The organism is Pseudomonas sp. p21 (genome assembly GCF_001642705.1).
Taxonomy (GTDB): Bacteria; Pseudomonadota; Gammaproteobacteria; order Pseudomonadales; family Pseudomonadaceae; genus Aquipseudomonas.
Window position 1 is genome coordinate 57,084 of record NZ_LWBV01000004.1, and the last position, 114,178, is coordinate 171,261.

Here is a 114,178-nt window from a genome sequence, read left to right on the forward strand (position 1 = left end):
GCCGGCACCTGGGCCTGGGCCTTGTGCGCGGCCACCACGCAGTCGATCGACACCTGGGCACTGCTGACGCCCTCGAGGTTGCCGATGGCGGTCTGCAGCACCTGGGCCCAGCCGTTCTTGAACAGCCCTGCGGCATAACCCAGCTGCAACTGCACGCTAACCTGCCCGCCCTGGATATCGATCGCGCGCACGCAGCCGGCGCTGACCGGGTCCTGGTTCAGGTAGGGGTCGGTGTACTGGCGAAGCACGCCTTCGACGGCGGCACGGGTGACGGCACTCATGGAGACTCCCATTGGCAAACTGAATGTGAAACAGACGCCTATCCTAACCCGTCAATCGTCAGCAGATGCTTCTGCTGGGTGAAATATATTCGCCAGCCCTTTATAGTTGCCGATCAACCTCATTTTTACCCCGTCGCCAGATAAGTAGCCGAGCCACCATGTCCGAGCCACGCCAGATTCTCGTCACCAGCGCCCTGCCCTATGCCAATGGATCGATCCATCTTGGCCATATGCTGGAGTACATCCAGACGGACATGTGGGTGCGCTTCCAGAAGCTGCGCGGCAACCAGTGCATCTACGTCTGCGCCGACGACGCCCACGGTTCGGCCATCATGCTGCGCGCCGAGAAGGAAGGCATCACCCCGGAACAGCTGATCGCCAATGTCCAGGCCGAGCACAGCAGCGACTTCGCCGACTTCCTGGTGGATTTCGACAACTTCCACTCCACCCACAGCGAAGAGAACCGCGAGCTGTCGGGCCTGATCTACACGCGCCTGCGTGAAGCCGGGCATATCGCCACCCGTTCGGTGACCCAGTACTTCGACCCGGAAAAGGGCATGTTCCTCGCCGACCGCTTCATCAAGGGAACCTGCCCCAAGTGCGCGGCCGAAGACCAGTACGGCGACAACTGCGAAAAATGCGGCGCCACCTATGCGCCCACCGAGCTGAAGAACCCCAAGTCGGCAATCTCCGGTGCCACCCCGGTACTGCGTGATTCCCAGCACTTCTTCTTCAAGCTGCCGGACTTCCAGGCCATGCTGCAGCAGTGGACCCGTAGCGGCACGCTGCAGGACGCAGTAGCCAACAAGCTGGCCGAATGGCTCGATTCGGGCCTGCAGGAATGGGACATCTCCCGCGACGCGCCATACTTCGGCTTCGAAATCCCGGGCGAGCCAGGCAAGTACTTCTACGTGTGGCTGGACGCGCCGATCGGCTACATGGCGAGCTTCAAGAACCTCTGCGCACGCCGCCCGGAGCTGGACTTCGACGCGTTCTGGAACGAAGGCTCCAAGGCCGAGCTGTACCACTTCATCGGCAAGGACATCGTCAACTTCCACGCCCTGTTCTGGCCTGCCATGCTCGAAGGCGCCGGCTTCCGCAAGCCGAGCGCGGTCAACGTGCACGGCTACCTGACCGTGAATGGCGCCAAGATGTCCAAGTCGCGCGGCACCTTCATCAAGGCCCGCACCTACCTCGACCACCTGCAGCCGGAATACCTGCGTTACTACTACGCGGCCAAGCTGGGCCGTGGCGTCGATGACCTGGACCTGAACCTGGAAGACTTCGTGCAGAAGGTCAACTCCGACCTGGTCGGCAAGGTGGTCAACATCGCCAGCCGTTGCGCCGGTTTCATCCACAAGGGCAACGAAGGCGTGATGGTGGCTGGCGATGCCGCACCGGAGCTGACCGAAGCATTCCTGGCGGCCGCACCGTCGATCGCCGACGCCTATGAAGGCCGCGACTTCGGCCGTGCCATGCGCGAAATCATGGCGCTGGCCGACCGTGCCAACGCCTGGATCGCCGACAAGGCCCCATGGTCGCTGGCCAAGCAGGAAGGCAAGCAGGATGAAGTGCAGGCCATCTGCGCCCAGGGCATCAACCTGTTCCGCCAGTTGGTGATCTTCCTCAAGCCGGTGCTACCCGTGCTGGCTGCAGACGCCGAGGCCTTCCTCAACGTGGCCCCGCTGACCTGGAACGACCACCTGTCGCGCCTGGAAAACCACCAGCTGAACCCGTTCAAGGCGCTGATGAGCCGCATCGAGCCGGCCAAGGTCGAAGCCATGGTCGCTGCCAGCAAGGAAGACCTGCTGGCCGCCGAAGCCAAGGCCCCGGCCGGCAACGGCGAGCTGGCCAAGGACCCACTGTCGGCGGAAATCGAATTCGACACCTTCGCTGCCGTCGACCTGCGCGTGGCGCTGATCGTCAAGGCCGAAGCCGTACCGGGTGCCGACAAGCTGCTGCAACTGACCCTGGATATCGGTGACGAGCGCCGCAACGTGTTCTCCGGCATCAAGTCGGCCTATCCCGACCCGTCCCAGCTGGAAGGCCGCCTGACCATGATGGTGGCCAACCTCAAGCCACGGAAGATGCGCTTTGGCGTCTCCGAAGGCATGGTCATGGCGGCCGGCCCTGGCGGTGAAGAGATTTACCTGCTGAGCCCGGACAGCGGAGCCAAGCCGGGCCAGCGCATCAAGTAACAAAACCTGCTGGACCTTGTGGGAGCGGGCGTGCCCGCGAAACGGACTACGCGGTGCATGGCACCGGCGTTGCCGGTGTTCGCGGGCACGCCCGCTCCCACAATGACTCCGGAACCCGGACAATCGCCCCGATTCCCGGCTATCGTCATTTCATGAGCGACTACATCCTGGTCCTGGTCAGCGCTGCGCTGGTCAATCACCTGTGCCTGCAACAACAGCCACTCCCCAGGCTGCACCTGCACCTGCACGGCCTTGCCTGCGCACTGTGCATTGCCTTGGGCGTGATCGGCGCACAGCTACTGTTGCGCGTGGTGCTGGCCCCGTTGCAAGCCCAGGACCTAGCCCTGTTCCTGTTGTTGCCCTGGCTGGCAGTGCTTGCCTGGAGCGTGCCATGGCTGCTGACAAGATGGCGCCCGACCTGGCCGGTGACGCAGCTGCCCGCGCTGCTGTTGAACAACGCGGCAGTGCTGGGGCTCACCCTGCAACAGGCAAACGACGACAGCACATGGTTCGCCACGCTGCTGCAAGGGGTGCTGGCCGGCTGTGGCTTCTGGCTGGCGTTGGCGTTGTTCGCCGACCTGCGCCAGCGCAGCGCCCATGCCGAAGTGCCCGGGGCGCTGCGCGGCCTGCCCATCGAACTGCTCGGTGCCGGCGTGATGGCCATGGCGTTTTCCGGCTTCAACGGGTTGTTCGCCCAATGACCACCAAACCCGACCCGCGGCTACGCACCAGCATGGGCCTTGTGTTGCTGGCCTGCGTGCCTGGCTTGCTGACGCTGTTCTGGTTGCATGGCTGGAGTCTGCTGCTGAACCTGTTGCTGAGCGCCAGTGCCGCGCTGCTGTGCGAGGCGTTGTTGCTCACCTTGCGAGCACAACCGCTGCGCATGGCGCTGAACGACGGCAGCGCGCTGGTGACCGCCGTGCTGTTGACTGCCGCCCTGCCCACCCTGGCGCCGTGGTGGTTGCCGGTGGTGGCTGCCAGTGTTGCCATCGGCATCGGCAAACAGGCCTTTGGCGGGGTCGGGCGCAACCTGTTTAACCCGGCCATGGTCGGCTACGCCTTCGTGCTGCTGAACTTCCCGTTGCAGATGAACCATTGGCCAGGGCCGGCACCTGGTCTGCTCGACAGCCTGCAGCAGGTGTTCGCCGGCAGCGAGCAGATCGATGCCTGGGCCCGGCCGACACTGCTCGACAGCCTGCGCCACAACCGCAGCCTGACCATCGATGAACTGTTCGCCAGCCACCCGGGCTTCGGCAGCATCGGTGGGCGGGGCAGCGAATGGGTCAACCTGGCGTTCCTGCTGGGCGGCCTGTTCCTGCTGCAGCGCAAGGTGATCAGCTGGCATGCGCCGGCTGGTTTGCTGGCAGGGCTGCTCCTGTTCAGCCTGCTGGGCTGGAATGGCTCTGGTTCGGACTCAAACGGCTCACCCCTGCTGCACCTGTTCTCAGGCTCGACCATGATGGCGGCGTTCTTCATTGCCACCGAACCGGTGTCCGGCCCCCGGCAGGAGTGGGCGAAGCTGGGGTTCGGCCTGGGAGCGGGCCTGCTGATCTACCTGATCCGCACCTGGGGCAGCTACCCGGACGGTACGGCGTTCGCCATCCTGCTGATGAACCTCATGGCGCCGAGCCTCGAACGCCTGGCCTTGCAGCGCCAGCAGGTTGCCCGATGAAGCGCCTGGTACGTGATGCGGGCCTGCTGCTGCTGACCGCAGCACTGGCGCTGTCGGCCACCCTGGCCTGGCGGCACTGGACCAGTACGGCCATCGCCGACGCCGAGAAACAACTGAATAGCCGCCAGCGGCTGGCGGTGCTGCCAGAAGGCAGTTACGACAACCAGCCACTGGACAACCCGCTGCCCATGCCCGCAGCACAGCGGCCAAACAGCCGTATCGTGGCAGCTTACCGTGCCACGCTGGCGGGCAAACCGACCGCTATCATCCTGGTCACCCAGGCCCAGGGCTATGCCGGGCCGATCGTGCTGAGCGTGGCCATCGCCGCGGACGGACGGCTGATCGGCAGCCAGGTGGTCGAGCAACAGGAAAGCCCTGGGCTGGGCGCACGCCTGGGTGATCCGCAGGTGAACTGGTTGGGGCAATTTGCCAACCGCCAGTTGGGCGATCACTGGGCGCTGAAGCGCGACCAGGGCGACTTTGACCAGTTGGCCGGCGCAACCGTGACCTCACGGGCAGTGATCGGCGCGCTGCAGGAGGCGCTAAGCTATTTCGATGAGCAGCGCAGCATGCTGGTGGAGGGCGCCACGCATGAATAGGGTCTACCTGCTGGGCGCAAGCCTCGTGCCCCTGCTGGGCGCCACCCGAACACTGGGCGAAAGCGCCACCATCGGCGCGTGCGCGGTGCTGATGAGCAGCCTTCACCAGCTGTTGCTGGCGCCCTTGCGCAATCGGCTCGCCACCTGGGCCTATGTGCTGGCCAGCCTGCTGCTGCTGGCGGCCCTGGCCAGTTGCCTGCAACTGGCCCTGCGTGCCTGGCTACTGCCAACGGCTCTCGCCCTCGGCCACTATCCCGCACTGCTATGCCTGCAATGCCTGGCCACTGACCACCTGCTGCCCGATCAAGGGCGCTGGCGCCTGCTCGCCAGCCACCTTTGTGCGCTGTTTGCCACCTGCCTGCTGCTCGGTGCCAGCCGCCAATGGCTTACCGACGGTGCCAGCCTGCATCTGGCCAGCATGGCCCCCGGCGCCTTGCTACTGCTCGGACTGCTGTTGGCCTTGTACAATCGCCTGCGTCCGGGCTCCGCCCAACCACGTCGTCAAGGAAAGCTCTGATTTCATGAATGCCGCCAAACGCCTGGAGATCTTTCGCAGGCTGCACGAAGACAATCCCGACCCGAAGACCGAACTGGCCTACACCACGCCGTTCGAACTGCTGGTCGCCGTGACACTGTCCGCGCAGTCCACCGATGTCGGCGTCAACAAGGCCACCGCCCGTCTGTTCCCGGTCGCCAACACCCCCGAGGCCATCTATGCCCTGGGCGTCGAAGGCCTGAGCGAGTACATCAAGACCATTGGTTTGTACAACAGCAAGGCCAAGAACGTCATCGAAGCCTGCCGGCTGCTGATCGAGCACCATGGCAGCCAGGTGCCGCAAACCCGCGAAGCCCTGGAAGCACTGCCCGGCGTGGGCCGCAAGACCGCCAACGTAGTGCTCAACACGGCGTTCCGCCAGCCGACCATGGCGGTGGATACCCATATCTTCCGGGTCAGCAACCGCACAGGCATTGCGCCAGGCAAGACGGTGCTGGAAGTGGAGAAGAAGCTGATCAAGTTCGTACCAAAAGATTACCTGCTCGACGCCCACCACTGGCTGATCCTGCACGGGCGCTATGTGTGTCAGGCACGCAAGCCACGGTGCGGCAGTTGCCGGATCGAAGACTTGTGCGAGTACAAGCACAAGACCTCCGACGATTGAGTCGATAGCTGGAAACCACCTGAGACGATTGAAAAAATCTTTTTTACCAGCGTCAGCTTTCTGGTTATAAGGACGGCCAATGGCCCCTTGGCTTGGAGCGACTCATGAGTAGCGATAAAGACGACCTGTCGATCGAAGATGATTTTGTTGCCGCAGAGGATGAAGCGGAACCCCAGGTGGAAACCGCAAAGACCAACCTGAGCAAACGCCGCACCATCGACAATATGCTGGAAGAAAGGCGTCTGCAGAAGCAGCTGGCCGACTTCGACTACGATCTGTAGCCCGGGACCTGCAGCCTTGGCAAAGCCTCCTGACAGGAGGCTTTACGGCCTTGGCGGTCAGTTCAACCCTTGCCGTTGCGCCAGCTCGATCAGGTCGACCAGCGAGCGCGCGTTGAGCTTGAGCAGCAGGCGCGACTTGTAGGTACTGACCGTCTTGTTGCTGAGGAACATGCTGTCGGCAATCTCCTTGTTCGAACGCCCTCGTGCCAGTTGTTGCAACACTGTCATCTCGCGTGCCGAGAGGCGGTTGACCATATCCGTCTCACTCCCGCCTCCCCTGCCACGTGACGGATGCAGAGCCTGGTTGGGGAAGTAGCTGTAGCCCGACAATACGGCCTTGATGGCGCTCAGCAGCTCGGTGAGCTCCTGTTGCTTGCACACATACCCCGCCGCCCCCGCCTGCATGCAGCGCATCGAGAAGTTGCCAGGGGGCTGCGATGTCAGCACCAGCACCTTGCTGCCCGGGCTGAAGGTCGCCATGCGGGTGATCACCTCCAGGCCATCCAGTTTGGGGATACCGATATCGAGCACCACGATATCCGGCAGGTGTTGCCGTGTCAGCTGCAGTGCAGCCACCCCGTTGTCGGTCTCCGCCACGACGTCATACCCATGCCGCTCCATCAGCATGCGTACGGCCAAGCGTATGACCGGATGATCATCTACGATAAGCACTTTATTCATGCGATATCCATTCATTGTTTTTGCTTTGGTTCGCCAAGATAACCGACAGAACGCTGGCTGGCGCGGTGATTTACCGGCGAAATACATGAGCAGATAAAACCTACAGCACTTACAGAAATTTCCTACACACAACTGCTGCAGTTGTAACAATCAAACTCCTTATTACCGGAATGAACGGTATCACCCGCCTGCAAAGGTGCACCAGTTGAAAACCGACCATTACCTGAGGAATTATCCAATTCAAACACGCTGAACAAACAGGGCTGTCAGGCTTTCGGGCGATTATTCCTCACCCGGGAAACTATCCAGTCTTTAGTTGAGCATCGCTGTAAGGTAATGATGGGCAAAATCGCTGGAGACGGCCCATATGCCCCAATCACAACCTGTCGCCCCACTGACGATCATTGCCATCTTCGCGGGGATTATCGAAGCCTCTGCCCTTGCCACACTGCCGTTTCTCAGCGAGTCCAGCCAAAATCTCTATACCTGGTTCCTGGTGGGCTTCCCGTTTTTCCTGACGGCACTGTTCTTCCTCACGCTCAACTTCAATTACAAGTCCTTCTACAGCCCGTCACCAAACAGAACGGCAAACGACAACACGCCAACATTGATCGCTCAGGCCAAACCTGCAATGCCCAGTGATGCCGGCGAAGCGCTACAGGGCGAGCCTGTCACGTTCATGTTTTCCGGCCCCGATGCCAATCGCATGATGGAGCAACAAATGCTGCTCACCCTTGCCCAACCGCCTCTGCCAGCGCGCACCTGGCGCTTTTGCAACCTGGATAAACGCCAATGCGCACAACTGTCGATCAGCGTGCTTGAGGGTCAGATAAAGAACGACGGCCATTGAATGCCCAAGCTTTCCACAGGCATAAAAAAACCCCGGTCTGGGCCGGGGTTTTTACTGCACATGCCAGCGATCAGAGCAGCGAGCGGCCCTTGTTGGCAGCAATGCGCATACGCAGGGCGTTGAGCTTGATGAAGCCGGCAGCATCCGCCTGGTTGTAGGCGCCGCCATCTTCCTCGAAGGTGGCGATGTTGGCATCGAACAGCGAATCGTCCGACTTGCGGCCAACCACGGTGACGTTGCCCTTGTACAGTTTCAGGCGTACCACGCCGTTCACGTTGACCTGCGAAGCGTCGATCATCTGCTGCAGCATCAGACGCTCCGGGCTCCACCAGTAACCGGTGTAGATCAGGCTGGCGTACTTCGGCATCAGCTCATCCTTCAGGTGAGCGACTTCGCGGTCCAGGGTGATCGACTCGATGGCACGGTGGGCCTTGAGCATGATGGTGCCACCAGGGGTCTCGTAGCAGCCACGCGACTTCATGCCGACATAACGGTTCTCGACGATGTCCAGACGGCCGATACCGTTGGCACCACCGATACGGTTCAGGTCGGCCAGGACGGTGGCCGGGGTCTTCTCGACGCCGTCGATGGCAACGATGTCACCGTTGCGGTAGGTCAGCTCGATGTAGGTGGCCTGGTCCGGGGCGTTCTCGGGCGAGACGCTCCAGCGCCACATGTCTTCTTCGTGCTCGGTCCAGGTATCTTCCAGGACACCGCCTTCGTAGGAGATATGCAGCAGGTTGGCGTCCATCGAGTACGGCGACTTCTTCTTGCCGTGGCGCTCGATCGGGATGCCGTGCTTCTCGGCGTAGTCCATCAGTTTCTCGCGGGACAGCAGGTCCCACTCACGCCATGGGGCGATGACCTTGACGCCTGGTTTCAGGGCGTATGCCCCCAGTTCGAAACGCACCTGGTCGTTACCTTTGCCAGTGGCGCCATGGGAAATGGCGTCAGCGCCGGTTTCATTGGCGATTTCGATCAGGCGCTTGGCGATCAGCGGACGGGCGATGGAGGTACCCAGCAGGTACTCGCCCTCGTAGACGGTGTTGGCGCGGAACATCGGGAACACGAAATCACGTACGAATTCTTCGCGCAGGTCGTCGATGTAGATCTCTTTAACGCCCATTGCCTGGGCCTTGGCACGGGCCGGCTCGACCTCTTCGCCCTGACCCAGGTCAGCGGTGAAGGTCACCACTTCGCAGTTGTAGGTATCCTGCAGCCACTTGAGAATCACCGAAGTATCAAGGCCGCCGGAATACGCCAGTACGACCTTTTTTACGTCCGCCATGCCATCACTCCACGGGGTTGTACGGAAAGGGATCGATTCTAACGACGTTGCGGATAAATTTACAGTGGGGCGACAGCTTCTGACGACAAAGCGACAGGAACTTTCGGAAGGGCGACGGGGGGATTTTTGGGGTATATCCAGGCAACAGAGTGCATGCCTCAAGATGGTATCAGGGCCCCAAGGTGTATGCCTTAATGCCTTCAGCGCCTATGAGATCGAGCGCCGCGCGGGCGGCGCTCGGTCTCACAGGCGCCGAAAATGTTGTGGCGGACACCTGTAGGCCCTGATGCAATCACCTGCCATGCACCAGGCGGTCAACCCGACTCAGGGCGCCTTCGCCCCCGGCGCGGCAGCAGCCGGGCTGGCTGGCGCTGGCGTCGGAGCAGCAGGCGCTGCCTGCTCAACCGGCTTCTCCACCGGTTTCTCAACCACCGCCACCCGATCCAGTTCAATATTCACCCGACGATTACGTGCCCGGTTGGCAGCACTGTTGTTCTTCGCCAACGGATAACGCTCACCATGAAAACGCACGGTAATCTGCTCTTCCGGGACGCCCTGGGCCTTGAGGTAGTCGGCCACGGCCAGTGCCCGGCGGCGCGACGTGTCGCGATTGGTCAGGCGGTTGCCGCTGTTGTCGGAGTGGCCGTTGAGCTCGACATGGTTCACCGTCGGGTCGGCTTTCATGTAGTCGAGGATCACATCCAGCCGCGCCTTGGCCGCGCCATCCAGCTCGATACCTCCCCCGGGGAAGCCCACCTGGGTCTGGCGCACCTGGTCGTAGTTCATCGGCAGCAGCTTGCCGGCACAGGCCTGGTAGTCGCTGTAGGCCTTGGCGAAACTGACCGGCAGCACACGCACTTCCATCGGCCTGCCCGCCTCGCCGGCGTAATTGCGCACCACCGTGCTGCGCCCGTCGAGCAGGCCGTTGATCAGGCGGCTGGCCTGGCCCTGGGACGAACTGAACAACACCCCGGTGCGGGCCATGCGCACGCTGCCCAGGTTGATGTCGCTGCGCCCGGGTTGCCACGGCGCAGCGGCTGCCAGCAAAGTGGCCGTTCCCGCTCCCAGTACGTTGCTGTCCGAGCGCAGCTGGAACACCGGCTGCTCGCCCGCGCGGCGTACGAACTCACCACTGCCAAAACCGTCGATCGGCTGGATCAGCCGGCATTCGAACTGGTCCCCCTCGACCTTCCAGGCAATGTTCTCCATGCGCGTCTGGAAAGTCAGTGCGCCGGCCGGCAGGCTGGCGAACAGGGTCAACAGGGCTAGGTAACGCTGGCGCACGGGCGGCTCCACAAATTCTGACGGCTTACCTGCAGGCTATCGGGCGCCTGCCGGAAAACTTGATAGCCGTGCTCCACCCAGGGTTTTCCGGTAGCATTGGGGCTTGAGTTCGACCCGCCTGGAATCCCCAATGTCCGATCGCCTGACCCTCCTGCGTCCCGACGACTGGCACATCCATCTGCGCGATGGTGCCGTCCTGCCCCACACCGTTGGCGACGTGGCGCGTACTTTCGCCCGTGCCATCATCATGCCCAACCTGGTTCCGCCGGTGCGCAATGCCGCCGAGGCTGGCGCCTACCGTGAGCGTATCCTGGCAGCCCGCCCGGCCGGCAGCCGCTTCGAACCGCTGATGGTGCTTTACCTCACCGACCGCACCAGCCCCGAGGACATCCGCGCGGCCAAGGCCAGCGGCTTCGTGTACGCCGCCAAGCTATACCCGGCCGGAGCCACCACCAATTCCGACTCGGGCGTGACCAGCATCGACAACATCTTCCCGGCCATCGAAGCGCTGGCAGAAGTTGGCATGCCGCTACTGGTGCATGGCGAAGTGACCCGCAGCGAAATCGACGTCTTCGACCGCGAGAAGCGCTTCATCGACGAGCACATGCGCCGTGTGGTCGAGCGCTTCCCGACGCTGAAAGTGGTGTTCGAGCACATCACCACCAGCGATGCCGCGCAGTTCGTCACCGAGGCCCCGGCCAACGTTGGCGCGACCATCACTGCCCAGCACCTGCTGTACAACCGCAACCACATGCTGGTTGGCGGCATTCGCCCGCACTTCTACTGCCTGCCGATCCTCAAGCGCAATACCCACCAGGTGGCACTGCTGGACGCCGCCACCAGCGGCAACCCGAAGTTCTTCCTGGGTACCGACTCGGCTCCCCACGCCCGTCATGCCAAGGAAGCTGCCTGCGGTTGCGCCGGTTGCTACACCGCCTACGCGGCCATCGAGATGTACGCCGAAGCATTCGAGCAGCGCAACGCGCTGGACAAGCTGGAAGGCTTCGCCAGCCTGCACGGCCCGGCCTTCTATGGCCTGCCAGCGAACACCGACACCATTACCCTGGTCCGCGAAGAATGGACCGCCCCGGACAGCCTGCCGTTTGGCGAGCAGACCGTGGTCCCGCTGCGCGCCGGCGAAAAACTGCGCTGGCGCCTGCTGGAGGAAAACGCGTGAGCGAAGACCTCTACGAAGACGACCTGGACACCCAGGGCAGCAGCGGCTCGCGCCACCCGATGGCCGAGCGCTTCCGCGGCTACCTGCCGGTGGTGGTGGACGTGGAGACCGGTGGCTTCAACAGCGCCACCGATGCCCTGCTGGAAATTGCCGCCGTCACCATCGGCATGGACGAAAAGGGCTTCCTGTTCCCCGAGCACACCTACTTCCACCGGGTGGAGCCGTTCGAAGGCGCCAACATCGAGCCGGCCGCGCTGGAGTTCACCGGGATCAAGCTGGACCATCCACTGCGCATGGCGGTAAGCGAGGAAAGCGCGCTGACCGACATCTTCCGTGGCGTACGCAAGGCGCTCAAGGCCAATGGCTGCAAGCGGGCAATCCTGGTCGGGCACAACAGCAGCTTCGACCTGGGTTTCCTCAATGCGGCGGTGACGCGCAACGATCTGAAGCGCAACCCGTTCCACCCGTTCTCCAGCTTCGACACCGCCACCCTGGCGGGCCTGGCCTATGGCCAGACCGTGCTGGCGCGGGCCTGCCAGAGCGCCGACATCGACTTCGACGGGCGTGAGGCGCACTCGGCGCGTTACGACACCGAGAAGACGGCCGAGCTGTTCTGCGGCATCGTCAACCGCTGGAAAGAGATGGGCGGCTGGCGCGATTTCAACGATTGATCTGCAAAAGCATTCGCGGGCAAGCCCGCGAAGAGGCCGGCACAGAACGGCAAAAAAAAAACCGGCCACCAGGGCCGGTTTTTTCATGCACGCGGCAATTACAGCTTGCCAGCGTTCTCGCTCAGGTAGGCAGCAACACCTTCTGGCGAAGCGTTCATGCCTTTGTCGCCTTTTTTCCAGTTGGCAGGGCAGACTTCACCGTGCTCTTCGTGGAACTGCAGGGCGTCGACCAGGCGCAGCAGCTCGTCCATGTTGCGGCCCAGTGGCAGGTCGTTGACGATCTGCGAACGGACAACACCGTTGGTGTCGATCAGGAAGGCGCCACGGAAGGCCACGCCGCCTTCGGACTCGACGTCGTAGGCCTTGCAGATTTCGTGGGTCATGTCGGCAGCCAGGGTGTACTTGACCTGGCCGATACCGCCGTTGTTGACCGGGGTGTTACGCCAGGCGTTGTGGGTGAAGTGCGAGTCGATCGACACGCCGATCACTTCCACGTTGCGCGCCTGGAAGTCAGGGATGCGGTTGTCCAGGGCGATCAGCTCAGACGGGCAGACGAAGGTGAAGTCCAGCGGGTAGAAGAACACCAGGCCGTACTTGCCCTTGATGGCCGAAGCCAGGTTGAAGCTGTCGACGATCTCGCCATTGCCCAGCACGGCCGGAACGGTGAAATCGGGGGCTTTCTTACCAACGAGTACGCTCATTGTAATCTCCTGATGAGGGTGAAAAACCGTTTGCCGGGCCAGACGGGCTTGCCCGACATCCAACAAAGGCCGACCATCATACACGGCTTCTGATGACAGGCCGACTCCAACGACAAAGCAACCGCCGGTCGCTCAAGCACGGCCCTTCCAGAAACTCCTTTGACAAGCATTCTCATTAACATTAAGCTCCACCCCATCGAGCCCACCAACGATGGTCAGCCTTTATGTATGTGTGTCTTTGTGTCGGCGTTACCGACGGACAGATCCGCGATGCGATCTATGAAGGATGCTGCAGCTACAAGGAAGTGCGAGCCGCGACCAATGTCGCCAGCCAGTGTGGTAAATGTGCCTGCGTGGCCAAGCAGGTGGTCCGCGAGACCCTGACCGAGCTTCAGGTCAGCCAGGCAGCCCTGCCCTACCCTGTGGAATTTACCGCGGCCTGAAAACCCAGAATTCAAAGAACCGGACTCAGCGTCCGGTTTTTTTATGCCCGAAATTCAATAAGTTAGCGCTCCAACGCGGTTCACAAACATTCTTATTTCCATTAATTTTCACTTATTATTCAAGAACTTAGGTTTGACACACCTATGTATCGGGCTCAAACTTCCCTGTATTGGCACATTTCTACAGGGCAGGAACCCGACATGAAAGGCGACGTAAGCGTCATCCAGCATCTCAACAAGATCCTCGGAAACGAGCTGGTCGCGATCAACCAGTACTTCCTGCACGCACGCATGTACGAAGATTGGGGCCTGAACAAACTCGGCAAGCACGAGTACAAGGAATCCATCGACGAGATGAAGCACGCTGACAAACTGATCAAGCGTATTCTCTTCCTCGAAGGCATCCCCAACGTCCAGGACCTGGGCAAGCTGCTGATTGGCGAGCACACCAAAGAGATGCTCGAATGCGACCTGAAGATCGAACAGAAAGGCCTGGCCGACCTGAAAGCAGCCATCGCTCATTGCGAAACCGCTGGCGACTTCGGCTCGCGTGACATGCTCGAAGATATCCTCGAGTCCGAAGAAGAACACATCGACTGGCTGGAAACCCAGCTGGGGCTGATCGACAAGATCGGTATCGAGAACTACCTGCAGTCGCAGATGGGCGAAGAATAAATATTCGCCCCATGAAAAAACCCGCGATCAGCGGGTTTTTTCATGCTTGCCGGAAAATCAGGCCTCGGAAGCCTTGGCCTTGGCAGCCGCTTCCTTGATCAGGGTTTGCAGCTCACCCTTCTCGAACATTTCCAGCATGATGTCGCTGCCGCCGACCAGTTCACCGGCTACCCACAGCTGCGGGAAGGTCGGCCAGTTGGCGTATTTTGGCAGGTTCGCGCGGATTTCCGGGTTCTGCAGGATGTCGACGTAGGCGAACTTCTCGCCACAACCCATCACGGCCTGCGATGCACGCGCAGAGAAGCCACACTGCGGGGCATTCGGCGAGCCTTTCATGTAAAGCAGAATGGTGTTGTTGGCAATCTGCTCTTTGATCGTTTCGATGATATCCATGTAGCACCTCGGCTGAACTTTCCGACGCGGTCGTCGGCACGGTGACGCATTGTAACGGAAAGCCGAGCAGCATGCTCGGCCTTACCGTTCCTTACGCGGCCTCTACCTGCACGGGTACGCCATTGAGGGCGGCATTGCCGGAAACCTGGTCACGCAGGCGCTCATCGGTGAGGTCGTTGGCGCTCACGCCAGGTTGCGCCTGGGCAATCTGCATACGCACGCCCTGGCGAGAATGACCGAAGCCATGGGGCAGGCTGACCACACCCGGCATCATGTCCTCGCAGGCCTGTACCTCGACTTCAAGGTCCCCGGTACGCGAGCGGATACGAACCCGCTGGCCGTCCTGCAACTGCCGCTGCTGCAGGTCTTGCGGGTGCATCAACAACTGATGTCGCGATTTGCCTTTCACCAGACGATGGAAATTATGCATCCACGAGTTGTTGCTGCGGACATGGCGGCGGCCAATCAGCAGCAGTTCTCCCGGCGTCGGGGGGGCTTGTTGCGCCAGCCTGCGCAGGTCGTCCAGCAACACCTGCGGCGCCGCTTCGACAGCCTTGCTGGCAGTCGTCAGCCGTGCAGCGAGGTTGGCGCGCAGTGGCCCCAGGTCAAGGCCATGCGGGTGCTCGTCCAGCACTGCCAGCGACAACTGCCAGGGCGTCGCTTCACCATAGCGCCCCTTGCGCAGGGCCAGGTCGATCATCTGCGCTGGCGCCCAGGTCGGTTTCAACTCCAGCCCGGCGCGCCTGGCAAACGCTTGTGCCAGCCCAACGAAAATCTCCCAGTCATGCAGTGCCCCTTCGGGCTTGGCCAGGATCGCCCGGTTGAAACGCGTCACGTTGCGCACGGCCAGCAGGTTGAACGTGCTGTCGTAATGGTCGTTCTCCAGCGCCGAGGTAGAAGGCAGGATCAGGTCGGCATGGCGGGTGGTTTCGTTGATGTACAGGTCGATGCTGAGCATGAATTCCAACCCCTCCAGCGCCATATCCAGCTGGCGGCCGTTGGGCGTGGACAGCACGGGATTGCCGGCCACCGTCACCAGGGCACGCACCTGCCCTTCGCCGGGCGTCAGCACTTCCTCGGCCAAAGCCGCCACGGGCAGTTCGCCGCCGTACTCGGGTAACCCCGACACACGGCTCTGCCAGGCGTTGAAATGGCCACCCGAGGTGGTCGCCACCAGGTCAACTGCAGGCTCGGTGCACAACGCGCCGCCTTCACGGTCAAGGTTGCCGGTCACCAGGTTGATCAGTTGCACCAGCCAATGGCAAAGGGTGCCGAAGGCCTGGGTCGAAACCCCCATGCGGCCATAGCACACAGCCTTGTCGGCCGCGGCGAAGTCCCGTGCCAGCTGGCGAATGTCTGCCGCAGCAATGCCACAATGCGGGCTCATGGCCTCTGCGCTGAATGGCGCGATCGCTTCGCGTACCTGCTGCAGGCCGGTGACCGGCAAGTGCGAGCCGCGCGCCAGGCCTTCAGCGAACAGGGTGTTGAGCAAGCCACACAACAAGGCCGCATCCCCTCCAGGGCGGATGAACAGGTGACTGTCGGCCATGGCCGCCGTTTCGCTGCGCCGCGGGTCCACCACCACCAGGCGCCCGCCCCGGGCGCGCAGGGCTTTCAGGCGCTTTTCCACGTCCGGCACGGTCATGATGCTGCCATTGGAGGCCAGTGGGTTGCCGCCAAGGATCAGCATGAAACCGGTCTGGTCGATGTCCGGGATCGGCAGCAGCAGGCCATGGCCGTACATCAAGTGGCTGACCAGGTGCTGCGGCAACTGGTCCACCGAGGTGGCAGAAAAACGGTTGCGGGTTTTCAGCAGGCCCAGGAAGTAGTTGCTGTGGGTCATCAAACCGTAGTTGTGCACGCTCGGGTTGCCTTGGTACACCGCCACGGCATTGCGCCCATGGGCCTGCTGAATCGCCCACAGCCTGTCGGCGGCCAGGGCAAAGGCCTCATCCCAGCCGATGGCGTGCCAGTGCTCGCCCACCCGCTTGTGCGGCTGGCGCAGGCGGTCGGGGTCGTTCTGGATGTCCTGCAGGGCCACGGCCTTTGGGCAGACATGACCACGGCTGAACGGGTCCTGGGGGTCGCCCTTGATCGAACTGATCAGCGCCCGCCCATCGTCGTCATGGCTGACTTCGATATTCAGCCCACAGATCGCTTCGCACAGGTGACAGGCACGGTGATGCAGGGTCTTGGTCATGGCCGCCTCTGCCTTGTTGTCGTAGAGATTGTTGTGAAGAGTTGTCGAACATCGACTATGCACCCAGCCCCCACCACCGGCCAGCGCGCTTCGCGGCGTGAATCCACCGACATCAGGCACACGATTTGCGACAGCCATTTGCCAAATTGCCAGCAAGCCGTGTACAACCCTCTGTAGCAAATAAAAAACAGCACAGCCCGTCGGGTAAAGACACCCTTTGCAACACCCTTTGGTATTGGGCAGCTGTTTCCCCTCTTGGCTTCAGGCGACATTTACTTATAGTATTGCGCCTTTCCCTATTTCGTCCGCCCCCGTGCGGCTTACGCCGCAGGTCACTCCCGTTGTCAAAAAAAACCATACGGTCGACCTGCATACCGTTGCAGATAAGGTAGTCAATCATGAGCGCTAGGCACTTTCTCTCCCTGCTGGACTTCACCACCGACGAATTGCTCGGTGTGATCCGCCGCGGCATCGAGCTGAAGGACCTGCGCAAGCGAGGCGTGCTGTTCGAGCCCCTGAAGAACCGCGTGCTGGGCATGATCTTCGAGAAGTCCTCGACCCGTACCCGAGTGTCGTTCGAGGCCGGCATGATCCAGCTCGGCGGCCAGGCCATCTTCCTGTCCCCGCGCGACACCCAGCTGGGCCGTGGCGAGCCGATCGGCGACAGCGCCATCGTGCTGTCGAGCATGCTCGACGTGGTGATGATCCGTACCCACGCCCACAGCACCCTGACCGAATTCGCCGCCAACTCGCGTGTGCCGGTGATCAACGCCCTGTCCGACGAGTCGCACCCGTGCCAGCTGCTGGCCGACATGCAGACCTTCCTCGAACACCGCGGCTCGATCCAGGGCAAGACCGTGGCCTGGATCGGCGACGGCTTCAACATGTGCAACTCGTACATCGAGGCGGCCAGGCAGTTCGACTTCCAGCTGCGCATCGCCTGCCCCGAAGGCTACGAGCCGGACCCACGCTTCATGGCCATTGGCGGTGACCACGTGCAGATCGTGCGCGACCCGAAGGAAGCCGTGCGCGGTGCCCACCTGGTGACCACGGATGTCTGGACTTCCATGGGCCAGGAGGAGGAAACTGCACGGCGCCTGGCGCATTTCGCGCCTTACCAGGTCACCCGCGAACTGCTCGACCTGGCGGCACCCGACGCCCTGTTCATGCACTGCCTGCCAGCCCACCGTGGTGAGGAAATCAGCCATGACCTGCTCGACGACCCACGTTCGGTCGCCTGGGACCAGGCTGAAAACCGCCTGCATGCACAGAAGGCCCTTCTCGAATTCCTTGTAGAACCGGCTTACCACCACGCATGAGTCAACCCCTACTGCTCAACCTGCGCAACCTCGCCTGCGGCTATGGCGACCAGCGCATCGTCCAGAACCTCAATCTGCACCTGAACGCAGGCGACATCGGTTGCCTGCTGGGCTCATCCGGTTGCGGCAAGACCACCACCCTGCGTGCCATCGCCGGTTTCGAGCCGGTGCACGACGGCGAGATCCAGCTGGCGGGCGAGGTCATTTCCCGCGCCGGCTTCACCCTGGCCCCGGAAAAACGCCGTATCGGCATGGTGTTCCAGGACTACGCGCTGTTCCCGCACCTGACCGTGGCGCAGAACGTTGCATTCGGCATCACCAAGCACCCGCGCCAGGCCGAGGTCATCGAAGAGATGCTCGAGCTGGTCAAGCTGGGTGGCCTGGGCGGGCGCTACCCGCACGAACTGTCCGGCGGCCAACAGCAACGGGTCGCCCTGGCCCGTGCGCTGGCACCGGAGCCGCAACTGCTGCTGCTCGACGAGCCATTCTCCAACCTCGACGTGGAGCTGCGCCGGCGCCTGAGCCATGAAGTGCGCGACATCCTCAAGAGCCGTGGCACCAGCGCCATCCTGGTGACCCATGACCAGGAAGAAGCCTTTGCCGTCAGCGACCAGGTCGGCGTGTTCAAGGAAGGCCGCCTGGAACAGTGGGACACGCCCTACAACCTTTACCACGAGCCGCAGACGCCGTTCGTGGCCAGCTTCATTGGCCAGGGGTATTTCATCCGTGGGCAGATGAGCAGCCACGAGGCAGTCAATACCGAGCTGGGTGAACTGCGCGGCAACCGTGCCTACATCATGGCGCCGGGCAGCTCGGTGGATGTGCTGCTGCGCCCTGACGATATCGTCCACGCACCGGGCAGCGCGCTGCAGGCGAACATCGTCGGCAAGAGCTTCCTTGGTGCATCGACCTTGTACCGCCTGCAGTTGCCGACCGGCAGCCAGCTGGAGGCGATTTTCCCTAGCCATGACGACCATCAGGTCGGTGAGGATGTGGGGATTGCGGTAAAGGCCGATCACCTGGTGCTGTTCCCGGTACCGGGTAGCGTGGCGGCGCAGTTGCCGCGGCAGGAAAACGGCGTGCGTCGATACAGTTCGGCAACCTGATTCAAAATCCTGGGGCCGCTTTGCGGCCCTTTCGCGACACAAGGCCGCTCCCACAGGTACAGCGCAACACTCACGGGCGGCGTTGTACCTGTGGGAGCGGCCTTGTGTCGCGAAAGGGCTGCAAAGCAGCCCCGAAAATTCTCAGCCCCGCCCGATCCCGGCAAACTTGCCCTGGGTATGCTCGGCCAATACCGCTGCCGCCAACTCCACCTCCAGCCCACGCCGCCCGGCGCTGACATGGATGGTTGCAAAGCTCTGTGCCGAGTCATCGATAAAGGTGCGCAGGCGCTTCTTCTGTCCCAACGGGCTGATCCCTCCCACCAGGTACCCCGTGGCCCGCTGCGCCGCCGCCGGGTCGGCCATCTCGCACTTTTTCACCCCGGCAGCATGGGCCAGGGCCTTGAGGTCCAGCGTGCCCACCACAGGCACCACCGCCACCAGCAACTCTCCCTTCTCGCTGCTCGCCAGCAAGGTCTTGAACACCTGCTGCGGGTCGAGACCGAGCTTTTCCGCAGCCTCAAGACCATATGACGCCGACTTGGGGTCATGCTCGTAACTGTGCACACGATGCTCGGCGCGGTGCTTCTTCAACAGGTCTAGGGCGGGGGTCATGCAGGGGCTCCGGTCGGGGACGGCTCGGTGGCTACTTTAGGATAATTCCCACATCGCAGCCAGCGCACCGCAACCGCACCCCTCTAGTACGCGGATCCGCACCGAATATCAGCAGACAGATCGTGACCGACCGTTCACTTTCGACCTTTGACATCAGCGTTTCTTGTCTATATTTTTTCGTTTCTGAATAAATGGTGCACTTTTAGGGTGCATTTCCTACATCTGCCTGGGGTCAATGGGGATAGACTCCGGGCTTTGCTGTCGAGCGCCACGCGCCTCACAACAAAAAAAACGAGGTCATACATGACGACTGCTCTACGCCAACCCACGCTGTCCAGCCAATGCCTGGCCGAGTTCCTCGGTACTGCACTGCTCATCTTCTTCGGTACCGGCTGCGTCGCCGCGCTCAAGGTCGCGGGCGCCAGCTTCGGCCTGTGGGAAATCAGTATCATCTGGGGCGTGGGCGTCAGCATGGCGATCTACCTCACCGCCGGCATTTCCGGCGCGCACCTGAACCCGGCGGTGAGCATCGCCCTCACCCTGTTCGCCGGTTTCGACAAGCGCAAGCTGCCCTTCTACATGCTGGCCCAGGTATGCGGCGCGTTCTGTGGCGCAGCGTTGGTCTACACCTTGTACAGCAACCTGTTCTTCGATTTCGAACAGGCCCACGCCATGTTGCGCGGTAGCGAAGCCAGCCTGGAGCTGGCCTCGGTGTTCTCTACCTATCCGCACCCGTCGCTGTCCACCGGCCAGGCGTTCCTGGTCGAAGTGGTCATCACCGCCATCCTGATGGCCGTGATCATGGCCCTGACCGACGACAACAACGGCCTGCCGCGCGGCGCCATGGCCCCGCTGCTGATCGGCCTGTTGATCGCCGTGATCGGCAGCGCAATGGGCCCGTTGACCGGTTTTGCCATGAACCCGGCCCGCGATTTCGGGCCAAAACTCATGACCTTCCTGGCCGGTTGGGGCGAAATCGCCTTCACTGGCGGTCGGGACATGCCTTATTTCCTGGTTCCGGTGTTCGCACCGATCCTTGGCGCCTGCCTGGGGGCCGCGACCTATCGCGGCCTGATCGCCCGCAACCTGCCAATGGCAGCCGCCGTGAACCCTGAGACAAATGACAATCGCCAGGGCGATACTCAAGTCAATTGACGCCGGCATCACGCCCAGCCCTGAACCCCTATTTTCGCAAGGCCTACGACCATGACAGACACCCAGGATAAGAACTACATCATCGCCCTGGACCAGGGCACCACCAGTTCGCGGGCCATCATTTTCGACCGCGACGCCAATGTGGTGGGTACCTCCCAGCGTGAGTTCGCCCAGCACTACCCGCAGGCGGGCTGGGTCGAGCACGACCCGATGGAAATCTTCGCCACGCAGAGCGCGACCATGGTCGAGGCCCTGGCCCAGGCGGGTATCAGCCACGCCCAGGTCGCCGCACTGGGTATTACCAACCAGCGCGAAACCACCGTGGTGTGGGACAAGGAAACCGGTCGCCCGGTGTACAACGCCATCGTCTGGCAGTGCCGCCGCAGCACCGAGATCTGCGCCCAGCTCAAGCGCGACGGCCATGAAGACTACATTCGCGAAGCCACCGGCCTGGTCACCGACCCGTACTTCTCCGGCACCAAGCTGAAATGGATCCTCGACAACGTCGAGGGCGCGCGCGAACGCGCCGAGCGCGGCGAGCTGCTTTTCGGCACCATCGATACCTGGCTGATCTGGAAGTTCTCCGGCGGCAAGGTGCATGTCACCGATTACACCAACGCCTCGCGCACGCTGATGTTCAACATCCACAGCTTGCAGTGGGACGAAAAACTCCTGGAAATCCTCGGCATCCCACGGCAGATGCTGCCCGAGGTACGCCCTTCTTCCGAGGTCTACGGCCACACCAAGAGCGGCATCGCCATTGCCGGTATCGCCGGCGACCAGCAGTCGGCGCTGTTCGGCCAGATGTGCGTGGAGCCGGGGCAGGCCAAGAATACCTACGGTACCGGCTGCTTCCTGCTGATGAACACCGGCAATCAGGCGGTGAAGTCATCCCATGGCCTGCTCACCACCATCGCCTGCGGCCCACGCGGCGAAGTGGCCTATGCGCTGGAAGGCGCGGTATTCAACGGTGGTTCCACCGTGCAATGGCTGCGTGACGAACTGAAGATCGTCAACGACGCCCTGGATACCGAGTACTTCGCCAGCAAGGTCAAGGACAGCAACGGCGTATACCTGGTGCCCGCCTTCACCGGCCTGGGTGCTCCGTACTGGGACCCGTATGCCCGTGGCGCCCTGTTCGGCCTGACGCGTGGCGTGAAGGTGGACCACATTATCCGCGCGGCACTGGAGTCGATCGCCTACCAGACCCGCGATGTGCTCGACGCCATGCAGCAGGACTGCGGCCAGCGCCTGTCCGAGCTGCGTGTGGACGGCGGTGCGGTGGCCAACAACTTCCTCATGCAGTTCCAGGCCGACATCCTTGGCACCTGCGTGGAACGGCCCAAGATGCGCGAAACCACAGCGCTGGGCGCGGCCTATCTGGCAGGCCTGGCCTGTGGCTTCTGGAGCGGCCTGGACGAGCTGCGCGACAAAGCGATCATCGAGCGCGAGTTCAGCCCACAGCTGGACGAAGCGCAGAAAGAGAAGTTGTATGCCGGCTGGAAAAAAGCGGTCGAGCGTACCCGTGACTGGGAAGATCACAAGGCCTGATCGCTGCCTGAACGACGAAGCGATCTCGACGCGGTGCATGGCACCGGCTGCGCCGGTGTTCGCGGCTAAAGCCGCTCCCACAGGGTCCCTGCTAATTCAATGAGTTATTTGCAGTCCTGTGGGAGCGCCGGCGCAGGCCAGAAAATCGATGCAGGGCCTTTGTCCCCGCGGCCGCCCCGATAGTCTACTGGTCGTAGTCCGCGTCCTACGGCATCATTGCAGCATTTGTCCGGCAGCCCCAAAGGACCGCCCATGAATCTGCCCCCTCGCCAACAACAAATCCTCGAACTGGTGCGCGAACGCGGTTACGTCAGTATCGAAGAAATGGCGCAGCTGTTCGTCGTCACTCCACAGACTATCCGCCGTGATATCAACCAGCTGGCCGAGCTCAACCTGTTGCGCCGTTACCACGGTGGCGCGGCCTATGACTCGAGCATCGAGAACACCGCCTACGCCATGCGTGCCGACCAGATGCGCGACGAAAAGCAACGCATCGCCGAGGCCGTAGCCCAGCAGATTCCCGACCATGCTTCGGTGTTCATCAACATTGGCACGACCACCGAGTCCATTGCCCGGGCGCTGCTCAACCATAATCACCTGAAGGTCATCACCAATAACCTGCACGTGGCCGCAATCCTTGCCGCCAAGGACGATTTCGAAGTGCTGGTGGCGGGAGGCACGGTGCGTCGTGATGGCGGTGTGGTCGGCCAGGCCAGTGTCGACTTCATCAACCAGTTCAAGGTCGACTTCGCCCTGGTGGGCATCAGCGGCATCGACGAAGACGGTAGCCTGCTCGATTTCGACTATCAGGAAGTGCGGGTATCCCAAGCGATCATCGCCAATGCCAGGCAAGTGATCCTTGCCGCCGACTCCAGCAAATTCGGGCGCAATGCCATGGTGCGCATGGGCTCGATCAGCCTGGTCGACTGCCTGGTGACCGACCAGGCGCCGACGGCCGCCCTCACCCAGCTACTGAACCAGTACAAGGTTCGGCTTGAGGTGGTTTGAGAGCTGACAGGCGCATGCCGCAGGGTTTGTCGCGCCTGTGAGATTCGAGCGCCGCCCGCGCCGCGCTCGATCTCACAGGCGCTATACCTTTCAAACCGATCATCCAAAATTTTCGTAAATGTTCACTTCCATTGTCATCTGATCAGTTTTTTCTATAAAGACTGACTGGCGACCGGCTTTCTGTTGCGCTAGTATTTTCGAAAACGAACATCAATGTTCATATTCGATGTGAACAGCCCCCAGGAGGCCTTGCCCGTGTCCCAGCCCGTTTCGTCCCAGCCCCCACTCGCCGACTGCTATGACCTCGCCGTGATTGGCGGCGGCATCAATGGCGTGGGCATCGCTGCCGACGCCGCCGGGCGCGGCCTCAAGGTGTTCCTGTGCGAAAAGGACGACCTTGCCCAGCACACCTCGTCGGCCAGCAGCAAGTTGATCCACGGCGGCCTGCGCTACCTGGAGCACTACGAATTCCGCCTGGTGCGTGAAGCACTGGCCGAGCGCGAAGTGTTGCTGGCCAAAGCCCCGCACATCGTCAAGCCCATGCGCTTCGTGCTACCGCACCGCCCACACCTGCGCCCGGCCTGGATGATTCGCGCCGGCCTGTTCCTGTATGACCACCTGGGCAAACGCAAACGCCTGGGCGCCTCGCGCAGCCTGCGCTTTGGCCCCGGCTACCCGCTCAAGCCAGAGATCACCCGTGGTTTCGAATATGCCGACTGCGCGGTGGACGATGCCCGCCTTGTCATACTCAATGCCATGGCCGCCCGTGAAAACGGCGCGCACATCCGCACCCGTACTCGTTGCTTGCGCGCCGAGCGCAGCGAAGGGGTCTGGCAAGTCGAGCTGCAGCACGCCGACGGCAGCCTGCAGACCATCCGCGCTCGCGCCCTGGTCAATGCGGCCGGCCCGTGGGTAGCCAGTTTCATCAAGGATGACCTCAAGCTCGATGCGCCCTATGGCATCCGCCTGATCCAGGGCAGCCACTTGATCGTGCCGCGCCTGTACGAGGGTGAACACGCCTACATCCTGCAGAACGAAGACCAGCGCATCGTCTTCTGCATTCCCTACCTCGACCGCTTCACCCTGATCGGCACGACCGACCGCGAATACACCGGCGACCCAGCCAAGGTGGCGATCACCGACCAGGAAACCGACTACCTGTTGAAAGTGGTCAACGCGCATTTCAACCATCAACTGGGCCGCGGCGATATCCTGCACACCTATTCGGGCGTTCGCCCGCTGTGCAACGACGAATCTGACAATCCATCGGCAGTGACCCGCGACTACACCCTGGCGTTGTCCGCCGAGGAAGGCCAGGCGCCGTTGCTCTCGGTGTTCGGCGGCAAGCTGACCACCTACCGCAAACTGGCCGAGTCAGCCATGGCCGAGCTCAAGCCGCACTTCCCACAGATGCGCGGTAGTTGGACAGCCAGCTCGCCACTGCCAGGTGGCGAACGGATGACCACCGTGCAAGCCTTGGTCGATGCGGTGCTGGCCCGTTGTGGATGGCTGCCGGTTGATATCGCCAAGCGCTGGGTTCTGACTTATGGCAGCCGCGTATGGCAGTTGCTCGAGGGTGTGCAGGGGCCGCAGGACCTGGGGCAGTCCATCGGTGGCGGGTTGTTCGCTCGTGAAGTGGACTACCTCATGCGGGAAGAATGGGCCATGAGCGCGGACGACATCCTCTGGCGTCGCACCAAGCTCGGCCTGTTCACCAGCGTCACGGAGCAAGAAGCGCTGATTGAGTACCTTCGCCACAAGCAGGCAACCCAGGCCGCAACTCGCGCGGCCTGACATCCCAGGGTAGCCGCCCGCAACGCGGGTGGCCGCCCCGCTTCACTCGGCAAATCGCCTCCACGCCTCCTCGGCCAGTGCCCGCAGCAACTCACGCTCGGCCGCTTCCAGCTGATGCATCAGCTCGTCGGCTTTTTGCAGGTAGAGCTGTTCGCTAGCGCTTGCAGCTTGCGCCTCATACTCGGCCAGGCGCTGGTGGTAAGGCTCCGCAAGCTGCTCGAACCGTTCGGCGTACCGCCGCCTGGTGTAGTCCACCCAGAACGGCCTCTGCGCCAGGGCCTGCTGAATGACCTGAGGCGTCTCGGTTTCCAGTACCTCCAGTCGAGCTTCGACCAGTTCGGCGTCCGTTATATTGGCATATGACGCGTAATGCATGTCCTCGACATGGATCGGCAGTTCAAGCGCCTGCGCCAGCTGGTTACGGAACAACAGCCTGACCTCGATTTCATCGACCCGGTCAATGGCACCTGCGCGCATGCGCTGCACATGCCGGGCTGCGATCGCGTCCACCAGATCCAGCCGGTAAAGCTGGCGCCCCAGGCGTACCAGGCTTTGTTCCATCATGGCCGGTGGTACACCGCTGACACCCTGCTGTACCAGCACACCGACTTCCAGCTGATTCAATATCAACAGCAAACGGTCTTCACAACTGCGCGGCCCCCCGACCTCGCGGAACAACTGCTCGCGCACCACTTCGCTCTGCTCACAGGCATCCAGGATGCGCCATATGCGCCGACGGTAGTGGCCCGGGTGTTCCGTAAAATCGTCCCCCTGGCTCAGATCAGCCAGAAACCGGAACAGGTCGCGCGACCCGACCTCCTGCTGCAACCGATCCCAGGTCGCCTCGCGCTGCCTGCGCAGCGCCGGGTCACGGGTTTGCGTCCACAGCTCGCGGACCTCCACACTGGCTTCACGATGCTTGTAGGAGGTGCTTCCTCGGGTGCCCGGGATTGTGCCGACATGCGTACGGTCGAGCTGCTCATGGCTGGCCCGGCTCAACGGGTTGTCATGCAGCTCGATTCGCGCCAGTCGCAAGTTCAGCCCTTGCATTTCCCGCTGCAGTTCGCGAATCCGGTTTTCTCGTGCGTCAATCAACGCTCTCCAGGAGGCGCGTGCCAGCAACTCCTCCAAATCCACCAACTCGGTCGCTCGCAGATGCAGTTGCCGCACATGACGCAAACCTGACAGGTCCGGCGCCTGGCGTAGCGGATTGAAACTCAGCTCGATCGTATCCAGCAACGCCAGCTGGGCAAAGCGATGATTGGCTTCGGCGTTGATCACGATCTGGTTACGTGCAAGGTTCAGGCGGCGCAGGTGTACCAGCCTTTCTATTCCCGGCGGCACCTGAGTGAGGCGGTTTTCGCTCAGGTCCAGTTCGACCAGGTTGGGGAAGCGGTGGAGAAAATCCGCTTCGATGCTCGCCAGGTTCATATTGCGCAGGACCAACCGTTGCACATGCGCAAATTCGAGCCCCGCAGGCAGCGTCGGCAGCTCACCGACATGCTCACCATCGATTACCAGCTCGTATTCGTCATTGGCATCCACCAGCTTGCGCCGCCAGCTGCGACGCAAGGTTTCGGCGACCCGACGGCGCCTCACGGCATCGGCAGGTGTTCGCCATTGGCCTTGCCATTCGCTCAAGGCCTGCCGCAGCTCCGCAAGCTGGCGTTGCAGCAGCTGGTAGTGATCCCAGAGACTATGGCCTTGCGCCCGCACAGCGTTCAGATAAGCCTGCAGCTGCAACTCGCTGAGCGTCGGAAAGATCTGGTGAATCCCGCGCCTGATCGCTTGCTGGCTGCTCTCCCCACCGCCGCTGAGCCTGTAGCCCAGGCGTCCGTCGCCAAAGCGCCTGGGCAGATGGATGCCTTCACCCGATGGCGCCAAGCCAATCAGCCGGCCAGCCAGTTCGCGATCGGCACTGGCTGCTTCCATCAACCAGTCACGTAGTTGCCTGGCATCGAGGCTACTGGAGCCCAGTGCGACCTTCTGCTCTTCGTCCAGGCATTGCACCACCACCTTCAGCAACGACTGGCCAGCACCCTCCGTGTTCGCACCATCGCCCTTGTCGAGGCGGTAACCTGCCCCGCTCCTCACGATGACCCTGGCCTGGGCTTTCGACTCGGGATGACTGGCAAACTTCACGCGACCATTCCGGCTGCCCGAGCGCAGCTCCACAGGGTGCGAAGAGGGCCATGGCGCCTTCTTCGCAACCAGCCCCATCACCAACTGCTCGCTGTCTGCGTTGATCATGCCATGCAAGCGCATGCCGAGGCAGGCCTTGTCCAGACGGCTGTCCCGAGCATACCCGCGCGCCCGTTCAGCCATGCTCAGCGGCGGGCGCCCAGTGGTGCGGAAGCTTTCCAGCTGAGCCGTGCTGGTGTGCCTGATGATTTCCGCAGCCCCATGAGGCGTCAGGCCCTTGAACGCCTGCATCAGAATCACCTGGTCTGAATCAAGGGGTTCGCTCAGGGCGGCGAACGCCTCTTCGAACGATGGGCCTTCAAGCCCGGCTGAACTGCGATGCAGGCCTATGCGCTCATGCATGTCCTGGATCCGTGCCGGGACCGGCGCCAGCTCTACGCACAGGCGGCGCAGCTCATCGGTGCCGTAGCCAGTGACAGCCACAAGCGTGCGCGCATCATCCTCCAGCACACTGCCGAGCGTTTGTGGGGCGAGAGCTTGCAATAACGCTGCAGGACTTTGCTCCACGTGCGCATGCGTGCTGCCGTGCATGAGTTTCACCTTGCCCCCTGCGGCCAGTCCAGGTTCCAGCGCATCAACAAACGGAATGCGCGGCAATACATGCATGGTCCCGGAAACCGCCCCGGCCAGTGCCAGGTTCTCGGCAACGCTGAACAGGTGAGCCAGCGCTGCTTGGCGATCCCCTAATCGCCAGGCCTCATAGCCTTCGTAGACCTCGTCCAGCAACTGTGCGGCGTTGATCACCAGCAGCACCTCGCCCAACGTGGGTACGAAAAAAGCCGCCATCCCCAACAGGTCAAGCCCTGCGGACAGCATCTGCTGCAACCGCTGCTGCCTGCTCTGGCGATCTTCATCATCCGTGGGCACGGCAATGAACCGCGCATCGTCGAAGATTCTGGCCATCTGCTGCGCCTGGACGTGGGCGAACACATCACCCGTGACGGGCAGGTTTCGGCCGTCTAGCTGTAGCGACGAGCCAGGAGCGGATGCTGCAAGCAGACTGGTCAACACCTGGTTGAATCCGCTGCAGTCGCGAGCCTTGATGAACCGCTCGAAAAACCGGCGGAACGAGGGCGTACGCAAGCGCATGCCCATGTCCTGGTAGGCTTGCGGCCAGCTATCGTAGTGACGGATGGCCTTCTCAGGATCGTCAGGAACCCACAGGATGACTTCATCGATCACATCGTTGCCGGCCACTCGCCATTCGAACGCGATTACACCGACGATGCACTTGCCAAGCAAATAGAGCTGACGCGCAATCAAAGTACCGTTGGCACCATCCCTTTCACTCTGCGGGGTGAAACATGACAGCAATCGCCGCAGGTCCGCTTCGTCCATATGCCCCTTGATCCTGGCCTCGTACAGCGAAGCTCTCAGACGGGTACGCTGGCAGTCCTGGAAAAGCTGCTCGATTTCCTTGCGCGCCTGATCCCTGGGTTGGCCACGGCCCGACTTGGGCTGCAGCGTATTCTTCAGCAATGCCTGATAGCCCGCACCAATATCCAGGCTGCGGCACATCGCGGCGAAATGCTCAAACGAAAGGGGCAAGGCTACGCCCTGGGCGCCGACCAGCTTTGCCTTGCGCAAGAGCCAGGGCTGGGTTTCATGGTCCTGGAAGTTGTGCAAAGCCGCCGCCAGCAAACTGTGCCGTGACTTGTAGGTTTCCATGGGTTGGTACAGTTTCTCGGCGGCCGAAGGCAGTTTGAATTGTTCTTCGATCGAGACGAACGCCCGCCGCGGATCAACCTGCTCCAGCCCGGCATCGCGCAGGGCCGTTTCCAACCGAGCCAGGGCAAACGTCTCGATCGAAGGAACAGGCTGCATCACCTGGCGCAAACGCTCGGCGCAGGCCTGCTGGGCCAGCAAGGCCTGGCGAAAGGCTTGTGCATGCGCAGCCTCGGCATTGACGAGCCAGGAAGGAAGTTGTCGCGCTATCAAGTGATCGACAGAGGTTTGGGCAAATGAATGAATTGCAGCCACTGAGGGATCTCCAGTTTGGAAAGCCCGGATGTGAACACGTGCACTGATCCACCCCGTGGTACATATGTCGGCTCGACACAGCTTGCCGACCTGCCATTCGGATTTCCGAACACCAAGCAAGCATTCGTTCGGAAAACCGTCACGACATGGCAAGCCTGAAAACCGAAAAATCGTTTGTATCCCTCGGAATATGCGACGTTATGATCGATATCAGGGCTTGGCACGACTCATGCTCTACACTTGGTAGCCGAATGCACTCGCTTCTTGCGGTATTCGTTGAACGAAAGAGTCCGCCAACGGCTCCATAAAAAAAACAAACACGTCGAGGAAAATTTGATGCGTATCGTTCGTCAATTGCTGGGCGCCGCCATCGCGGCCGCTGTGATCGCTTCGCCGGCCATGGCCGAAGAACTGACCGGCACCCTGAAGAAGATCAAGGATTCGGGCACCATCACCCTGGGCCACCGCGACTCCTCCATCCCGTTTTCCTACCTGGCCGGCAAGCCCGAGCCCGTGGGCTACTCGCATGACATCCAGCTGGCTGTCGTCGACGCCCTGAAGAAGCAACTGGGTACGGACATCAAGGTCCGCTACAACCTGGTCACTTCCCAGACCCGCATCCCGCTGGTGCAGAACGGCACCGTGGACCTCGAGTGCGGCTCCACCACCAACAACGTCGAGCGCCAGCAGCAGGTCGGCTTCTCGGTCGGCATCTTCGAAGTCGGTACCCGCCTGCTGACCAAGGTCAAGGACGGTCAGCCAGCATACAAGGACTTCCCGGACCTGGCCGGCAAGAACGTGGTGACCACCGCTGGTACCACCTCCGAGCGCATCCTCAAGGCGATGAACGCCGACAAGCAGATGAAGATGAACGTGATTTCCGCCAAGGACCACGGTGAAGCCTTCAACATGCTCGAAAGCGGCCGCGCCGTGGCCTTCATGATGGACGACGCCCTGCTCGCCGGCGAAATGGCCAAGGCTCGCAAGCCGTCGGACTGGGTCATCACCGGTACCCCACAGTCGTACGAAATCTACGGCTGCATGGTGCGCAAGGATGACGCAGCCTTCAAGAAAGCGGTCGATGACGCCATCGTCGGTTACTTCAAGTCGGGCGAAGTCAACAAGAGCTACGACAAGTGGTTCCAGCAGCCGATCCCGCCAAAGGGCCTGAACCTGCAGTTCCCGATGAGCGACGAGCTGAAGAAACTGATCGCCGAGCCGACCGACAAGGCCGCGGACGAGAAGAAGTCCTGACTCTCAGATAGTGGCTTGGTGCTCAACAGCACCAATCAATTCTGCAGGCCACCCATTAGTGTCTAACCTTTCATCCGAGGGCGTTCGCCGCCCTCGGATGCTCGAAAGTGCCCGTGAAACAATCGTCTGAGGGGAAATCCCGATGAATTACAACTGGGACTGGGGCGTGTTCTTCAAGTCCACCGGCGTGGGCAGCGAGACCTATCTGGACTGGTACGTCACCGGTCTGGGCTGGACCATCGCCATCGCCATCACCGCCTGGATCATCGCCTTGCTGCTGGGTTCGCTCCTCGGCGTCATGCGCACCGTGCCGAACCGTGTGGTAGCAGGTATCGCCACTGCCTACGTGGAGCTGTTCCGCAACGTGCCGCTGCTGGTGCAGCTGTTCATCTGGTACTTCCTGGTGCCAGACCTGCTGCCAGAAGGCCTGCAGGAATGGTTCAAGCAGGACCTCAACCCGACCACCTCGGCGCTGATCAGCGTGGTCATCTGCCTGGGCCTGTTCACCGCAGCCCGCGTGTGCGAACAGGTGCGTACCGGCATCCAGGCGCTGCCCCGCGGCCAGGAAGCCGCCGCCCGCGCCATGGGCTTCAGCCTGTCGCAGATCTACACCAACGTGCTGCTGCCGCAAGCCTACCGGATCATCATTCCGCCGCTCACCTCGGAATTCCTGAACGTGTTCAAGAACTCGTCGGTGGCGTCGCTGATCGGCCTGATGGAACTGCTGGCGCAGACCAAGCAGACCGCCGAATTCTCGGCCAACCTGTTCGAGGCCTTCACCCTGGCCACGCTGATCTACTTCACCCTGAACATGGGCCTGATGCTGCTGATGCGCATGGTCGAGAAGAAAGTCTCGGTGCCCGGCCTGATTTCCGTAGGGGGCAAATAAATGGACATGGATTTCAGCGAAATCATCCCGGCCCTGCCAGCCCTGTGGGAAGGCATGGTCATGACCCTGCAGCTGATGGTCATGGGCGTGATCGGCGGCATCGTACTGGGGACCATCCTGGCTTTGATGCGCCTGTCGTCGAGCAAGCTGATGTCGAACGTGGCCGGTGCCTACGTCAACTACTTCCGCTCGATCCCGCTGCTGCTGGTAATCACCTGGTTCTACCTGGCTGTACCGTTCGTGCTGCGCTGGATCACCGGCGAGGACACCCCGGTGGGTGCCTTCACCTCCTGCGTGGTGGCATTCATGATGTTCGAGGCCGCGTACTTCTGCGAAATCGTCCGCGCCGGCGTGCAGTCGATCTCCAAGGGCCAGATGGGCGCCGCCCAGGCCCTGGGCATGACCTACGGCCAGACCATGCGCCTGATCATCCTGCCCCAGGCCTTCCGCAAGATGACCCCGCTGCTGCTGCAGCAAAGCATCATCCTGTTCCAGGACACCTCGCTGGTATACACCGTGGGCCTGGTGGACTTCCTCAACTCGGCACGCTCCAACGGCGACATCATCGGGCGCTCCCATGAGTTCCTGATCTTCGCCGGTGTCGTGTACTTCCTCATCAGCTTCTCCGCTTCGTGGCTGGTCAAGCGCCTGCAAAAAAGGATCACCGTATGATTTCCATCAAGAACGTCAACAAGTGGTACGGGGACTTCCAGGTACTGACCGACTGCAGCACCGAGGTCAAGAAGGGTGAAGTGGTAGTGGTGTGCGGCCCGTCGGGCTCGGGCAAGTCCACCCTGATCAAGTGTGTCAACGCCCTGGAGCCGTTCCAGAAAGGTGACATCGTGGTCGACGGCACCTCGATCGCCGACCCCAAGACCAACCTGCCCAAGCTGCGTTCGCGCGTTGGCATGGTGTTCCAGCATTTCGAGCTGTTCCCGCACCTGTCCATCACCGAGAACCTGACCATTGCCCAGCGCAAGGTGCTTGGCCGTAGCGAAGCGGAAGCGACCAAGAAGGGCCTGGCCCTGCTCGACCGCGTCGGCCTCGGTGCCCACGCCAAGAAGCACCCCGGCCAGCTGTCCGGCGGCCAGCAACAGCGCGTGGCCATCGCCCGCGCCCTGTCGATGGACCCGATCGTCATGCTGTTCGACGAACCGACCTCGGCGCTGGACCCGGAAATGGTCAACGAAGTACTGGACGTGATGGTCGAACTGGCCCACGAAGGCATGACCATGATGTGCGTGACCCACGAAATGGGCTTCGCCCGCAAAGTGGCCAACCGCGTGATCTTCATGGACAAGGGCAACATCATCGAGGATTGCCAGAAGGAAGACTTCTTCGGCAACCCGAGCGCCCGCCACGAGCGTACCCAGCACTTCCTCAGCAAGATCCTGCAACACTGATTTTGCTTCACTGAAGCGGTCGGCGCTGCTGCCCTTTCGGGCAGCAGGCGCTGGTCGTGACAAGGCCACTGTGATGAAATGCGATCCTTCGCTTCTTCTCCCTGCCAAGCCTGCCGTGAAATCCCGCCTCCTCCGCCAATTGCTGTTGCCGCCACTGATCATCCTGCTGATGGTCGGCCTGGGCATGGCTGGCTACCTGATCAGCGAGAGCAACGGCATCCGCACCCTCAGCGAAAACGGCGAGCGCCAGCTGGAGCTGCACGCGCGCACGGTCGAGAGCGAAATCAGCAAGTACACCTACCTGCCGAGCCTGCTGGAGCTGGAAGACAGCGTCTCGCACCTGCTCACCGACCCTGACGGCGGCTCGCGGCAGACCGTCAACGAATACCTCGAAGGCCTGAACCGGCGCAGCCGCAGCCGGGCCATCTTCGTGCTCGACACCAACGGCCGGGTCCAGGCCACCAGCAACTGGCGCGATGCCGACTCGTTCCTCGGCGAAGACCTGTCGTTCCGGGCCTACTTCCAGACCGCAGTGCGCGGCGAGCCCGGGCGTTTCTACGGTATTGGCAGCACCACCGGCGAGGCCGGCTATTACCTGGCCCATGGCCTGGAAGAGCACGGCAAGATCATTGGTGTGGCGGTGATCAAAGTGCGCCTGGACACCCTTGAGGAGCGCTGGCAGCGTGCCCGCCTGGAGGCGTTCGTCAGCGACGAGAACGGCATCATCATCCTCTCCAGTGACCCGGCCCGGCGCCTGAAGTCGGTACGCCCGCTGACCCCGCAAATCAAGGAGCGCCTGGCCCGTAGCCTGCAGTACTACTGGTGGCCGCTGAACGAGCTGCAGCCCCTGGCCCGGGAAACCCTGGCCGATGGTGTGGAAAAGCTGACCTTCCCGGCCAACAGCGAAACCGCACAGGGCAAGGCCCGCGAAATGGCCTACCTGGCCCAGACCCGGCGCCTGGCCGATACACCCTGGCATTTCACCCTGCTGACCCCGCTGCAGGACCTGCGCCGCGAATCCATGGTGCAGGGCATCCTGGTAGGCGTGGCCTTCGCCTTGCTGGCGATTCTCGGCATCGCCTGGAACGAACGGCGCAAGGTCATCGCCACCCGCCTGGCAGCCCGTGAGGCCCTGCAGGAAGCCAACAGCCAGCTGGAGCGACGGATTGCCGAACGCACGGCCGACCTGCGCGCCAGCAACGAACGCCTGAAAGGCCAGATTCGCGAGCGCCGGCATGCCGAGCAGACCCTGCGCCACGCCCAGGATGAACTGGTACAGGCTGGCAAGCTGGCCGCCATCGGGCAGATGTCGACCAGCATTGCCCACGAACTGAACCAGCCGCTGGCCGCGCTGCGCACACTGTCCGGCAACACCGTGCGCTTCCTCGAACGCGGGGCGCTGGAAACCGCCAGCACCAACCTGCGCACCATGAACGACCTGATCGACCGCATGGGCCGCATCACCGCCAGCCTGCGCTCGTTCGCCCGGCGCAGTGACGACAGCGGCCAGGCCTCGCTGGCCAAGGCGGTGGACGCTACCCTGCAGGTGCTGGCCAACCGCATCAGCGCCTGCCACCTGCAGTTGCACAATCAGTTCGAGGACCAGCAACTGGCCATCGACCAGACCCGCCTGGAGCAGATCCTGGTCAACCTGATCGGCAACGCCCTGGATGCCATGGCCGCCCAGCCACTACCGCAGCTGTGGCTGGAAGGCGAGCTGCAGGGCGACAAATACCGTTTGCAGGTGCGTGACAATGGCCACGGCATCGACGCCGAGGCGCGCAAGCACCTGTTCGAACCCTTCTTCACCACCAAACCGGGCGAACACGGCCTGGGCCTGGGCCTGACCCTGTCGGCGAGCCTTGCCGCCGCCGCCAAGGGCAGCCTCAACGTCGAGCACCCCGCCAGCGGCGGCACGGCCTTCGTCCTGGCCCTGCCGCTGGTATCACCCCCTAGCGAATCGGCAGAGCACCCATGAACCAAGCGCCTCTTACCGTCCTGATCGTCGAAGACGACCCGCATGTGCTGCTCGGCTGCCAGCAGGCGCTGGCCCTGGAAGATATCGCCTGTGAAGGCGTGGGCAGCGCCGAGCAAGCGCTGGAACGCATCGGCGACGACTTCGCCGGCATCGTCGTCAGCGATATCCGCCTGCCGGGCATCGATGGCCTGGAGCTGCTCAACCGCCTCAAGGCCCGCGACCGCAGCCTGCCGGTGGTGCTGATCACCGGCCACGGCGATATCGACATGGCGGTCGGCGCCATGCGCAATGGCGCCTACGACTTCATGGAAAAGCCCTTTTCCCCGGAGCGCCTGGTCGACGTGGTACGCCGCGCCCTTGAACAGCGCGGGCTGTCGCGCGAGGTGGTGGCCCTGCGCCGCCAGTTGGCCGAGCAAAGCAGCCTGGAGGGGCGCATCATTGGCCGCTCGCCAGCCATGGAGCACCTGCGCGAACTGATCGCCAACGTCGCCGATACCTCGGCCAACGTGCTGATCGAAGGCGAGACCGGTACCGGCAAGGAACTTGTCGCCCGCTGCCTGCACGACTTCAGCCGCCGCCAGGGCCAGCCCTTCGTGGCGCTGAACTGTGGCGGCCTGCCGGAAAATCTGTTCGAAAGCGAGATTTTCGGCCACGAGGCCAACGCCTTCACCGGTGCCGGCAAACGCCGCATCGGCAAGATCGAACACGCCAACGGCGGCACGCTGTTCCTAGACGAAGTGGAGAGCATGCCGATCAACCTGCAGATCAAGCTGCTGCGCGTACTGCAGGAGCGCACCCTGGAGCGGCTGGGCTCGAACCAGAGCATTCCGGTGGACTGCCGGGTGATCGCCGCAACCAAGTCCGACCTGGATGCAATGGGCCAGAGCGGCCAGTTCCGCAGCGACCTGTATTACCGGCTGAACGTGGTAACCCTGGAGCTGCCGCCGCTGCGCGAGCGCCGCGAAGACATCCTGCAGCTGTTCGAACACTTCCTGCAGCAGTCGGCCCTGCGCTTCGACCGTGAAACACCTGCGCTGGACAGCCAGACCCTGTCGCGCCTGATGGCCCACGACTGGCCAGGCAACGTGCGAGAGCTGCGCAACGTCGCCGAACGCTATGCCCTCGGCCTGCCGGCGTTCAAGAAAGGCCCCAGCGGTGGTGCCAGCCAAGGTCTGGGCTTTGCCGAGGCGGTGGAAGCGTTCGAGCGCAACCTGCTCAGCGACGCCCTGCAACGCACTGGCGGCAACCTGAGCCAGGCCAGCCAGGAGCTGGGCATGGCCAAGACCACGCTGTTCGACAAAGTGAAAAAATACGGCCTCGGCTGACCTCAAACCCAACCTGGAAAGACAACGTGGACCTGGTATTCAAAGCGGCCCTTGGCGCTGGCGTGGTGCTGCTGCTGGCGGTGCTGTCGAAGACGCGCAATTACTACATCGCCGGGCTGGTGCCGCTGTTCCCTACCTTCGCCCTGATTGCCCATTACATCGTCGGCAAAGGGCGCAGCATTGCCGACCTGAAGACCACCATCCTGTTCGGCATGTGGTCGATCATTCCGTACTTCGTGTACCTGGCGACCTTGTATGTGCTGGTCGACCGCCTGCGCCTGGAGGCATCGCTAGCACTGGCCACGGTGGCCTGGCTGATGGCCGCGACCGTGCTGGTGACCTTGTGGGTGCGGATGCACTGATCGGAATCGGCGCTGGCCTCTTCGCGGGTAAACCCGCTCCCACAGGTTCCTCACATTGCCTGAGGTCTGTGCCGTACCCGCGAAGAGGCCTACGCGGATTCAGAGCCCTGCGATATGCGTGACATCCTGCCGATGCGCCTGCAGGTAGGGCAACACAGCCCCCAGCAGCGGCGCCTTGAAAGGCTCCTGGAAGCGGTGCGCCAACCCCGGTATCAAACGCAACTGGCTACCTTGAATATGTGCCGCAAGGTGTACGCCATGCATTACCGGCAACAACGGGTCGGCCGTACCATGCACCACCAATGTCGGCACCCTCAACCGGTTCAATAGCTCGACGCGGCTCGGCTCGGCCAGGATCGCCATGATCTGGCGCTTGGCCCCGTCAGGGTTGAACGCCCGGTCGTAGGCCACGGCCGCCTGCTGCAGCAAGGCTGCACGGTCGTCATGCACCTCGGGGCTGCCCAGCGCCGCCAGCAGGTCGGCCTGCTGTTCGATGGCCACTTCACGGTTCGGCGCGCTGCGCCGGGCCAGCAGTTGCACCAGCGCCGGATCCGGCGCCGGCAACCCCGCCGCCCCTGAACTGGACATGACCAGCGTCAGGCTGCGCACGCGCTCGGGCGCCATGGCCGCCAGGTGCTGGGCAATCATGCCGCCCATGCTCACCCCCAGCACGTGGAACTGGCGCACGCCCAACGCATCCATCAGGCGCAGACCATCGTCCGCCATGTCGGTCAGCGTATAAGGCGCAACCACCGGCAGGCCCAGTTTGTAGCGCAGCAATTCGACCGTCAGGTTGGCCGACGGTGGCAACTGGCTCCAGCGTGACAGGCCGACATCGCGGTTGTCATAGCGGATCACCCGAAAGCCCTGGCGGCACAATGCCTCGACCACATCGTCCGGCCAGTGGATCAGCTGCCCGCCCAGGCCCATCACCAGCAGCAAGGCAGGGTCGCGTGGCGCACCGACACTCTGGTACACCAGGCTGACCGCCCCCAGCTCGGCCCGCTGCACCGGCACCTGGGCGTCACAACGCTGTTCAGCGAAACTCGCAGGTACGCCGAATACACAGAAAAGAAAAAGCCAAAAAGCCCGCATGAAAGAAACACCAGAATGCAGATCCCCAGTAGAGCGCGAGTCTGATGAATTCTGTTCGGGCGCGCTGCCACAGTTCAGTGACAGTTTGATGACTCCCGCCAGGCGGTGCGACCGAACGCCCAGTCGACAGGCGCGGCAACATGAGGGAAACTCAACTCATTCCCTATTTCCTCAAATCCACACCCCGGAGTCAGCAGTGCTGGAGATCCGTCACCTGAAAACCCTTCATGCCCTGCGCGAGGCCGACAGCCTGGTGGAGGCTGCGGAGCGCCTGCACCTGACCCAGTCGGCGCTGTCGCACCAGTTCAAGGAGCTGGAAGAGCGCCTGGGCCTGCCGCTGTTCGTACGCAAGACCAAGCCGATCCGCTTCACCAGCGCCGGGCTACGCCTGCTGCAACTGGCCGATGCCACCCTGCCGCTGCTGCGCAGCGCCGAACGAGACATCGCGCGCCTGGCCGGTGGCACCGCCGGGCGCCTGCACATGGCCATCGAATGCCACAGCTGCTTCCAGTGGCTGATGCCGACCATCGACCAGTTCCGCGATGCCTGGCCGGAAGTGGAGCTGGACCTGGCCTCAGGCTTTGCCTTTGCCCCGCTGCCGGCCCTGGCCCGCGGCGACCTCGACCTGGTGGTGACCTCCGACCCGCTGGACCTGACGGGCATCACCTACGTGCCGCTGTTCACCTACGAGGCGATGCTGGCGGTGGCCAACCAGCATCCGTTGGCCAGCAAACCCTACATCGTGCCGCAGGACCTGCTCGACCAGACCCTGATCACCTACCCGGTGGAGCGCGATCGCCTGGACATCTTCACCCGCTTCCTGGAGCCGGCCGACATCGAGCCGGCCGCCGTGCGCACGTCGGAGCTGACGGTGATGATGATGCAACTGGTGGCCAGCGGCCGTGGCGTTTGCGGCATGCCGCACTGGGCGCTGCACGAGTACAGCTCCCGCGGGTATGTGAAGGGCAAGCGCCTGGGCGAGAAAGGCCTGTTCGCCACGCTTTACGCCGCCGTGCGCACCGACATGCTCGATGCGCCGTACATGCGCGACTTCTTGCTGACAGCCAAGGACACCTCGTTCGCCACCCTCGATGGTGTCAGCGCGGTGCGCTGACGGCCTGGCGGTACAGCGGCAGGATCAGGTCGCGGGTCAGGGGAGCCAGGTGCATGGCGGGTACCTGGTCAGCGGCCAGCCAAACCACCTCTTCGATCTCCGCGGCCGGGCACACGGCGGCGGCGCTGTCGACACGGAACAGTTCGGCCTGTACCTCGAAGCCCGGCTCGTTGGCGGCCGGGGCGCTGAACTGGCCCAGGTGCACGGCCTGGGCCGGGTCGAGGTGCAGGCCCAGTTCCTCATGCAGCTCGCGCACCAGCGCCTGCAGCGGGGATTCGCCAGCATCGATCTTGCCGCCAGGTTGCATGAAGGCCTGGGTGCCGCGCTTGCGAACCAGCAAGGTGCGGCCCTGGGGGTCGATCAGCAGGGCGGCGGCGATGCGGATGGTCTTGGGCATGGGCTGGGCTCGCTTGAAACAATGGCCGGGGAGGATCCCATGGGGGTCCTGGCCTGACAAGGCCAGTGTTTCCTGTGCCGGCCCTTTCGCGGGCACGCCCGCTCCCACAAGTCCTGCGCAGCACCTGTGGGAGCGGGCATGCCCGCGAAAGGGCCGCCACAGGATATAGCCGACCTGCCAGACGAACGGCCCCTTGCCAACCCGTCCCACACCCGCCATAACCAACACATGAACCTGCCCGCCAAACACCACCCGGTGCTCGAGCTGTTTCACCCTGCTGTGCGCACCTGGTTCCGTCGCCATTTCGCCACGGTCACCGATGCCCAGGCCAAGGCCTGGCCGTTGATCCACGCGGGCAATTCAATGCTGCTGGCCGCGCCGACCGGCTCGGGCAAGACCCTCAGCGCGTTCCTGGCCGTGCTCGACGAACTGTTCCGCCAGGGCCTGGAGCACCAGGGCGAGCTGCCTGCGCAAACCCAGGTAGTCTACGTTTCGCCACTCAAGGCGCTGTCCAACGATATCCGCCTGAACCTGCAAGCCCCGCTCGAAGGCATTAGCCAGGCCCTTGCGGACCAGGGCCTGAACGCCCCGCGCATCACCACGGCCGTACGTACCGGCGACACCCCGCAGAAGGACCGTGCCGCCATGCGCAAGCTGGCTCCGCACATCCTGGTGACCACACCCGAATCGCTCTACGTGCTGATGGGCTCGGCTTCGGGCCGTGAAGGCCTGGCCAGCGTGCACACGGTGATCGTCGACGAAATCCATGCGTTGGCCGGCAACAAGCGCGGCGCCCACCTGGCATTGACCCTGGAGCGCCTGCAAGCCCTGTGCAACCAGCCGCTGCGGCGTATCGGCCTGTCGGCCACGCAACGCCCGGTCGAGCGGGTGGCGCAATTCCTGGTCGGCAACGGCCGCCCCTGCACCATCGTCGATGTCGGCCATGCCCGGCAGCGCGACCTGGCCATCGAGGTACCGCCAGTGCCGCTGGGTGCAGTGATGGCCACCGACGTCTGGGGCCTGGTCTACGACCGCCTGGCTACCCTGGCGCGCGAACACCGCACCACCTTGGTGTTCGTCAACACCCGCCGCCTGGCCGAGCGCATCACCCGCCACCTCAGCGACCGCCTGGGAAAAGAGGCGGTTGCCGCGCACCATGGCAGCCTGGCCAAGGAACTGCGCCTGGAGGCGGAACAACGCCTGAAAAGCGGCCAGCTGCAGGTGCTGGTGGCCACTGCATCGCTGGAACTGGGTATCGATATCGGCGACATCGAACTGGTCTGCCAGATCGCTTCGCCAGGCTCGATCGCAGCCTTGCTACAGCGGGTTGGCCGCGCCGGCCACCAGGTCGATGGCGTGCCCAAGGGGCGCTTGTTCCCGACCTCGCGCGATGACCTGATCGAATGCGTGGCCCTGCTCGACTGCATACGCCGGGGCGAGCTGGACGAACTGCACCTTCCCCGGGCGCCGCTGGATGTGCTGGCCCAGCAGATCGTTGCCGAAGCCAGCAACCAGCCCTGGCACGAACAGGCGCTGTTCGACTGCCTGCGCCAGGCCACGCCCTACGCAGAACTCGACCGGCAACACTTTCAGGCCCTGCTGCGCATGCTCGCCGAGGGCTTCAACGGTCGCCAGGGCGTGCGCAGTGCCTACCTGCACCGCGATGCGGTGAGCGGCACGCTGCGTGGCCGCCGTGGCAGCCAGCTGACCGCTCTGACCAGCGGCGGCACCATCCCCGACAACGCCGACTACGCCGTGCTGCTCGAACCGCAGGCGCTGAACATCGGCAGCGTCAACGAAGACTTTGCGGTGGAAAGCATCGCCGGCGACATCTTCCAGCTGGGCAACGCCTCCTATCGCATCCTGCGCGTCGAGCCGGGCCGGGTGCGGGTGGAGGATGCCCATGGCCTGCCGCCGACCATTCCATTCTGGCTGGGCGAGGCGCCGGGGCGCAGCAACGAGCTGTCTGCCGCGGTGGCCCGGCTGCAGGCACAGATCGACCAACAGCTGGCGAGCGCCAACCAGGCCGAGGTGCTGGCCTGGTTGCAGGACACCTTCGACCTGGGCGAAGCTGCCGCCGGCCAGTTGCTCGACTACCTGGCCCGCACCCGCGAAGTGCTCGGCGCCCTGCCCTCGCAGGACACGCTGGTGATGGAGCGCTTCTTCGATGAGTCCGGCGGGACCCAGCTGATCATCCATTCGCCCTACGGCAGCCGCATCAACCGCGCCTGGGGCCTGGCCCTGCGCAAGCGCTTCTGCCGCACCTTCAACTTCGAGTTGCAGGCGGCAGCCAGCGAGGACGCCATCGTGCTGTCGCTGTCCACCAGCCACAGTTTCGAACTGGACGATGTGTGGCGTTACCTGAATAGCCGCAGCGCCGAGCCGATTCTTGTCCAGGCGCTGCTCGATGCGCCGCTGTTTGGCGTGCGCTGGCGCTGGAACGCCAGCGTGGCCCTGGCCCTGCCGCGCTTTGTCGGTGGGCGCAAGGTGGCGCCACAGATCCAGCGGATGAAGAGCGAAGACCTGATTGCCGCCGTGTTCCCCGACCAGATCGCCTGCCTGGAGAATATCGTCGGCGAACGGCAGATTCCTGATCATCCGCTGGTCGAGCAAACCCTCGACGACTGTCTGCACGAGGCGATGGACTGCGAAGGCTGGCTGGCGCTGTTGCGGCGCATGGAAAGCGGCACGGTGCGCCTGCTGTGCCGCGACCTGCCCGCCCCTTCGCCGCTGGCTTCGGCCATCCTCAATGCCCGTCCCTATGCCTTTCTGGATGATGCGCCGCTGGAAGAACGGCGCACTCAGGCGGTGCTCAACCGGCGCTGGAACGAGCTGCACAGCAGCGACGCCCTGGGCGCACTGGACGCCGATGCCATTGCCGCCGTTGCTGCCGAGGCCTGGCCGCAGCCGGGCAATGCCGATGAAATGCATGAGGCGTTGATGGGCCTGGGTGCCATCAGCCAGGAAGAAGTGCAGGACAATGCCAGTTGGGAGCTGCTGCTCAGGCAGTTGGCCCAAGCCGGCCGGGCCTTGCGCCTGGTGGATGAAAAGCTGTGGCTAGCGCGCGAGCGGTTGAGCCTGCTGCAGGTGCTGTATCCCGGCTCCCGGCTGGAACCTGCGTTGCAGGTACTGCCAGGCTTCGATCAGGCCATCGAGCCGGACATTGCGCTGGTCGAACTGCTGCGAGCCCGCCTGAGCGGCCATGGCCCGCTGACCCGTGCGCAGATTGCGGCAGCACTTGGCAAACCGCTGCCGGCCATCGAACAGGCACTGGCCCGCCTGGAAAGCGAAGGCTATGTGCTGCGTGGGCATTTCAGCCCGGGTGCAAGCGAACTGCAGTGGTGCGAGCGCCATTTGCTGGCGCGTATCCACCGCTACACGGTCAAACGCTTGCGGCGGGAGATCGAGCCGGTCAGCCTGCAGGACTTCATGCGCTTTCTGTTCGACTGGCAGCACCTGGCCAACGACACACGCCTGCGCGGCCCGCAAGCGGTGGCCGAGGTACTGGGCCAATTGCAAGGCTTCCCGAGTGCCGCTGGCGCCTGGGAGGCCGAACTGCTGCCGGCACGCATCAAGGACTACAGCCCGCACTGGCTCGACGACGCCTGCCGCAGCGGGCAGTTTGCCTGGAGCCGGCTGGCGGCGACCGTGTCGAGCAACACCTTGTCGAGCACACCGCTGGTGCTGCTGCCGCGCGAGCACCTTGGCCTGTGGCGCAGCCTTGCCCCCGTGCCAGCCCTGGATAGCCTCGGCGCACGGGCGCAACGCGTCCACGAGGTGCTGCATGCACATGGCGCGCTGTTCTTCGACGAGCTGACACAGGATGCCCACCTGCTGCCCAGCGAACTGGAGACGGTCTTGCAGGAGCTGGTAGGTGCAGGCCTGGTTGGGGCCGACAGCTTCACCGGCCTGCGCAGCCTGATCACCCCGGCGGCGAAACGTGCTTCACGCAACAGCCGACGCGGCCACCCGCCGCTGTCCAGCAGCATGTCCCATGCTGGGCGCTGGGCCCTGTTGCGCACGGGCGCGGTGGACGACAGCCAGCGTCTGGAGCACATTGCCCGTGCCTTGCTACGGCGCTATGGCGTGGTCTGCTGGCGGCTGCTGGAGCGCGAAAGCGATGTGCTGCCGCCGTGGCGCGAGCTGCTGCGCTGCTATCACCGGCTGGAAGCGCGTGGCGAGATTCGTGGCGGGCGCTTCATTGCCGGGCTGGCCGGTGAACAATTCGCCTTGCCAGAGGCGGTGGGGCTGCTGCGGCAGGTGCGGCGGCGTGAGCTGGACGGGGCACTGGTAGTGGTGAGCGCCAGTGACCCGCTGAACCTGGTCGGGTCGTTGCTACCGGGGGCGAAAGTGCCGGCGGTCAGTGGCAACCGCCTGTTGTATCGCGACGGGGTACCAGTGGCGGTGCGGGTGGCCGGGCACTATTCGTACCTGGTCGAAGCGCCGGCACAAGAGCAGGAAAGCTGGCGGCAGAAGCTGCTGCGCGACACCATCTCAATGTTTTTTGCTGTACGGGCCCTATCGCCGGCAAGCCGGCGATAGGGCCCGTACAGCCTGCACAAGGCTTGGCGAGAATGATTTTCGCTACCCCGATTTTAATTTGCACAGCCGTGCAACTTGGCTATGGTCGGGGTTTGCCCCAGGCCCTGAGCCTGACCGCGCCATCGCAAGGACCCTGTATGAGCCTGTCACTTCTCAGCCGCTATGCCTTCTTCGCCGCCTGTGTGCTGTTCACCCTGGCGAGCCTGCCCTTCACCCACCACGAATGGTTGTGGCCGTTCACCCTGACCACTGCCATCCTCAGCCTGATCGGCCTGTTCGACCTGCTGCAGCAACGCCACGCAGTACGCCGCAACTACCCGATCCTGGGCAACATCCGCTACCTGGTCGAGGCCATTCGCCCGGAAATCCGCCAGTACCTGCTGGAGGCCGACAGCGACGCCCTGCCGTTCTCCCGCGCCCAGCGCTCGCTGGTGTACGCGCGGGCGAAGAACGAAGCCTCGGACAAACCTTTCGGCACCCTGATCGACGTGTACGAGTCTGGCTTCGAGTTCATCGGCCACTCCATGCGTCCGGCGCCATTGGCCGACCCGGCCAGCTTCCGGGTCGTCGTCGGCGGGCCGCAGTGCAGCCAGCCCTACTCGGCGTCGATCTTCAACATATCGGCGATGAGCTTTGGCTCGCTCAGCGCCAATGCCATCCGTGCCCTCAACCAGGGCGCCAAGCTGGGCAATTTCCACCATGACACAGGCGAAGGCAGCATCAGCCCCTATCACCGCGAGCACGGCGGCGACCTGGTCTGGGAACTGGGCAGCGGCTACTTCGGGTGCCGCACGCCGGATGGGCGCTTCGACCCCGAACGCTTCGCCGCCCAGGCGCGCAGCCCGCAGGTGCGGATGATCGAGATCAAGATGAGCCAGGGCGCCAAGCCCGGCCATGGCGGTATCCTGCCCAAGCACAAGGTAACCCGGGAAATTGCCGAAACCCGTGGCGTGCTGATGGGCGAAGACTGCATCTCGCCGTCGCGCCACAGCGCCTTCTCCACCCCCATCGAGATGATGCAGTTCATTGCCCAGTTGCGTGAACTGTCTGGCGGCAAACCGGTAGGTTTCAAGTTCTGCCTGGGCCACCCGTGGGAGTTCATGGGCATCGCCAAGGCCATGCTGGAAACCGGCATCCTGCCCGACTTCATCGTCGTCGACGGCAAGGAAGGCGGCACCGGCGCGGCGCCAGTGGAGTTCACCGACCACATTGGCGTACCGCTGCGCGAAGGGCTGCTGTTCGTGCACAACACCCTGGTCGGCCTGAACCTGCGCGACAAGATCAAGCTGGGCGCCAGCGGCAAGATCGTCAGCGCCTTCGACATTGCCAGCGTGCTGGCCATTGGCGCCGACTGGGCCAACTCGGCACGCGGCTTCATGTTCGCCATCGGCTGTATCCAGTCGCAGAGCTGCCACACCAACAAGTGCCCGACCGGTGTGGCCACGCAAGACCCGCTGCGCCAGCGGGCGCTGGTGGTGCCGGATAAAGCCCAGCGGGTGTTGAACTTCCACCACAACACCTTGCGGGCCCTGGCCGAAATGCTTGCGGCAGCGGGCCTGGAGCACCCTGCGCAACTGGAAGCCAAGCACCTGGTGCGGCGCATCTCGGCCACCGAGATCAAGCTGTTCTCGCAGATGCATGTGTTCCTGAAGCCGGGTGAGCTGCTGACTGGCGAGGTGAACGGGCAGTTCTATTCGCGCATGTGGCAACTGGCGCGGGCGGACAGCTTCGAGCCGCACAGCGAGGTGGCGGCCTGATTGAACCTGGGGCTGCTACCCAGCCCATCGCGACACAAGGCCGCTCCCACAGGAGTACGCGATCTCTTGTGGGAGCGGCCTTGTGTCGCGAAAGGGCCGCAAAGCGGCCCCAGCCATTTCAGATCAGGAAGCAGTACTGGCCACACCCTGCGCGTCTTTCGGCGCCAGGCGCAAGGCGTAGTACAGCACCGTCAGCAGCACCAGGAACGCCGGGCCGATGTACAGGGCCACGCGGGTATCCTCGAAGTACGCCATCAAGCCGACCACCAGCACCAGGAAGGCCAGCGCCAGGTACGAGCTCAGCGGCCACAGCCACATACGGTACTTCAGTGCCTTGCGTTCAGTGGTGCTCAGGCCGGCGCGGAACTTCAGCTGCGCCAGCAGGATCATCACCCAGGTCCAGATCGCGCCAAAGGTGGCGATCGACGTAACCCAGACGAAAACCTTTTCCGGCACCAGGTAGTTGGCCAGCACGCCCAGCAGCAGCGCACCGATCGACAGCAGCAGCGCATTGCGCGGCACGCCGTTCTTCGAGGTACGAGCGAAGGCCGCCGGGGCCTGGCCGTTCTGTGCCAGGCTGTAGAGCATGCGCCCGGTGCTGAAGATGCCGCCGTTGCACGACGACAGCGCTGCAGTGATGACCACGAAGTTGATGATGCCGGCGGCGGTCTTGATGCCGAGGCGCTCGAAGGTCATGACGAACGGGCTACCCTGGCTGCCGATCTCGTTCCACGGGTAGATCGACAGGATCACGAACAGCGCACCGACATAGAACAGCAGGATACGCCAGAACACCGAGCCGATGGCCTGCGGAATGGTCTTTTGCGGGTTGCGTGCTTCACCGGCGGTCAGGCCGATCATTTCCACGCCCAGGTAGGCGAACATCACCATCTGCAGCGACATCAGCACGCCGGTCACGCCGTTGGGCATGAAGCCGCCATTGCTCCACAGGTTGGAGATACCCATTGCCACGCCATCATTGCCGAAGCCAAAGGCAATGATGCCGATGCCACCAAGGACCATGGCGATGATGGTGACAATCTTGATCAGGGCGAACCAGAACTCGAATTCACCAAAGGCCTTCACTGCCACCAGGTTGACCGCCCCCATGCTGCCCAGCGCCGCCAGGGCCCAGATCCAGCGCGGTACGTCGGGGAACCAGATGCCCATGTAGATGGCCACCGCGGTGATTTCGGCAACGCAGGTCACCAGCCACAGGAACCAGTAGTTCCAACCGGTAAGGAAGCCCGCCAGCGGGCCGAGGTAGTCCTGGGCATAACGGCTGAACGAGCCGGCGACAGGGTTGTGCACGGCCATTTCGCCAAGGGCGCGCATGATCACCAGAATGGCCAGGCCGCCGATGATGTAGGACAGCATGATGGCAGGGCCGGCCATTTCGATGGCCTTGGCCGAACCGAGGAAGAGACCGACACCGATACAGGCGCCCAGCGCCATCAGGCGGATGTGCCGTTCGCCCAGTTCACGTTTGAGCGGGCCGCCTTCAGTGGCCTGGCCGTGGGCAGGGTGGTTGCCGACTGGCATAGCAATACAACCTCATTTTGTTATTGGATTTGACCTTCGTGCAGCACCGGCCAGGCCGATAGGCGTGGCGTTGGCTTGCCGGGCTGGCCTCGTGGGCCGGCCCGTGTACCGGAATAGAGCGGCCGGCAGGGCGAAGGGGGCAAGCAGTATAGGAAGACCGTTGTAGGGTTTTTCGCTGTATAAACAGGAAAATTCAGCAAGATCTCTGGGGCCGCTTCGCGCCCCAAAATCGCCTGGGCACCATAGCAACATCGCCGTATGAAGAAACCCACACCAAAGCCGCATAGCCCTACACCACTTTTCTCCACCTCTTACAAAATTTTCACCTCACCCGCTCAACGTCTAAGCTTCAGACAAGCAAGACGAAAATACCTGGCCGGATAGAAGACTATGGGCGCACTGTGGCAATCGGAACCAAGCAGAACGGAAGCACCCGAGATACCTCCGGCCGAGACGCCACAACCCGAATCCCCCCGTCAGCGTCGGCTATGGTGGCGGCTGATCATCCTCATCCTGCTGGTGGCGCTGGTGGCCATCGGCTTCGCTGCGTATGACGAATTCCGCACCTCCAACCTGCAGTCGCGGGAATTCAGCAAACTGGCCAGCACCCTCACCTATTCGCTGCAGCCAGGCCCCAGCGATGCCATCGTCTACCCCGGTGAAGGGCCGTTCGACAAACGCCTTGGCTACAGCGCCCTGGGCGAGTTCCTGCCGCGCCTGCTCAAGCGCGACTACCTGATCAGCGAGCAGGTGAGGTTCTCGCCGGCGTTGATGAACTACGTCGATCATGGGCTGTTTGCCCCCTATATCGAGAAAATCCAGGCGGGCCTGTCGATCACCGACTGCCGCGGCGACATGCTGTACCAGTACAACTACCCGCAACACCTGTACCCGGACTTTGCGGCGATCCCGCCGGTGATCGTCAACAGCCTGCTGTTCATCGAAAACCGCGACCTGCTCGACACCAAGGACCCGCGCAACAACCCGGCCGTGGACTGGCCGCGCTTCGCCAAGGCCGCCTACAGCCAGGTGGCCAAGTACCTGGCCTTGCCCGGCCAGTCCGCTGGCGGCAGTACCCTGGCCACGCAGCTGGAAAAGTACCGCCATTCACCGGACGGCCTGACCGTGTCCGGCGCCGAGAAGATCCGCCAGATGATTTCCGCCAGCGTGCGCGCCTACCAGGGCGGCCCCGACACTACCGAGGCGCGCCAGCGCATCGTGCGTGACTACCTCAACAGCGTGCCGCTGTCGGCAGTGCCTGGGCATGGCGAAGTACATGGCATGGCCGAAGGCCTGCGGGTGTGGTACGGCGCCGACTTCGACCAGGTCAACCAGGCACTGAGTTCCACCGCCAGCGACCCCGAGAGCATGGCCGCGCGCGGCCTGGCCCTGCGCCAGGTGCTGTCACTGATGATTGCCCAGCGTCGGCCCTCGCACTACCTGTCCAAGGGCCGGGTCGAGCTGGCCGAACTGACAGACGCACACATTCGCGTACTGGCCGCCAACAAGGTCATCGAGCAGCCACTGGCCGACGCAGCACTGGCCAGCAAGGCGGTATACCGCGACTGGGTGGCGCAACCGACCATCGTGCCGATCGTCACCAACAAGGGCATCAGCCTGGCACGCAACCGCCTGGCGGCCATGCTCAACCGCCCGCTGTACGACCTCGACCGGCTCGACGTATCGGCCACCAGTACCCTGCAATCCGACCTGCAGTTGCAGGTCAGCCAGTACCTGAAAAACCTTGCCGACCCTGAATTCGCGGCGCAGATCGGCCTGATCGGCGAACGCCTGCTAACGGCCAAGACCACCGACCAGGTGAGCTACAGCTTCACCTTGTTCGAGCGCACCGCCGACGGCTCGCGGGTGCGGGTGCAGACCGACAGCACCGACCAGCCCTTCGACATCAACGAAGGCAGCAAGCTGGAGCTGGGCTCCACCGCCAAGTTGCGGGTGCTCACCACCTACCTGGAGATCATCGCCGAGCTGCACGACAAGTACGCCGGCAAGCCTGCCGCGGAGTTGAAGAAAGTCGAAGTCGCCGAACTCGACCGCATCAGCCAGTGGTCGCTGGAATGGCTGGCACAGAACAGCAAGAACCAGAGCCTGGACTCCATGCTCGATGCCGCGCTGGAACGCAAGTATTCGGCCAACACCGGCGAAGCCTTCTTCACCGGCGGCGGCATGCATGTGTTCAACAACTTCCGCAAGGAAGACAACAGCCGCAACCCGACCCTCAAGGATGCGTTGCGCGAATCGATCAACCTGCCGTTCATCCGCCTGATGCGCGACCTGGTGCGCTACGTGACCTACCAGCAGCCGTATAACCGTGTGCCGCTGCTCAAGGACGACTCCGACCCGCGCCGCCAGGAATACCTGGCCCGTTTCGCCGACAAGGAAGGCACCAACTACCTGATGCGCTTCTGGAAGAAATACCAGCGCAAGACCTCGCAGCAGCGCCTGGACACCTTCCTCGACAGCATGCGCGTGACCCCGCAACGGTTGGCGGCCGTGCACCGCTACCTGTTCCCCGAGGCTGGTCAGGAAACCTTCAACGCCTTCGTCCGCGCCCACCTCAAGGGCGACAAGATCGTCCTGGGCAAACTGACCGATGGCCGTCTGTCGGAGATGTACGACGCCTATGGCCCGGGCAGGTACGACCTGCCCGACCAGGGCTATATCGCCAAGGTCCACCCGCTGGACTTGTGGCTGCTCGGTTACCTGCTGAAGAACCCCGGCTCGACCTTGACCGAAATGGTCAATGCCAGCCGCTTCGAGCGCCAGGAGGTCTACGGCTGGCTGTTCAAGAGCCGCCATCAGGGCGCCCGTGACAGCCGTATTCGCACCATGGTCGAGATCGAAGCGTTCCTCGACATTCACCAGCGCTGGAAGCGCGTGGGCTATCCGTTCGACCACCTGGTGCCTTCGCTGGCCACCGCCATCGGCAGCTCGGGCGACCGCCCTGCCGCCCTCTCCGAACTGGTTGGCATCATCCAGAACGACGGCGTGCGCCTGCCGACCTTGCGTATCGACACCCTGCACTTTGCGGCCAACACGCCTTACGAGACCAAGCTGGTCACCGACCCGGACCGGGGCGTACGGATTCTGCCGGTCGAAGTGGCGCGCGCCCTCAAAGGCGCCATGTCGCAGGTGGTGGATGCGGGCACCGCGCGGCGTATTTCCGGCAGCTTCAAGCTGCAGGACGGCACGCCATTGGTAATGGGCGGCAAGACCGGTACCGGTGACAACCGCATCGAAAGTTTTGGTGCTGGCGGTCGGCTGATCGGCTCGCGCTCGCTGAACCGTACCGCCACCTTCGTGTTCTTCCTGGGTGACAACCACTTCGGCACCTTGACTGCGTTCGTGCCGGGGCGCTCGGCAGAGGCCTTCAAGTTCACCTCGGCGCTGCCGGTGCAGGTACTCAAGGGCATGGCGCCGATTCTCATGCCATACCTGCAACCGGGCAATCCGAATGAGTGCAAACCGCCGCAGGTGGCAATGCACACAGCCACGCCACAAGGGGATGCATCGAACAACTAGATGATAATCATCTGCAATTAAGGGCTTGTCTTTAGATATATCTTGAGTAATATCTTACGATATATCGCAAACGACGGAGCCCTTGCCCCATGCGCGAACATACCCCCCATGACCCCTTCGAGCGGCGCCCCGGGCGTGGCGAACGCGGCCCTCGCGTCTTCGCCCCCGGCGACCTCAAGCTGCTGATGCTGGCCCTGCTCGCCGAGCAGCCAGGCCACGGCTACGACCTGATCCGCCAGATCGAGAACCTGTTCGACGGCAGCTACAGCCCAAGCCCCGGGGTGATCTACCCCACCCTCAACTTCCTCGAGGAAGCCGAGCTGATCAGCGGCCAGGTGCAGGGCAGCAAACGCCTCTATGCCATCACCGAAGCCGGCCGCACCGCCCTGGCCGAACAGGCCGTTGCCCTGGACGGCGTGCGCATGCGCATCGAAGTCAGCAAACGCGCCCTGCGCGGCCACGACCGCCCGCCAGAGATTCATGAAGCGGTCGGCAACCTGCGCCACGCACTGCACATGCACAGCGGCCGCTGGACACCGGAAGAAATCGAGCGGGTCCGCGACCTGCTCAACCACACCGCCAAGGCCATCGCCTCCGGGCCGGCCGAACCTGTCAGGGAGACACCCCATGAGTGACACCATTCACCGCGTCAACCACGAGATCCGCCAACGCCGCCTGCAGGTGCTGCGGGTCACCGAACTGACCCCGCGCATGCGCCGCATCACCCTCGCTGGTGCCGAGCTGCAAGGCTTCACCAGCGTGGGCAGCGACGACCATATCAAGCTGCTGTTCGCCGAAACGCCGGAGCAACAGCAAGCCATCGAGGCCCGTAATCTGGGCCGAGAAGGTGGCGCACGGCCCACCATGCGCGAATACACGCCGCGGCGCATCGACCTGGTGGCCAATGAGCTGGATATCGACTTCGTGCTGCACGGCGATGGCCCTGCCTCCACCTGGGCCGCCCAGGCCGCACCCGGGCAAACCCTGGACATCGCAGGGCCGCGGGCTTCGATGGTGGTGCCGGACATCTTCGACAGCTATCTGCTGATCGGCGACGAAACCGCCATTCCGGCCATTGGCCGCCGGTTGGAGGAATTGCCGGCAGGCCGCCAGGTGCTGGCGGTTATCCAGATCGAAGACGAGCAGGAACGCCAGCCACTGCCGAGCAAGGCACAGGTGGAGGTGATCTGGGTACGTCGCCAACAGGAAGACTTGCTGGCACTGGTGAAGAACCTGACCTTGCCAAAAGGCCGGTTGTACGGCTGGGTGGCGCTGGAAAAAGCCCTGACCCGCCAGGCCAAGGCGCTGTTGCTGGAGAAAGGCCTGCCTGAGGATGCGCTGAAGGCTGTGGCCTACTGGCGTGCCGACGGGACTGCGGACGACGAATGATTGTTTATTGCCTGCACTGGCTTGTTGGCGACAGGGCCAGTGCAGGTCAAGCCAATCTGTGCAGCCCCCGCCACCGATCCAGCCCCAGCAACACCAGCCCAATCCCCCAGAACCCCGCCAGCACCCCCAGGGCATTGAGCATCACCTGCCCATACCCCAGGCTCGCCACATCGATGAACGGGTAGGCATATACGCCAATCTCGCTCCCTCGCCACAGCGCGTAGGCAAAATACACCGCCGGGTACACCGCCCAGACCAGCAAGTGCCATAGCCGCAACCTGCCCTTGGGCACTTCGCACCACCAGTACAAGGCATAGAGCACGGGCATCACATCGTGCAGCAACTCGTCCGCCAGCCATTGCCAGCCCTGTGGTTGCCACAAGTGGCGCAACAGCACGCTGTAGGCCAATGCCACCAGCACGATGCTGGCGGCCACCGCGGAACCCACCGAAGGCGACAGGAAAAAGCGCTTGGCACGGCCTTCCCGGCCGAACGCCGCATAACTGAGCACCGTTGCCACCAGGGTATTGGTCAATACGGTGAAATACCCAAACACATTGATCAGGCCGCCAACCAGGCTGGCCTGTTCCTGCCAACGCGCCAGCAGCACCAGATACACCTGCACGGTCAAACCGAACCAGCCCAGCACGGCCATGCCGGTCAGCCAGGTACGACGCGGCATGTCAGGCCTGGCGCTGCAGTTTCACGTACAGCTGCTCGACCTTTTCCCGTGCCCACGGTGTCTTGCGCAGGAAGGTCAGGCTCGACTTGATGGTCGGGTTGCTCTTGAAGCAGCGTACATCGATGCGCTCGGCCAGGCCCTGCCATTGGTAGTGCGCCACCAGCTCGGTGAGGATCTGTTCGAGGGTCTTGCCGTGCAGCGCGTTGTGTTGGGCCGTGCTCATGCCAGTGCTCCATAGGAAAGATGCGCACCTTACACGAGTGTAGTGGTGGGTGGGATCAGGCGAGTCGACAGAAAAAGCGCTGGCCAGGCGCAAAACCTCTGTGCTGAAATAGAGATGTTATATTGTAACAATACAAAAGCATCTGCCAAGGAACGCCCCATCCCCATGCTGTACACACCGCTTCGCCTCTCTCCCCTCGCCGTCGCGCTGTGGCTGGCCGCAGCACCCAGCCACGCGGTGGAACTCGAACCCCAGGTCATCACCGCCAACCCTTTGGGCAACCGCCAGCTGGCCGCCCCCAGCAGCGTGCTCGAAGGCGACAACCTGCTGCAACAGCAGCACGGCAGCCTCGGTGAAACCCTGAACAAGCAGCCCGGGGTCGCCTCCACCTGGTTCGGCCCTGGCGCCAGTCGCCCGGTAATTCGTGGCCTGGATGGCGACCGCATTCGCATCCTGCGCAATGGCGTCGGCGCCCTGGATGCTTCGTCGCTGTCCTACGACCACGCGGTGCCGCTGGACCCGGTGACCGTCGACCGCGTCGAGATCGTCCGTGGGCCGGCTGCCCTGCTCTACGGCGGCAACGCCATTGGTGGTGTGGTCAACACCTTCGACAACCGCATCCCGGACACCCCCATCGAGGGCATCCACGGTGCCGGTGAACTGCGCTACGGCGGTGCCGACACCACCCGCAGCAGCGCTGGCAAGCTGGAGGCCGGCGACGGTGCCTTCGCCCTGCACCTGGATGCCAACAGCCGCCAGTTCAACGACCTGCGCATCCCCGGTTACGCCCGCAGTTCCAAGGTGCGTGATGCCGACGAACGCGGTAGCAAACACCGCCTGGAAAACAGCGACGGCCGCCAGGACGGTGGCGCTGTGGGTGGCGCCTACCATTGGGATCACGGTTACGCCGGCCTGTCGTACAGCCGCTACGACAGCAACTATGGTTCGGTGGCCGAACCAGGTGTGCGCCTGAACATGAAGCAGGACCACTACGCCTTCGCCTCCGAGCTTCGTGACCTGGACGGCCCGTTCACTTCGGTCAAGGTCGATGCCGGCTACACCGACTACGAGCACAGTGAAATCGAAGAAGGCGAGGTCCACACCACCTTCAGGAACAAGGGCTATGAAGCACGCATCGAAGCCCGCCACCAACCGCTCGGGCCGGTGGAAGGCGTGATCGGCGCCCAGGTCAGCCGCAACGAATTCTCTGCCTTGGGCGAGGAAGCCTTCGTGCCGCACACCGACACCGACAGCCTGGCGCTGTTCATGCTGGAGCAGTGGCAAGCCACCGAGCGCCTGAACCTGAGCCTGGGTGCTCGCATGGAGCACACGCGGGTCGACCCGGATGCCAAAGGCAACGAGAACTTCGTCGACGCAGGCAGCGCCAGCAGCTTCAACGCCTTCAGCCTGTCCTCCGGGGCGGTGTACCAGCTCGACCCGATCTGGTCGCTGGCCGCCAACCTCGGCTACACCGAGCGCGCCCCGACCTTCTACGAGCTGTATGCCAATGGTGCCCACGTTGCCACCGGGGCCTTTGAAGTCGGCGATGCCAGCCTGAACAAGGAAAAAGCCATTTCCGCCGACCTTGCGCTGCGGTTCGACAACGGCACCCACAAGGGCAGTGTCGGGGTGTTCTACAGCCACTTCCGCAACTACATCGGCCTGATCGGCACCGGCAATCTCCGCGAGGGGCATGACCACGACCATGACGAGGATGACCACGACCACGATCATGACCACGATGGCTTCCCGGAATACCAGTACCAGGGCGTGCGGGCGCGCTTCTATGGCATCGAGGCCCAGGACCGCTGGCAACTGGCCGAGAACCGTTATGGCAGCTTCGCGCTGGAGCTCTCCGGTGACTACACCCGGGCGAAGAACCTCGACAGTGGCGAGCCGCTGCCACGCATCGCCCCGCTGCGCCTGAACAGCGGCCTGGTCTGGGAGCTGGAGCGCTGGCAGGCGCGGGTCGATGTGCAGCATGCTGCGTCGCAGCACCGCAAGCCGGCCAACGAAACCAGCACCGACGGCTACACCACGCTGGGGGCCAGCGTTGGTTACCGCTTCGAAGTTGGCCAGAGCCAGTGGCTGGCGTTTGTGCGCGGCGAGAACCTGACCGACCAGACTGTACGCTATGCCAGCTCGATCCTGCGCGATATTGCCCCGGCGCCGGGGCGTAGTGTGGAAGTGGGTCTGCGTACCACCTTCTGATTGCAAATGAGTATCTGTGGGAGCGGGCATGCCCGCGAAAAATCCAATGCGGTGGATGGCACCGGCTTCGCCGGTGTTCGCGGGCACGCCCGCTCCCACAAAGATCTCGCAAGCTTTGGACTGTTGCCAGATCGGCAACAATCCACTGCGACAATTTGTCTTTTTTTCTTACAACTTCCCCTATATCCTCCCCGCCGCAAGCTGAATCGCTTCATCGAAACCATCTTGTCGCCATATCCATTGGAGGGCCCGCCCTTCGATGCGCTTGCCGTTTGTTCAACAATCAAAAGATAGCGCTATCTCATGCTCCAACTGCCCAAAACCTGTTACATCGGCCTTGCCCTCAGTGCCCTGGCGGCCCCCACTGGCGCCAGCGAGATGTTCGCCAGCGACTCCCCATGGATGCTCGGCGACTGGGGTGGCACCCGCAGCGAACTGCTGGAAAAAGGCTACGACTTCACCCTCGGCTACACCGGCGAGATGGGCAGCAACCTGCACGGTGGCTACGACCACGACCGCACCGCGCGCTACAGCGACCAGTTCACCTTCGGCAGCCACCTGGACCTGGAGAAGATCCTTGGCTGGCACGACACCGAATTCCAGCTGACCATCACCGAGCGCCACGGCGACAACATCAGCAACGACCGCATCAACGACCCGCGAGTCGGCGGCTTTACCTCGGCCCAGGAAGTGTGGGGCCGTGGCGAAACCTGGCGGCTGACGCAAATGTGGATCAAGCAGAAGTACTTCGATGGCGCACTGGACGTGAAATTCGGCCGTTTCGGCGAAGGCGAGGACTTCAACAGCTTCCCCTGCGATTTCCAGAACCTGGCCTTCTGCGGCTCGCAGGTAGGCAACTGGGTGGGCGGCATCTGGTACAACTGGCCGGTCAGCCAGTGGGCCCTGCGCGTGCGCTACAACCTCAGCGACGCGCTTTACGCCCAGGTCGGCGTGTTCGAGCAGAACCCCTCCAACCTGGAGTCGGGCAACGGCTTCAAGCTCAGCGGCAGCGGCACCCAAGGCGCGGTAATGCCGATAGAACTGGTATGGAGCCCACAGGTCAATGGTCTGAAAGGGGAATATCGCGCCGGCTACTACTACAGTAATGCCAAGGCACAGGATGTTCTCAAGGACAGCAACGGCCAGCCGGCAGCCCTCAGCGGCGCCGCCTACCGCAGCAGTTCGAGCAAGCACGGCTTGTGGCTCGGCGCCCAGCAGCAGGTGACTTCGCTGGCGTCCGACCAGTCGCGTGGTCTGAGCCTGTTCGCCAATGCCACGGTACACGACAAGAAAACCAATGCCATCGACAACTATGTGCAGGCAGGACTGGTGTACAAAGGGCCCTTCGACGCCCGCGCCAAGGACGACATCGGTTTCGCCCTGGCCCGCGTGCACGTCAACCCTGCCTATCGCAAGAACGCGCGCCTGGCCAACCAGGCCGCCGGCCTCGACGACTACGACAACCCCGGTTTCCTGCCAGTGCAGGACACCGAGTACAGCGCCGAGCTGTACTACGGCATCCACCTGGCCGACTGGCTCACGGTCCGCCCCAACCTGCAGTACATCCGCCACCCGGGTGGGGTGTCGCAGGTCGATGGCGCCCTGATCGGCGGCCTGAAGATCCAGAGCAGTTTCTAACCCCCCCTTTTTGACCTGACGGAGAACCTACGATGAGCACTGAAGGTGCCAACAATGGAAGCCGCTGGCTACCGCGCCTGATCGGCGCGCTGCTGTTGCTGATGGGCCTGGCTCTGCTGGCCGGCGGCATCAAGCTGAGCCAGCTGGGCGGATCGCTGTACTACCTGATCGCCGGTATCGGCTTTGCCCTGTCGGGCATCCTGCTGCTGGCCCAGCGCCGCATCGCCCTGGGCCTGTACGGTCTGGTACTGTTGGGCAGTACCGTGTGGGCCCTGCTCGAAGTGGGCCTGGACTGGTGGCAACTGGTACCGCGCCTGGCCATCTGGTTCGCCATCGGCGTGGTCCTGCTGCTGCCCTGGGCGCGTCGCCCGCTGAGCGGCCCGGCCAGCAAGGCCAACACTGCGCTGCTCAGCGTTGCAGTGATCGCTTCGGGCGCTTGCGCCGTGGGCAGCCAGTTCACCCACCCCGGTGAAGTGTTCGGCGAGCTGGGCCGCGACAGCAGCGAAATGGCCAGCGCCGCCCCGGCCATGCCCGACGGTGAATGGCAGGCCTACGGTCGCACCGAACACGGCGACCGCTATTCGCCGCTGCGCCAGATCACCCCGCAGAACGCCTACCGCCTGGAAGAGGCCTGGCGCATCCGCACCGGTGACCTGCCGACCGAAAACGACCCGGTGGAGCTGACCAACCAGAACACCCCGCTGAAGGTCAACGGCATGCTCTATGCCTGCACCGCGCACAGCCGCTTGCTGGCCCTGGACCCGGACACCGGCGCGGAAATCTGGCGCTATGACCCACAGGTCAAGAGCCCGGTCGGTACCTTCAAAGGCTTTGCCCACATGACCTGCCGTGGCGTTTCGTACTATGACGAAAACCGCTATGTCAGCCGCGACGGCAGCCCGGCACCGAAGATTACCGACGCAGGCCAGGCCGTGGCCCAGGCTTGCCCGCGCCGCCTCTACCTGCCGACTGCGGACGCCCGCCTGATTGCCATCAACGCCGACAACGGCAAGGTCTGCGAAGGCTTCGCCAACCAGGGCGTGATCGACCTTACCACCGGCATCGGCCCGTTCACCGCTGGTGGCTACTACTCCACCTCGCCTGCTGCGGTCACCCGTGACCTGGTAATCATCGGTGGCCACGTCACCGACAACGAGTCGACCAACGAGCCGTCCGGCGTGATCCGCGCGTATGACGTGCACGATGGCCACCTGGTGTGGAACTGGGACAGCAACAACCCGGACGACACCCAGCCACTGGCTCCCGGCAAGATGTACAGCCGCAACTCGGCCAACATGTGGTCGATCGCCAGCGTCGACGAAGACCTCGGCATGATCTACCTGCCGCTGGGCAACCAGACGCCCGACCAGTGGGGCGCCGACCGTACCCCGGGCGCCGAGAAGTACAGCGCCGGCGTGGTCGCCCTGGACCTTGCCACCGGCAAGGCCCGCTGGAACTACCAGTTCACCCACCACGACCTGTGGGACATGGATGTGGGTAGCCAGCCGACCCTGGTCCACCTGAAGACCGACGACGGCGTGAAGCCGGCAATCATCGTGCCGACCAAGCAAGGCAGCCTGTACGTGCTCGACCGCCGCGACGGTACGCCGATCGTGCCGATCCGCGAAATCCCCACCCCGCAAGGTGCGGTGAAGGGCGATCACACCTCGCCGACCCAGGCCCGCTCCGACCTCAACCTGCTCGGCCCCGAGCTGACCGAACAGGCCATGTGGGGCGCCACGCCGTTCGACCAGATGCTGTGCCGCATCCAGTTCCGCGAGCTGCGTTACGAAGGCCAGTACACCCCGCCGTCCGAGCAAGGCTCGCTGGTGTACCCGGGTAACGTCGGTGTGTTCAACTGGGGCAGCGTGTCGGTCGACCCGGTGCGCCAACTGCTGTTCACCTCGCCCAACTACATGGCCTTCGTGTCGAAGATGATCCCGCGTGAGCAGGTGGCCGAAGGCAGCAAGCGCGAAAGCGAAACCAGCGGCGTGCAGCCGAACACCGGCGCGCCGTATGCCGTGACCATGCACCCGTTCATGTCGCCACTGGGCGTACCGTGCCAGGCCCCGGCCTGGGGCTATGTCGCCGCCATCGACCTGTTCACCAACAAAGTGGTGTGGAAGCACAAGAACGGCACTACCCGCGACAGCACCCCGGTGCCGATCGGCTTGCCGGTTGGCGTGCCGAGCATGGGCGGCTCGATCGTCACCGCCGGTGGCGTCGGCTTCCTCAGCGGCACCCTGGACCAGTACCTGCGCGCCTATGACGTGAACAACGGCAAGGAACTGTGGAAAGCCCGCCTGCCAGCGGGTGGCCAGGCCACGCCGATGAGCTACAGCGGCAAGGATGGCAAGCAGTACGTGCTGGTGACTGCCGGCGGGCATGGCTCGCTGGGCACCAGGATGGGCGACTACATCATCGCCTACAAGCTGGCTGAGTAATCCAGAGATGCGGCAGTGAACCTGCTGCCGCATTTGCGGGTAAACCCGCTCCCACAGGTACGGCGCTGTTCCCAAGCTCGGCGCCATACCTGTGGGAGCGGGTTTACCCGCGAAGAGGCCGGTCCAGGCATCACTCCTCTCTACACCCATCATCTACCATTGAAACCCATCCCCCCGCGCCCCATCTAAGCACCATAGTCATTCACGCAGGTGCCCCATGAGCGACCAGCAGGATTTCCCGGAACATCCCGACGAACACAGCGAAGTCGAGCACACTCCCCACCAGGCCGAAGCCGGCCACGCCCTCGCCCTGCCCGGCCAGCAGCTGCCGGACAAGGTCTACGTGATCCCCATCCACAACCGTCCGTTCTTCCCGGCCCAGGTGCTGCCGGTCATCGTCAATGAAGAGCCTTGGGCAGAAACCCTCGACCTGGTCGCCAAGTCACCAGACCACTGCCTGGCCCTGTTCTTCATGGACACCCCGCCAGAAGACCACCGTCACTTCGACACCTCGGCGCTGCCAGAGTACGGCACGCTGGTGAAGGTGCACCACGCCAGCCGCGAAAACGGCAAGCTGCAGTTCGTCGCCCAGGGCCTGACCCGGGTACGCATCCGCACCTGGCTCAAGCACCACCGCCCGCCGTACCTGGTGGAGGTCGAATACCCGCGTCAGCCCGCCGAGCCGACCGACGAGGTCAAGGCCTATGGCATGGCGCTGATCAACGCGATCAAGGAGCTGCTGCCGCTCAACCCGCTGTACAGCGAGGAGCTGAAGAACTACCTCAACCGCTTCAGCCCCAACGACCCGTCGCCGCTCACCGACTTCGCCGCCGCCCTCACCTCGGCCACCGGCAGCCAGTTGCAGGAAGTGCTCGACTGCGTGCCCATGCTCAAGCGCATGGAAAAGGTCCTGCCGATGCTGCGCAAAGAGGTGGAAGTCGCGCGCCTGCAGAACGAGATCTCGGCCGAGGTCAACCGGCAGATCGGTGAGCACCAGCGCGAGTTCTTCCTCAAGGAACAGCTCAAGGTCATTCAGCAGGAGCTGGGCCTGACCAAGGACGACCGCAGCGCCGACCTCGAACAGTTCGAGCAGCGCCTCGAAGGCAAGACCCTGCCGGACCAGGCGCGCAAGCGTATCGATGAAGAGATGGGCAAGCTGGCCATCCTCGAAACCGGTTCGCCCGAATACGCCGTCACCCGCAACTACCTGGACTGGGCTACCGCCCTGCCCTGGGGCGTGTACGGCAAGGACAAGCTCGACCTCAAGCACGCGCGCAAAGTCCTCGACCAGCACCACGCCGGCCTCGACGACATCAAGGAGCGCATTCTCGAATTCCTCGCCGTGGGCGCCTGGAAAGGCGAGATCAGCGGCTCGATCGTGCTGCTGGTGGGCCCACCCGGGGTGGGCAAGACCAGCATCGGCAAGTCCATCGCCGAATCGCTCGGCCGGCCGTTCTACCGCTTCAGCGTCGGCGGCATGCGTGACGAAGCCGAGATCAAAGGCCACCGCCGCACCTACATCGGTGCCCAGCCCGGCAAGCTGGTGCAGGCCCTGAAGGACGTCGAAGTGATGAACCCGGTGATCATGCTCGACGAGATCGACAAGATGGGCCAGAGCTACCAGGGCGACCCGGCTTCAGCGCTGCTGGAAACCCTCGACCCGGAGCAGAACGTCGACTTCCTCGACCACTACCTCGACCTGCGCCTGGACCTGTCCAAGGTGCTGTTCGTGTGCACCGCCAACACCCTGGACTCGATCCCTGGGCCATTGCTCGACCGCATGGAAGTGATCCGCCTGTCCGGCTATATCACCGAAGAAAAACTGGCCATCGCCAAGCGCCACCTGTGGCCCAAACAGCTGGAAAAGGCCGGCGTGGCCAAGACCAGCCTCGGCATCAGCGACAGCGCCCTGCGCACGGTGATCGAAGGCTATGCCCGCGAAGCCGGGGTACGCCAGCTGGAGAAGCAACTGGGCAAGCTGGTGCGCAAGGCCGTGGTCAAGCTGCTGGAAAACCCCGATGCCAAGCTCAAGATCGGCACCAGGGACCTGGAAGCCGCGCTCGGCATGCCAGTGTTCCGCAGCGAGCAGGTGCTGGCCGGCAAAGGCGTGATCACCGGCCTGGCCTGGACCAGCATGGGCGGCGCCACGCTGCCGATCGAAGCTACCCGCATCCACACCCTCAACCGCGGCTTCAAGCTGACTGGCAAGCTGGGCGAGGTGATGAAAGAGTCGGCCGAAATTGCCTACAGCTACGTCAGCTCCAACCTCAAGCAGTTTGGTGGCGACCCTGGTTTTTTCAACGAAGCGTTCATTCACCTGCACGTGCCCGAAGGCGCCACGCCCAAGGACGGCCCGAGTGCCGGCATCACCATGGCCAGCGCCCTGCTGTCGCTGGCCCGTGACCAGGTACCGAAGAAGGGCGTGGCCATGACCGGCGAGCTGACCCTGACCGGGCAAGTACTGCCGATTGGTGGTGTGCGCGAGAAGGTGATTGCGGCGCGGCGGCAGAAGATCTTCGAGCTGATCTTGCCGGAGCCTAACCGTGGCGATTACGAAGAACTGCCGGACTACCTGCGCGAAGGCCTGACCGTGCATTTCGCCAAGCGCTTTGCCGACGTGGCCAAAGTTCTGTTCTAGCCAGCACCGGCCTCTTCGCGGGTAAACCCGCTCCCACAGGGATAGCGCAGGGCTTGAGCCCAGTGAGCCCCCTGTGGGAGCGGGTTTACCCGCGAAAGGGCAAGTACTGGCAACACAAAAGCCCACCAGCATCGGTTATCCTCAGGCCATCGCCAGCCTACGGAGCCAACATGACCGCCCTTCGTCTGCTCGTTCCCCTGAGCTTCGCCCTGCTTTCTGCCTGCGCCCAACAGCCCACGCAACCTGTCGCACTGGACGCCGAAAGCGAATGCCCGACGCGCCTGCAAGTTGGCCAGACACTGACCCTGACCTTGCCCAGCAACCCCTCCACCGGCTATCGCTGGCGCGTTGAAGACCCCGCCGCGAACGTGCTGCAAAGCCTGGGCCCGGAGGTGTACAACGCCCCCGAAGAAGACGTGGTCGGCAGCGCCGGTGTATCCACCTGGCGCTACCAGGCCAACAGCGTCGGAACATCCCAGTTGGTGCTGGTTTACCAACAACCCTGGGCAAAAGATGTCGCCCCGGTGCAGATCTTCGAATGCAAAGTCATCGTCCGTTGAGGGCAATCAGCTGCGGTCATACGCCATCTGAACCACCATCAGATATTCGCAGAACTCTTGCAAAGCGGCCGTGCCATCCGGCAACGCCATCGTCGAGTCGAGCTTTGCAGCTTGAGCCTGCCACTGCAGTTCCAACTTGCGAAGCTCTTGCAGCCACTCATTCTTGAGTGGCTCGACCCGGACCAACGCCTTGACGGCATCGCGCTCATCCAAGGTGCTTTCCAAGGTTTGCTGAACATGCCGCCGGTCTCTCAGCGCCCCCTCGATTCTTGCATCAAGCCTGCTGCAGGCGTCACTCAGGTCACTGAATGTCTTGACCCCCTCCAGCACATCGGCATGCTCGCGCAGCTTTTGCGTTGCTGCCTTGAGCACACTCAAATCGATTTTCGGATCCGTGATCAAGCCTGCTATCTGGTCAATGTCGTCATCTTTCGGTATCAGCCCCTTCAAGGCACTGGCAACAGAAGGCTTTTCCAATAACTCGATAGCCGCGACCATATCTGACTGTTTTTGCCGCAGTTCAGCCAAACGCTCATCGAATGCCACGACTTGTTGCCTATGCAGGTCGACGCGGCTTTCGAGTTCCGGCAGTAACTCAATCAAGGTGGCTAACGAGAAGAGCTCCAAGCGCTGATTTTGCCTGGCCAACACCGAGTGAAGCTGACTCAGACGATTCAGAACAGTTGCCAGTCTGTGGTGGGGATCAGCGCCTGGTTGGCTCGAAACAAACTGCCGATCCTCCAGCAACACGATAGCGCCTATCAGGCTTTCCTTGAAAGAACGCTCGACCGCAAGTAACAGTGATCGCAAATCACCAAGTTGCTCACGCGCCCGCGGGAGCACTTTCATGCCCCATGCGTCTACAAGGCTGAATATCTGATCTTGCGCTTGCTGCATGCGTACGAAATCGGGCACAGCGGCTTTAATATCTACTACGTCCATGTCAGGCATCCTCATACTCTTCAACAAGTTCATCAAACAGTTCAGACAGCGTGTGGCAGATGCTTCCTATTTTTTGCCATGGCCGGATGACTTCCGAAAAATCATGAACGAACGCCTCCAACTGAGTTATATCCCTCAACTCTTTTGCTTCATTTACCGAATTATTGGCATACGAGGCCAGGAACAACCAGACATCCGCCAGACGCCGGGTTGCCGATGACAGGTCCTTGCACCTGAATTGCAAATCCCTGACCAATGTCGAGATACGCTCGAAATCTTGGAGGGCTGGCAAGAGCTTTGCCATTTCTTGCGTCAGTTCATCACGTTTTTCGATCAGTGCATTCTTTTCTGCACGAATACTTTCGGCTCTGGAGCCAAAGACACCGCCGGTCACGGCTACCCCAATCGGTCCGAACCAAAGACCAGTAAATGCATAGCCCACGTTGGCAGAATAATCAGACGCCAGCTGATCGATCTTTTCATCCCACTCATCGAGTTGCTGCCGTTTTTGCATGATGACTTCACTGGAAGCCTTTTCGTCGAAATGCGCGATCAAGCGCCCCAGGCGCGGCCTGATCTCGCGTTTGATTTCACTGTTGAACCAATTGGCGCGGGCGTCCACTTCATCGATGCGGCGCCGAGTACCTTCGATTTCCCTTACCAATTCGGTAATGCCGGGTGCCAGGACACTTTTCAGCTGTGCCTGCTCATCTTCACTCAACGCCGTGACATACACGTCGTCACCTTGTTCGGCCCTGGATCTCTTGAGCGCCAGGAACACATCGCTGCTTTCCAGATTGTTCAACAACGTGCCACCACGCTGTACCAGGCTCTCAGCGAACAGCTCGATTTCCGGGCCCAGTTGCTTGACGCTACGCTCGAGTTTGTCCCATTCATCAATATGCCTGTGTAGCGCACGATAAAGCTCATACACAAGCTCAGCGTCCAACCCCAAGGTTGCGTAATCAACTTCCTTCTCGACCTGGTTCAAGGTACGCGGCAACTGACTCACCACGTTGGCATACCTTTTTATTGCTTTCAGGTTCTCCGCAGTCAACAAGCCCCCTGCTTGCTGACCACTGCTCAGCCGGCTTTCAAGAAACTCAAAATAGCGTTCAGGTAGCATTTTAACCTTACTAAGCGGATCCATTTCATCTACGGTAAATTTTTCCAAGTCAGTTGCGACAGCCATTACTCACCTCAAGCGATTGACTACTGCATGAACAGTCATGCACTTGAATTTTGTTTCTTCGTCGGCCTCGATACTGTCGCTTTGATAACGTATCGATGTGGGAAACTTCGATTTATTCTGGACTCACTGGCCAGCCCTCTCGTAGCATTACCATGGCAAGACGGGTGGCCTTTGGCTAAAATGCGCCTCCGTTTCACCCTGTATCGAGCCTGCCGTGAGCAAACAACCCGACCGCCTTTTCGCCCAGCCCCTGGAGCAGGTGCCCGACTTCGTCTTCAACGAGGATGTGGTGCGTGTGTTCCCGGACATGATCAAGCGCTCGGTGCCGGGCTACCCGACCATCGTCGAGAACCTCGGCGTGCTGGCCGCACGCTTTGCCCAGCCGCATACTGCGCTGTACGACCTGGGCGCGTCGCTGGGTGCCGTTACCCAGTCGCTGCGTCGCCATGTGCGCAGTGACGGCTGCCGAGTGATTGCCGTGGACAACTCCGCAGCCATGGTCGAGCGTTGCCGTCAGTACCTCACCGCCCAGGACTCGATGTTCCAGGAACTGCTGCCGGTGCAGGTGCTGGAAGCCGACATCCTGGCCCTGCCCTTCGAGCCCGCCTCGGTGGTGGCGATGAACTTCACCCTGCAATTCATCGCCCCCGACCAGCGCCTGGCGCTGCTCGGCCGCATCCGCCAGGCGCTGTTGCCCGGTGGCGCGCTGATCCTCTCGGAAAAGCTGCGCTTCGCCGATGCTGAACAGCAGGACCTGCTCAATGAACTGCACCTGGACTTCAAACGCGCCAATGGCTACAGCGAACTGGAAATTGCCCAGAAGCGCAGCGCCATCGAGAACGTGATGAGGCCCGACACCCTCGAAGCCCACCAGGCGCGCCTGCGCGCAGCCGGTTTCTCGAAGGTGGTGCCTTGGTTCCAATGCCTTAACTTCGCCTCTTTGATAGCCCTGCCATGATCGATCTGTCCCCCCTCGTCCGCCGCCTGGCGGGTACGCCCCTGGCTTCCTGGTCGCAAGGCCTGCAAGCGCAACTGGAAGCCAAGCTGGAGAAGGGCCACGGTGACCTCGACCGCTGGCGCGGTGCGCTGGAGGCCCTGCCCGCCCTGCAGCCAAGCGAAATCGACCTGGTCAACGGGCTGCGCCTGGACTGCGATTGCGACGACGCGACCCGCGCGCAGATGCGCCAGGCACTGATGGACCTGTCGCCCTGGCGCAAAGGGCCGTTCGACCTGTTCGGCGTGCATGTGGACACCGAATGGCGTTCGGACTGGAAATGGTCCCGGGTTGGCCCGCACCTGGACCTCAAGGGCAAGCGCGTGCTCGACGTGGGCTGCGGCAACGGCTACTACCAGTGGCGCATGCTCGGTGCCGGCGCCGACATGGTGATTGGCGTCGACCCCAACTGGCTGTTCTTCTGCCAGTTCCAGGCCGTACAGCAATACCTGCCCGAGCTGCCCGCCTGGCACCTGCCGTTCGCCCTGGAAGACCTGCCGGCCAACCTCGAAGGGTTCGACACGGTGTTTTCCATGGGGGTGTTCTACCACCGCCGCTCCCCCATCGAGCACCTGCTGGCGCTCAAGGACTGCCTGGTCAAAGGCGGTGAACTGGTGCTGGAAACCCTGGTGATCGAGGGTGACGAAAACCAGGTGCTGGTACCTGAGGACCGCTATGCGCAGATGCGCAACGTCTGGTATCTGCCGTCGGTGCCGGCCCTTGCACGCTGGTTGCGCCGTGCCGGTTTCAGCGATGTGCGTTGCGTCGATGTCAGCGTGACCAGCGTCGAGGAACAGCGCAGCACCGAGTGGATGCGCTACCAGTCACTGGGCGACTTCCTTGACCCGAACGACCACCGCAAGACCATCGAAGGCCTGCCGGCCCCACGCCGCGCCACCCTGCTGGCGCGCAAATAAAAAAGGCGCCCGGATGGGCGCCTGAATACACCTGCGCCGAGGAGCTGTCGCGGCGCAGGTGCTGTTACCTCAGTCCTTGGCCAACTCGCGGGCCGTCTCCTGTGCTTTGCGCTCACGCTCGGCAACGGCCTGTTGCTTGTCGCCGTACAGGCGCTGCTGGTCTTCGCGGAACGCTTGCCAGAATTGTTTCGAACGTTCCGCACCGCCCTCGGCGTAAACACTGGCGCTGCCCAGGGCAAGGGTGGCCAACAGCAGGTATTTGGTCAGGTTCATCGTGGTTGCCTCGTGATAACCGATCAGACAGGGCCATCCTAACGAGGGCTAGCTAACGGCAAGGTGAGGCGGGGATTACAGTCTTGCAATGTGGCCCTGTGTTGTCTGTGCTGGCCTCTTCGCGGGTTTACCCGCGAAAGGGCCGCAACAGGCAGCCAGATAACAGCAGCATTACAAATCCGTTATCTGCACCGCAGGTCCTTTCTCATGCCGTAACATCCTGCCCCTTGACCCTGATGTCACTACAGGGTCAAGAATCGCCTCCCGTCATCACACCGAGCCCCCCCATGCGCCTACTGATCATCGAGGACGAACTGCGTACCGCCGACTACCTGCAACAGGGCCTGCGGGAGAACGGCTATGTGGTTGACTGCGCCCACACCGGCACCGACGGCCTGCACCTGGCCCGCCAGCAGCCCTACGACCTGGTCGTCCTCGACGTCAACCTGCCCGAACTCGATGGCTGGACCGTGCTGCAGCGGCTGCGCGCCGAATCGGCCACGCGCATCATGATGCTCACCGCCCACGGTCGCCTGGCCGACCGGGTCAAGGGCCTGGACCTGGGTGCCGACGATTACCTGCTCAAACCCTTCGAGTTTCCGGAGCTGCTGGCACGCATCCGCAGCCTGCTGCGCCGCAATGACCAGCAACTGCAGCCCAGCACCCTGCGCGTCGCCGATCTGGAGCTGGACCCCGGCCGCCACCGCGCCTACCGCGCCGGGCAGCGTATCGACCTGACCGCCAAGGAATTCGCCCTGCTGCACCTGCTGATGCGCCAGACCGGCGAGGTGCTGTCGCGCACCCAGATCATCTCGCTGGTATGGGACATGAACTTCGACTGCGACACCAATGTGGTGGAGGTTTCGATCCGGCGCCTGCGGGCAAAGATCGACGACCCGTTCGACAACAAGCTGATCCATACCCTGCGTGGCGTCGGCTACGTGCTCGAGGCACGCTTTTGAAAAACGCCAGCCTGTCACTGCGCCTGGGCCTGAGCATGACGCTGATGGGCGCCGCACTGGTGATGCTGTTGGCCTGCCTGGCCGTGCTTGCCCTCGATCACGAACTGGACAGCCGCGCACGCAAAGACCTGGCGCGTAAGATGCTGCAGGTCGAACACAACCTGCGCGTCGACCTGCGTAGCGAAGACCTGGGCACCCGCGCCCATCCCTTGCTCGACCTGGTGATGGGGCATGACAACCTCAGCCTCAGCGTGCTCGCCCTCGAAAGCCGCCACCCGCACCTGCTCAGCCTAGGGCCAGCACTGGAATCGCAGGTTGGCGAACTGCGTACCGATGCCCGCCTGGCCTTTCATGCGTGGCGCGACAGCAATGGCAACCAGATACTCACCGTGACCCGGCTGATGCGCCTGCGCGACGACACCCCGGTCAAGGTGATGATGTCGCTCAACCGCGCCGACGACAACGCCCTGCTGCAGGCCTACCTGCACTCCACCTTGCTCGCGCTGCCGCTGCTGTTACTGCTGATCGGCGCTGGCGCCTGGTGGCTGATGCAGCGCGGCCTGAAACCACTGAGGCACTTCCGGCGCATTGCCGGGCAGGTGTCGGCCCAGGACCTGCAACATCGCCTGCCCGCTACCGGCCTGCCGCTGGAGCTGGCAGAGCTGGCCAGCAGCATCAACGTGATGCTCGACCGCCTCGACCAGGGTGTCAGCCAGCTGTCGCAGTTTTCTGACGACCTGGCCCATGAACTGCGCACACCGTTGAGCAACCTGATGGGCAAGGCGCAAGTGACGCTGGCCCGCGAACGGGACAACGCGAACTACCGGGAAGTACTGGAAGACAGCATCGAAGAGCTGACCCGGCTCAACCGCATCATCAACGACATGCTGTTTCTCGCCCAGGTCAGCCAACCCCAGGCCCAGGTTGCGCTCAAGCCCATGGCATTGGCCGACGAGACTGCGCGGGTCGTCGAGCTGTTTGCCTTCAGTGCCGAGCTGAAAGGGATTGAATTGCGTGTTCAGGGCTGGGGGACGGCGCAGGGTGACCGGCTGATGTTTCAGCGGGCATTGTCGAACCTGTTGAGCAATGCCATTCGGCACTGTTCCGATGGCAAGCCTGTGGAGCTGCGCATCGAGCGCCTGGGCAGCGAAGTTCGGCTGTCGGTGCAGAACCAGGGGCCTGGTATTGCTCAAGAACATCAGTCGCGCTTGTTCGAGCGGTTTTACCGGGTGGGCTCGGGGCGCTCGCGGCTGGAGGGTGGGACCGGGTTGGGGCTGGCGATCGTGAAATCGATCATGCAGTTGCATGGCGGGCGGGTCGAGGTTAGCAGCAGCCCCTTGGGGCCTACCCGCTTTACCCTGGTGTTTCCTGCCGATTGATCGGCTGCCTGTACCGGCCGCTTCGCGGGTAAACCCGCTCCCACAGGTACCCTACAGGCCTGAGGCGTGTGCGATCCCTGTGGGAGCGGGTTTACCCGCGAAGAGGCCGGTACAGGCGACCAGCGGTTAGCGCGAAGCCGCCACGATCAGCGCCTTCATCTCGGCCACTGCGGCCTTGAAGCCGACGAACAGCGCATGCGCCACCAGCGCATGACCGATGTTCAGCTCATTGATGCCCTTGATCGCCGCCACCGCCTCGACGTTGTGGTAATGAAGCCCGTGGCCGGCATTGACGATCAGCCCCTGCCCCACGCCAAATGCCACGCCATCAACGATACGCTTGAGTTCCTCGGCCACTTCGGTCGGGGTTTCGGCATCGGCGTAACGCCCGGTGTGCAGCTCGATGGCTGGCGCACCAACCCGGCGCGATGCCTCGATCTGCCGTTCGTCGGCATCGATGAACAGCGACACTTCGGCACCGGTACGCGACAGGCGCTCAACCGCCGCCTTGATCCGTGCCTCCTGGCCCGCCACGTCCAGGCCACCTTCGGTGGTCAGTTCCTGGCGGGTTTCGGGTACCAGGCAGATGTGCGCCGGGCGAATCTTCTCGGCAAAGGCCATCATCTCTTCGGTGACGCCCATCTCGAAGTTCATGCGGGTCTGCAGCACATCCTTGAGCAGTACCACGTCACGCTCCTGGATGTGCCGGCGGTCTTCACGCAGGTGCACGGTGATGCCATCGGCGCCTGCTTCCTCGGCATCCAGAGCAGCCTTGACCGGATCAGGGTAACGCGTGCCCCGGGCCTGGCGCAGGGTCGCCACGTGGTCGATGTTTACGCCAAGAAGCATGCGGTTGCTGTGAGTCACGAAAGGCTCTCCTGAAGATTGAGCCCCACAGCATACGTCGTGATCAGCGCTTGCGAAACAGTTCCCGGCTGACCAGCGGTTTTGCCCCCAGGTGAACCGCCAGTGCCTGGCGCATCAGGCGCTTGGCGGCGAGCAAGGCACCTGGGGCATCCCAGTCGGCTTCGGCCAGGGCCAGCAGCTCGGTACCGCGGAACAGCCCGGGTTGCACCAGTTCGATTCGCTCCAGGCCGGCATCCACACGCAAGCGGTACAGGCCGTCGGCCGTGATCGGCTGATCATTGACGTCGTGGTGCAACGAAAACGCATAACCGAGCTCGTCCAGCAGCCGCCATTCGAAGGAGCGCAGCAGCGGCTCCAGCGGACGACCGGCGGCCAGGGCCTGCAGGGTCAGGGTGTAGTGCTCGAACAGCACCGGGAAAGGCGCTTCGGCGGGCAGCAGGCGCATGAGCAGTTCGTTGAGGTACAACCCGCTGAACAGGGCATCGCCATGCAGCCAGGCGGCGATGCCGGCGCTGTCCATCCGACCGACATTCTTCAGCTCGCCACGTCCGCGCAGCTCCAGCTCCAGCGGCACGAACGGCCGTACCAGGCTGCCACCCTTGCCACGCGCACGGCGCAGCACGGCGCGCATGCGGCCCTGCGGGGTGAAGAAGTCCACCAGCGCGCTGGTTTCCTTGTAGGCACGGCTGTGCAGCACGTAGGCTGGCTGGCCGACAGGTTGTTCCATGGAAGATCACTCAGCCCAAGTTTGATGCAAATCCCTGTGAGAGCGGCCTTGTGTCGCGAAAGGGGCGCGCAGCGGCCCCAAGATCTTGGCTATTGCATAGATTCTGGGGCCGCTTCGCAGCACTATCGCGACGCAAGGCCGCTCCCACAAAGGGGGGCCGTGCGAGGCTTACAGGTCGCCGTAACCCAGCGAACGCAGGGCGCGCTCGTCGTCGGACCAGCCGCCTTTCACCTTGACCCACAGGTTGAGCATGACCTTGGAGTCGAACAGCACTTCCATGTCCTTGCGCGCCTCGGAGCCGATGCGCTTGATGCGCTCGCCCTTGTCGCCAATGATGATCTTTTTCTGGCCGTCGCGCTCGACCAGGATCAGCGCGTGAATGTGCAGCACGTGGCCCTGCTGCTTGAATTCTTCAATTTCCACGGTGATCTGGTACGGCAATTCCGCACCCAGCTGACGCATGATCTTCTCGCGCACCAGTTCGGCGGCCAGGAAGCGGCTGCTGCGGTCAGTGATCTGGTCTTCCGGGAAAAAGTGATCGTTCTCGGGCAGGTGCTTGGCGATCTGTGCTTCCAGTGCCTGGAGGTTGTGCCCCTGCTGTGCGGAAATCGGCATCACTTCGGCGTTCGGCAACTGCTCCTGCAGCCATTGCAAGTGCGGGATCAGTTCGGCCTTCTCTTCCATGCGATCGGTCTTGTTGACCGCGATGATCAGTGGGCCGGTCACGTACTGCACGCGCTCCAGTACCAATTGGTCCTCGTCGGTCCACTTGGTGCGGTCGACCACGAAGATCACCACGTCGACGTCCTTCAGGGCCGCCGAGGCGTTGCGGTTCATGTAGCGGTTCAAGGCCTTGTCGTTGGCCTTGTGCATACCCGGGGTATCGACGTAGATCGCCTGCACGTCACCCTCGGTCTTGATGCCGAGCATGTTGTGGCGGGTGGTCTGCGGCTTGCGCGAGGTGATCGCCAGCTTCTGCCCGAGGATGTGGTTGAGCAGGGTCGACTTGCCTACGTTCGGGCGGCCGACAATGGCCACGTAGCCGCAGCGGGTCGGGTTGCTATCAGTCATTGCCATTCTCCACGCCCAGGGCGATCAGTGCAGACGCGGCGGCGACTTGCTCGGCGATACGCCGGCTAACGCCCTGGCCACGGCTCTTGTTGTTCAGCAGCACCACTTCGCATTCGACGAAGAAGGTCCGGCAGTGCGGTTCGCCCTGGATATCAACCACTTCGTAACGTGGCAGCTCACAGCTGCGCGACTGCAGGAACTCCTGCAGGCGGGTCTTCGGGTCCTTGTTGGTATCGACCAGGGTCAGGCCTTCAAACTCATCGGCCAGCCAGGCCAGCACGCGCTCCCGCGCCGTTTCCATGTCGGCGTCCAGATAGATGGCGCCAATCAGCGCCTCCAGGGCGTCGGCCAGGATCGACTCGCGGCGGAAGCCGCCGCTCTTGAGCTCGCCCGAACCCAGGCGCAGGTGATCACCCAGGTCGAAACCACGGGCCAGGCGGGCCAGGGTCTCACCCTTGACCAGGCGCGCGCGCAGGCGCGACAGCTGGCCTTCGCGGGCCTGCGGGAAGCGCTCGAACAGCGCTTCGCCGGCGACGAAGTTGAGAATGGCATCACCGAGAAACTCCAGGCGCTCGTTGTTGCGCCCGGCGTAGCTGCGATGGGTCAGTGCCAGGAGCATCTGGTCCTGGTTCTTGAAGGTATAACCGAGCTTTCGCTCCAGACGGGCAAGGGGAGCACTCATGCAGCCACCCGTTCGTTGTTCAACGCGTTGTTCAAATCAACATCCTGAAAGACTGTTTGGCTGTGGCCCGCCGCGATTTGCGACGAATCTCCCGATCCCTGAGAACACAGCCTATGTCAGAAATGCATTCGGCGCTGCCTGCTGGCCAGCGCCGATGGGTATCAATGGATCAGACCGACCCGCGACAGGTTGGGCAGGTGGCTGAGCTTGGGCTCTGGCCAGCTCATCCACACCGCGAAGGCCTTGCCGACGATGTTCCGGTCCGGAACCATGCCGTGCAGTTCCTTCGGGATGTTCGGGTCATCCCAGTAACGGCTGTCGTTGGAGTTGTCGCGGTTGTCGCCCATCATGAAGTAATGGCCTGCCGGCACGGTCCATTGCTGGTCCGGCGGCATGCGGTAACGGCTCATTTCCTTGCGGATCAGGTGTTCGGCCTCGCCGAGCTTTTCCTTGTACAGCTCGGCGCTGCCCAGGGTGCCCGGCTCGGTGCCCACCAGTTGTTCGGCAATCGGCTGGCCGTTGACGAACAAGCGCTTGTCGTTGGTGTAGCGCACCACGTCGCCTGGCAGGCCGACCACACGCTTGATGTAGTTGACGTTCGGGTCGCTCGGGTAACGGAACACCATCACATCACCGCGTTGCGGGTCACCCACCTCGATGACCTTCTTGTCGATCACCGGCAGGCGAATGCCGTACGAAAACTTGTTCACCAGGATGAAGTCGCCCACTTCCAGGGTCGGCTTCATCGACCCCGAAGGGATCTGGAACGGCTCGACCAGGAACGAACGCAGCACCAGCACGATGAACAGCACCGGGAAGAACGACTTGCCGTACTCGACCAGCAACGGCTCCTTGCCCAGGCGCTCGACCACCGCCATCTCGGGCTGGCTGACGCTGCCCTGGTAGTTGGCGATTGCCGCACGCCGGCGCGGGGCCAGGAACAACAGGTCGATCAAGCCCAGCAGGCCGCAGACGAAGACGGCGATGACTAGCAACAGCGGGAAATTTAGCGACATAGGACCTAGCTATCCAACCTGAGCACGGCGAGGAAGGCTTCCTGTGGAATCTCCACGTTGCCCACCTGTTTCATGCGTTTCTTACCGGCCTTCTGCTTCTCAAGCAGTTTCTTCTTACGGCTGACGTCACCACCGTAGCACTTGGCCAGTACGTTCTTTCTGAGCGCCTTGACGGTTGTCCGCGCAATGATCTGGCCGCCGATAGCTGCCTGGATCGCCACGTCGAACATCTGCCGAGGGATCAGTTCCTTCATCTTCTCGGTCAACGCACGGCCTTTGTAGGCCGCGTTGTCGCGGTGCACGATCAATGCCAGGGCATCGACCTTGTCGCCGTTGATCAATACGTCCAGCTTGACCAGGTTGGCCGACTGGTAGCGATCGAAATGATAGTCCAGCGAAGCATAGCCGCGGCTGGTGGACTTGAGGCGATCGAAGAAGTCCAGCACCACTTCGTTCATCGGCAGGTCGTAGCGCACCTGCACCTGGCTGCCGAGGAACTGCATGTCGCGCTGCACGCCACGCTTCTCGATGCACAGGGTGATGACGTTGCCCAGGTGCTCCTGCGGCACCAGGATGGTGGCGGTGACGATCGGCTCGCGGAAATCGGCGACCGCCGAGACGTCTGGCAGCTTCGATGGGTTGTCGACGGTGATGGTCTCGCCGGTTTTCAGTTCCAGCTCGTAGATCACGCTTGGCGCAGTGGTGATCAGGTCCAGGTCGTATTCGCGCTCCAGGCGCTCCTGGATGATCTCCATGTGCAGCATGCCGAGGAAGCCGCAACGGAAGCCGAAGCCCAGGGCGTCGGAGCTTTCCGGCATGTATTGCAGCGACGAGTCGTTCAGGGTCAGCTTCTGCAGCGCATCGCGGAAGTCCTCGAAGTCGTCGGAGCTGACCGGGAACAGGCCGGCGTAAACCTGCGGCTGGATCTTCTTGAAGCCTGGCAGCACCTCGACCTCAGGGGTGGTGGACAGGGTCAGGGTGTCACCGACCGGGGCACCGTGAATGTCCTTGATGCTGGCGATGATGAAGCCCACTTCGCCGGCTTTCAGGTCGGCGGTCTGGGTGTGTTTCGGGGTGAACACGCCCACGCTGTCGACCAGGTGCACCTTGCCGGTGGACTTGACCAGGATCTTGTCGCCTTTCTTGACGCGGCCGTGGCGCACGCGCACCAGCGACACCACGCCCAGGTAGTTGTCGAACCAGGAGTCGATGATCAGCGCCTGCAGCGGCGCCTCGATATCGCCTTCCGGCGCGGGGATGGTCTGTACCAGGCGCTCGAGCACCTCGTCCACGCCCATGCCGCTCTTGGCACTGCAGGCCACGGCGTCGGTGGCGTCGATGCCGATGATCTTCTCGATCTCGTCCTTGACGCGATCCGGGTCGGCCTGGGGCAGGTCCATCTTGTTCAGTACCGGCATGACCTCCAGGCCCTGCTCGATGGCGGTGTAGCAGTTGGCCACGGACTGGGCCTCGACGCCCTGGCCGGCGTCCACCACCAGCAGCGCGCCTTCACAGGCCGCCAGCGAGCGCGAGACTTCGTAGGTGAAGTCGACGTGACCGGGGGTATCGATGAAGTTCAGCTGGTAGACCTTGCCGTCCTGCGCCTTGTAGTTGAGCGTGACGCTGTGGGCCTTGATGGTGATACCGCGCTCACGCTCCAGGTCCATGGAATCGAGCACCTGGGCTTCCATCTCGCGTGCCGACAGGCCACCGCACATCTGGATGAAACGGTCGGCCAGCGTCGACTTGCCATGGTCGATGTGGGCGATGATGGAGAAATTGCGGATATGACTCAAATCACTCACGGGTCAACACTCGAAAAGGCTGCGAGCCGGACGCCCGCCGAAAAATAGCCGGGAATTGTACCTTAAGCTGCCGGGATATGGGAGATTCCTCTATCGGGCTGTACACAGCATTGGCCCCTGAATTGTGAACTTTCATGAAAAAGGGCAGCCGAAGCTGCCCCTTTTCTCCTTGCGAAGCCGCTTATTCAGCCAGCTTGAAGGTAATGAAGCTGGCACGGCCCTGACGCAGCACGCGCATCGACACCGAACGGTTCTTCGGCAGTTCCTTGGCGATTTCGGTGAACTCCTTGGCCGAACCGATGGCCTGGTTGTTCAGGTGGCTGATGACGTCACCCGGGCGCAGGCCGATCATCGCGGCCGGGCCATCCTGGACTTCCTTGATGACCACGCCACCCTTGAGTTCCAGGGCTTTCTTCTGCTCGGCGGTCAGATCGGCCACCGAGACGCCCAGGCGGTTGCTGCTGCGCTCGGCACTGCCTTCGGCGCCGGCAGCGATGTCGGCATCGTCGTCCGGCAGTGCGCCAACGCTGATGTCGAGGTTCTGGCGCTTGCCGTTGCGAATGATCTCCAGCTTGGCCTTTTCACCATCCTTGAGGCTGCCGACCAGATGCGGCAGGTCGGCCGACATGATGATCGGCTGGCCGTTCATGCTCAGGATCACGTCACCCACCTGCAGGCCGCCCTTGGCTGCCGGGCCGTTTTCCAGCACCTGGGCCACCAGGGCGCCAGCCGGCTTGTCCAGGCCGAACGATTCAGCCAGGTCCTTGTTGACCTCCTGGATCACCACGCCCAGCCAGCCGCGGCTGACTTTGCCGTCTTTCTTCAGCTGGTTGGAAACGTCGATCGCCACGTCGATCGGGATGGCGAACGACAGGCCCATGAAACCGCCGGAACGGGTGAAGATCTGCGAGTTGATACCCACCACTTCACCGTTCATGTTGAACAGCGGGCCACCGGAGTTGCCCGGGTTGATGGCCACGTCGGTCTGGATGAACGGTACGTAGGTGTCATTAGGCAGGGTACGGCCCTTGGCGCTGACGATACCTTTGGTCACCGAATGGTCGAAGCCGAACGGCGAACCGATGGCCAGCACCCACTCGCCCACCTTGAGTTTTTCGGAATCACCCAGCTTGACGGTCGGCAGGTTCTTGCCCTCGACCTTGAGCAGGGCCACGTCGGTGCGCGGGTCGGTGCCGACCAGTTTGGCCTGCAACTCGCTGCGGTCCGACAGGCGGACGATGATCTCGTCGGCATCGGCTACCACGTGGTTGTTGGTCAGCACGTAGCCATCGCTGGAAATGATGAAGCCCGAGCCCAGCGACTGGGCCTCGCGCTGGCGGTCGCCACGCGGCGAACGCGGCTGCTGCGGCATGTTGCGCTCGAAGAACTCGCGGAACATCGGCGGCAGGCCTTCCAGGTCGGGCATCTGCCCGGCGGCCATGCGGCGGTCCGGCAGCTTCTGCTTGGTACTGATGTTGACCACGGCTGGCGAGGCCTGCTCGACCAGCGTAGTGAAGTCCGGCAGGGCTTCCTCGGCCTGGGCGCTGAGCACCTGGCCGAGCATCAGCACGGCGGCGAACATCGATAGGTAGGATTTCAAGCGTGGTATTGACATACGGCTCCCGTCACAACGAGCGGTAGTTTAGAAAGGCCCCTGCACAAAGCAGGAAAGGCCAGGCTCCAAGAAGCCTGACCTATAGAAAATTTGCCGAAGGATTGCAAATGACAATGCTTTAATTTCATTTCAGCGGCATGTACGCGCGCCTTGGCATGGCCCGCACACCAGGCCCGCAAAAGCGCACCATCACTGGCGCGCCTGGTCATCCTGAGGGCGCATCGACAGCGCCACACGCTCTGCGGTACCCAGCGGAATTTCGCCGACCACAGTGACCATTACCCTGCCCTTTGGCGTGTTCAGCCGACGCGAAACCGCCGAAGTCGGGCCAAGCTGGGTACGCATGTCAGTACCGCCCTCATCCTTCACCGGTTCGAGGAATACCGAGAAGCGCGCCAGGCCATCGTCATACATCAGGCTGCTGACCGTGCTGTCATGCTTCGGATCGCGGCGTACCGAGCTGTTGACCAACTCGAAGCCTGGCGGCAGCCAGTCCGAACGCCAGCCGACGACCCTGTCATTACCGGCAGCAGCCACCTGCTGCACCGGCTTGCACGCAGCGCTGGGGCGCAGGTCATCGTCGCTGAGCAGCCCGTCGGTTTCGAGGCGGGTCATCTGGAAGCGCTCCAGCAACTGCCCCTTGTCATTGATCATCAATGAGCGCAGCGGCAGGCCGGTAGAATGGTCCAGGTGCAATTCGAAGGCATAGCGGTGCTGGTCGCGCGGGGTGAGCGTCACGATCACGGCATCGCGCCCGGCGACCCGTGACTTGCCCGCCACGCTCAAGTCATACCAGCCCATCAGTTTCAGCGGATCAAGCACACGCTGCGCGGCGTCCGGGGGTGTCGTAACACCACTTGCCAAGGCCCCGCTGACGCACTCTACCTTGCCATCCACGCGCACGATTTCCTGGGCGGCGCCATCGAGCTGCAACAGCCGCTCGCTGACCTTGCCGTCGTCGACCCTGTGCCAGATCTCGTGGGAAGAGAAGCTGCCGTTGCGTTCGTAGACAAAAGAGCCCTGGTAGCTCTGCTTTTGCTCGGCCTGTGCCAGCTTGTTCAGCCACTCGCTCGCCTCGGGCGAGGAATTGGCTGCCAATGCTGGCACCGTCATGCAGCTGCCAATCAGCAGCGACAGGAGAGGTAGCGCGCGCATGATCCTCCTTACTTAACGGTTTTCCAGGCTGGCGGCGCGGGCATACGGCAATGCGGTTTCAGTGCCCTTGAGCGCAGACTCCTGGGCATGCTGGCGCAGGTAACCTGGCAGACGCTGATCCCAGCCGGCCTGGTTCTGCAACACGCCGTTGGCCATCGGCCCGGTTGGTTGCTCACTGCTCTCACTATAGCCTGCCAAAACGGCTGGGCCTTGGGCTTGTGGCACACTCAGGCCTTGCTGGGCAGGTTGCTGGGCAGCCAGCTCGGCGCCGGTGATCTCGTCCTGGTTGTACATGCGTACACCAGCCAGCACCGCCAGGGTGACCGAGGCAGCTACCGCCAGGCGGCCAATGCTGCGCCATGGGCCTTTCTTGACCTTGGCCGGCACCGCTTCGTCAGCCAGCGCTGCAGACACCGCCGAGGCGATATCCAGGTTAGGCAGCAGCAGCTCCTTGTGCATGGCTGCGCGGGCAACCTGGTAACGCGACCAGGTGGCACGGGTTTCAGCATCGTCTACGGCGTTCAACACCCGACGCAGTTCAAGCTCGTCCGCTTCGTTATCCATCACCGCGGACAGCGATTCCTGCAAAGCTTCACGACTCATGGCGGTTCCTCTCTTGGCTGTCGCCGCTGTCTCAGGTTTCCTGCAGCAAAGGTTGCAGGGCTTTGTCTATGGCCTCCCGAGCGCGGAAGATTCGAGAGCGCACGGTACCCACCGGACATTGCATGACACTGGCAATGTCTTCGTAACTCAGCCCGTCGAACTCGCGCAGGGTCAGTGCCGTGCGCAGGTCTTCAGGCAGCTGCTGGATGGTGCGATGGACGGTGCCTTCGATTTCATCCCGCAACAAGGAGCGCTCTGGGGACTCGAGATCCTTGAGACCATGATCGCCGTCATAAAACTCCGCATCCTCGGAGCTCACATCGCTGTCTGGCGGCCGTCTTCCACGGGACACCAGGTAGTTCTTCGCCGTGTTGATGGCGATGCGGTACAGCCACGTATAGAACGCACTGTCTCCGCGGAAGTTGCCAAGCGCACGGTAGGCCTTGATGAAGGCTTCCTGTGCTACATCCTGGGCCTCGTGGGTGTCGTGAACGAACCGCACGATCAACCCGAGAATCTTGTGCTGATACTTCAGCACCAACAGATCGAACGCTCGCCTGTCACCGCGCTGAACGCGCTCGACAAGCTGCTGATCCTCTTCCTGGGTTAGCATGAACACTCCTCAGTGAACTCGAAGGAGCGCTGCAACGGCCATCGTTCAGGCTTGCAACCATAGACTCGGGCTTTGCGCAAAAGTTCTCCCCTCCAAGCAAGTTTCCTGCAGCCCTTGGTCGGCTTGCACGAAAGACGCGGCGCGGTCACGGCCGGCTACGTCGATAATCAGGTTTCGAGTACGCAGGGACAGCCCGGACGGGCCTGCCACCCTGCGTCGCCGCGGCATGTTGTGGCGCGTGGGCAGCCTTCATAGGATTTCCGGCCATGTCGGAAAGTTCCCACAAAGGTTGTCGCGACCAGGCAAGTGGCATGGAAATTGGCCACCCGGGGCTGCTATAAAGGCAACCCGGCCAGCTTTAACGATAGTTTCACAATGCCATCGGCGCGTGACTATTGTGCCGCGCCCCTTCCAAAGAATACTAGTGTCCCGACATGAGCCAACAATTCCAACATGATGTCCTGGTGATCGGCAGCGGCGCCGCCGGTCTCAGCCTGGCACTGAACCTCCCCAGCCACCTGCGAGTCGCCGTACTCAGCAAGGGCGACCTGGCCAACGGCTCTACCTTCTGGGCCCAGGGCGGTGTCGCGGCGGTGCTGGACAATACCGATACCGTGCAGTCGCATGTCGAGGACACGCTCAATGCCGGCGGCGGCCTGTGCCATGAAGAGGCGGTGCGCTTTACCGTCGAGCACAGCCGCGAAGCCATCGAGTGGTTGATCGAGCAAGGCGTGCCCTTTACCCGCGACGAGCACTACAGCGTCGACGACGGCGGCTTCGAGTTCCACCTGACCCGCGAAGGCGGCCATAGTCACCGGCGTATCATCCACGCCGCCGACGCCACCGGTGCAGCCATCTTCACCACGCTGCTGGAGCAGGCCCGCAAACGCCCGAACATCCAGTTACTGGAGCAACGCGTTGCGGTCGACCTGATCACCGAACGCCGCCTCGGCCTGCCCGGCGAGCGCTGCCTGGGCGCCTACGTGCTCGACCGCAACAGCGGCGAGGTGGACACCTTCGGTGCGCGCTTCACCGTGCTGGCTACTGGCGGCGCGGCCAAGGTCTACCTGTATACCAGCAACCCCGATGGCGCCTGCGGCGACGGCATTGCCATGGCCTGGCGGGCCGGCTGCCGGGTGGCGAACCTGGAGTTCAACCAGTTTCACCCGACCTGCCTGTACCATCCACAGGCCAAGAGCTTCCTGATCACCGAAGCCCTGCGCGGCGAAGGCGCGCTCCTGCGTTTGCCCAATGGCGAGCGTTTCATGCCACGCTTCGACCCGCGTGAAGAGCTGGCCCCGCGCGACATCGTGGCCCGCGCCATCGACCACGAGATGAAGCGCCTGGGCGTGGACTGTGTATACCTGGACATCACGCACAAACCGGTCGACTTCATCAAGAGCCACTTCCCCACCGTGTACGAGCGCTGCCTGGCGTTTGGCATCGACATCACTCGCCAGCCGATCCCCGTGGTACCGGCGGCGCACTACACCTGCGGCGGGGTAATGGTCGACGACCGTGGCCACACCGACGTGCCGGGCCTGTACGCCATTGGCGAAACCAGCTTCACCGGCCTGCACGGTGCCAACCGCATGGCCAGCAACTCGCTGCTGGAATGCTTTGTCTATGGCCGTGCCGCCGCGTCCGACATCCAGGCGCACCTGGATGAAGTGGCCATGCCCAAGGCCCTGCCCGGCTGGGATGCCAGCCAGGTCACCGACTCGGACGAGGATGTGATCATTGCGCACAACTGGGACGAACTGCGGCGCTTCATGTGGGACTACGTCGGCATCGTGCGCACCAGCAAGCGCCTGCAGCGAGCGCAGCACCGCATTCGCCTGCTGCTGGACGAAATCGATGAGTTCTATAGCAACTACAAGGTCAGCCGCGACCTGATCGAATTGCGCAACCTGGCGCAGGTGGCCGAGCTGATGATCCTGTCGGCCATGCAGCGCAAAGAAAGCCGCGGGCTGCATTACACCCTGGATTACCCGGGGATGCTGGACGAGGCCAAGGACACCATTCTCAGCCCGATCTGAGTCCGGCCCCTGGCGCGGCAGCTTCAGCGCCTGCGACATCGATCTCGCAGGCGCTGAAGCTGCCACGACGAACACCTGTCAGCCCTGACTCGCCCCCACCTCTGCCCACCTGCGCCGGCTGAACTTCAACCGCACCCGCAAGCGCCGGTGCTCATCAGCCCCTAGTGCATCCCTCGGTACGCATTGGCTCTGCCCCAACCAGCGCCCTGCCCGCACAAAGCGCAACACCACCAGCCCAGGCAACGCCACACTGTCCCGGCACAAGCGCACCGGCTGCCAGCCACGGGCACGGCTGAACACCTGCCAGCCGCGCATATCACGGCGCAAGCCAACAACGGCATGCTCATGCGTCAGCAAAATACGTCGGGGAATGGCCCAGCCAGCGCGGGCAATACAGGTGGCGACAACAGCAAGGGCCAACCACCCGGGCAGCGGGCTCGCCCATACGGCGAACCACGCCAGTACCTGGCAACCCAGGTAGGCCGCTAGCAGCAGGCGCGAGCCTTGCCAGCGGCACTCGAAGCACTCACTTGGGCTGGACACGGTCCAGGATGATGCGGACCATGCGCTGCAGCTCCGGGTCTTCGGACTCGGTGCGCTCCATGAACCAGCCGAACATGTCCTGATCCTCGCAGCTCAACAGACGCACGTAGAGTTCGCGGTCGGTCTCGTTGAGCGTGGGGTAGACTTCCTGGGTGAAAGGCACCAGCAGTACGTCCAGTTCCAGCATGCCGCGGCGGCTGTGCCAGAAAAGCCGGTTGAGTTCAGTTTGTTCGACCATGGGGCCCTCCTCGAATGGCCCGCCAGTATACAGCCAGGCGAGCGAAGCGACACCGGGCGTTGGTCTAGTCACCTACCTATTTTGTTACCGGCGTTCTATGATGGCCGCCAGTCTTTAGCCACCTCGATGACCCATGGCCGATTCCGCTTTCTTCTGCCCCCTGTCCCATGAGGGCATCCTCGCCGTCCGCGGCTCCGATGCAGGCAAGTTCCTGCAAGGCCAGCTGACCTGCAACATCAACTACCTCAGCCAGGAACACGCCAGTCTAGGCGCCCGCTGCATGGTCAAGGGGCGCATGCAGTCGAGTTTCCGCATCCTGCCCGAAGGCAACGGCTACCTGCTGGCCATGGCCAGCGAGCTGCTTGATGCCCAGCTGGCAGACCTGAAGAAGTACGCCGTGTTCTCCAAGGCCACGCTGACCGATGAAAGCGCTGCCTGGGCACGCTTCGGCCTGCAAGGCGGCGATGCGGCGCTGCAGGCGCTGGGGCTCGATGTGCCTGCAGCAGCTGGCAGCACCGTGCGCCACGACGGGTTGATCGCCATTGCCGTGTCCGCTGGCCGCGTGGAGCTGTGGGTGCCGGCTGACAACGCCGTCAGCGTTCGCCAGGCGCTGGCCGCCGCGTTGCCCGAAGGCAGCCTCAACGACTGGCTGCTGGGGCAGATTCGCGCCGGGATCGGCCAGGTCATGGGGCCGACCCGTGAACTGTTCATCCCGCAGATGATCAACCTGCAGGCCGTCGACGGCGTCAGCTTCAAGAAAGGCTGCTACACCGGCCAGGAAATCGTTGCCCGCATGCAGTACCTGGGCAAGCTCAAGCGCCGCCAGTACCGCCTGGCACTGGACCAGCCGGCCATTCCGGCCCCGGGCGCCGAGATCTTCTCCCCCACCCATGGTTCGTCGGTCGGTGAAGTGGTCATGGCTGCCAGCAACGGCGCAGCCTGCGAACTGCTCGCGGTGCTCAGCGCCGAAGCGGTGGAGGACGACAACCTGCACCTGGGCAGCCTCGAAGGCCCGCGCCTGCAGCTGCTGACCCTGCCCTACGAACTGGACCGCGACCGGGAAATCCAGCGCTGACCAGCCTGCCCCGCCTACGTGGCGGGGCCGCACCACCAACGCGGTAGACACGCCCATGAACAAGCTGGCCGAGATGGTTCAAGCACAGTTGCTCGATGCCATCGAAAAGGATGACCTGGTCCTGCCGACCCTGCCCGAGGTTGCCTTGAGCATCCGCGAGGCAGCGGAAGACAGCGAGATCAGCGTAGCGGCCCTGAGCAAGGTGATCGGTCGCGATGCGGCCCTTTCAGCGCGCCTGATCAAAGTCGTCAACAGCCCGCTGCTACGCGCGGCGGTCGAGGTCACCGACCTGCACACCGCCATCACGCGGCTGGGCATCAACTACAGCTGCAACCTGGCCGTTGGCCTGGTGATCGAGCAGATTTTCCACGCCCGCGCGCCGGCGGTTGAGCAAAAACTGCGCGATATCTGGGCCAACAGCCTGGATGTGGCGGGTATCAGCTACGAAATCTGCCGCCGCTACACGCAACTCAAGCCCGACCAGGCCACCCTCGGCGGGCTGGTCAACCAGATCGGCGCGCTGCCGGTGTTGATCTATGCCGAAGAGCACAACGAACTGTTGTCCGATCCGGTGTGCCTGCATTATGTGATCGAGCAGATCCAGCCGGTGCTGGGCGACAAGATCCTCAAGGCCTGGGAATTTCCGGAACAACTGGTCAACCTGCCGAGCCAGGTACAGGACCTGGACCGACAGACCGGCAAGATCGACTACATCGACATCGTGCAAATCGCCCGCTGCATCAGCCAGCCCGGGCGCCACCGGCCGCTGGCGGCACTGCCGGCGTACCGCCACCTGGGCTTGCCGTTTGGTACCGAGCTGGAAGTGGATGAACTGATCGAGGCGCGGAGCATGTTGCGCTGACCGGTGTCAGCCTGTGCCGGCCTCTTCGCGGGTAAACCCGCTTCCACAGGTATAGCGCAGCCTTCAGCAGCGGCTCGGTCCCTGTGAGAGCGGGTTTACCCGCGAAAGGGCCGGTACTGGCAACACATCAATCCGCGATAAAACTCACCCGCACCCGCAACCCGCCCTTCGCACCGTCATGCAGGCTCACTTGCGCCAGGTGCGCCCGGCAGATCTCGCCAACAATCGCCAAGCCAAGCCCACTGCCCTGCGCACTGCGCCGGTAGAAGCGCTCGAACACCCGCTCACGCTCGGCCTCGGGAATCCCCGGCCCGTCGTCCTCCACCTCCAGCACCGCCGGTGCCAGCACCCGCAAGATCACGTTACCGCCCGCTGGCGTATGGGCCAGGGCATTGTCCACCAGGTTGCTCAACAGCTCGTTGAGCAGCGTCGGCTCCCCCTTGAGCCACACCGGTGCCTCGGCCTCCAGGGCCAGCGCAACCCCGCGCTTGTGCGCCAGCGGTGCCATGGCCATCCCCAGCTCGCGTGCCAACTGGCTCAGGTCCAGGCGCTGCGCGCCGCCTTCGGCAATCGCCCGAGCACCGTTCTCGACCCGAGCCAGCGACAGCAGCTGGTTGGCCAGGTGGGTCAGCCGATCGGTGCCCTGGGCGGCAGACTCCAGCGTCTGCCGCCACTCCTGCGGCTCGGCCGAACGCAAGCCCAGCTCGACCCGCGCCTTCAGCGCGGCCAGTGGCGTGCGCAACTCGTGGGCGGCATCGGCGATGAACTGCGCCTGGCGCTCGAACTGGCCGCGCAAACGCTCGGTGAAGTGGTTCAAAGCTCGCACCAGCGGGCTCAGCTCACGCTGCACCTGCACCACCGGCAAGGCCCGCAGGTCGTCCGGCTGGCGCTCTTCCACCGCCGTGCGCAGGCGCTCCAGCGGCCGCAACGCGGCACTCACAGCAAACCACACCATCACCAGCGCGCCCAGCGCCAGCATGCCCAGGCGCAGCAGGGTGTCGGCCATCAGGCCACGGGCCATGCGTACCCGCGCTTCCTCGGTCTCGGCCACGCGGATTTCCGCCATGCCGTTCATGTTCGGCTCGCTCACTGGCTTCAGCAGGCTGACCACGCGCACGTCCTGGCCCAGATAGGTGGCGTTGTAGAACCGCGCCAACGCCGGGTAGTCGTCGGTACGTGGCGTGCCCGGCGGCGGCGCTGGCAGGTTCTCGTAACCGGAAATCAGCCGCTGCTGGATGTCCAGTACCTGGTAGTAGATGCGCCCGGCACTGTCGTAGGCGAAGGTGTCCAGGGCCACGTAGGGCACATCCGCGCTCAGCGAACCGTCCCGCTGGGACAGGCCCGCGGCAATGGTCCGCGCCGAGGCCAGCAGGGTCCGGTCGTAGGCAGTGTCGGCAGCCTCACGGCCGTTCCAGTAGGCGCTCAAGCCGCTGGCCAGCATCAGCACCACCAGCAGCAAGGCCAGGTTGCCGAGCAAGCGCCCGCGCAAGCTGCCGTTGTCACGCATCACGGTGCTCGAGCAGGTAGCCCAGGCCGCGGAAGGTGACAATGGCCACCGGCTGGCCGTCGAGCTTCTTGCGCAGGCGGTGGATGTAGATTTCGATGGCGTCGGGGCTGGCCTCTTCATCCAGGCCGAACACCTGGGCAGCCAGTTGCTCCTTGCTCATCACCCGGCCCGGGCGGGCGATCAGCGCTTCCAGTACGCTTTGCTCGCGTGAGGTCAGGGTCAGGTTGTCGCCACCCAGCGTGAAGCGCCGGGTGTCCAGGTCGTACACCAGCGGCCCGCAGCGTTGCTGGCGCTCGCCACCCAGCACGCTGCGGCGCAGCAGGGCCTTGACCCGTGCTTCCAGCTCGGTCAGCTCGAACGGTTTGGCCAGGTAGTCGTCGGCGCCCAGGTTAAGGCCGTGGACCCGGTCCTTGACGTCGCTGCGTGCGGTCAGCATCAGCACCGGCAGGGTCTTGCCACGGCCACGCAGGCGCGCCAGCACCTCGAAGCCGTCCATGCGCGGCAAGCCGACATCCAGCACCGCCACGGCGTATTCCTCGCTGGCCAGGGCCAGGTCGGCAGCCACGCCGTCATGCAGCACATCAACGGTCAGGCCATGGCTCTTCAAGGCCTGGGCCACGCTTTCGGCCAGTTGCAGGTGGTCTTCGACCAGCAGCACACGCATCGGAATCTCCCTGCTCGGGTGGGACGGTGGCGCGGAGTGTACCGCTGTCGGCAGGCCTGTGAAGCCCCTGTCGACAAACCTTTCACGCTGAAAGGTTAGCGAAAGGTTGGTTACCTAGCATCGCACCACGGTCGCCCTTCGCGCCGAAAAAGCACCAGCAAGGTGCAACGAATAAGAACAATAAACGGAGCCATCAGTGATGCTGTCATTGCAGCCGCAGGCGTTTGCGCCTACCCGTTCCTTTGCCGCACGCCCCTCCGCCATCGCCAGCGCCCTTGCGCTTGCCGGTGTCGCCCCGCTGAGCCAGGCAGCCTTCTTCGAAGACAGCACGGCCACCTTCGAAACCCGCAACATGTACTTCAACCGCGACTTCCGCGACGGCACCAGTGCGCAGCAATCCAAGCGCGACGAATGGGCCCAGGGCTTCATCCTCAACTTCGAGTCCGGCTACACCGATGGCACCGTGGGCTTCGGCCTGGATGCGCTGGGCATGCTCGGCATCAAGCTCGACTCCAGCCCCGACCGCACCGATACCGGCCTGCTGCCGACCCACGATGACGGCAAGGCCGCCGACGAGTACTCCAAGCTCGGCCTGACCGGCAAGGTGAAGGTGTCGCAGACCGAGCTGAAGATCGGCACCCTGATCCCCGAACTGCCGACCCTGCAGCCCAACGACGGGCGCATCCTGCCGCAAACCTTCGAAGGTGGCCTGCTCACCTCGAAGGAGGTCAAGGGCCTGACCTTCACCGGCGGCCGACTGGACAAGGCCAAGGACCGCAACGACACCAACTGGGAAGACCTGGCCCTGAACAACAAGAACGGCCGTTTCGGTGGCTCGTTCAGCGCAGACAACCTGGACCTGGCCGGCCTCGACTACCAGTTCACCGATCGCATCACCGGCAGCTACCACTTTGCCCAGCTCGACGATATCTACCGCCAGCACTTCATCGGCATGGTCGCCACCCAGCCGTGGGGCCCGGGTACCTTCGGCGCCGACCTGCGCCTGGCTGTGAGTGACGACGCCGGCGCCGCCAAGGCCGGCAACATCGACAACACCACTGTCAACGGCATGCTCAGCTACGCCCTGGGCGGGCACAAGGTCAGCGCCGCCTGGCAGCAACTGTCCGGTGACAGCGCCTTCCCGTACGTCGATGGTGCCGACCCGTACCTGGTCAACTTCGTCCAGATCAACGACTTCGCCGGCGCCGACGAGCGCTCCTGGCAGGCGCGCTACGACTACAACTTCGCTGCACTCGGCGTGCCCGGCCTGACCTTCATGACCCGCTACATCAGCGGCGACAACGTCAGCCGCGCCGCCGGTGGCGAGGGCAAGGAGTGGGAGCGCAACACCGAACTGAAGTACGTGGTACAAAGCGGCCCGTTGAAGAACGTCGCCGTGCGCCTGCGCAACGCCACCTTCCGCTCCAACTTCGCCCGCGACGCGGACGAGGTACGGCTGCTGGTGAGCTACAGCGTGGCGCTGTGGTAACCCCATAGCGATAACTTGATAACAACAACGCTCACGGAGATTGACGATGACCTTTTCACTGCGCCGCCTCGTCCTCGCTACCGGCTGCCTGCTGTTGGCCGGCAACGCCCTCGCTGCCGAACCTAAACGCCCAGAATGCATTGCCCCCGCCTCGCCCGGCGGTGGCTTCGACCTGACCTGCAAGCTGGTGCAGAGCGCCCTGGTGCAGGAGAAGATTCTCAGCAAGCCGATGCGCGTCACCTACATGCCCGGTGGTGTCGGCGCGGTGGCCTACAACGCCGTGGTCGCACAGCGCCCGGCCGATGCCGGCACCTTGGTGGCCTGGTCCAGCGGCTCGTTGCTGAACCTGGCCCAAGGCAAGTTCGGCCGCTTCGACGAGAACGCCGTGAAATGGCTGGCCGCCGTCGGCACCAGCTACGGCGCCATCGCGGTGAAGAGCGACTCGCCCTACAAGACCCTCGACGACCTGGTCGCAGCGCTGAAAAAAGACCCGAGCAAGGTGGTGATCGGCTCTGGCGGTACCGTGGGTAGCCAGGACTGGATGCAGACGGCGCTGATCGCCAAGGCCGCCGGCATCAACCCGCGGGACCTGCGCTACGTGGCGCTGGAAGGCGGCGGCGAAATTGCCACGGCGTTGCTGGGCGGGCATATCCAGGTCGGCTCAACCGACATCTCCGACTCCATGCCGCACATTCAGAGCGGCAACATGCGCATCCTCGCGGTGTTCTCGGAAAAGCGCCTGGACGAGCCCGAGATGAAAGACATCCCCACCGCCAAGGAACAGGGCTACGACATCGTCTGGCCAGTGGTGCGCGGCTTCTACCTGGGGCCAAAGGTGAGCGACGAGGATTACGCCTGGTGGAAGCAGTCGTTCGACAAGATGCTGGCCTCGGAAGACTTCGCCAAGCTGCGTGACCAGCGCGAGCTGTTCCCGTTCGCCATGACCGGCGAAGAGCTGGACGTCTATGTGAAGAAGCAAGTGGCTGACTACAAGGCACTGGCCAGGGAGTTTGGCCTGATCCAGTAAGCCGCCACCGCCCTTTCACCGATCACTGTGGGAGCGGGCGTGCCCGCGAAGAAGACACCGCGCTGCCTGGCACCGGCATTGCCGGTGTTCGCGGGCATGCCCGCTCCCACAGGGTCCATGCTCAACGAGGACTCTCTGATGATCCTGCAACGCATCTTCGCCCTGGCCCTGCTGGCGGTGTGCGCCGCCCTGGCCGTGATGGCCTGGCCTTACCAGGCGGCGTTTTCCTATGAACCGGTGGGCCCGCGCGCCTACCCGCTGTTGATGCTCGGCCTGATGGGCCTGGGTCTGCTGTACCTGGTGTTCCGCCCCACGCCCATCGTGCGCAAGGACGACGAGCCGGAAATGGACCGCGAAACCCTGATCAAGATCGCCGCCTGCGTCGGCCTGCTGATCGTTTTCGCCAGCACCTTCGAAGCCCTGGGCTTCATCCTCAGCGCCATCCTGGTCGGCGTGCCCATGGCCCGCCTGTACGGCGGCCGCTGGCTGCACAGCGTCATCGTGGTGGCGGGCATGAGCCTGTTCCTCTACTGGCTGTTCGACCGCGTCATGGACGTGCCCCTGCCCCTTGGCCTGCTGAGCGTACTGGAGAACTGACACATGGATACCTTGAGCTACCTGGGCCAGGGCTTCGGCGTCGCCCTGTCGCCCTATAACCTGGTCACCGCCCTGTCCGGCACGCTGATCGGTACCGTGGTCGGCCTGCTGCCGGGCCTGGGCCCGATCAACGGCGTGGCCCTGCTGATCCCCATCGCCTTCGCCCTCGGCCTGCCGCCGGAATCGGCGCTGATCCTGCTGGCGGCGGTGTACCTGGGCTGCGAGTACGGTGGGCGCATCAGCTCGATCCTGCTGAACATCCCCGGCGAAGCCTCGACCGTAATGACCACCCTCGATGGCTACCCGATGGCCCGCAATGGCCTGGCGGGCGTAGCGCTGTCGCTGTCGGCCTGGAGTTCGTTCATCGGTGCGCTGATCGCCACCTGCGGCATGGTGCTGTTCGCCCCGCTGCTGGCGAAATGGGCAATCGCCTTCGGCCCGGCGGAGTACTTCGTGCTGATGGTGTTCGCCATCGTCGCTCTTGGCGGCATGGCCGGCGACAAACCGTTGAAAACCTTCATTGCCGCACTGATCGGCCTGTTCCTGTCGGCAGTCGGTATCGATGCCAACAGCGGCGTGTACCGTTTCACCGGCGACAGCGTGCACCTGGCCGACGGCATCCAGTTCGTGGTGCTGGTGCTGGGCCTGTTCTCCATCAGCGAAATCCTCCTGCTGCTGGAAAAGACCCACCATGGCCACCAGGCGGTCAAGGCCACCGGGCGCATGCTGTTCAACTTCAAGGAAGCGGCCTCGGTGTTCGTGGTCAATATCCGCTGCGGCCTGCTGGGCTTCATCATGGGTGTGCTGCCAGGTGCCGGTGCAACACTGGCGAGTGCCGTGGCCTACATGACCGAAAAGCGCCTGGCAGGTGAAAAAGGCCAATTCGGCAAGGGCGACGCCCGTGGCCTGGCCGCCCCGGAAACCGCCATTGGCGCCTCCTGCTGCGGCGCCCTGGTACCGATGCTGACCCTGGGCGTACCCGGCTCGGGCACCACCGCGGTGATGATCGGCGCACTGACCCTGTACAACATCACCCCTGGCCCACTGCTGTTTGAACAGCAGCCAGACATCGTCTGGGGCCTGATCGCCTCGCTGTTCATCGCCAACATCATGCTGGTGATCCTCAACATCCCGATGATCCGCATCTTCACCCGCATCCTCGCCGTGCCGAACTGGGCGCTGGTGCCGGTGATCGCCATCATCACGGCGATCGGCGTGTACGCCGTGCATGCCACCACCTTCGACCTGTTCCTGATGGTCGGCATCGGCATCATGGGCTATATCCTGCGCAAGCTGGACTTCCCGCTGTCGCCGATTCTGCTCGGCTTCATCCTCGGTGGGCTGATGGAGCAGAACCTGCGCCGGGCGCTGTCGATCTCCAACGGCGAACTGGGCATCCTCTGGTCGAGCCCGATCAGCATGTCGGTGTGGGTACTGACCCTTTGCATGCTGACCCTGCCGCTGCTGCGCATCTGGCGCAAACGCAGCCTGCAGCGCCGGGCGATGGCCGATGCCTGATCGCTGGTTGCCGTTGTTTGTCGCAACCGGGCTGGTCGGCCTTGCTGGCGGTTTTGCCGCCAGCAAGGTCGGCTGGCCTTTGCCGTGGATGGTCGGCTCGCTGCTGGCGATCATCCTGGTACGCTGCCTGACACGCTGGCAGCTGCCGGAAATCCCCAATGGCCGCAAGTGCGGGCAGTGGATCATCGGCATCGGCATTGGCCTGCACTTCACCCCAGCGGTGATCGAGCAGGTGGCCAGCCATTTCGCGCTGATCTTCTTCGGCGCGCTGTTCACCACCCTGTCCAGCGTGATCAGCGTATGGCTGCTGCGGCGCTCCGGTGAGGACCGCGCCACGGCGTTCTTCGCCAGCATGCCGGGTGGCTCGGGGGAAATGGTCAACCTTGGCGCGCGCAATGGCGCGGTGCTCAGCCAGGTGGCGGCGGCGCAGAGCCTGCGCGTACTGGCGGTGGTACTGTGCGTGCCGGCGCTGTTCAAGTTCCTGCTAGGTGACGGAGTGCCGTTGAATCACACCGGCAGCGTGAACTGGGGCTGGCTGGCGCTGATTGCCCCGCTGGGCGTTGCCGCTGCCTTGCTCTGGCAGCGTTTGCGCCAGCCCAACCCGTGGTTGTTCGGGCCATTGCTGGTGGCAGCGACGGTGAGCCTTGCCGGCAACCTGCAGATTGCCCTGCCCACTGGCGCCAGCCAGATCGGCCAGTGGCTGATCGGCAGCGGCCTGGCCTGCCACTTCAACCGGGCGTTCTTCCGCCGCGCACCCTGGTTCCTTGGGCGTACCCTGGTGGCCACGGCGTTGTGCATGGCGATTGCCGGCAGTGCGGCCTGGGTATTGAGCGTGATGAGCGGGCTGGATTTGCGTTCGCTGACGCTAGGGATGATGCCGGGCGGGATTGCCGAGATGAGTCTGACGGCAGAGACCCTGCAGTTGTCGGTGCCGCTGGTGACGGCACTGCAGGTGATGCGCTTGTTGTTCGTGCTGTTTCTGGCGGAGCCGTTGTTCCGGGTGTGGAATGCAACCCCGGAATGACTGTGACGGCCTCTTCGCGGGTAAACCCGCTCCCACAGGGACCACACAGGCCCTGAGGGTAGCGCTGTACCTGTGGGAGCGGGTTCACCCGCGAAGAAGGCGACGCGGTCTTTCAGGTGATCACAGCGGCGGCAACGCCCAGTTGATCGGCGCCAGCCCGCGCTGCTGGAGGAAACTGTTGGCCCGGCTGAAATGCCCGCACCCCAGGAACCCACGGTAAGCCGACAACGGCGACGGATGCACCGACTTCAGCACCAGGTGCTTGGTCCCGTCGATCAGCTTCTGCTTGCTTTGCGCATGCGAACCCCACAACAGGAACACCACGTTCGGGCACTGCTCGCTGACCACCTGGATGACCCGGTCAGTAAAGAACTCCCACCCCTTCTTGGCATGCGACGCGGCATTGGCGCGCTCCACGGTCATGGTCGTGTTGAGCAACAGCACACCCTGCTCGGCCCAGCTCTGCAGGTAGCCATGATTGGCAATCGGGATGTTCAGGTCGCGCTGCAGCTCCTTGTAGATGTTGACCAGCGACGGTGGCGTGGCCACGCCCGGCTGCACCGAGAAGCACAGGCCATGGGCCTGGCCCGGCCCGTGGTAAGGGTCCTGGCCGAGGATGACCACCTTCACCTGGTCCAGCGGCGTCGAGTTGAGGGCATTGAAGATCAACGGCCCTGGCGGGTAGATCTCTTTGCCGGCGGCGTATTCGCTGCGCAGGAACTCGCGCAGCTGATGCATGTAGGGCTGGTCGAATTCGGCGCGCAAGGCGGCCTTCCAGCTGGGTTCGAGTTTGATGCGATCGTCGTCAGTCATGGGGCCTTCCATAAACAATGGCGCGACACTAGGTAAGCCCTTCCCGCTTGTCAAACGATCCGACCGACGACCGGCATGTTCGGCCAGGCAAGCCATACTTGTGCGATGACTTGCGCGAGGTTGTCCATGGCCATTCATTGCGAGGTACTCACCGGCGCCGATGGCGCCCGCATCGGCATCGCCACCCTGGATGCGCCCAAGGCGCTCAATGCGCTGAACCTGCCGATGATCGAGGTATTGGGCGAACAGTTGCACGCCTGGGCTCGCGACCCGGGGATCGTCTGCGTACTGCTACGCGGCAACGGTGCCAAGGCCTTCTGCGCCGGCGGCGATGTGCGTGCGCTGGTACAAGCCTGCCGCGACCACCCCGGCAGCGTGCCCCCGCTGGCCGCCGCCTTCTTCGCCGCCGAATACCGCCTGGACTTCGCCCTGCATACCTATCCCAAGCCGCTGCTGTGCTGGGGCCATGGGCATGTGCTGGGCGGTGGCATGGGCCTGCTGCAGGGCGCCAATGTGCGCATCGTCACCCCCAGCAGTCGGCTGGCCATGCCGGAAATCAGCATCGGCCTGTACCCGGACGTGGGCGCCAGCTGGTTCCTTGCCCGCCTGCCGGGCAAGCTGGGGTTGTTCCTCGCTCTGACGGGCGCGCCGATCAATGCCCACGACGCCCTTGACCTGGACCTGGCCGACCGCTTCCTGGGCGAACACCAGCAAGATGCGCTGATCGAGGAACTGCTGCAATTGAACTGGCAGGAACAGACCGCCCTGCAACTGAACAGCCTGCTCAAGGCCGAACAGCACCGCGCCTGCGCCGAGTTGCCCGAGGCCCAGTGGCTGCCGCGACGGCAGGTGATCGATCAGTTGCTTGACGTGGCCGATGCCGCCGCCGCCTGGCGCGCACTGGAGGGGCTCAAGCACCACGACGACCCGCTGCTGGCAGATGCCGGCCAACGGTTGCATGAAGGTTGCCCGCTGACCGCCCACCTAGTGTGGGAACAAATATCCCGGGCACGCCACCTGTCGTTGGCGCAGGTGTTCCAGATGGAATACAGCATGAGCCTGAACTGCTGCCGCCACCCGGAATTCAGCGAAGGTGTGCGTGCGCGCTTGCTGGACAAAGACAACCAGCCGCGCTGGCACTGGCCCGATGTGGCGCAAGTGCCGGCGGCGGTGGTCGAGGCGCATTTTGCCAAGGTGTGGGAGGGGCGGCATCCGCTGGCGGATCTCGGGTAGCTTCGAGAGTCTGGGGCTGCTTTGCAGCCCATCGCGACACAAGGCCGCTCCCATAGGTACAGCGATGGTTTCCAATGCTGCGCCGTACCTGTGGGAGCGGCCTTGCGTCGCGAAAGGGGCGCAAAGCGCCCCCGGTTTTCAATTCACCTAGCGCTGCCAGTTCCCCCCTTGCCCGTGCCCACGCCGCCCGTCCCAACGCCGGTCACCGTCCCCCCGCCCGTTGGAGTGCCAACGGTCATTCTCGTAGCGCTGGCTGCCACCGCGATAATCATGACGGTCCCGGTCGCGCCCATAGTCATACCGCTGGCGGTTGCCATAGTCATAGCGCGGGTTGCCATGCCACTGCTTCATCCCCGGCTGTGGATAAGACCGGTAATGAGGCGCTGGCGCCGAGCGGTAGTAGTAGCGCGGCGCCGGCTGGTAGTAATAGCGCGGTTGCGGCGTCACGTAATAACGGTCATAGCGGTAATAATCCGGTGACACATAACGGTCGCTATAGTAGTTGTCCGACCGGTAATAGCCCTCGCTCTCGTAGTACGGAACGCAGGCGGAAGTCATCAGCCCCAGCAGGGCGATCAACAGGATTCGATAGAACATGGCGGCCTCCTGGACCGCTGGAGTGCCCGAACAGCGGCGCTGGCGAGCGTCGATGTGAAATGCGATCATCGACATCGAATAAGACAGTGGCGCCGAAGTGCAGTGCCATTTCTGCAACAATTTGATACATGTGAGCGGCAGCCATGCATGACAACCAGCACTGCCCCGCCTGTGGTGCCCTCAACCAGTGCAGCCTGGCCGACCCGCGTCGGGCCACCCAGGCCTGCTGGTGCTTCGGCGTGAGCATCGACCCGGCCGTGCTCCAGGCCCTGCCCGCCGAGCTGCGCGACAAAGCCTGCCTGTGCCCGCGCTGCGCCGCCGTTGAAGAACAAACCCGCTCCCCCGCTTCCCACTGACCGTTTGCCATGCGCCTCGACCGTTTCCTCGCCAACCTGCCCAGCCACAACCGCCAGCAAGTCCGCCTGATGCTGGCGCAACGCCGCGTGCGGGTGGATGGCCAGGTGGTCAGTGACCCGCTGGCCGAGGTGCGCGAATTCAGCCGTGTGGAGCTGGACGACCAGTTGCTGCAGGCTGGCCGCCCGGCGCGCTACCTGATGCTGCACAAGCCCACTGGCTGCGTCAGCGCCACCCAGGACCCGCAACATCGCACCGTGCTCGACCTGCTGCCCGCCGCGTTGCGTGAGGACCTGCACATTGCCGGGCGCCTGGACTTCAACACCACCGGCCTGATGATCCTGACCAACGATGGCCAGTGGTCACGGCGGCTTACCCAGCCCGCGACCAAGCTGCCCAAGCACTACCTGGTGGAAACCGAGGACGAGATTGGCGAGCACTATGTGGCCAAGTTCCTCGAAGGTTTCTACTTCGCTTTCGAAAACCTCACCACCCTGCCCGCCCAGCTGGACATCCTGGGGCCACGCCAGGCGCGGCTGGCAATCGTCGAAGGGCGATATCACCAGGTCAAGCGCATGTTCGGCCATTTCGACAACAAGGTGGTGGGGTTGCATCGCGAGAGCATGGGGGCGATCCGGCTGGACCCGGGGTTGGCGCCGGGGGCGTTTCGTGAATTGACCGCGGATGAAATAGCGACGGTCTAGTCAGCCTGTACCGGCCTCTTCGCGGCCTCGCCCGCTCCCACAGGTACACCACAGGCCTCCGGGCTGGTGTGATCCCTGTGGGAGCGGGCGAGCCCGCGAAGAGGCCGGAGCAGACAGATCAGGGTCGTCATACGACCGCTCAGCGACAAAAGTCACATTTTCCCCCGAATGGCACTTGCGGGATTCCCCACCCACTGCTTGAATCCAAATCGTCAGTCTGCATGTGACTACCAAGTCACGATTGCGGTCGAAGACACCTTTTGTCGGCCACCCGGGGCCTCGATGCCTTGGGGCACGGCAAATTGCCCGCCAAAAACAATACCGTCGACGCACGTGCCAAGGATCGACACAGGGCCCCCCGGTTTCTCTTCAGGCAAATGCCTACCTGTCATAAAGAACGTGCACCCTAGGTGACGCGAATACCCTTTTTGCGCCAGGAGTCGATGACATGAGGCCAGAAATCGCTGTACTTGATATCCAAGGTCAGTATCGGGTTTACACGGAGTTCTATCGCGCGGATGCGGCCGAGAAAACGATCATCCTGATCAATGGCTCGCTGGCCACCACGGCCTCGTTCGCCCAGACGGTACGTAACCTGCACCCGCAGTTCAACGTAGTACTGTTCGACCAGCCATACGCGGGCAAATCCAAGCCGCACAATCGCCAGGAACGCCTGATCAGCAAGGAGACCGAAGCACATATCCTCCTTGAGCTGATCGATCACTTCCAGGCAGACCACGTGATGTCGTTCTCGTGGGGTGGCGCAAGCACGCTGCTGGCGCTGGCGCACCAGCCGCGGCACGTGAAGAAAGCGGTGGTGAGTTCGTTCTCGCCGGTGATCAACGAACCGATGCGCGATTACCTGGCCCGTGGCTGCCAGTACCTGGCCGCCTGCGACCGCTATCAGGTCGGCAACCTGGTCAACGACACCATCGGCAAGCACCTGCCATCACTGTTCAAGCGCTTCAACTACCGGCACGTCAGCAGCCTGGACAGCCACGAGTACGCGCAGATGCACTTCCACATCAACGAAGTGCTGCAACATGACATGGAGCGGGCCCTGAACGGCGCGCGCAACATCGACATCCCGGTGCTGTTCATCAACGGCGACCGCGACGAATACACCACGGTCGAAGATGCCCGGCAGTTCAGCAAGCATGTGGGCAAGAGCCAGTTCAGCGTGATCCGTGACGCGGGCCACTTCCTCGACATGGAAAACAAGGCCGCCTGCGAGGACACCCGCAGCGTCTTGCTCGGCTTCCTCAAGCCGACCGTGCGCGAGCCTCGTCAACGCTACCAGCACGTACAACAGGGGCAGCATGCATTGGCCATCTGAGCGCATCGGCGCCCCGTAGGTGATACCCGCAGGCTATGGGGTGCCGACAAGCTTTTTTATAACTTGGGCTTCTAATTCGTGGAGGGTTCTGGTAAAAAGTGCAGCGCAGATGCGGGTATAGTTTAGTGGCAAAACGAAAGCTTCCCAAGCTTTAGTTGAGGGTTCGATTCCCTCTACCCGCTCCACCCCTCCTTGTCTCCCCAGATGAACGTCATCCCGCAAGCCGGAACGCGTCTGCCATTCGGTCCTGCTCCCGTGCGGCCAGGCCCAGGCTCTGAGCCAGGGTTCGCCATTGACCCACAATGTCCTGGAAGTCCTCGATGATCTCGTCTGCCTCTGGTAGGTCCAGGCGGAAGTAACCGGCAACCTCCCGAGCCAACTCAAGATCGAGCGCGTTATCCGCATCAGTAATGTTGAGCTTCAGGCCATCGGCATGGGCGACAGGGTTCATGTCATAAGCCTGGGAAAGCTTCCAGCCACGGCCTGGCTCCAGGATGAAGCCGTGGTTACGAAGGTGGTCGTCAGTGTTGGAGACCAGAATGTTGAAGACAATTCGCGACCACAGTTCTCGCAGGTCCTCATTGGGTTGCGAGCCCTGATTCATGAGTACCTCTGCGAGTTCCAGATAGCTCACCCCTGTCGAAGCATCGTCGCCATCACTGTGTCCAGTCATGGTCATCGCCGAGGCAAAATGCAGCCGACGCCCTGCATCGGTCCGATCGAAGCGGCGTACAATGAAACAGTGATAGTCACTGGCGAACCTCCGAGCCTGCGCCGGAGCGACGTCAAGCCCGCAACCGTTGGCCAAGGCATTGACCACCATTTCCCATCCGCCTACATCATAGGTATCCCGTGTGCTTGGGAATTTGGCGATGTACAGGCGCCCCGCATCGTCCGCGACGCTTGCCTTGGGCCTGGCACCACCGAGCGAACCGCCTGGCGCGATGAGCATACGCAGCCAGTCCTGCCCATGAACAGCGACGTTGTCGGGGTCCTGTTCAAGCGCACGACTAGCCTGTTCCAGAGCGCGGATTTCAGTAAAAGGCGGGGCCGCGACGTTGATTCGGTTATCGAGGAAATCCCCGGCATCTTCAAGTCGGTACCGTAGCGCGCCCACTCGATACATATCGTGCCCCCCGAGCAGATAATCCGACTCGTAGAGTCGTGCATCCGCGGGCACCAGAGCTGCCCGCTTGTCACGCTCGAATCGTCTATCCATCAAGAGGCGTCCCCAACGGTCAGGACTGGAGTCATCGAAGACCCCGAACTTGTCTCTGGGTGGGGTGGGGTACTGCGGGCCCCCGAAGGGTTGAATGCTCGGGTCCAGCTGAAGCCCAGCAAGAAGAGGATCTACCAGCGCGGCATCGTCGTATTCGAACTCGAATCGCTCAGTCGCTCTGGTCCTGCGGCTGTGCAGAAAGCCAAGGCGTAGGGGGCCAGGCAGTCCATCCCAATCGGCATATACGGCAATCATGCTCATGACGGCGCATTCCCTTTACGTTTCGGCTTGCGGAGCAAAGAGGCCAAACTGTCCGTACTCGCCGCATCGGTGAATAACCCCGTTTTCTCGTCACAGACCTGCTTCCTTGCGCCTTCAGCCGTCGGCTTGTCGCCCTTCGCTTGCGCTTTCTTTGCCTTAGGTGAAGAGGAACCGTGCGGCGCACGGGCTATCGGAGCCTGGTTGCGAACGGCTTTCTGGGCAACCCTTGGGCGGCCAGGTACAGCATCGTTCCTTATCAATCGAGCGTCCTGAAGTTGTCGACCAAGGTCATCCGCAACTGCAAGCTTTGCGAAATCGCCAGCCAACCCAAGAACCTGCATGACGGACAGGTAAGCGCCAATCGTGACGCCCGACCCACCAGCCTCCAGCGAGCGCAGAGTCATGGGAGACATGCCCGCTCGTTCGGCGACTTGTTTGGCGGTCAACTTTCGACGCAGGCGCGCAAGCCTCAGCCGCTGACCGAATTCGATGAGAAGGTTGTTTGTCGCCGGCAAGAGTGGGGCTGTCTTCTTCGCCATGGCTAATATTCCGTCTCTTTTCGCAGAAAACAGCCAGAATATTAGCACTTCAACGGTGAAATCTCTAATCCCGTACGCTCTAGCCGACCCAGAGCAAGGTTGTTGGTGCCAATATTCCATGCTTTTATGGAAAAAAAAGCCAAAATATTTACACCTGGACAGTGAGCTGAGCCGCCTCTCGTTAGCGTACTTGAGCAGATCGCTGTTTGTGCCTTTTCTACCTTGACCTGGCCCATGGCCATTTGCCTGTTGATCCGCTTCAATGCGCAACGGGTGCATGCGCGATCAAGCGAAACGGCTTGAGGCGGATATGCTCAATGGATTCGTGAAACATTTCGAAAGGACGACGCATGTTTCTCTCCCGCTGGCTACCGGGCCTTGCCAACCTGCTGCACTACCGCCGCGAGTGGTTCCACGCCGACTTGCAGGCCGGCCTCTCGGTGGCGGCGATCCAGATCCCCATTGCCATCGCCTACGCGCAGATCGTCGGCCTGCCGCCGCAGTACGGCCTGTACGCCTGTGTGCTGCCGATGATGGTCTACGCCCTGATCGGCAGCTCACGCCAGCTGATGGTTGGCCCCGACGCCGCCACCTGCGCGATGATCGCCGGCGCCGTGGCGCCGTTGGCCATGGGCGAGCCGCACCGGATTGCCGAACTGTCGGTGATCGTCACCTTGCTGGTCGGGGTAATGCTGATCGCTGCCGGCGTGGCCCGGGCCGGGTTCATCGCCAGCTTCTTCTCGCGGCCGATCCTGATCGGCTATCTCAACGGCATCGGCCTGAGCCTGATCGCCGGGCAGTTGTCCAAGGTGGTGGGGTTCAAGATCGAGGGCGACGGCTTCATTCTCAGCCTGATCAACTTCCTCCAGCGCCTGGGCGAAATTCACTGGGTGACGCTGCTCATCGGCATCGCCGCACTGGGCCTGCTGATCTGGCTGCCACGGCGCTACCCACGCCTGCCCGCGGCGCTAACGGTAGTGGCGCTGTTCATGCTGCTGGTCGGCCTGTTCGGCCTCGACCGCTTCGGCGTCGCCATCCTCGGCCCGGTACCTGCCGGCATCCCGCAACTGGCCTGGCCACACAGTAACCTGGCAGAAATGAAAAGCCTGCTGCGCGACGCCCTGGGTATCGCCACCGTCAGCTTCTGCAGCGCCATGCTCACTGCACGCAGCTTTGCCGCCCGGCACGGCTACGCGATCAACGCCAACCATGAATTCGTCGCCCTGGGCGTAAGCAACCTGGCAGCCGGGGTTTCCCAAGGTTTTGCCATCAGCGGCGCCGACTCGCGCACCGCGGTCAACGACATGGTCGGTGGCAAAAGCCAGCTGGTGGGCATCATTGCTGCGCTGGTCATCGCCCTGATCCTGCTGTTTTTCACCGCACCGATGGCGTGGATCCCGCAGGCTGCGCTGGGCGCCGTGCTGCTGATGGCCGGCTGGGGGCTGATCGATATCAAGTCGCTTAGGCACATCCGCCGCCTGAGCCGCTTTGAGTTCTGGCTGTGCCTGCTGACCACGGTTGGCGTGCTGAGCCTGGGCGTGCTGCCCGGCATCGTGTTTGCCGTGACCCTGGCGATCCTGCGCCTGCTGTACAGCATCTACCAACCCACCGACGCGGTGCTGGGCTGGCTGCCGGGCACCGAAGGCCAGGTGGACATCCGCAAACACAAGGATGCCCGCACCGTACCAGGGCTGGTGGTGTACCGCTTCGACGACGCGATCCTGTTCTTCAACGCCGACTACTTCAAGATGCGCCTGCTCGAAGCGGTGCAGAGCCAGGACCAGCCCAAGGCCGTGCTGTTCGATGCCGAAGCGGTAACCAGCATCGACGTCAGCGGCATCGCCGCCCTGCGCGAGGTACGCGACACCTTGGCGGCCCAAGGCATCTTTTTCGCCATCGCCCGCGCCCGCGGCACCTTCCTGCGCATGCTGGTGCGCTCGGGGATGGCAAGGGAGATGGAAGACAAACTGCTGTTCGGCTCGGTGCGGGCGGGCATCCGCGCGTATCGGGTGTGGCGTAACAGGAGCCGCAGTGTGAAGGTGGCTGAGCAAGGTTGAAGAGATGCATTGTTGCCACTGGCCCTATCGCCGGCAAGCCAGCTCCCACAGGTATTGCACTGACCTCGGATTCAGTGCAGTACCTGTGGTAGCGGGTTCACCCGCGAAGAGGCCGGCATTGCCGACACAAGGCCCTTGCCTGGATACAACCCTCGCACACCTTGCATGACATGCTAAAGTCGCCCCCGTTCCCGCTCCACCCAACGGACCCCAGCATGCCCGCACTCGACGCCACCCTCACCCCCTGGCCAGAACTCGCCGCCCTACACCCTTGCGACGCACTACTGCTGGGCAACGGCGCTAGCCGCGCGCTGTGGAAGCCGTTCGGTTACTTCTCGCTGTTCGAGGAAGCGCAACGCGCCGGTCGCAAGAAAGGCCTGGCCGTCAGCGACCAGGCATTGTTCAAGTCGCTGGGCACGGAACTGTTCGAGCCGGTACTCAGCACCCTCAACACCACAGTGCGCGCCAACGCCGCGCTGGCCATCAACTCCACCGCGCCGCTGAACCGCTACTACTCGATCAAGGAAGCGCTGATCCACGCCGTACGCACGGTGCACCTGCCGTGGCCACTCATGCCGGCGGCCACCCTGGCAACCCTCAACCAGGCCCTGCGCGGCTACCGCAGCGTCTACACCAGCAACTATGACCTGCTGCTACCGTGGGCCGTGCAACACGCCCCGCACGGCTTCACCGAACTGTTCGACGAGCAAGGTTTCTTCGACGTGCGCCGCACCAGTGGCGAAGGCACCCGGGTGCTGCACCTGCATGGCGGCCTGCACCTGCTGAAGCTGCCCGACGGCACCACCCGCCAACGCAGCGCCGACAGCGCCGAACTGCTCGATGGTTTTGCCGTGAACATCCCGGGCGAAGTGCCGCTGTTCGTCAACGAAGACCGCAGCGACGAGAAACTGCGCGCCATCCGCAACTCGGATTACCTGGGCTGGTGCCTGGGGCAACTGGCGCGGGAAAGCCAAGGGCTATGCCTGTTCGGGCAGCACCTGGACAGCAGTGACCAGCACCTGCTCGAAGCCATCCGGCTGGCCCGACCGACGCATCTGTCGATTGCCATAAGGCCGTTGAGCGAGGCATCGGTGATCAACCAGAAGCAGCATTTCATCGATCGCTTCAGGGATATGCCGCGGACAGCGCTGCATTTCTTTGACGCCGGTACGCATCCGTTGGGGCAAGCAGCGCTGGCTATTGAAGCGCCGCTCCCCCACAGGTGAAATGAACCAATTAGGGGCCGCTTTGCGGCCCATCAAGGCGCCGATGCCGTTGTCACCTGCACGGCCGGGCCAACTGCAACGGGCTCGGGCATCGCTACATCGCCGCCCATCTGGCGGATTTGCCGAATCTGCTGGACCCTGTTCAGGTTTTCCCAGGCGACGGGATAGTGCCCCGGCGACAACTCGATGGCGCTGCGGAAAAACTGCTCGGCCACATCCAGCTTGCCTTCCACCAGGCAGACATAGCCGACATCATTGCTGGCCTCGGCACGCTTTTCGACCTGTTCGAAGGCAGACACTGCCTCCTCATAGCGGCCCATGCGAGCCAGCAGCAACCCATAGTTGCGCCAAAGCGGTTTGTAGGTCCCGTCGTAGCTCACACCACGTTTGTAGCGGAGCTCGGCATCGGCCCATTGCCCGGCCATGTAGTAGGAATACCCCAGGCTGTTCTGCACCAACGCCGAACGTGGATCGATGAGCTCGGCCAGGCGGTAGTACGTCTGTGCCTCGGCGAAGTTGTCGGCCAGATCCGCAAGCACCCCCAGCCCGTTGTACGCCTTGAGCGGTGACTTGCTGTCGACCCTGAGCGCAGCCGCCCCTGTCTGGGTGTTGGCCGGGTCCTTGGTGAAGCGCTGCTGATCCACGGCAACTGCCTTCAACAGCATTGCCTTGGCTTGCTCATGTTTACGCATGGACAGATTCAGCAGGCCCATTTCGGTCAGGGCATCGGGGTTTTCAGGTGCCTTGCCCAGCACCTCGGTGAAGGCCATCTCGGCCAGCTGATTATTGCCGCGTTCGCGGTGGATACGGCCAACCCAGACCAGGGCCTCATAACGTTCGGGCGCCAGTTCAAGGACGCGCAAGTACTGGTACAGCGCCTGGTCCAGGTCACCGGCCTGGTAAGCCATCGCCGCCATCTGCATCGCCTGGTCGGGCGAGTTGCTCTGTGACTGCACCTGGTACAGCACCGAGTTGCCAGCGGAATAGACTGAACGTACACCATTCAACTCTGGCCCCATGCTCTGGCACCCAGAAAGCACGGCTATCATGGTCAACAGCAAACTGATCCTGTTCATGTCATGACTTCCCGAACGTTTTAAGTATCCCGATGATCACCGGGCCGATGGCAACCAGAAAAAAGCTTGGCCACAGACAGAAAATTAGCGGAAAAACCAGCTTTGTTCCGATTTTCGCACCCATCTCCTCAGCGGCCTGCATGCGCCGGTCACGAAACTCCTCGGCATAGATGCGCAACGTAGCCGCTACGCTGGTACCAAAGCGGATGCTCTGGGCCAGTAGGCTGACCAGTCCCTGAATGTCTTCCAGGCCGGTGCGATCCGCCAGTTGCCTGAGCGCTTCGGTACTGGAAATACCGGCGCGAATTTGCGCATTGACCAACGCCAGTTCCTCGGCCAGCTCGGCCTGGCTGACGGCCATTTCTTCGGCCACCCGCTCGATAGCCTGGGGCAACGCCAGGCCCGACTCCACGCAAACCACCATCAAGTCCAAGGCATCAGGAAAAGCCGCACGCAAACGCCCCTGCCGAGCCGTCTTGCGCTTGTCGACATACATTGCCGGCAGCAGCCATCCGGCGGCAGCCCCCATGGCCACCAATCCCACGCCCGTCATCAGGGAAAGGTTTGGAACCAGTGGCAATACCAACAGCGAGATGCCTACCAGCATCAGCGGCAATAGCAAACGCACCGCCCAGTACACCTGTACCGCCGACGCCGAACCATACCCCGCGTGGGTCAACAGGGTTCGAGTGGCCGACACCTGCCCATCGGTAGACGGGGTAACGCGCCGACCAACCCGCTCCAGTAGAAGCTGAAGGTTTCCTGGCGCCTCCCGCCCGGCCGCAGCGCTGGAGTGGTCACGCTTGATCAATGCAAGACGGCGTTGCAGCGGGCTCTGCAACCCCAGCACAAGCAACGTCACGGTGATGACCGCAATGACCGTGCTCATCCCGATCGCACCGACGATCAGCAGGCGTGCCAATGCCTCGTTGTCCGTCACCCCACTCAACAAACCGAGCAAATAGTCCATGACCGACGCCCCCATGCGAGAACTGCCTAAATCTGGATACGGATGATTTTACGAATCCAGAAAATCCCCACCAACATGGAGCCAAAAGCCCCCATGACCAACGTTTGCCCAGTGGGATCCTTTATCAGTAACGTCAGGTAATCCGGGCTCGTGATAATGATCGCTGCCGCCAGCAGGAAGGGTATGGCCACCAACACCCAAGCCGACATACGCCCTTCGGCCGACATGGTCTTGACCTTGCGCTGAAAGCGGAAACGCCCACGGATCAGGTTACTCAGGCGCTCCAGTACTTCGGTCAGGTTGCCCCCGGTCTCGCGGTGAATGAGGATCGAGGTGACCAGCATCATCACCGTCATGCTTGGCATCCGCTCCAGCAGGCCAAGCATGGCCCGGCGCACATCATTACCGTAGTTGATATCAGCGAAGGTCAGGCCGAATTCATGCGCCACCGGCCCCTTGTGTTCCTCTGCCACCAGGCGCAGGGTTTCATTGAAGGGGTGCCCGGCGCGCAATGCCCGGCACATGGCTTCCAGCGCATCCGGCAAACCCTCTTCGAATTGGGCGAAACGCTTGCCACGGTCATGGGTGATTTTCAGCAGCGGCAGCCAGAACGCCACGAACGCAGCCGCCAGCGCCAACCACCAGTAAGGAAAGAACAGCCAGGCCAGCATCCCGGCAGCCGCTGCCAGCACGAGCCCCAACAGCAGTACCCGATAGGCCCGGTACTCATGCCCGGCCTGCTCGATCAGTTGCGTCAGCGTCGCCATGAAGGGCAATTGCTCGAGCCGCGCCTCCAGCGGCGACAAACGTGTCAGGTACTTCTGGCGCAGCACGGTCTGCATGTTCGGCAGATGGCTTGCCCGCTCCAGGATCACCAGTCGGCTGCGGATACGTTTACGTACCTTGCCCGCCTCGCCGAACACCGGCACCACCAACCCTTGGCTGAGCAGAAACACGGCAATGAACACCATGCCGAGAAATATAAGGATGTATTCACCGGGTATCTGGCTCATGGCTGACGAGCCTCCATCCATTCAGGCCTGAACATCGTCAGCGGCAGTTCGATCCCGCGCTTGGCCAAGGCATCGCGAAAGGCCGGGACCATGCCACTTGGCCGGAAGTCGCCAAGCACCTGGCCCTGCTCGCCCACACCATTGCGGACAAAAGAGAAGATCTCGGTCATGGTGATGATTTCGCCTTCCATGCCATTGATCTCCTGCACGCTTACCAACCGCCGCTTGCCGTCTTCCTGCCGCTCCAGCTGGATCACCACATCGATGGCCGATGCGATCTGCTGACGCATGGCCTTGATCGGGAACGTGGCGCCAGACATCAAGACCATGTTCTCGACCCGGCCCAACGCATCGCGCGCGGTGTTGGCGTGGATGGTAGTCAGTGAGCCATCGTGGCCGGTGTTCATCGCCGTCAGCATGTCCAGCGCCTCGGCACCACGCACCTCACCGATCACGATACGGTCCGGGCGCATCCGCAGGCTGTTGCGCACCAGCTCCCGCTGGCCCACCTCGCCGCGCCCCTCGATGTTCGCAGGCCGTGTTTCCAGGCGCACCACATGTGGCTGCTGCAGTTGCAGCTCGGCAGAGTCCTCGATGGTGACGATGCGCTCGTTATGGGGAATGAAACTGGACAGCACATTGAGCATGGTGGTCTTGCCACAGCCGGTGCCGCCCGAGATCAGCACGTTCAGTCGGCCCCGCACGATCGCCTTGAGCAGCAACGCGATGGCGGGCGTGAGGGCGCCCGCCTGGATCAGACTGTCGGTATTGAGCAAGTCCACCGCGAAACGGCGGATCGAGATACTTGGCCCATCGATGGCCAGCGGTGGGATGATCGCATTGACCCGTGAACCATCCTTGAGGCGGGCATCGACCAACGGCGAAGACTCGTCGATACGCCGGCCGAGGCTGGAGACGATGCGGTCGATAATGTTGAGCAGGTGCTGATCGTCGCGAAAACGCACATCGGTGCGCTGCAACTTGCCGAACCGCTCGACGTACACCGAGTCATGCCCGTTGACCAGGATGTCGGACACCGTGTGGTCGGCCAGCAGCGGCTCCAGCGGGCCAAGGCCAAGCACTTCATCGGTGATCTGCTTGATGATCAGCTGGCGGCTGACAGAGCTCACCGGCGCCGAATGCTCATCGAGCAGACGTTGGCAGATATCGCGGATCTGCCGCACGGCCTCGGCCTGCTCGAGCGAGTCGAGCAAGGACAAGTCCATGACCTTGAGCAGTTGCTGATAGGTCTTCTCCCGCCACTCGGCTTCCACCTGGGTGACCTGGCTTCTGGTTTCAAAAAGTACGTCCGGCGCTGAATGCTCCCACGCCATCAACGCCTCTGCCGGGTCCTTTGTAGCGCCACCCTGTTTCGACGGCGTCGATGCCTCGGGGGTGACTGCCTGTTTGCGCAAACGGTTACGGATATCGCTAAGCATGGTTCACCCCCGAAAAACACGCTTGAAGGCGCGTTTGAACAGTCCGCTGTCAGTGGCCACCTGCTTGCCAACCAGTTCCTCGGCCATCCCACGCAGCGCCTGGGTGATCGCCGACCGAGGTGCTTGCAGGCCTAATGGCACACCCGTGTTCTGACTCTGGTTGATGACGCTGAAGTCATTGGGCAGTTTCACGATATTGGTGCAGCGCATCGCCTCGCCGATATCCTTGAGGCTGACCGGTGCCGCCTTGTCGTAGCGGTTGACCACCACCTCCAGCTGATTGCCACGTACGCCCAGGTCATCGCGCAGAATGCGCGCCAGGGAACTGGCGTCGCGCAGGTGGTTGACGCTCTGCTGCACCACAACGTACACCCGGTCCGCCTGCTCCAGCACTGACGCGGTGATGTGGTCGATCTGCCGTGGCAGGTCCGCCACGACCCAATCATAGTTGGCGCGCGCCAATTGCAGCAGCGCATCGAGCTGTTCGGCCTGGACATCCTGCGGCAAGCACAGCTCATTGGCGCGACTGCCAAGCACATGCAAGGATTGGCTGAAATGGCTGCAGAACCCGCGCAGTGCCACCCCGTCCATCTCTTTTATCTGCTGCAACACATCCAGTTGGGTGTGCGACTGCGCGACATCCAGGTGATGCGACACACTGCCAAACTGCAGGTCCAGGTCAAGCAACAGCGCGTTGCCCTTGAGGCTGAGCTGATGCGCCAGGTTACAAGCCAGTACCGTACCGCCGGAGCCACCCTTGGCATTCATCACTGCGATCAGTTTCCCGGTTGCCGTACTGCTGGTCTGGGTCTCCATGACCATACGGTTCAAGGCTGCGATAAGCTCCGTGGCAACGATGGGTTCCGGCAGAAAATCGCGGGCACCGGCCTGCATTGCCAGGCGCATGCCTTCCCGATCGTCCAGCAGGCCGCACACCAACAGCGGCGGGCGTTCATGGGCCGGGCGTTGCAACAGGGCTGCCAGCTCCTCACGCCACAAGTGGCCAACGCGCAAGAGCAAGAAGTCGGGCTTGCGGTCCAGCCCGAAAAGCGGGTCGGAATGCCCATTGCTCACCTGGCGAACATTCACCTCCAGACCGGAGATGCGCTGACAGATTTCTTGCAACTGACGCAAGGCCAAGGCGTCAGAGCTGCTGATCAACAGACGCATCCCGGGCTTGATGGAGGTAGCGGATACGGAAGACTCCCTAAGATTCAGCATGGCGTGATCTCCGGTGCGACATCCGCCTCGGTATGACGCCCGAGGCTCTCGCGAGGTAAGGTCGCCTTGAATACTGGCAGGGTAATGGGCACCCCAAAACCTGGAATAAACAGGCTGAATTGAAAGTTCTGCAGGGTCAGCTGGACATAGCGGACAGCGGCAAACCCGGTGGCACTCACCAGATCACCAGGGTTGGCTACCAGCGCACCGTTCTTGTCCAGGTAACGCAGGGTCAGGTCCCCGGTGTCCAGGTCGGCCAGCAGGGTACTGGCGCCACTGTTGCCGGCGCTGTTGAATATCGCCCGACGCAGCACTACCGGGTCGCTGATATTGCAGACCGCTGCCAGACGTGCGCCACGCCGAACGGATTCATTCAGCACGTTCACGGTGTAGTACAACCGGCCTATTTCCAGCACCCCGAACAACAGCGTGAACAGCAATGCGCTGATGATCGCGAACTCTACGACGTAGACGCCTTCCTGCATGCCTCTGCGCTTCATCACAGTGCCCTCATCACGGTGGTGGCGACCAATGGGAAGTTCAGCGCCGTGCTGCCTCCGATAAAGGCCGGAATGCCGTTGGCGACCAGCGGGGAAAAGACAGAGCTGATGGTCACCTGCACGTGGTCGTTGGTGCCTGCCACCTTGGCCACCTGCACAGTGATGTTGGCCGGCATGCCGGTCAGGCTGCAGGGCGGCGCGGAAGGTGCACCGTACACCGCCACTTTCTTGGTCATGCACTCGAGATCGGCACTCACCTCGACCTTGCCCAAGGTCGAGTTCCAGGCCTGGCTGGCGACATAGCGCGCAGCATCACGGCTGCCCTGCAGCAAGCTGTTGTACTGGTAAAGCATGCGGCCGAATTCGCCAAAGGCCAGCAAAGTCAGGAGCAACAGCGGCAGGGTGATGGTGAACTCGACGATTGCCACCCCTTGCTGGCGCTGCGCACGTTTGAACCGGTGAAGTTCCATGACAGCTCCTCAGGAGTCGGTGCTCGGTGTGCCACTGCCACTGATAAAGGTTTTGTACAGCTGGATGATCTGCGGGCCGGAATCGTCCTGCGGCGTAGGCCCCGGCACACCGTCGCCCTCGCATTGCTTGACGAACTGGCCGAAGATCTGCGAATCCCCACCCGAGTTGTCGGCCGGCTGCACCACATAGAAGCAACCGAAACCGAGGACCGGAATCGAGGATGCCCCCGCGTTCTTGCCCGAGCAGTTGCCCACTACGATCTTCAGTATCCGCCGCTCGAAAACCCCGTTTGACTGGCACCCCGTCCCCCCGCCGGCGACACATGCGGCGCTCTGAGCGGCATAATCGTTGTAATCGAACAGCGACGTACCGCCAGCAGAGAGGTTGCCATTGCTCGAAGTGACAGGTTGGCCCTGATGCTCCAGTCGCGCCGGTGTGGTGCTGTCGTTGTACTTGATCTTCGGGTTGTCATAGGTCGTCACCAGGTCGGGTGGATAGTCCGTCCCCTTGAACGACCCTGTGTAGTCGCCAAAGCGCGTATTCAAACCTTGAACGGAAGGGCCCACAGTGTTGCCTGGCTTGGTGTCGACATTTTCCCCGACATTGCGGCAAACCGAGCCGCCGCCAGCCATGAGTTCGCCAACCTCCTTGCCGCCCGAGCCAAAATCGAGCAGCTGAAAATTGCCGGGGCCAATGGGGTCACTGTTCTTGGCGGCTGACTTCAAGACCTCCAGGTCACCGAAGCGATAGCCCCAGAATATGCCTGCATCCGGGTTGTATTGAGCCGGGTTGCCACACACCAGCAGCGGCGCAAGATCGCATGGGCTGGTCGGGCTCGGCCCGGCGGTGGCAATCGCCGTCACGCTCTTGGTCCCCACGGTTCCCGTACCGATTGACTGGGCGAAGCTCCAGAAAAAACCCGCCAGTGAGTAATTCGATACCGAGACCCGCACATAAGTGGCATTGACCGGCCCCGGGAAGGAGAAAGGCCCATAGACATTGTCTGCCAGCTCCACCACGGCGAATGCTCCAGGGTTGCCGCCGATTGCCGTCAACAGTTCGTTGTTGCCTGCGGCCTTGGCATTTTCGTTCAGGGTGAAGAGCGCGGCGGCTCGCGCGGTACTGGCACTATTGCCAGAGCCCATCACCTGGCTCAGGGTCTTTGCGCCACTCAGGGCGGCAGCGTCCACAGCATTCTGCAAGCGTGTCTTGTTCAACAGCATGTGGCCCCCGTCGAGCACCAACGCTGCCATCATCAATATCGCTACCAGAGCGATCACGATCATGACAGTCACTGCCCCCCGCTGTTGGCCTGGCCGCGCGGTGAACATCCGTTGAGCTCGAGGAGACATGGTCACACCCTCAATCAGCGAGTTGAATCAGTGACTTGGATCTGGATCGGCTGACCGACCTGCTGCGCATCGCCAGTCGCCCCCCGATAACCATTGATCACATTCTCCAGCAATGGCCCATCGGCGCCGGCGGCAGGCAGTTCGGTGCCTGGGTTGGCGGCCACTTGCTTGTCGGCAATCTGCTGGTAGGTGGTCTGGTAGACGCTGTAGCCCAACGGACCAACACGCCCTTCGTCATACGTCATGCAGCCGGACAACCCCGATACAAGCGCGCAACCCACGATCATGCTTTTCATGCTGGTTCTCTCCGATCAGTTCACATCATGGCCAAAGTTGCCACCGCTGACCCCGAGGCTGACGGGCACCGCGCGCCCAGGCTCACTGCCCTTGGTCTTGCCGAGCAGGTAGAAGTCCAGGTCACTGGGCTCGACGAACTTCTCGGTGGGCAGGCGCACCGCCTTGGCATCCACAGGCTTGGCGAGGTGCGGCGTCACCAGGATCACCAGTTCGGTTTCACCGTTGATGAACGATTGGCTGCGGAACAGGTGCCCGAGTATCGGCAGGTCTCCCAGCCCGGGGAAACGGCTGACGAAATCGCGGGTGTTTTCACTGATCAGACCCGCAATGGCGATGGTCTGGCCATTGCCAAGCTCGACAGTGGACTCGGCGCTGCGCTTGGTCAGCGACGGAATGACCTGGGTAACACCATCGCCCAGGACACTGCTCAGGCCCGTGTCGAGCACCAGCGAGTTGACGTTGGAAAGCTCGCTCACCGAGACATTCAGGTTGAGGTTGATGCGCCCGGAGTCGAGCACCACCGGCAGGAACTTCACCCCGACCCCGAATTCCTTGTATTCGACGGTGATGCCGTCATCCTCGGTGATCGGCACCGGGAACTCGCCACCGGAAATGAACTCCGCCTGCTGGCCGGTCAGGGTGGTGAGGGTGGGTTCAGCCAGCACTTTGGCCGAACCATTGTCCTTGGACGCCTCCAGCACCACGTTGAAGAGGAAATCGTCGGACAGGAACTGGGCGAACAACCCTTTGCCGCCACCAATCAGCGAACCAGGCGAAAGGATCGACCCGCCACCGGGAGTCAGGCCCAGCCCTTGACCATTGTTGAACCCGCCACCGCTCCAGTTGCCGGAGGTGCCAAGGGCATTGAAGCGCACGTTGAGGTTCTTGATCAGGCTGCGCTGCATCTCCGCCACCTTGACTTCCAGCATTACCTGCTGGCTGCCACCGACACTGAGCAGGTTGATCACCTCCAGCGACTGGGTAGGCGTCGCCTCGGCGGCTTCACCCTTGCCTTGCACCACGCTGGCGGTTTGCGCGGCATAGGTCTTGGCAACCTTCATCGCCGTGTCCATGGCGGCAGCGCTGCGCACCTGGCCACGCAGCACCAGCGCGCCCTGGGCACTGAACACCTCGATATTTTCCTCGGGCAGCAGCTGGTGCAGTTTGGTCTTGAGCCCGGTGAGGTCATGCACGACCTCCACATCCAGGGTCTCGATCAAGCGGTTGTTGCTGTCCCAAAGCAACACGTTGGTAGTGCCCAGAGAACGGCCGAGCAGGTAGAGCTGGGTCGGGCTGGTGATGAGGATGTCGGCAATATCCGGGTTGCCGACCGAGATTTTCCTGACCGGTGTACGAGCGCTGATCGTCCGCGACTTGTAGATGGGTACCTGGATCATGTTGGTATTGGCCGCCGGCATGGCGCTGTATCCCGCCCCCGGTCCTTCAGCCTGCGCCACGCCAGCCAACAGCAGCTGCGTACCCAGCCCACACAACAGGTACAGCCCTAGTCTCTGCAAAGTATTCATTGACTACTCCCTGCGAGGTGATCTTGTTCCTGCCGAAGGTTAGCTATTCGGACGCCAGCTGCCTTAAAACCTTGCTTTTGCTATCTCGACTTCAGTCCCGCGGATGATGGTGACCGCGCCAACGCCACTGCTGCGATTCACCACCGGTTTTGGTTGCGGCCTGGCGGCTGGCGGCGCGGCCTTGGCCGGCTCGACAGTGGCAACGACTGGTGGCTGCTTCTGAGCGTCCAGCGGGTTGCGCAGGGCCAGTTGCAACCTCCCTTCCGATTGCGCCTTGACCAGGACCTCGGCCTCTTTGGCCGACATTTCCAGGGTCACGGCACGCACCACCACCGGTTGCGTCTTGTCCGTCCCCGCGGTCTGGTCCACGGCCAACACCCGCAAGTCCTGGAGGATGGTCGTGGACTCTGCTTCATTACTGCTGCCATTGCTTTGCCTGGTCGCCAGTACATCGACCCGGTTACCCGGCAAGAGGAAGCCCCCCACCCCAACCACGTCATCGACACGCACCGAAATGGCACGTTTGTCAGGGGCGATCAACGAAGCCAGGGTACTGCCACCCAGGTGCTCGGCCAGGCGTGCGCTGCGCAGGACATCGCCGCGCAGCAGAGCGAAGGTGGCGATCTTGCCCAGCACCTTTTCGTTGCTGTCGAAGGCATCATCGGGTACCGCATCCTTGGGCATGCGCACGATGGCAACCTGCTGGGCCTCGATCATCTGCCCGAACGGGATCTCCACCGTGGCGACCACCACGTTCTTCATGTTGTCATCCGGGGTGGTGTTGAGCCGCCCATTGAGCCAGTTGTTGGCCATCCAGGCGGCACCAAGCCCCAGGGTCAGGGAAACAGCAATCAGGGTAAGCGTACGGGCGCTCATGTCTGCAACTCCTTATCCGAGGAAGTCGATCTGAACGAAGTAGCTGTGCCAGGCCCATTCCAGCTCCTGCGGCGACAGCGGACCATCGCCGCCCTGGTATCGCTGGCGGTCGAGCGCCATGCTCAGCAGGTCGCGAGGGTGGCATGGCACCAGCGGCACGCCTTCGGCCTCGTACAGCGTCTGTAGCGCATAGCGCAGCAGCGACGGATCGTAAGCCAGGCCCAGGCGTTCGCATTCCTGGCGCCAGATGCGTTCGTACTCATCGACTTTCAGGTAGCTGAACTGCAGCTTGTAGCCAATGCGCCGCAAGAAAGCCTCGTCAGCCAGCTCCAGCGGGTTGAGGTTGGTGGAGAACACCAGCACCAGATCGAACGGCAGCTCGCAATGACGCCCGCCGCCAAGGTTGAGGAAGTCGCGCTTCTCTTCCATCGGCACGATCCAGCGGTTGAACAGTTCGGCCGGGGCCATGCGCTGGCGCCCCATGTCGTCGATGATGAACAGGCCATTGCTGGCCTTGAGCTGCAGGGAGGCCTGGTACTGACGGGTACTGGGATCGAAACGGACATCCAGTTGCTCCATGCCCAGTTCGCCGCCGGTGATAACGACCGGGCGCTTACATCGCACCAGCCGGCGATCGATTCCTTCGTTGAGCAACAGGCTGTTCGGTTGGCTCTCTTCCTCCAGACGCTGATGCACCTGGGGGTCATACACCTCGATGACCGACTCGTTGATCTCTATGGCATGAGGGACCCAGATGTATTCGGCGAACAGGCGAATCAACCGGCTGCTGACGTAGGTCTTGCCGGTGCCTGCGGGGCCGTAAATCATGATTGCGCGCCCGGAGTTCAGCGCTACGCCCAGTTGATCGAGCATGCTCTCCGAAAGCACGACACCGGTGAAGGCCGTATGCATGTCCTGCGTAGTGATGCGGCCATGGTGAATGGTCTGCAGCTTGAGCAGGTCACGGTAGGCACTTACCGGGAAGGGCGCCGCGCCGATGTAGCCGCTGCGCGCCAGTGCATCACGGGCGGTACCGCGACCACGTTCGGTCAAGCCGTAGCGCAGCACCTGCCCCCCCGTTTGCACACCGACCTGGCCCAGTACTTCGACGCGGCCATCCTTGCGCAGAAAGGCCAGCACTTCTTCCACCACCGCACCGGTCAGCGCCAGGCGCTCCACCAGACGCGACAGGTCCAGCGTACCGGCGTCATGCAGGTGCTTGCACAACAAATCACCGAGAAAGCTTTCTGCCAGGCCAGTCTCGCGAACCGTACGTGGCTGAGGTGCCAGGCCCTGCACTGCGTCCTTGGCACAGGCGCAGGCACCACTGTCTCTGAGTGCGTACATTGTTAGCCTCCCAGGCTATAGGCCAAGCGGTTGCCAATAAAGGCTGACAAGGGTTCCGGACAGGATCGCGACTGAATAAGGGAACGGTTTA

General features: G+C 62.9%; 102 protein-coding genes and 1 tRNA gene (2 of these 103 only partly in view). 55 read left to right on the forward strand and 48 right to left on the reverse strand.

Annotated elements, in window-relative coordinates; genetic code table 11:
• Window positions 1–281: the 5' end (the start) of an iron-sulfur cluster carrier protein ApbC gene (gene apbC / locus A4C63_RS13730; protein ID WP_063913129.1), read on the reverse strand. Its footprint begins 814 nt before the window's first position; 281 of the gene's 1,095 nt are visible here — the first part of the coding sequence; it begins with the start codon at window positions 279–281; its stop codon lies beyond the left edge, outside the window.
• 158 nt (window positions 282–439) lie between these two features.
• Between apbC and metG the strand changes: the two genes are divergently transcribed.
• The 7 genes from metG to A4C63_RS26570 all read left to right on the forward strand — a co-directional run bounded on the left by metG (window position 440) and on the right by A4C63_RS26570 (window position 6,191).
• The gene (gene metG, locus A4C63_RS13735) at window positions 440–2,479 is read left to right on the forward strand and encodes a methionine--tRNA ligase (RefSeq protein WP_063913130.1); all 2,040 of its coding nucleotides are present in this window, start codon (window positions 440–442) and stop codon (window positions 2,477–2,479) included.
• Window positions 2,480–2,631: 152 nt separating this feature from the next.
• Entirely contained in the window at window positions 2,632–3,180 is a 549-nt protein-coding gene (locus A4C63_RS13740; RefSeq protein ID WP_063913131.1) for an Rnf-Nqr domain containing protein, read from the forward strand.
• Window positions 3,177–4,151, forward strand: a complete 975-nt coding sequence (locus A4C63_RS13745) for an RnfABCDGE type electron transport complex subunit D (RefSeq protein ID WP_063913132.1) — start codon at window positions 3,177–3,179, stop codon at window positions 4,149–4,151. The genes A4C63_RS13740 and A4C63_RS13745 overlap by 4 nt, the downstream gene beginning before the upstream one ends.
• The gene (locus A4C63_RS13750) at window positions 4,148–4,750 is read left to right on the forward strand and encodes an RnfABCDGE type electron transport complex subunit G (RefSeq protein ID WP_063913133.1); all 603 of its coding nucleotides are present in this window, start codon (window positions 4,148–4,150) and stop codon (window positions 4,748–4,750) included. Before A4C63_RS13745 ends, A4C63_RS13750 begins: the two co-directional genes overlap by 4 nt.
• Window positions 4,743–5,267 carry an Rnf-Nqr domain containing protein gene (locus tag A4C63_RS13755; protein ID WP_063913134.1) on the forward strand — a complete coding sequence of 175 codons (525 nt, stop codon included), beginning with the start codon at window positions 4,743–4,745 and terminating at the stop codon, window positions 5,265–5,267. The genes A4C63_RS13750 and A4C63_RS13755 overlap by 8 nt, the downstream gene beginning before the upstream one ends.
• A gap of 4 nt (window positions 5,268–5,271) precedes the next feature.
• Window positions 5,272–5,910, forward strand: a complete 639-nt coding sequence (gene nth / locus A4C63_RS13760; protein ID WP_063913135.1) for an endonuclease III — start codon at window positions 5,272–5,274, stop codon at window positions 5,908–5,910.
• Window positions 5,911–6,014: 104 nt separating this feature from the next.
• Complete coding sequence (locus A4C63_RS26570; RefSeq protein WP_172827525.1) at window positions 6,015–6,191, forward strand: PA3496 family putative envelope integrity protein; 177 nt, start codon at window positions 6,015–6,017, stop codon at window positions 6,189–6,191.
• A 57-nt stretch (window positions 6,192–6,248) separates the two neighbouring features.
• Here the strand turns inward: A4C63_RS26570 and A4C63_RS13765 are convergent, their stop codons facing one another.
• Window positions 6,249–6,872 (reverse strand): response regulator transcription factor, encoded by a 624-nt coding sequence (locus A4C63_RS13765; protein WP_063913136.1) that lies wholly within the window; start codon window positions 6,870–6,872, stop codon window positions 6,249–6,251.
• Window positions 6,873–7,239: 367 nt separating this feature from the next.
• Here A4C63_RS13765 and A4C63_RS13770 point away from each other — a divergent pair, with 367 nt between their 5' ends.
• Entirely contained in the window at window positions 7,240–7,722 is a 483-nt protein-coding gene (locus tag A4C63_RS13770) for a hypothetical protein (RefSeq protein WP_063913137.1), read from the forward strand.
• Window positions 7,723–7,792: 70 nt separating this feature from the next.
• Here A4C63_RS13770 and A4C63_RS13775 read toward each other — a convergent pair whose 3' ends face one another.
• Together A4C63_RS13775 and A4C63_RS13780 are read right to left on the reverse strand one after the other, a co-directional pair.
• Window positions 7,793–9,010, reverse strand: a complete 1,218-nt coding sequence (locus A4C63_RS13775; RefSeq protein ID WP_013973956.1) for an argininosuccinate synthase — start codon at window positions 9,008–9,010, stop codon at window positions 7,793–7,795.
• Between the two features lie 324 nt (window positions 9,011–9,334).
• Complete coding sequence (locus tag A4C63_RS13780) at window positions 9,335–10,294, reverse strand: OmpA family protein (RefSeq protein ID WP_063913138.1); 960 nt, start codon at window positions 10,292–10,294, stop codon at window positions 9,335–9,337.
• Window positions 10,295–10,424: 130 nt separating this feature from the next.
• Between A4C63_RS13780 and pyrC the strand changes: the two genes are divergently transcribed.
• Both pyrC and rnt read left to right on the forward strand, forming a co-directional pair.
• Window positions 10,425–11,471, forward strand: coding sequence for a dihydroorotase (gene pyrC / locus A4C63_RS13785; protein WP_046614753.1), 1,047 nt, complete (start codon window positions 10,425–10,427; stop codon window positions 11,469–11,471).
• Window positions 11,472–11,530: 59 nt separating this feature from the next.
• Entirely contained in the window at window positions 11,531–12,142 is a 612-nt protein-coding gene (gene rnt / locus A4C63_RS13790) for a ribonuclease T (protein ID WP_243434194.1), read from the forward strand.
• Between the two features lie 98 nt (window positions 12,143–12,240).
• Here the strand turns inward: rnt and A4C63_RS13795 are convergent, their stop codons facing one another.
• Window positions 12,241–12,843 (reverse strand): peroxiredoxin, encoded by a 603-nt coding sequence (locus A4C63_RS13795; protein WP_003254945.1) that lies wholly within the window; start codon window positions 12,841–12,843, stop codon window positions 12,241–12,243.
• A 224-nt stretch (window positions 12,844–13,067) separates the two neighbouring features.
• Here A4C63_RS13795 and A4C63_RS13800 point away from each other — a divergent pair, with 224 nt between their 5' ends.
• Window positions 13,068–13,286 carry a bacterioferritin-associated ferredoxin gene (locus A4C63_RS13800; protein WP_003254947.1) on the forward strand — a complete coding sequence of 73 codons (219 nt, stop codon included), beginning with the start codon at window positions 13,068–13,070 and terminating at the stop codon, window positions 13,284–13,286.
• Between the two features lie 201 nt (window positions 13,287–13,487).
• On the forward strand, window positions 13,488–13,961 hold the full coding sequence (bfr, locus tag A4C63_RS13805) for a bacterioferritin (protein ID WP_063913140.1): 474 nt from the start codon (window positions 13,488–13,490) through the stop codon (window positions 13,959–13,961).
• A gap of 57 nt (window positions 13,962–14,018) precedes the next feature.
• On the opposite strand, the gene grxD is transcribed toward bfr, so the two are convergent.
• Together grxD and A4C63_RS13815 are read right to left on the reverse strand one after the other, a co-directional pair.
• Window positions 14,019–14,354: a Grx4 family monothiol glutaredoxin gene (grxD, locus tag A4C63_RS13810; RefSeq protein WP_003254949.1), complete on the reverse strand. Its 336-nt coding sequence runs from the start codon at window positions 14,352–14,354 to the stop codon at window positions 14,019–14,021.
• Window positions 14,355–14,445: 91 nt separating this feature from the next.
• A complete protein-coding gene (locus A4C63_RS13815; protein ID WP_063913141.1) occupies window positions 14,446–16,554 on the reverse strand; it encodes a molybdopterin-dependent oxidoreductase in 2,109 nt (702 codons plus the stop codon).
• A 398-nt stretch (window positions 16,555–16,952) separates the two neighbouring features.
• Between A4C63_RS13815 and argF the strand changes: the two genes are divergently transcribed.
• Entirely contained in the window at window positions 16,953–17,873 is a 921-nt protein-coding gene (gene argF / locus A4C63_RS13820; RefSeq protein WP_013973960.1) for an ornithine carbamoyltransferase, read from the forward strand.
• Window positions 17,870–18,979 (forward strand): ABC transporter ATP-binding protein, encoded by a 1,110-nt coding sequence (locus A4C63_RS13825; RefSeq protein ID WP_063913142.1) that lies wholly within the window; start codon window positions 17,870–17,872, stop codon window positions 18,977–18,979. The genes argF and A4C63_RS13825 overlap by 4 nt, the downstream gene beginning before the upstream one ends.
• A 141-nt stretch (window positions 18,980–19,120) precedes the next feature.
• On the opposite strand, the gene ybaK is transcribed toward A4C63_RS13825, so the two are convergent.
• Window positions 19,121–19,591: a Cys-tRNA(Pro) deacylase gene (ybaK, locus tag A4C63_RS13830; RefSeq protein ID WP_063913143.1), complete on the reverse strand. Its 471-nt coding sequence runs from the start codon at window positions 19,589–19,591 to the stop codon at window positions 19,121–19,123.
• A 303-nt stretch (window positions 19,592–19,894) separates the two neighbouring features.
• Between ybaK and A4C63_RS13835 the strand changes: the two genes are divergently transcribed.
• From A4C63_RS13835 to glpD, 4 genes are all read left to right on the forward strand, one after another.
• A complete protein-coding gene (locus A4C63_RS13835) occupies window positions 19,895–20,746 on the forward strand; it encodes an MIP/aquaporin family protein (protein WP_063913144.1) in 852 nt (283 codons plus the stop codon).
• A 51-nt stretch (window positions 20,747–20,797) separates the two neighbouring features.
• Window positions 20,798–22,297, forward strand: coding sequence for a glycerol kinase GlpK (gene glpK / locus A4C63_RS13840; protein ID WP_063913145.1), 1,500 nt, complete (start codon window positions 20,798–20,800; stop codon window positions 22,295–22,297).
• A gap of 252 nt (window positions 22,298–22,549) precedes the next feature.
• Window positions 22,550–23,305, forward strand: coding sequence for a DNA-binding transcriptional repressor GlpR (glpR, locus tag A4C63_RS13845; RefSeq protein ID WP_063913146.1), 756 nt, complete (start codon window positions 22,550–22,552; stop codon window positions 23,303–23,305).
• Between the two features lie 255 nt (window positions 23,306–23,560).
• Window positions 23,561–25,099 carry a glycerol-3-phosphate dehydrogenase gene (gene glpD, locus A4C63_RS13850; RefSeq protein WP_063913440.1) on the forward strand — a complete coding sequence of 513 codons (1,539 nt, stop codon included), beginning with the start codon at window positions 23,561–23,563 and terminating at the stop codon, window positions 25,097–25,099.
• 42 nt (window positions 25,100–25,141) lie between these two features.
• Here glpD and A4C63_RS13855 read toward each other — a convergent pair whose 3' ends face one another.
• Complete coding sequence (locus tag A4C63_RS13855) at window positions 25,142–29,434, reverse strand: NEL-type E3 ubiquitin ligase domain-containing protein (RefSeq protein ID WP_256202941.1); 4,293 nt, start codon at window positions 29,432–29,434, stop codon at window positions 25,142–25,144.
• Window positions 29,435–29,617: 183 nt separating this feature from the next.
• Here A4C63_RS13855 and A4C63_RS13860 point away from each other — a divergent pair, with 183 nt between their 5' ends.
• The 7 genes from A4C63_RS13860 to A4C63_RS13890 all read left to right on the forward strand — a co-directional run bounded on the left by A4C63_RS13860 (window position 29,618) and on the right by A4C63_RS13890 (window position 36,492).
• The gene (locus A4C63_RS13860) at window positions 29,618–30,535 is read left to right on the forward strand and encodes a glutamate/aspartate ABC transporter substrate-binding protein (protein WP_025340398.1); all 918 of its coding nucleotides are present in this window, start codon (window positions 29,618–29,620) and stop codon (window positions 30,533–30,535) included.
• A 142-nt stretch (window positions 30,536–30,677) separates the two neighbouring features.
• On the forward strand, window positions 30,678–31,424 hold the full coding sequence (locus tag A4C63_RS13865) for an amino acid ABC transporter permease (protein ID WP_063913147.1): 747 nt from the start codon (window positions 30,678–30,680) through the stop codon (window positions 31,422–31,424).
• Entirely contained in the window at window positions 31,425–32,096 is a 672-nt protein-coding gene (locus tag A4C63_RS13870; RefSeq protein WP_063913148.1) for an amino acid ABC transporter permease, read from the forward strand. It abuts the gene before it with no gap.
• Window positions 32,093–32,827: an amino acid ABC transporter ATP-binding protein gene (locus A4C63_RS13875; protein ID WP_003258023.1), complete on the forward strand. Its 735-nt coding sequence runs from the start codon at window positions 32,093–32,095 to the stop codon at window positions 32,825–32,827. The genes A4C63_RS13870 and A4C63_RS13875 overlap by 4 nt, the downstream gene beginning before the upstream one ends.
• 73 nt (window positions 32,828–32,900) lie before the next feature.
• Complete coding sequence (locus A4C63_RS13880; RefSeq protein ID WP_063913149.1) at window positions 32,901–34,805, forward strand: ATP-binding protein; 1,905 nt, start codon at window positions 32,901–32,903, stop codon at window positions 34,803–34,805.
• Window positions 34,802–36,130 carry a sigma-54 dependent transcriptional regulator gene (locus A4C63_RS13885; RefSeq protein ID WP_013973972.1) on the forward strand — a complete coding sequence of 443 codons (1,329 nt, stop codon included), beginning with the start codon at window positions 34,802–34,804 and terminating at the stop codon, window positions 36,128–36,130. The genes A4C63_RS13880 and A4C63_RS13885 overlap by 4 nt, the downstream gene beginning before the upstream one ends.
• Before the next feature lie 26 nt (window positions 36,131–36,156).
• Window positions 36,157–36,492 (forward strand): GlpM family protein, encoded by a 336-nt coding sequence (locus A4C63_RS13890; RefSeq protein ID WP_025754578.1) that lies wholly within the window; start codon window positions 36,157–36,159, stop codon window positions 36,490–36,492.
• A gap of 99 nt (window positions 36,493–36,591) precedes the next feature.
• Here A4C63_RS13890 and A4C63_RS13895 read toward each other — a convergent pair whose 3' ends face one another.
• Window positions 36,592–37,587: an alpha/beta fold hydrolase gene (locus A4C63_RS13895; protein ID WP_063913150.1), complete on the reverse strand. Its 996-nt coding sequence runs from the start codon at window positions 37,585–37,587 to the stop codon at window positions 36,592–36,594.
• A 196-nt stretch (window positions 37,588–37,783) separates the two neighbouring features.
• On the opposite strand from A4C63_RS13895, the gene metR reads away from it, so the two are divergent.
• The gene (gene metR / locus A4C63_RS13900; protein WP_063913151.1) at window positions 37,784–38,701 is read left to right on the forward strand and encodes a transcriptional regulator MetR; all 918 of its coding nucleotides are present in this window, start codon (window positions 37,784–37,786) and stop codon (window positions 38,699–38,701) included.
• Here metR and A4C63_RS13905 read toward each other — a convergent pair.
• Complete coding sequence (locus tag A4C63_RS13905) at window positions 38,685–39,098, reverse strand: NUDIX domain-containing protein (protein WP_063913152.1); 414 nt, start codon at window positions 39,096–39,098, stop codon at window positions 38,685–38,687. The two genes, metR and A4C63_RS13905, sit on opposite strands and share 17 nt — an antisense overlap.
• A gap of 228 nt (window positions 39,099–39,326) precedes the next feature.
• Between A4C63_RS13905 and A4C63_RS13910 the strand changes: the two genes are divergently transcribed.
• Window positions 39,327–43,640, forward strand: a complete 4,314-nt coding sequence (locus tag A4C63_RS13910; RefSeq protein ID WP_063913153.1) for a DEAD/DEAH box helicase — start codon at window positions 39,327–39,329, stop codon at window positions 43,638–43,640.
• A 137-nt stretch (window positions 43,641–43,777) separates the two neighbouring features.
• Window positions 43,778–45,397 carry an FMN-binding glutamate synthase family protein gene (locus A4C63_RS13915; protein WP_063913154.1) on the forward strand — a complete coding sequence of 540 codons (1,620 nt, stop codon included), beginning with the start codon at window positions 43,778–43,780 and terminating at the stop codon, window positions 45,395–45,397.
• 123 nt (window positions 45,398–45,520) lie between these two features.
• Here A4C63_RS13915 and A4C63_RS13920 read toward each other — a convergent pair whose 3' ends face one another.
• Window positions 45,521–46,939, reverse strand: a complete 1,419-nt coding sequence (locus A4C63_RS13920; RefSeq protein ID WP_063913155.1) for an amino acid permease — start codon at window positions 46,937–46,939, stop codon at window positions 45,521–45,523.
• A 390-nt stretch (window positions 46,940–47,329) separates the two neighbouring features.
• Between A4C63_RS13920 and A4C63_RS13925 the strand changes: the two genes are divergently transcribed.
• From A4C63_RS13925 to A4C63_RS13935, 3 genes are all read left to right on the forward strand, one after another.
• The gene (locus A4C63_RS13925) at window positions 47,330–50,479 is read left to right on the forward strand and encodes a transglycosylase domain-containing protein (protein WP_063913156.1); all 3,150 of its coding nucleotides are present in this window, start codon (window positions 47,330–47,332) and stop codon (window positions 50,477–50,479) included.
• An 89-nt stretch (window positions 50,480–50,568) separates the two neighbouring features.
• Window positions 50,569–51,114, forward strand: a complete 546-nt coding sequence (locus tag A4C63_RS13930; RefSeq protein ID WP_046614772.1) for a PadR family transcriptional regulator — start codon at window positions 50,569–50,571, stop codon at window positions 51,112–51,114.
• On the forward strand, window positions 51,107–51,868 hold the full coding sequence (locus A4C63_RS13935) for a siderophore-interacting protein (protein ID WP_063913157.1): 762 nt from the start codon (window positions 51,107–51,109) through the stop codon (window positions 51,866–51,868). The genes A4C63_RS13930 and A4C63_RS13935 overlap by 8 nt, the downstream gene beginning before the upstream one ends.
• A gap of 46 nt (window positions 51,869–51,914) precedes the next feature.
• Here A4C63_RS13935 and A4C63_RS13940 read toward each other — a convergent pair whose 3' ends face one another.
• Window positions 51,915–52,550, reverse strand: coding sequence for a Pr6Pr family membrane protein (locus A4C63_RS13940; RefSeq protein ID WP_063913158.1), 636 nt, complete (start codon window positions 52,548–52,550; stop codon window positions 51,915–51,917).
• Between the two features lies 1 nt (window position 52,551).
• Window positions 52,552–52,773 carry a VF530 family DNA-binding protein gene (locus A4C63_RS13945; protein ID WP_003252112.1) on the reverse strand — a complete coding sequence of 74 codons (222 nt, stop codon included), beginning with the start codon at window positions 52,771–52,773 and terminating at the stop codon, window positions 52,552–52,554.
• 165 nt (window positions 52,774–52,938) lie between these two features.
• Here A4C63_RS13945 and A4C63_RS13950 point away from each other — a divergent pair, with 165 nt between their 5' ends.
• From A4C63_RS13950 to A4C63_RS13970, 5 genes are all read left to right on the forward strand, one after another.
• The gene (locus tag A4C63_RS13950; protein ID WP_063913159.1) at window positions 52,939–54,984 is read left to right on the forward strand and encodes a TonB-dependent receptor; all 2,046 of its coding nucleotides are present in this window, start codon (window positions 52,939–52,941) and stop codon (window positions 54,982–54,984) included.
• Window positions 54,985–55,287: 303 nt separating this feature from the next.
• Window positions 55,288–56,622 carry a carbohydrate porin gene (locus A4C63_RS13955; protein WP_063913160.1) on the forward strand — a complete coding sequence of 445 codons (1,335 nt, stop codon included), beginning with the start codon at window positions 55,288–55,290 and terminating at the stop codon, window positions 56,620–56,622.
• A 32-nt stretch (window positions 56,623–56,654) separates the two neighbouring features.
• Entirely contained in the window at window positions 56,655–59,066 is a 2,412-nt protein-coding gene (locus A4C63_RS13960; RefSeq protein WP_063913161.1) for a glucose/quinate/shikimate family membrane-bound PQQ-dependent dehydrogenase, read from the forward strand.
• Window positions 59,067–59,283: 217 nt separating this feature from the next.
• Entirely contained in the window at window positions 59,284–61,704 is a 2,421-nt protein-coding gene (lon, locus tag A4C63_RS13965) for an endopeptidase La (protein WP_063913162.1), read from the forward strand.
• Window positions 61,705–61,874: 170 nt separating this feature from the next.
• Complete coding sequence (locus tag A4C63_RS13970) at window positions 61,875–62,264, forward strand: protease inhibitor I42 family protein (RefSeq protein ID WP_063913163.1); 390 nt, start codon at window positions 61,875–61,877, stop codon at window positions 62,262–62,264.
• A gap of 6 nt (window positions 62,265–62,270) precedes the next feature.
• Here A4C63_RS13970 and A4C63_RS13975 read toward each other — a convergent pair whose 3' ends face one another.
• Both A4C63_RS13975 and A4C63_RS13980 read right to left on the reverse strand, forming a co-directional pair.
• Window positions 62,271–63,206: an alpha-xenorhabdolysin family binary toxin subunit B gene (locus A4C63_RS13975; RefSeq protein ID WP_063913164.1), complete on the reverse strand. Its 936-nt coding sequence runs from the start codon at window positions 63,204–63,206 to the stop codon at window positions 62,271–62,273.
• Window position 63,207: 1 nt separating this feature from the next.
• Window positions 63,208–64,398, reverse strand: coding sequence for an alpha-xenorhabdolysin family binary toxin subunit A (locus tag A4C63_RS13980; RefSeq protein WP_063913165.1), 1,191 nt, complete (start codon window positions 64,396–64,398; stop codon window positions 63,208–63,210).
• Between the two features lie 214 nt (window positions 64,399–64,612).
• Between A4C63_RS13980 and cmoA the strand changes: the two genes are divergently transcribed.
• On the forward strand, window positions 64,613–65,356 hold the full coding sequence (gene cmoA / locus A4C63_RS13985; RefSeq protein WP_063913166.1) for a carboxy-S-adenosyl-L-methionine synthase CmoA: 744 nt from the start codon (window positions 64,613–64,615) through the stop codon (window positions 65,354–65,356).
• Window positions 65,353–66,309 carry a tRNA 5-methoxyuridine(34)/uridine 5-oxyacetic acid(34) synthase CmoB gene (cmoB, locus tag A4C63_RS13990; RefSeq protein WP_063913167.1) on the forward strand — a complete coding sequence of 319 codons (957 nt, stop codon included), beginning with the start codon at window positions 65,353–65,355 and terminating at the stop codon, window positions 66,307–66,309. Before cmoA ends, cmoB begins: the two co-directional genes overlap by 4 nt.
• 69 nt (window positions 66,310–66,378) lie before the next feature.
• Here cmoB and A4C63_RS13995 read toward each other — a convergent pair whose 3' ends face one another.
• Window positions 66,379–66,582 (reverse strand): hypothetical protein, encoded by a 204-nt coding sequence (locus A4C63_RS13995; RefSeq protein ID WP_063913168.1) that lies wholly within the window; start codon window positions 66,580–66,582, stop codon window positions 66,379–66,381.
• Between the two features lie 287 nt (window positions 66,583–66,869).
• Between A4C63_RS13995 and A4C63_RS14000 the strand changes: the two genes are divergently transcribed.
• Both A4C63_RS14000 and A4C63_RS14005 read left to right on the forward strand, forming a co-directional pair.
• Entirely contained in the window at window positions 66,870–67,544 is a 675-nt protein-coding gene (locus A4C63_RS14000; protein ID WP_063913169.1) for a heavy metal response regulator transcription factor, read from the forward strand.
• Entirely contained in the window at window positions 67,541–68,923 is a 1,383-nt protein-coding gene (locus A4C63_RS14005) for a heavy metal sensor histidine kinase (protein WP_063913170.1), read from the forward strand. Before A4C63_RS14000 ends, A4C63_RS14005 begins: the two co-directional genes overlap by 4 nt.
• 126 nt (window positions 68,924–69,049) lie before the next feature.
• On the opposite strand, the gene pdxJ is transcribed toward A4C63_RS14005, so the two are convergent.
• From pdxJ to rpoE, 10 genes are all read right to left on the reverse strand, one after another.
• Window positions 69,050–69,772, reverse strand: coding sequence for a pyridoxine 5'-phosphate synthase (gene pdxJ / locus A4C63_RS14010; RefSeq protein ID WP_153670549.1), 723 nt, complete (start codon window positions 69,770–69,772; stop codon window positions 69,050–69,052).
• Window positions 69,773–69,833: 61 nt separating this feature from the next.
• On the reverse strand, window positions 69,834–70,517 hold the full coding sequence (gene recO / locus A4C63_RS14015; protein WP_063913171.1) for a DNA repair protein RecO: 684 nt from the start codon (window positions 70,515–70,517) through the stop codon (window positions 69,834–69,836).
• Window positions 70,518–70,685: 168 nt separating this feature from the next.
• On the reverse strand, window positions 70,686–71,588 hold the full coding sequence (era, locus tag A4C63_RS14020) for a GTPase Era (protein WP_063913172.1): 903 nt from the start codon (window positions 71,586–71,588) through the stop codon (window positions 70,686–70,688).
• Window positions 71,581–72,270 (reverse strand): ribonuclease III, encoded by a 690-nt coding sequence (rnc, locus tag A4C63_RS14025; RefSeq protein WP_003258487.1) that lies wholly within the window; start codon window positions 72,268–72,270, stop codon window positions 71,581–71,583. Before rnc ends, era begins: the two co-directional genes overlap by 8 nt.
• Before the next feature lie 161 nt (window positions 72,271–72,431).
• Window positions 72,432–73,286, reverse strand: a complete 855-nt coding sequence (lepB, locus tag A4C63_RS14030; RefSeq protein WP_063913173.1) for a signal peptidase I — start codon at window positions 73,284–73,286, stop codon at window positions 72,432–72,434.
• 5 nt (window positions 73,287–73,291) lie between these two features.
• A complete protein-coding gene (gene lepA / locus A4C63_RS14035) occupies window positions 73,292–75,091 on the reverse strand; it encodes a translation elongation factor 4 (RefSeq protein ID WP_063913174.1) in 1,800 nt (599 codons plus the stop codon).
• Window positions 75,092–75,272: 181 nt separating this feature from the next.
• Window positions 75,273–76,673, reverse strand: coding sequence for a DegQ family serine endoprotease (locus A4C63_RS14040; protein ID WP_370464236.1), 1,401 nt, complete (start codon window positions 76,671–76,673; stop codon window positions 75,273–75,275).
• A gap of 222 nt (window positions 76,674–76,895) precedes the next feature.
• Window positions 76,896–77,861 (reverse strand): MucB/RseB C-terminal domain-containing protein, encoded by a 966-nt coding sequence (locus A4C63_RS14045; protein WP_063913176.1) that lies wholly within the window; start codon window positions 77,859–77,861, stop codon window positions 76,896–76,898.
• 12 nt (window positions 77,862–77,873) lie between these two features.
• Window positions 77,874–78,464: a sigma-E factor negative regulatory protein gene (locus A4C63_RS14050; protein ID WP_063913177.1), complete on the reverse strand. Its 591-nt coding sequence runs from the start codon at window positions 78,462–78,464 to the stop codon at window positions 77,874–77,876.
• A 31-nt stretch (window positions 78,465–78,495) separates the two neighbouring features.
• Window positions 78,496–79,077, reverse strand: coding sequence for an RNA polymerase sigma factor RpoE (gene rpoE, locus A4C63_RS14055; RefSeq protein ID WP_003252049.1), 582 nt, complete (start codon window positions 79,075–79,077; stop codon window positions 78,496–78,498).
• 434 nt (window positions 79,078–79,511) lie between these two features.
• Here rpoE and nadB point away from each other — a divergent pair, with 434 nt between their 5' ends.
• Window positions 79,512–81,116: an L-aspartate oxidase gene (nadB, locus tag A4C63_RS14060; RefSeq protein WP_063913178.1), complete on the forward strand. Its 1,605-nt coding sequence runs from the start codon at window positions 79,512–79,514 to the stop codon at window positions 81,114–81,116.
• Between the two features lie 78 nt (window positions 81,117–81,194).
• Here the strand turns inward: nadB and A4C63_RS14065 are convergent, their stop codons facing one another.
• Window positions 81,195–81,659, reverse strand: coding sequence for a protein YgfX (locus A4C63_RS14065; protein ID WP_063913179.1), 465 nt, complete (start codon window positions 81,657–81,659; stop codon window positions 81,195–81,197).
• Complete coding sequence (locus A4C63_RS14070) at window positions 81,643–81,897, reverse strand: succinate dehydrogenase assembly factor 2 (protein WP_003252043.1); 255 nt, start codon at window positions 81,895–81,897, stop codon at window positions 81,643–81,645. Before A4C63_RS14070 ends, A4C63_RS14065 begins: the two co-directional genes overlap by 17 nt.
• Window positions 81,898–82,030: 133 nt before the next feature.
• Between A4C63_RS14070 and A4C63_RS14075 the strand changes: the two genes are divergently transcribed.
• Together A4C63_RS14075 and A4C63_RS14080 are read left to right on the forward strand one after the other, a co-directional pair.
• The gene (locus A4C63_RS14075) at window positions 82,031–82,972 is read left to right on the forward strand and encodes a folate-binding protein YgfZ (RefSeq protein WP_063913180.1); all 942 of its coding nucleotides are present in this window, start codon (window positions 82,031–82,033) and stop codon (window positions 82,970–82,972) included.
• 55 nt (window positions 82,973–83,027) lie between these two features.
• The gene (locus A4C63_RS14080; RefSeq protein ID WP_063913181.1) at window positions 83,028–83,834 is read left to right on the forward strand and encodes an HDOD domain-containing protein; all 807 of its coding nucleotides are present in this window, start codon (window positions 83,028–83,030) and stop codon (window positions 83,832–83,834) included.
• A gap of 127 nt (window positions 83,835–83,961) precedes the next feature.
• Here A4C63_RS14080 and A4C63_RS14085 read toward each other — a convergent pair whose 3' ends face one another.
• Complete coding sequence (locus A4C63_RS14085; RefSeq protein ID WP_063913182.1) at window positions 83,962–85,341, reverse strand: sensor histidine kinase; 1,380 nt, start codon at window positions 85,339–85,341, stop codon at window positions 83,962–83,964.
• A complete protein-coding gene (locus A4C63_RS14090) occupies window positions 85,334–86,005 on the reverse strand; it encodes a response regulator (RefSeq protein WP_063913183.1) in 672 nt (223 codons plus the stop codon). The genes A4C63_RS14085 and A4C63_RS14090 overlap by 8 nt, the downstream gene beginning before the upstream one ends.
• Before the next feature lie 199 nt (window positions 86,006–86,204).
• On the opposite strand from A4C63_RS14090, the gene A4C63_RS14095 reads away from it, so the two are divergent.
• The 5 genes from A4C63_RS14095 to A4C63_RS14115 all read left to right on the forward strand — a co-directional run bounded on the left by A4C63_RS14095 (window position 86,205) and on the right by A4C63_RS14115 (window position 91,660).
• The gene (locus A4C63_RS14095) at window positions 86,205–87,494 is read left to right on the forward strand and encodes an OprD family porin (protein ID WP_063913184.1); all 1,290 of its coding nucleotides are present in this window, start codon (window positions 86,205–86,207) and stop codon (window positions 87,492–87,494) included.
• Between the two features lie 46 nt (window positions 87,495–87,540).
• On the forward strand, window positions 87,541–88,521 hold the full coding sequence (locus A4C63_RS14100) for a tripartite tricarboxylate transporter substrate binding protein (protein WP_063913185.1): 981 nt from the start codon (window positions 87,541–87,543) through the stop codon (window positions 88,519–88,521).
• Between the two features lie 138 nt (window positions 88,522–88,659).
• Window positions 88,660–89,118: a tripartite tricarboxylate transporter TctB family protein gene (locus A4C63_RS14105; RefSeq protein WP_063913186.1), complete on the forward strand. Its 459-nt coding sequence runs from the start codon at window positions 88,660–88,662 to the stop codon at window positions 89,116–89,118.
• 3 nt (window positions 89,119–89,121) lie between these two features.
• Window positions 89,122–90,636, forward strand: a complete 1,515-nt coding sequence (locus A4C63_RS14110) for a tripartite tricarboxylate transporter permease (protein ID WP_063913187.1) — start codon at window positions 89,122–89,124, stop codon at window positions 90,634–90,636.
• Entirely contained in the window at window positions 90,629–91,660 is a 1,032-nt protein-coding gene (locus tag A4C63_RS14115; RefSeq protein ID WP_063913188.1) for an AbrB family transcriptional regulator, read from the forward strand. The genes A4C63_RS14110 and A4C63_RS14115 overlap by 8 nt, the downstream gene beginning before the upstream one ends.
• A gap of 120 nt (window positions 91,661–91,780) precedes the next feature.
• Here the strand turns inward: A4C63_RS14115 and ung are convergent, their stop codons facing one another.
• Window positions 91,781–92,473: a uracil-DNA glycosylase gene (gene ung / locus A4C63_RS14120; protein ID WP_063913189.1), complete on the reverse strand. Its 693-nt coding sequence runs from the start codon at window positions 92,471–92,473 to the stop codon at window positions 91,781–91,783.
• Between the two features lie 126 nt (window positions 92,474–92,599).
• On the opposite strand from ung, the gene A4C63_RS14125 reads away from it, so the two are divergent.
• The gene (locus tag A4C63_RS14125; protein ID WP_063913190.1) at window positions 92,600–93,706 is read left to right on the forward strand and encodes an enoyl-CoA hydratase/isomerase family protein; all 1,107 of its coding nucleotides are present in this window, start codon (window positions 92,600–92,602) and stop codon (window positions 93,704–93,706) included.
• A 147-nt stretch (window positions 93,707–93,853) separates the two neighbouring features.
• Here the strand turns inward: A4C63_RS14125 and A4C63_RS14130 are convergent, their stop codons facing one another.
• Window positions 93,854–94,303 carry a hypothetical protein gene (locus A4C63_RS14130; RefSeq protein WP_063913191.1) on the reverse strand — a complete coding sequence of 150 codons (450 nt, stop codon included), beginning with the start codon at window positions 94,301–94,303 and terminating at the stop codon, window positions 93,854–93,856.
• Between the two features lie 143 nt (window positions 94,304–94,446).
• On the opposite strand from A4C63_RS14130, the gene A4C63_RS14135 reads away from it, so the two are divergent.
• The 4 genes from A4C63_RS14135 to A4C63_RS14150 all read left to right on the forward strand — a co-directional run bounded on the left by A4C63_RS14135 (window position 94,447) and on the right by A4C63_RS14150 (window position 96,882).
• On the forward strand, window positions 94,447–94,659 hold the full coding sequence (locus A4C63_RS14135; RefSeq protein WP_063913192.1) for a cysteine-rich CWC family protein: 213 nt from the start codon (window positions 94,447–94,449) through the stop codon (window positions 94,657–94,659).
• A 9-nt stretch (window positions 94,660–94,668) separates the two neighbouring features.
• Window positions 94,669–95,361 carry a pseudouridine synthase gene (locus A4C63_RS14140; protein ID WP_063913193.1) on the forward strand — a complete coding sequence of 231 codons (693 nt, stop codon included), beginning with the start codon at window positions 94,669–94,671 and terminating at the stop codon, window positions 95,359–95,361.
• Window positions 95,362–95,809: 448 nt separating this feature from the next.
• Window positions 95,810–96,697 (forward strand): alpha/beta fold hydrolase, encoded by an 888-nt coding sequence (locus A4C63_RS14145; RefSeq protein ID WP_063913194.1) that lies wholly within the window; start codon window positions 95,810–95,812, stop codon window positions 96,695–96,697.
• Window positions 96,698–96,808: 111 nt separating this feature from the next.
• A tRNA-Gly gene (locus A4C63_RS14150) sits at window positions 96,809–96,882 on the forward strand.
• A 26-nt stretch (window positions 96,883–96,908) separates the two neighbouring features.
• Here A4C63_RS14150 and A4C63_RS14155 read toward each other — a convergent pair.
• Window positions 96,909–98,177, reverse strand: a complete 1,269-nt coding sequence (locus A4C63_RS14155; RefSeq protein ID WP_063913195.1) for a type II toxin-antitoxin system HipA family toxin — start codon at window positions 98,175–98,177, stop codon at window positions 96,909–96,911.
• On the reverse strand, window positions 98,174–98,716 hold the full coding sequence (locus A4C63_RS26795) for a helix-turn-helix domain-containing protein (protein ID WP_063913196.1): 543 nt from the start codon (window positions 98,714–98,716) through the stop codon (window positions 98,174–98,176). The genes A4C63_RS14155 and A4C63_RS26795 overlap by 4 nt, the downstream gene beginning before the upstream one ends.
• A 350-nt stretch (window positions 98,717–99,066) precedes the next feature.
• On the opposite strand from A4C63_RS26795, the gene A4C63_RS14165 reads away from it, so the two are divergent.
• Both A4C63_RS14165 and A4C63_RS14170 read left to right on the forward strand, forming a co-directional pair.
• The gene (locus A4C63_RS14165) at window positions 99,067–100,773 is read left to right on the forward strand and encodes a SulP family inorganic anion transporter (RefSeq protein WP_063913197.1); all 1,707 of its coding nucleotides are present in this window, start codon (window positions 99,067–99,069) and stop codon (window positions 100,771–100,773) included.
• Window positions 100,774–100,988: 215 nt separating this feature from the next.
• Window positions 100,989–101,999, forward strand: coding sequence for a DUF4917 family protein (locus A4C63_RS14170; RefSeq protein ID WP_063913198.1), 1,011 nt, complete (start codon window positions 100,989–100,991; stop codon window positions 101,997–101,999).
• Between the two features lie 32 nt (window positions 102,000–102,031).
• Here the strand turns inward: A4C63_RS14170 and A4C63_RS14175 are convergent, their stop codons facing one another.
• The 13 genes from A4C63_RS14175 to A4C63_RS14235 form a co-directional block, all read right to left on the reverse strand.
• Window positions 102,032–103,075: a lipopolysaccharide assembly protein LapB gene (locus A4C63_RS14175; protein WP_063913199.1), complete on the reverse strand. Its 1,044-nt coding sequence runs from the start codon at window positions 103,073–103,075 to the stop codon at window positions 102,032–102,034.
• Between the two features lies 1 nt (window position 103,076).
• Window positions 103,077–104,045, reverse strand: a complete 969-nt coding sequence (locus A4C63_RS14180; protein WP_063913442.1) for a type II secretion system F family protein — start codon at window positions 104,043–104,045, stop codon at window positions 103,077–103,079.
• A gap of 26 nt (window positions 104,046–104,071) precedes the next feature.
• Window positions 104,072–105,058, reverse strand: a complete 987-nt coding sequence (locus tag A4C63_RS14185; RefSeq protein WP_063913200.1) for a type II secretion system F family protein — start codon at window positions 105,056–105,058, stop codon at window positions 104,072–104,074.
• Entirely contained in the window at window positions 105,055–106,497 is a 1,443-nt protein-coding gene (locus A4C63_RS14190) for a CpaF family protein (RefSeq protein ID WP_063913201.1), read from the reverse strand. Before A4C63_RS14190 ends, A4C63_RS14185 begins: the two co-directional genes overlap by 4 nt.
• A 3-nt stretch (window positions 106,498–106,500) precedes the next feature.
• Window positions 106,501–107,718, reverse strand: a complete 1,218-nt coding sequence (locus A4C63_RS14195) for an AAA family ATPase (protein WP_063913202.1) — start codon at window positions 107,716–107,718, stop codon at window positions 106,501–106,503.
• Window positions 107,712–108,218, reverse strand: a complete 507-nt coding sequence (locus A4C63_RS14200) for a TadE/TadG family type IV pilus assembly protein (protein WP_063913203.1) — start codon at window positions 108,216–108,218, stop codon at window positions 107,712–107,714. The genes A4C63_RS14195 and A4C63_RS14200 overlap by 7 nt, the downstream gene beginning before the upstream one ends.
• Complete coding sequence (locus A4C63_RS14205; RefSeq protein WP_063913204.1) at window positions 108,218–108,688, reverse strand: TadE/TadG family type IV pilus assembly protein; 471 nt, start codon at window positions 108,686–108,688, stop codon at window positions 108,218–108,220. Before A4C63_RS14205 ends, A4C63_RS14200 begins: the two co-directional genes overlap by 1 nt.
• Window positions 108,689–108,697: 9 nt before the next feature.
• Window positions 108,698–110,041: a TadE/TadG family type IV pilus assembly protein gene (locus A4C63_RS14210; RefSeq protein ID WP_063913205.1), complete on the reverse strand. Its 1,344-nt coding sequence runs from the start codon at window positions 110,039–110,041 to the stop codon at window positions 108,698–108,700.
• A gap of 14 nt (window positions 110,042–110,055) precedes the next feature.
• A complete protein-coding gene (locus A4C63_RS14215; RefSeq protein ID WP_063913206.1) occupies window positions 110,056–110,337 on the reverse strand; it encodes a hypothetical protein in 282 nt (93 codons plus the stop codon).
• 15 nt (window positions 110,338–110,352) lie between these two features.
• Window positions 110,353–111,864, reverse strand: a complete 1,512-nt coding sequence (locus A4C63_RS14220) for a type II and III secretion system protein family protein (RefSeq protein WP_256202942.1) — start codon at window positions 111,862–111,864, stop codon at window positions 110,353–110,355.
• 63 nt (window positions 111,865–111,927) lie between these two features.
• On the reverse strand, window positions 111,928–112,740 hold the full coding sequence (cpaB, locus tag A4C63_RS14225) for a Flp pilus assembly protein CpaB (protein WP_063913207.1): 813 nt from the start codon (window positions 112,738–112,740) through the stop codon (window positions 111,928–111,930).
• A 12-nt stretch (window positions 112,741–112,752) separates the two neighbouring features.
• A complete protein-coding gene (locus A4C63_RS14230; protein ID WP_063913208.1) occupies window positions 112,753–114,087 on the reverse strand; it encodes a hypothetical protein in 1,335 nt (444 codons plus the stop codon).
• A gap of 15 nt (window positions 114,088–114,102) precedes the next feature.
• Window positions 114,103–114,178, reverse strand: partial view of a prepilin peptidase gene (locus A4C63_RS14235; RefSeq protein ID WP_063913209.1) — the final stretch only. It continues 443 nt past the right edge of the window; the window shows 76 of its 519 coding nt (coding positions 444–519); its start codon lies beyond the right edge, outside the window; it ends in the stop codon at window positions 114,103–114,105.

Bases quoted from the DNA above. Each gene is read 5' to 3' on its own strand.
- metG (WP_063913130.1), top strand. From the start codon at position 440: ATGTCCGAGCCACGCCAGATTCTCGTCACCAGCGCCCTGCCCTATGCC.
- A4C63_RS13740 (WP_063913131.1), top strand. From the start codon at position 2,632: ATGAGCGACTACATCCTGGTCCTGGTCAGCGCTGCGCTGGTCAATCAC.
- A4C63_RS13745 (WP_063913132.1), top strand. From the start codon at position 3,177: ATGACCACCAAACCCGACCCGCGGCTACGCACCAGCATGGGCCTTGTG.
- A4C63_RS13750 (WP_063913133.1), top strand. From the start codon at position 4,148: ATGAAGCGCCTGGTACGTGATGCGGGCCTGCTGCTGCTGACCGCAGCA.
- A4C63_RS13755 (WP_063913134.1), top strand. From the start codon at position 4,743: ATGAATAGGGTCTACCTGCTGGGCGCAAGCCTCGTGCCCCTGCTGGGC.
- nth (WP_063913135.1), top strand. From the start codon at position 5,272: ATGAATGCCGCCAAACGCCTGGAGATCTTTCGCAGGCTGCACGAAGAC.
- A4C63_RS26570 (WP_172827525.1), top strand. From the start codon at position 6,015: ATGAGTAGCGATAAAGACGACCTGTCGATCGAAGATGATTTTGTTGCC.
- A4C63_RS13765 (WP_063913136.1), bottom strand. From the start codon at position 6,872: ATGAATAAAGTGCTTATCGTAGATGATCATCCGGTCATACGCTTGGCC.
- A4C63_RS13770 (WP_063913137.1), top strand. From the start codon at position 7,240: ATGCCCCAATCACAACCTGTCGCCCCACTGACGATCATTGCCATCTTC.
- A4C63_RS13775 (WP_013973956.1), bottom strand. From the start codon at position 9,010: ATGGCGGACGTAAAAAAGGTCGTACTGGCGTATTCCGGCGGCCTTGAT.
- pyrC (WP_046614753.1), top strand. From the start codon at position 10,425: ATGTCCGATCGCCTGACCCTCCTGCGTCCCGACGACTGGCACATCCAT.
- rnt (WP_243434194.1), top strand. From the start codon at position 11,531: ATGGCCGAGCGCTTCCGCGGCTACCTGCCGGTGGTGGTGGACGTGGAG.
- A4C63_RS13795 (WP_003254945.1), bottom strand. From the start codon at position 12,843: ATGAGCGTACTCGTTGGTAAGAAAGCCCCCGATTTCACCGTTCCGGCC.
- A4C63_RS13800 (WP_003254947.1), top strand. From the start codon at position 13,068: ATGTATGTGTGTCTTTGTGTCGGCGTTACCGACGGACAGATCCGCGAT.
- bfr (WP_063913140.1), top strand. From the start codon at position 13,488: ATGAAAGGCGACGTAAGCGTCATCCAGCATCTCAACAAGATCCTCGGA.
- grxD (WP_003254949.1), bottom strand. From the start codon at position 14,354: ATGGATATCATCGAAACGATCAAAGAGCAGATTGCCAACAACACCATT.
- A4C63_RS13815 (WP_063913141.1), bottom strand. From the start codon at position 16,554: ATGACCAAGACCCTGCATCACCGTGCCTGTCACCTGTGCGAAGCGATC.
- argF (WP_013973960.1), top strand. From the start codon at position 16,953: ATGAGCGCTAGGCACTTTCTCTCCCTGCTGGACTTCACCACCGACGAA.
- A4C63_RS13825 (WP_063913142.1), top strand. From the start codon at position 17,870: ATGAGTCAACCCCTACTGCTCAACCTGCGCAACCTCGCCTGCGGCTAT.
- ybaK (WP_063913143.1), bottom strand. From the start codon at position 19,591: ATGACCCCCGCCCTAGACCTGTTGAAGAAGCACCGCGCCGAGCATCGT.
- A4C63_RS13835 (WP_063913144.1), top strand. From the start codon at position 19,895: ATGACGACTGCTCTACGCCAACCCACGCTGTCCAGCCAATGCCTGGCC.
- glpK (WP_063913145.1), top strand. From the start codon at position 20,798: ATGACAGACACCCAGGATAAGAACTACATCATCGCCCTGGACCAGGGC.
- glpR (WP_063913146.1), top strand. From the start codon at position 22,550: ATGAATCTGCCCCCTCGCCAACAACAAATCCTCGAACTGGTGCGCGAA.
- A4C63_RS13860 (WP_025340398.1), top strand. From the start codon at position 29,618: ATGCGTATCGTTCGTCAATTGCTGGGCGCCGCCATCGCGGCCGCTGTG.
- A4C63_RS13865 (WP_063913147.1), top strand. From the start codon at position 30,678: ATGAATTACAACTGGGACTGGGGCGTGTTCTTCAAGTCCACCGGCGTG.
- A4C63_RS13870 (WP_063913148.1), top strand. From the start codon at position 31,425: ATGGACATGGATTTCAGCGAAATCATCCCGGCCCTGCCAGCCCTGTGG.
- A4C63_RS13875 (WP_003258023.1), top strand. From the start codon at position 32,093: ATGATTTCCATCAAGAACGTCAACAAGTGGTACGGGGACTTCCAGGTA.
- A4C63_RS13880 (WP_063913149.1), top strand. From the start codon at position 32,901: ATGAAATGCGATCCTTCGCTTCTTCTCCCTGCCAAGCCTGCCGTGAAA.
- A4C63_RS13885 (WP_013973972.1), top strand. From the start codon at position 34,802: ATGAACCAAGCGCCTCTTACCGTCCTGATCGTCGAAGACGACCCGCAT.
- A4C63_RS13895 (WP_063913150.1), bottom strand. From the start codon at position 37,587: ATGCGGGCTTTTTGGCTTTTTCTTTTCTGTGTATTCGGCGTACCTGCG.
- A4C63_RS13905 (WP_063913152.1), bottom strand. From the start codon at position 39,098: ATGCCCAAGACCATCCGCATCGCCGCCGCCCTGCTGATCGACCCCCAG.
- A4C63_RS13910 (WP_063913153.1), top strand. From the start codon at position 39,327: ATGAACCTGCCCGCCAAACACCACCCGGTGCTCGAGCTGTTTCACCCT.
- A4C63_RS13915 (WP_063913154.1), top strand. From the start codon at position 43,778: ATGAGCCTGTCACTTCTCAGCCGCTATGCCTTCTTCGCCGCCTGTGTG.
- A4C63_RS13920 (WP_063913155.1), bottom strand. From the start codon at position 46,939: ATGCCAGTCGGCAACCACCCTGCCCACGGCCAGGCCACTGAAGGCGGC.
- A4C63_RS13925 (WP_063913156.1), top strand. From the start codon at position 47,330: ATGGGCGCACTGTGGCAATCGGAACCAAGCAGAACGGAAGCACCCGAG.
- A4C63_RS13930 (WP_046614772.1), top strand. From the start codon at position 50,569: ATGCGCGAACATACCCCCCATGACCCCTTCGAGCGGCGCCCCGGGCGT.
- A4C63_RS13935 (WP_063913157.1), top strand. From the start codon at position 51,107: ATGAGTGACACCATTCACCGCGTCAACCACGAGATCCGCCAACGCCGC.
- A4C63_RS13940 (WP_063913158.1), bottom strand. From the start codon at position 52,550: ATGCCGCGTCGTACCTGGCTGACCGGCATGGCCGTGCTGGGCTGGTTC.
- A4C63_RS13945 (WP_003252112.1), bottom strand. From the start codon at position 52,773: ATGAGCACGGCCCAACACAACGCGCTGCACGGCAAGACCCTCGAACAG.
- A4C63_RS13950 (WP_063913159.1), top strand. From the start codon at position 52,939: ATGCTGTACACACCGCTTCGCCTCTCTCCCCTCGCCGTCGCGCTGTGG.
- A4C63_RS13955 (WP_063913160.1), top strand. From the start codon at position 55,288: ATGCTCCAACTGCCCAAAACCTGTTACATCGGCCTTGCCCTCAGTGCC.
- A4C63_RS13960 (WP_063913161.1), top strand. From the start codon at position 56,655: ATGAGCACTGAAGGTGCCAACAATGGAAGCCGCTGGCTACCGCGCCTG.
- lon (WP_063913162.1), top strand. From the start codon at position 59,284: ATGAGCGACCAGCAGGATTTCCCGGAACATCCCGACGAACACAGCGAA.
- A4C63_RS13970 (WP_063913163.1), top strand. From the start codon at position 61,875: ATGACCGCCCTTCGTCTGCTCGTTCCCCTGAGCTTCGCCCTGCTTTCT.
- A4C63_RS13975 (WP_063913164.1), bottom strand. From the start codon at position 63,206: ATGGACGTAGTAGATATTAAAGCCGCTGTGCCCGATTTCGTACGCATG.
- A4C63_RS13980 (WP_063913165.1), bottom strand. From the start codon at position 64,398: ATGGCTGTCGCAACTGACTTGGAAAAATTTACCGTAGATGAAATGGAT.
- cmoB (WP_063913167.1), top strand. From the start codon at position 65,353: ATGATCGATCTGTCCCCCCTCGTCCGCCGCCTGGCGGGTACGCCCCTG.
- A4C63_RS13995 (WP_063913168.1), bottom strand. From the start codon at position 66,582: ATGAACCTGACCAAATACCTGCTGTTGGCCACCCTTGCCCTGGGCAGC.
- A4C63_RS14000 (WP_063913169.1), top strand. From the start codon at position 66,870: ATGCGCCTACTGATCATCGAGGACGAACTGCGTACCGCCGACTACCTG.
- pdxJ (WP_153670549.1), bottom strand. From the start codon at position 69,772: ATGCTTCTTGGCGTAAACATCGACCACGTGGCGACCCTGCGCCAGGCC.
- recO (WP_063913171.1), bottom strand. From the start codon at position 70,517: ATGGAACAACCTGTCGGCCAGCCAGCCTACGTGCTGCACAGCCGTGCC.
- era (WP_063913172.1), bottom strand. From the start codon at position 71,588: ATGACTGATAGCAACCCGACCCGCTGCGGCTACGTGGCCATTGTCGGC.
- rnc (WP_003258487.1), bottom strand. From the start codon at position 72,270: ATGAGTGCTCCCCTTGCCCGTCTGGAGCGAAAGCTCGGTTATACCTTC.
- lepB (WP_063913173.1), bottom strand. From the start codon at position 73,286: ATGTCGCTAAATTTCCCGCTGTTGCTAGTCATCGCCGTCTTCGTCTGC.
- A4C63_RS14040 (WP_370464236.1), bottom strand. From the start codon at position 76,673: ATGTTCGCCGCCGTGCTGATGCTCGGCCAGGTGCTCAGCGCCCAGGCC.
- A4C63_RS14045 (WP_063913176.1), bottom strand. From the start codon at position 77,861: ATGCGCGCGCTACCTCTCCTGTCGCTGCTGATTGGCAGCTGCATGACG.
- A4C63_RS14050 (WP_063913177.1), bottom strand. From the start codon at position 78,464: ATGAGTCGTGAAGCTTTGCAGGAATCGCTGTCCGCGGTGATGGATAAC.
- rpoE (WP_003252049.1), bottom strand. From the start codon at position 79,077: ATGCTAACCCAGGAAGAGGATCAGCAGCTTGTCGAGCGCGTTCAGCGC.
- nadB (WP_063913178.1), top strand. From the start codon at position 79,512: ATGAGCCAACAATTCCAACATGATGTCCTGGTGATCGGCAGCGGCGCC.
- A4C63_RS14070 (WP_003252043.1), bottom strand. From the start codon at position 81,897: ATGGTCGAACAAACTGAACTCAACCGGCTTTTCTGGCACAGCCGCCGC.
- A4C63_RS14075 (WP_063913180.1), top strand. From the start codon at position 82,031: ATGGCCGATTCCGCTTTCTTCTGCCCCCTGTCCCATGAGGGCATCCTC.
- A4C63_RS14080 (WP_063913181.1), top strand. From the start codon at position 83,028: ATGAACAAGCTGGCCGAGATGGTTCAAGCACAGTTGCTCGATGCCATC.
- A4C63_RS14085 (WP_063913182.1), bottom strand. From the start codon at position 85,341: ATGCGTGACAACGGCAGCTTGCGCGGGCGCTTGCTCGGCAACCTGGCC.
- A4C63_RS14090 (WP_063913183.1), bottom strand. From the start codon at position 86,005: ATGCGTGTGCTGCTGGTCGAAGACCACCTGCAACTGGCCGAAAGCGTG.
- A4C63_RS14095 (WP_063913184.1), top strand. From the start codon at position 86,205: ATGCTGTCATTGCAGCCGCAGGCGTTTGCGCCTACCCGTTCCTTTGCC.
- A4C63_RS14100 (WP_063913185.1), top strand. From the start codon at position 87,541: ATGACCTTTTCACTGCGCCGCCTCGTCCTCGCTACCGGCTGCCTGCTG.
- A4C63_RS14105 (WP_063913186.1), top strand. From the start codon at position 88,660: ATGATCCTGCAACGCATCTTCGCCCTGGCCCTGCTGGCGGTGTGCGCC.
- A4C63_RS14110 (WP_063913187.1), top strand. From the start codon at position 89,122: ATGGATACCTTGAGCTACCTGGGCCAGGGCTTCGGCGTCGCCCTGTCG.
- A4C63_RS14115 (WP_063913188.1), top strand. From the start codon at position 90,629: ATGCCTGATCGCTGGTTGCCGTTGTTTGTCGCAACCGGGCTGGTCGGC.
- ung (WP_063913189.1), bottom strand. From the start codon at position 92,473: ATGACTGACGACGATCGCATCAAACTCGAACCCAGCTGGAAGGCCGCC.
- A4C63_RS14125 (WP_063913190.1), top strand. From the start codon at position 92,600: ATGGCCATTCATTGCGAGGTACTCACCGGCGCCGATGGCGCCCGCATC.
- A4C63_RS14130 (WP_063913191.1), bottom strand. From the start codon at position 94,303: ATGTTCTATCGAATCCTGTTGATCGCCCTGCTGGGGCTGATGACTTCC.
- A4C63_RS14135 (WP_063913192.1), top strand. From the start codon at position 94,447: ATGCATGACAACCAGCACTGCCCCGCCTGTGGTGCCCTCAACCAGTGC.
- A4C63_RS14140 (WP_063913193.1), top strand. From the start codon at position 94,669: ATGCGCCTCGACCGTTTCCTCGCCAACCTGCCCAGCCACAACCGCCAG.
- A4C63_RS14145 (WP_063913194.1), top strand. From the start codon at position 95,810: ATGAGGCCAGAAATCGCTGTACTTGATATCCAAGGTCAGTATCGGGTT.
- A4C63_RS14155 (WP_063913195.1), bottom strand. From the start codon at position 98,177: ATGAGCATGATTGCCGTATATGCCGATTGGGATGGACTGCCTGGCCCC.
- A4C63_RS26795 (WP_063913196.1), bottom strand. From the start codon at position 98,716: ATGGCGAAGAAGACAGCCCCACTCTTGCCGGCGACAAACAACCTTCTC.
- A4C63_RS14165 (WP_063913197.1), top strand. From the start codon at position 99,067: ATGTTTCTCTCCCGCTGGCTACCGGGCCTTGCCAACCTGCTGCACTAC.
- A4C63_RS14170 (WP_063913198.1), top strand. From the start codon at position 100,989: ATGCCCGCACTCGACGCCACCCTCACCCCCTGGCCAGAACTCGCCGCC.
- A4C63_RS14175 (WP_063913199.1), bottom strand. From the start codon at position 103,075: ATGAACAGGATCAGTTTGCTGTTGACCATGATAGCCGTGCTTTCTGGG.
- A4C63_RS14180 (WP_063913442.1), bottom strand. From the start codon at position 104,045: ATGGACTATTTGCTCGGTTTGTTGAGTGGGGTGACGGACAACGAGGCA.
- A4C63_RS14185 (WP_063913200.1), bottom strand. From the start codon at position 105,058: ATGAGCCAGATACCCGGTGAATACATCCTTATATTTCTCGGCATGGTG.
- A4C63_RS14190 (WP_063913201.1), bottom strand. From the start codon at position 106,497: ATGCTTAGCGATATCCGTAACCGTTTGCGCAAACAGGCAGTCACCCCC.
- A4C63_RS14195 (WP_063913202.1), bottom strand. From the start codon at position 107,718: ATGCTGAATCTTAGGGAGTCTTCCGTATCCGCTACCTCCATCAAGCCC.
- A4C63_RS14200 (WP_063913203.1), bottom strand. From the start codon at position 108,218: ATGAAGCGCAGAGGCATGCAGGAAGGCGTCTACGTCGTAGAGTTCGCG.
- A4C63_RS14205 (WP_063913204.1), bottom strand. From the start codon at position 108,688: ATGGAACTTCACCGGTTCAAACGTGCGCAGCGCCAGCAAGGGGTGGCA.
- A4C63_RS14210 (WP_063913205.1), bottom strand. From the start codon at position 110,041: ATGTCTCCTCGAGCTCAACGGATGTTCACCGCGCGGCCAGGCCAACAG.
- A4C63_RS14215 (WP_063913206.1), bottom strand. From the start codon at position 110,337: ATGAAAAGCATGATCGTGGGTTGCGCGCTTGTATCGGGGTTGTCCGGC.
- A4C63_RS14220 (WP_256202942.1), bottom strand. From the start codon at position 111,864: ATGAATACTTTGCAGAGACTAGGGCTGTACCTGTTGTGTGGGCTGGGT.
- cpaB (WP_063913207.1), bottom strand. From the start codon at position 112,740: ATGAGCGCCCGTACGCTTACCCTGATTGCTGTTTCCCTGACCCTGGGG.
- A4C63_RS14230 (WP_063913208.1), bottom strand. From the start codon at position 114,087: ATGTACGCACTCAGAGACAGTGGTGCCTGCGCCTGTGCCAAGGACGCA.